The organism is Kutzneria buriramensis (assembly GCF_003387475.1).
Taxonomy (GTDB): Bacteria; Actinomycetota; Actinomycetes; order Mycobacteriales; family Pseudonocardiaceae; genus Kutzneria; species Kutzneria buriramensis.
In genome coordinates, this window is record NZ_QUNO01000004.1 from 1 (window position 1) to 114,071 (window position 114,071).

At 70.6% G+C, this 114,071-nt stretch carries 109 protein-coding genes and 1 pseudogene (1 of these 110 running past the window's edge); 66 read left to right on the plus strand and 44 right to left on the minus strand.

Features of this window, described 5'->3' with window-relative positions; genetic code table 11:
* Window positions 1–461: 461 nt before the first annotated feature.
* The 3 genes from BCF44_RS11945 to BCF44_RS11950 form a co-directional block, all read right to left on the minus strand.
* Window positions 462–995, minus strand: coding sequence for a hypothetical protein (locus BCF44_RS11945; RefSeq protein WP_246014971.1), 534 nt, complete (start codon window positions 993–995; stop codon window positions 462–464).
* A gap of 375 nt (window positions 996–1,370) precedes the next feature.
* Window positions 1,371–1,517 (minus strand): hypothetical protein, encoded by a 147-nt coding sequence (locus BCF44_RS55425; RefSeq protein ID WP_170217510.1) that lies wholly within the window; start codon window positions 1,515–1,517, stop codon window positions 1,371–1,373.
* Between the two features lie 178 nt (window positions 1,518–1,695).
* Complete coding sequence (locus BCF44_RS11950; protein ID WP_116174869.1) at window positions 1,696–2,889, minus strand: AAA family ATPase; 1,194 nt, start codon at window positions 2,887–2,889, stop codon at window positions 1,696–1,698.
* Between the two features lie 110 nt (window positions 2,890–2,999).
* Here BCF44_RS11950 and BCF44_RS11955 point away from each other — a divergent pair, with 110 nt between their 5' ends.
* Together BCF44_RS11955 and BCF44_RS11960 are read left to right on the plus strand one after the other, a co-directional pair.
* A complete protein-coding gene (locus tag BCF44_RS11955; RefSeq protein WP_211353005.1) occupies window positions 3,000–3,839 on the plus strand; it encodes a transcriptional regulator in 840 nt (279 codons plus the stop codon).
* Between the two features lie 52 nt (window positions 3,840–3,891).
* Window positions 3,892–5,691 (plus strand): APC family permease, encoded by a 1,800-nt coding sequence (locus tag BCF44_RS11960; RefSeq protein ID WP_246014972.1) that lies wholly within the window; start codon window positions 3,892–3,894, stop codon window positions 5,689–5,691.
* Here BCF44_RS11960 and BCF44_RS11965 read toward each other — a convergent pair.
* Together BCF44_RS11965 and BCF44_RS11970 are read right to left on the minus strand one after the other, a co-directional pair.
* Window positions 5,688–6,329 carry a TMEM175 family protein gene (locus BCF44_RS11965; protein ID WP_147328469.1) on the minus strand — a complete coding sequence of 214 codons (642 nt, stop codon included), beginning with the start codon at window positions 6,327–6,329 and terminating at the stop codon, window positions 5,688–5,690. The two genes, BCF44_RS11960 and BCF44_RS11965, sit on opposite strands and share 4 nt — an antisense overlap.
* Before the next feature lie 11 nt (window positions 6,330–6,340).
* Window positions 6,341–7,579, minus strand: coding sequence for an acetyl-CoA C-acetyltransferase (locus tag BCF44_RS11970; protein ID WP_116174330.1), 1,239 nt, complete (start codon window positions 7,577–7,579; stop codon window positions 6,341–6,343).
* A 57-nt stretch (window positions 7,580–7,636) separates the two neighbouring features.
* Here BCF44_RS11970 and BCF44_RS11975 point away from each other — a divergent pair, with 57 nt between their 5' ends.
* On the plus strand, window positions 7,637–8,938 hold the full coding sequence (locus BCF44_RS11975; protein ID WP_116174331.1) for a 3-oxoacyl-ACP reductase: 1,302 nt from the start codon (window positions 7,637–7,639) through the stop codon (window positions 8,936–8,938).
* Window positions 8,938–9,789 carry a MaoC family dehydratase gene (locus BCF44_RS11980; protein WP_116174871.1) on the plus strand — a complete coding sequence of 284 codons (852 nt, stop codon included), beginning with the start codon at window positions 8,938–8,940 and terminating at the stop codon, window positions 9,787–9,789. Before BCF44_RS11975 ends, BCF44_RS11980 begins: the two co-directional genes overlap by 1 nt.
* A 51-nt stretch (window positions 9,790–9,840) precedes the next feature.
* Here the strand turns inward: BCF44_RS11980 and BCF44_RS11985 are convergent, their stop codons facing one another.
* On the minus strand, window positions 9,841–10,488 hold the full coding sequence (locus BCF44_RS11985) for a TetR/AcrR family transcriptional regulator (protein ID WP_116174332.1): 648 nt from the start codon (window positions 10,486–10,488) through the stop codon (window positions 9,841–9,843).
* A gap of 74 nt (window positions 10,489–10,562) precedes the next feature.
* On the opposite strand from BCF44_RS11985, the gene BCF44_RS11990 reads away from it, so the two are divergent.
* Complete coding sequence (locus BCF44_RS11990; protein ID WP_116174333.1) at window positions 10,563–11,102, plus strand: SCP2 sterol-binding domain-containing protein; 540 nt, start codon at window positions 10,563–10,565, stop codon at window positions 11,100–11,102.
* Window positions 11,103–11,117: 15 nt separating this feature from the next.
* Window positions 11,118–12,332 carry an acyl-CoA dehydrogenase family protein gene (locus BCF44_RS11995; protein ID WP_116174334.1) on the plus strand — a complete coding sequence of 405 codons (1,215 nt, stop codon included), beginning with the start codon at window positions 11,118–11,120 and terminating at the stop codon, window positions 12,330–12,332.
* Window positions 12,333–12,385: 53 nt separating this feature from the next.
* On the opposite strand, the gene BCF44_RS12000 is transcribed toward BCF44_RS11995, so the two are convergent.
* Window positions 12,386–12,733, minus strand: coding sequence for a hypothetical protein (locus BCF44_RS12000; protein WP_116174335.1), 348 nt, complete (start codon window positions 12,731–12,733; stop codon window positions 12,386–12,388).
* Window positions 12,734–12,798: 65 nt separating this feature from the next.
* Between BCF44_RS12000 and BCF44_RS12005 the strand changes: the two genes are divergently transcribed.
* The gene (locus BCF44_RS12005; RefSeq protein ID WP_379801098.1) at window positions 12,799–13,710 is read left to right on the plus strand and encodes a glutaminase; all 912 of its coding nucleotides are present in this window, start codon (window positions 12,799–12,801) and stop codon (window positions 13,708–13,710) included.
* Here BCF44_RS12005 and BCF44_RS12010 read toward each other — a convergent pair.
* The 3 genes from BCF44_RS12010 to BCF44_RS12020 all read right to left on the minus strand — a co-directional run bounded on the left by BCF44_RS12010 (window position 13,707) and on the right by BCF44_RS12020 (window position 15,938).
* Window positions 13,707–14,378, minus strand: coding sequence for a hypothetical protein (locus BCF44_RS12010; protein ID WP_116174337.1), 672 nt, complete (start codon window positions 14,376–14,378; stop codon window positions 13,707–13,709). The genes BCF44_RS12005 and BCF44_RS12010 overlap by 4 nt on opposite strands.
* A 29-nt stretch (window positions 14,379–14,407) precedes the next feature.
* Entirely contained in the window at window positions 14,408–14,827 is a 420-nt protein-coding gene (locus tag BCF44_RS12015; protein WP_116174338.1) for a pyridoxamine 5'-phosphate oxidase family protein, read from the minus strand.
* A 169-nt stretch (window positions 14,828–14,996) separates the two neighbouring features.
* Entirely contained in the window at window positions 14,997–15,938 is a 942-nt protein-coding gene (locus BCF44_RS12020; protein ID WP_246014973.1) for a helix-turn-helix domain-containing protein, read from the minus strand.
* Window positions 15,939–16,137: 199 nt separating this feature from the next.
* Here BCF44_RS12020 and BCF44_RS12025 point away from each other — a divergent pair, with 199 nt between their 5' ends.
* The gene (locus BCF44_RS12025; protein ID WP_116174340.1) at window positions 16,138–16,350 is read left to right on the plus strand and encodes a S1 RNA-binding domain-containing protein; all 213 of its coding nucleotides are present in this window, start codon (window positions 16,138–16,140) and stop codon (window positions 16,348–16,350) included.
* Between the two features lie 52 nt (window positions 16,351–16,402).
* On the opposite strand, the gene BCF44_RS12030 is transcribed toward BCF44_RS12025, so the two are convergent.
* The 4 genes from BCF44_RS12030 to pdhA all read right to left on the minus strand — a co-directional run bounded on the left by BCF44_RS12030 (window position 16,403) and on the right by pdhA (window position 21,184).
* Window positions 16,403–17,545 (minus strand): beta-1,3-glucanase family protein, encoded by a 1,143-nt coding sequence (locus BCF44_RS12030; RefSeq protein WP_116174341.1) that lies wholly within the window; start codon window positions 17,543–17,545, stop codon window positions 16,403–16,405.
* Between the two features lie 79 nt (window positions 17,546–17,624).
* Window positions 17,625–18,950 carry a dihydrolipoamide acetyltransferase family protein gene (locus BCF44_RS12035; RefSeq protein ID WP_116174342.1) on the minus strand — a complete coding sequence of 442 codons (1,326 nt, stop codon included), beginning with the start codon at window positions 18,948–18,950 and terminating at the stop codon, window positions 17,625–17,627.
* A 15-nt stretch (window positions 18,951–18,965) separates the two neighbouring features.
* Window positions 18,966–19,988, minus strand: coding sequence for an alpha-ketoacid dehydrogenase subunit beta (locus BCF44_RS12040; protein WP_116174343.1), 1,023 nt, complete (start codon window positions 19,986–19,988; stop codon window positions 18,966–18,968).
* Window positions 19,988–21,184, minus strand: coding sequence for a pyruvate dehydrogenase (acetyl-transferring) E1 component subunit alpha (gene pdhA, locus BCF44_RS12045; protein WP_116174344.1), 1,197 nt, complete (start codon window positions 21,182–21,184; stop codon window positions 19,988–19,990). Before pdhA ends, BCF44_RS12040 begins: the two co-directional genes overlap by 1 nt.
* Window positions 21,185–21,599: 415 nt before the next feature.
* Here pdhA and BCF44_RS12050 point away from each other — a divergent pair, with 415 nt between their 5' ends.
* From BCF44_RS12050 to BCF44_RS12070, 5 genes are all read left to right on the plus strand, one after another.
* Window positions 21,600–21,890 carry a hypothetical protein gene (locus tag BCF44_RS12050; RefSeq protein ID WP_116174345.1) on the plus strand — a complete coding sequence of 97 codons (291 nt, stop codon included), beginning with the start codon at window positions 21,600–21,602 and terminating at the stop codon, window positions 21,888–21,890.
* A 1-nt stretch (window position 21,891) separates the two neighbouring features.
* Complete coding sequence (locus BCF44_RS12055) at window positions 21,892–23,319, plus strand: M20/M25/M40 family metallo-hydrolase (RefSeq protein WP_116174346.1); 1,428 nt, start codon at window positions 21,892–21,894, stop codon at window positions 23,317–23,319.
* 128 nt (window positions 23,320–23,447) lie between these two features.
* Complete coding sequence (locus BCF44_RS12060; protein WP_246014974.1) at window positions 23,448–26,138, plus strand: MGH1-like glycoside hydrolase domain-containing protein; 2,691 nt, start codon at window positions 23,448–23,450, stop codon at window positions 26,136–26,138.
* A gap of 92 nt (window positions 26,139–26,230) precedes the next feature.
* Window positions 26,231–26,800 carry an ATP-binding protein gene (locus BCF44_RS12065; RefSeq protein WP_246014975.1) on the plus strand — a complete coding sequence of 190 codons (570 nt, stop codon included), beginning with the start codon at window positions 26,231–26,233 and terminating at the stop codon, window positions 26,798–26,800.
* A 112-nt stretch (window positions 26,801–26,912) separates the two neighbouring features.
* The gene (locus tag BCF44_RS12070) at window positions 26,913–27,815 is read left to right on the plus strand and encodes an ABC transporter substrate-binding protein (RefSeq protein ID WP_116174347.1); all 903 of its coding nucleotides are present in this window, start codon (window positions 26,913–26,915) and stop codon (window positions 27,813–27,815) included.
* A 33-nt stretch (window positions 27,816–27,848) separates the two neighbouring features.
* Here BCF44_RS12070 and BCF44_RS12075 read toward each other — a convergent pair whose 3' ends face one another.
* Entirely contained in the window at window positions 27,849–28,946 is a 1,098-nt protein-coding gene (locus BCF44_RS12075; RefSeq protein ID WP_116174348.1) for an alpha/beta hydrolase family protein, read from the minus strand.
* Window positions 28,947–29,130: 184 nt separating this feature from the next.
* On the opposite strand from BCF44_RS12075, the gene BCF44_RS12080 reads away from it, so the two are divergent.
* The 7 genes from BCF44_RS12080 to BCF44_RS12110 all read left to right on the plus strand — a co-directional run bounded on the left by BCF44_RS12080 (window position 29,131) and on the right by BCF44_RS12110 (window position 35,605).
* On the plus strand, window positions 29,131–29,988 hold the full coding sequence (locus BCF44_RS12080) for an ABC transporter substrate-binding protein (protein ID WP_246014976.1): 858 nt from the start codon (window positions 29,131–29,133) through the stop codon (window positions 29,986–29,988).
* 3 nt (window positions 29,989–29,991) lie between these two features.
* Window positions 29,992–30,801, plus strand: a complete 810-nt coding sequence (locus tag BCF44_RS12085) for an amino acid ABC transporter permease (RefSeq protein WP_116174874.1) — start codon at window positions 29,992–29,994, stop codon at window positions 30,799–30,801.
* Complete coding sequence (locus BCF44_RS12090; RefSeq protein ID WP_116174349.1) at window positions 30,798–31,547, plus strand: amino acid ABC transporter ATP-binding protein; 750 nt, start codon at window positions 30,798–30,800, stop codon at window positions 31,545–31,547. Before BCF44_RS12085 ends, BCF44_RS12090 begins: the two co-directional genes overlap by 4 nt.
* 120 nt (window positions 31,548–31,667) lie before the next feature.
* Window positions 31,668–33,020, plus strand: a complete 1,353-nt coding sequence (locus BCF44_RS12095; protein WP_116174350.1) for an extracellular solute-binding protein — start codon at window positions 31,668–31,670, stop codon at window positions 33,018–33,020.
* Entirely contained in the window at window positions 33,017–33,886 is an 870-nt protein-coding gene (locus BCF44_RS12100; RefSeq protein WP_246014977.1) for a carbohydrate ABC transporter permease, read from the plus strand. The genes BCF44_RS12095 and BCF44_RS12100 overlap by 4 nt, the downstream gene beginning before the upstream one ends.
* A complete protein-coding gene (locus BCF44_RS12105) occupies window positions 33,887–34,702 on the plus strand; it encodes a carbohydrate ABC transporter permease (protein WP_116174351.1) in 816 nt (271 codons plus the stop codon).
* Window positions 34,703–34,714: 12 nt separating this feature from the next.
* Window positions 34,715–35,605, plus strand: a complete 891-nt coding sequence (locus BCF44_RS12110; RefSeq protein ID WP_116174352.1) for an ROK family protein — start codon at window positions 34,715–34,717, stop codon at window positions 35,603–35,605.
* 45 nt (window positions 35,606–35,650) lie between these two features.
* On the opposite strand, the gene mctP is transcribed toward BCF44_RS12110, so the two are convergent.
* From mctP to BCF44_RS12125, 3 genes are all read right to left on the minus strand, one after another.
* Window positions 35,651–37,306 (minus strand): monocarboxylate uptake permease MctP, encoded by a 1,656-nt coding sequence (mctP, locus tag BCF44_RS12115; protein WP_116174353.1) that lies wholly within the window; start codon window positions 37,304–37,306, stop codon window positions 35,651–35,653.
* The gene (locus BCF44_RS12120; RefSeq protein WP_116174354.1) at window positions 37,303–37,512 is read right to left on the minus strand and encodes a DUF3311 domain-containing protein; all 210 of its coding nucleotides are present in this window, start codon (window positions 37,510–37,512) and stop codon (window positions 37,303–37,305) included. The genes mctP and BCF44_RS12120 overlap by 4 nt, the downstream gene beginning before the upstream one ends.
* Before the next feature lie 108 nt (window positions 37,513–37,620).
* On the minus strand, window positions 37,621–39,324 hold the full coding sequence (locus BCF44_RS12125) for a M4 family metallopeptidase (protein WP_116174355.1): 1,704 nt from the start codon (window positions 39,322–39,324) through the stop codon (window positions 37,621–37,623).
* Window positions 39,325–39,424: 100 nt separating this feature from the next.
* Between BCF44_RS12125 and BCF44_RS12130 the strand changes: the two genes are divergently transcribed.
* Both BCF44_RS12130 and BCF44_RS12135 read left to right on the plus strand, forming a co-directional pair.
* A complete protein-coding gene (locus BCF44_RS12130) occupies window positions 39,425–40,699 on the plus strand; it encodes a hypothetical protein (protein ID WP_116174356.1) in 1,275 nt (424 codons plus the stop codon).
* A 137-nt stretch (window positions 40,700–40,836) separates the two neighbouring features.
* Window positions 40,837–41,733 (plus strand): septum formation family protein, encoded by an 897-nt coding sequence (locus BCF44_RS12135; protein WP_116174357.1) that lies wholly within the window; start codon window positions 40,837–40,839, stop codon window positions 41,731–41,733.
* 9 nt (window positions 41,734–41,742) lie between these two features.
* Here BCF44_RS12135 and BCF44_RS55430 read toward each other — a convergent pair whose 3' ends face one another.
* The 6 genes and pseudogenes from BCF44_RS55430 to BCF44_RS12160 form a co-directional block, all read right to left on the minus strand.
* Complete coding sequence (locus BCF44_RS55430; RefSeq protein WP_170217512.1) at window positions 41,743–41,892, minus strand: hypothetical protein; 150 nt, start codon at window positions 41,890–41,892, stop codon at window positions 41,743–41,745.
* A gap of 283 nt (window positions 41,893–42,175) precedes the next feature.
* Window positions 42,176–43,987, minus strand: coding sequence for a phosphoenolpyruvate carboxykinase (GTP) (locus BCF44_RS12140; protein WP_116174358.1), 1,812 nt, complete (start codon window positions 43,985–43,987; stop codon window positions 42,176–42,178).
* Window positions 43,988–45,121: 1,134 nt separating this feature from the next.
* Window positions 45,122–45,775, minus strand: a complete 654-nt coding sequence (locus BCF44_RS12145; RefSeq protein WP_116174359.1) for a hypothetical protein — start codon at window positions 45,773–45,775, stop codon at window positions 45,122–45,124.
* 71 nt (window positions 45,776–45,846) lie between these two features.
* A complete protein-coding gene (locus BCF44_RS12150; protein WP_116174360.1) occupies window positions 45,847–47,658 on the minus strand; it encodes a dynamin family protein in 1,812 nt (603 codons plus the stop codon).
* A pseudogene (grpE, locus tag BCF44_RS12155) lies at window positions 47,655–47,966 on the minus strand (nucleotide exchange factor GrpE); the annotation flags it as partial. The pseudogene grpE and the gene BCF44_RS12150, both read right to left, overlap by 4 nt.
* On the minus strand, window positions 47,950–49,485 hold the full coding sequence (locus BCF44_RS12160; RefSeq protein WP_116174361.1) for a dynamin family protein: 1,536 nt from the start codon (window positions 49,483–49,485) through the stop codon (window positions 47,950–47,952). The gene BCF44_RS12160 and the pseudogene grpE, both read right to left, overlap by 17 nt.
* Before the next feature lie 92 nt (window positions 49,486–49,577).
* Between BCF44_RS12160 and BCF44_RS12165 the strand changes: the two genes are divergently transcribed.
* Together BCF44_RS12165 and BCF44_RS12170 are read left to right on the plus strand one after the other, a co-directional pair.
* On the plus strand, window positions 49,578–50,774 hold the full coding sequence (locus BCF44_RS12165) for a sensor histidine kinase (protein ID WP_211353025.1): 1,197 nt from the start codon (window positions 49,578–49,580) through the stop codon (window positions 50,772–50,774).
* Between the two features lie 5 nt (window positions 50,775–50,779).
* Window positions 50,780–51,439, plus strand: a complete 660-nt coding sequence (locus BCF44_RS12170; RefSeq protein ID WP_116174877.1) for a response regulator — start codon at window positions 50,780–50,782, stop codon at window positions 51,437–51,439.
* A 30-nt stretch (window positions 51,440–51,469) separates the two neighbouring features.
* Here BCF44_RS12170 and BCF44_RS12175 read toward each other — a convergent pair whose 3' ends face one another.
* Complete coding sequence (locus tag BCF44_RS12175; RefSeq protein WP_246014979.1) at window positions 51,470–52,372, minus strand: alpha/beta fold hydrolase; 903 nt, start codon at window positions 52,370–52,372, stop codon at window positions 51,470–51,472.
* Window positions 52,373–52,498: 126 nt separating this feature from the next.
* On the opposite strand from BCF44_RS12175, the gene BCF44_RS12180 reads away from it, so the two are divergent.
* The 11 genes from BCF44_RS12180 to BCF44_RS12230 all read left to right on the plus strand — a co-directional run bounded on the left by BCF44_RS12180 (window position 52,499) and on the right by BCF44_RS12230 (window position 63,459).
* The gene (locus BCF44_RS12180; RefSeq protein ID WP_116174363.1) at window positions 52,499–53,281 is read left to right on the plus strand and encodes an HAD family hydrolase; all 783 of its coding nucleotides are present in this window, start codon (window positions 52,499–52,501) and stop codon (window positions 53,279–53,281) included.
* Between the two features lie 12 nt (window positions 53,282–53,293).
* Window positions 53,294–54,076 (plus strand): SCO4651 family lipoprotein, encoded by a 783-nt coding sequence (locus tag BCF44_RS12185; RefSeq protein ID WP_116174364.1) that lies wholly within the window; start codon window positions 53,294–53,296, stop codon window positions 54,074–54,076.
* Between the two features lie 245 nt (window positions 54,077–54,321).
* Window positions 54,322–55,086 carry an SCO4651 family lipoprotein gene (locus BCF44_RS12190; protein WP_147328470.1) on the plus strand — a complete coding sequence of 255 codons (765 nt, stop codon included), beginning with the start codon at window positions 54,322–54,324 and terminating at the stop codon, window positions 55,084–55,086.
* Window positions 55,087–55,227: 141 nt separating this feature from the next.
* Complete coding sequence (locus BCF44_RS12195; protein WP_116174366.1) at window positions 55,228–56,145, plus strand: ABC transporter ATP-binding protein; 918 nt, start codon at window positions 55,228–55,230, stop codon at window positions 56,143–56,145.
* Entirely contained in the window at window positions 56,142–56,867 is a 726-nt protein-coding gene (locus BCF44_RS12200; protein ID WP_116174367.1) for a hypothetical protein, read from the plus strand. Before BCF44_RS12195 ends, BCF44_RS12200 begins: the two co-directional genes overlap by 4 nt.
* Window positions 56,868–57,045: 178 nt before the next feature.
* Complete coding sequence (locus tag BCF44_RS12205) at window positions 57,046–57,945, plus strand: ATP-binding cassette domain-containing protein (protein ID WP_116174368.1); 900 nt, start codon at window positions 57,046–57,048, stop codon at window positions 57,943–57,945.
* 166 nt (window positions 57,946–58,111) lie between these two features.
* Window positions 58,112–58,651 (plus strand): hypothetical protein, encoded by a 540-nt coding sequence (locus BCF44_RS12210; RefSeq protein WP_246014980.1) that lies wholly within the window; start codon window positions 58,112–58,114, stop codon window positions 58,649–58,651.
* A 104-nt stretch (window positions 58,652–58,755) separates the two neighbouring features.
* Complete coding sequence (gene trmB, locus BCF44_RS12215) at window positions 58,756–59,403, plus strand: tRNA (guanosine(46)-N7)-methyltransferase TrmB (protein WP_246015068.1); 648 nt, start codon at window positions 58,756–58,758, stop codon at window positions 59,401–59,403.
* A gap of 154 nt (window positions 59,404–59,557) precedes the next feature.
* Entirely contained in the window at window positions 59,558–60,685 is a 1,128-nt protein-coding gene (locus BCF44_RS12220) for a nitric oxide synthase oxygenase (RefSeq protein WP_342775591.1), read from the plus strand.
* 269 nt (window positions 60,686–60,954) lie between these two features.
* On the plus strand, window positions 60,955–62,115 hold the full coding sequence (locus BCF44_RS12225) for a sensor histidine kinase (RefSeq protein WP_116174879.1): 1,161 nt from the start codon (window positions 60,955–60,957) through the stop codon (window positions 62,113–62,115).
* A 12-nt stretch (window positions 62,116–62,127) separates the two neighbouring features.
* The gene (locus tag BCF44_RS12230; RefSeq protein ID WP_116174372.1) at window positions 62,128–63,459 is read left to right on the plus strand and encodes an amidohydrolase family protein; all 1,332 of its coding nucleotides are present in this window, start codon (window positions 62,128–62,130) and stop codon (window positions 63,457–63,459) included.
* Here BCF44_RS12230 and BCF44_RS12235 read toward each other — a convergent pair whose 3' ends face one another.
* On the minus strand, window positions 63,460–64,380 hold the full coding sequence (locus tag BCF44_RS12235; RefSeq protein ID WP_116174373.1) for a DMT family transporter: 921 nt from the start codon (window positions 64,378–64,380) through the stop codon (window positions 63,460–63,462).
* Window positions 64,381–64,462: 82 nt separating this feature from the next.
* Between BCF44_RS12235 and BCF44_RS12240 the strand changes: the two genes are divergently transcribed.
* Window positions 64,463–65,368: a LysR family transcriptional regulator gene (locus tag BCF44_RS12240; RefSeq protein ID WP_116174374.1), complete on the plus strand. Its 906-nt coding sequence runs from the start codon at window positions 64,463–64,465 to the stop codon at window positions 65,366–65,368.
* Here BCF44_RS12240 and BCF44_RS12245 read toward each other — a convergent pair.
* The gene (locus BCF44_RS12245) at window positions 65,343–66,026 is read right to left on the minus strand and encodes an SDR family oxidoreductase (protein ID WP_116174375.1); all 684 of its coding nucleotides are present in this window, start codon (window positions 66,024–66,026) and stop codon (window positions 65,343–65,345) included. The two genes, BCF44_RS12240 and BCF44_RS12245, sit on opposite strands and share 26 nt — an antisense overlap.
* Before the next feature lie 233 nt (window positions 66,027–66,259).
* Here BCF44_RS12245 and BCF44_RS12250 point away from each other — a divergent pair, with 233 nt between their 5' ends.
* Window positions 66,260–67,240: a hypothetical protein gene (locus tag BCF44_RS12250; RefSeq protein ID WP_116174376.1), complete on the plus strand. Its 981-nt coding sequence runs from the start codon at window positions 66,260–66,262 to the stop codon at window positions 67,238–67,240.
* On the opposite strand, the gene BCF44_RS12255 is transcribed toward BCF44_RS12250, so the two are convergent.
* From BCF44_RS12255 to BCF44_RS12265, 3 genes are all read right to left on the minus strand, one after another.
* Complete coding sequence (locus BCF44_RS12255; protein ID WP_116174377.1) at window positions 67,210–68,181, minus strand: GDSL-type esterase/lipase family protein; 972 nt, start codon at window positions 68,179–68,181, stop codon at window positions 67,210–67,212. The two genes, BCF44_RS12250 and BCF44_RS12255, sit on opposite strands and share 31 nt — an antisense overlap.
* Before the next feature lies 1 nt (window position 68,182).
* A complete protein-coding gene (locus BCF44_RS12260) occupies window positions 68,183–68,896 on the minus strand; it encodes a type 1 glutamine amidotransferase domain-containing protein (protein ID WP_116174378.1) in 714 nt (237 codons plus the stop codon).
* 80 nt (window positions 68,897–68,976) lie between these two features.
* The gene (locus tag BCF44_RS12265; RefSeq protein WP_116174379.1) at window positions 68,977–70,053 is read right to left on the minus strand and encodes an inositol-3-phosphate synthase; all 1,077 of its coding nucleotides are present in this window, start codon (window positions 70,051–70,053) and stop codon (window positions 68,977–68,979) included.
* 205 nt (window positions 70,054–70,258) lie between these two features.
* On the opposite strand from BCF44_RS12265, the gene BCF44_RS12270 reads away from it, so the two are divergent.
* The 4 genes from BCF44_RS12270 to BCF44_RS12285 all read left to right on the plus strand — a co-directional run bounded on the left by BCF44_RS12270 (window position 70,259) and on the right by BCF44_RS12285 (window position 77,229).
* Complete coding sequence (locus BCF44_RS12270; RefSeq protein ID WP_116174380.1) at window positions 70,259–70,663, plus strand: DUF5318 domain-containing protein; 405 nt, start codon at window positions 70,259–70,261, stop codon at window positions 70,661–70,663.
* 399 nt (window positions 70,664–71,062) lie between these two features.
* Window positions 71,063–73,558 carry a transglycosylase domain-containing protein gene (locus BCF44_RS12275; RefSeq protein ID WP_170217514.1) on the plus strand — a complete coding sequence of 832 codons (2,496 nt, stop codon included), beginning with the start codon at window positions 71,063–71,065 and terminating at the stop codon, window positions 73,556–73,558.
* A 35-nt stretch (window positions 73,559–73,593) separates the two neighbouring features.
* On the plus strand, window positions 73,594–75,555 hold the full coding sequence (locus BCF44_RS12280; protein ID WP_147328472.1) for a transglycosylase domain-containing protein: 1,962 nt from the start codon (window positions 73,594–73,596) through the stop codon (window positions 75,553–75,555).
* A 96-nt stretch (window positions 75,556–75,651) separates the two neighbouring features.
* Window positions 75,652–77,229, plus strand: coding sequence for a glycosyltransferase family 87 protein (locus tag BCF44_RS12285; protein ID WP_246014981.1), 1,578 nt, complete (start codon window positions 75,652–75,654; stop codon window positions 77,227–77,229).
* Here the strand turns inward: BCF44_RS12285 and BCF44_RS12290 are convergent.
* Entirely contained in the window at window positions 77,199–77,672 is a 474-nt protein-coding gene (locus BCF44_RS12290; protein WP_116174384.1) for a hypothetical protein, read from the minus strand. The genes BCF44_RS12285 and BCF44_RS12290 overlap by 31 nt on opposite strands.
* Before the next feature lie 79 nt (window positions 77,673–77,751).
* On the opposite strand from BCF44_RS12290, the gene BCF44_RS12295 reads away from it, so the two are divergent.
* Both BCF44_RS12295 and BCF44_RS12300 read left to right on the plus strand, forming a co-directional pair.
* Window positions 77,752–78,021: a type II toxin-antitoxin system Phd/YefM family antitoxin gene (locus BCF44_RS12295; protein WP_211353006.1), complete on the plus strand. Its 270-nt coding sequence runs from the start codon at window positions 77,752–77,754 to the stop codon at window positions 78,019–78,021.
* Window positions 78,018–78,452: a type II toxin-antitoxin system VapC family toxin gene (locus BCF44_RS12300; RefSeq protein WP_116174386.1), complete on the plus strand. Its 435-nt coding sequence runs from the start codon at window positions 78,018–78,020 to the stop codon at window positions 78,450–78,452. The genes BCF44_RS12295 and BCF44_RS12300 overlap by 4 nt, the downstream gene beginning before the upstream one ends.
* A 21-nt stretch (window positions 78,453–78,473) precedes the next feature.
* Here the strand turns inward: BCF44_RS12300 and BCF44_RS12305 are convergent, their stop codons facing one another.
* Window positions 78,474–79,673, minus strand: a complete 1,200-nt coding sequence (locus BCF44_RS12305) for an SGNH/GDSL hydrolase family protein (RefSeq protein ID WP_116174387.1) — start codon at window positions 79,671–79,673, stop codon at window positions 78,474–78,476.
* A 108-nt stretch (window positions 79,674–79,781) separates the two neighbouring features.
* Window positions 79,782–80,552 (minus strand): deoxyribonuclease IV, encoded by a 771-nt coding sequence (locus tag BCF44_RS12310; RefSeq protein ID WP_116174388.1) that lies wholly within the window; start codon window positions 80,550–80,552, stop codon window positions 79,782–79,784.
* 119 nt (window positions 80,553–80,671) lie between these two features.
* On the opposite strand from BCF44_RS12310, the gene BCF44_RS56575 reads away from it, so the two are divergent.
* The 6 genes from BCF44_RS56575 (at window position 80,672) to dnaB (ending at window position 86,383) form a co-directional block, all read left to right on the plus strand.
* The gene (locus BCF44_RS56575) at window positions 80,672–81,697 is read left to right on the plus strand and encodes a hypothetical protein (protein ID WP_211353007.1); all 1,026 of its coding nucleotides are present in this window, start codon (window positions 80,672–80,674) and stop codon (window positions 81,695–81,697) included.
* Between the two features lie 115 nt (window positions 81,698–81,812).
* Window positions 81,813–82,109, plus strand: a complete 297-nt coding sequence (rpsF, locus tag BCF44_RS12330; RefSeq protein WP_116174880.1) for a 30S ribosomal protein S6 — start codon at window positions 81,813–81,815, stop codon at window positions 82,107–82,109.
* 4 nt (window positions 82,110–82,113) lie between these two features.
* Window positions 82,114–82,605, plus strand: a complete 492-nt coding sequence (locus BCF44_RS12335; protein ID WP_116174392.1) for a single-stranded DNA-binding protein — start codon at window positions 82,114–82,116, stop codon at window positions 82,603–82,605.
* 50 nt (window positions 82,606–82,655) lie between these two features.
* Complete coding sequence (rpsR, locus tag BCF44_RS12340) at window positions 82,656–82,898, plus strand: 30S ribosomal protein S18 (RefSeq protein WP_116174393.1); 243 nt, start codon at window positions 82,656–82,658, stop codon at window positions 82,896–82,898.
* Between the two features lie 16 nt (window positions 82,899–82,914).
* A complete protein-coding gene (gene rplI / locus BCF44_RS12345) occupies window positions 82,915–83,370 on the plus strand; it encodes a 50S ribosomal protein L9 (RefSeq protein WP_116174394.1) in 456 nt (151 codons plus the stop codon).
* 406 nt (window positions 83,371–83,776) lie between these two features.
* Complete coding sequence (gene dnaB, locus BCF44_RS12350; RefSeq protein WP_379801146.1) at window positions 83,777–86,383, plus strand: replicative DNA helicase; 2,607 nt, start codon at window positions 83,777–83,779, stop codon at window positions 86,381–86,383.
* Window positions 86,384–86,403: 20 nt separating this feature from the next.
* Here dnaB and BCF44_RS12355 read toward each other — a convergent pair whose 3' ends face one another.
* The 3 genes from BCF44_RS12355 to BCF44_RS12365 form a co-directional block, all read right to left on the minus strand.
* Window positions 86,404–86,970 carry a dihydrofolate reductase family protein gene (locus BCF44_RS12355; RefSeq protein WP_116174395.1) on the minus strand — a complete coding sequence of 189 codons (567 nt, stop codon included), beginning with the start codon at window positions 86,968–86,970 and terminating at the stop codon, window positions 86,404–86,406.
* A 193-nt stretch (window positions 86,971–87,163) separates the two neighbouring features.
* The gene (locus tag BCF44_RS12360; protein ID WP_116174396.1) at window positions 87,164–88,303 is read right to left on the minus strand and encodes an RNA polymerase sigma factor; all 1,140 of its coding nucleotides are present in this window, start codon (window positions 88,301–88,303) and stop codon (window positions 87,164–87,166) included.
* Window positions 88,300–88,743 (minus strand): YciI family protein, encoded by a 444-nt coding sequence (locus BCF44_RS12365; RefSeq protein ID WP_116174882.1) that lies wholly within the window; start codon window positions 88,741–88,743, stop codon window positions 88,300–88,302. Before BCF44_RS12365 ends, BCF44_RS12360 begins: the two co-directional genes overlap by 4 nt.
* Window positions 88,744–88,885: 142 nt before the next feature.
* Here BCF44_RS12365 and BCF44_RS56580 point away from each other — a divergent pair, with 142 nt between their 5' ends.
* The 10 genes from BCF44_RS56580 to BCF44_RS12415 all read left to right on the plus strand — a co-directional run bounded on the left by BCF44_RS56580 (window position 88,886) and on the right by BCF44_RS12415 (window position 97,260).
* Window positions 88,886–90,616: a hypothetical protein gene (locus tag BCF44_RS56580; RefSeq protein ID WP_211353008.1), complete on the plus strand. Its 1,731-nt coding sequence runs from the start codon at window positions 88,886–88,888 to the stop codon at window positions 90,614–90,616.
* Window positions 90,617–90,707: 91 nt separating this feature from the next.
* Entirely contained in the window at window positions 90,708–91,226 is a 519-nt protein-coding gene (locus tag BCF44_RS12375) for a YlcI/YnfO family protein (protein WP_116174397.1), read from the plus strand.
* Between the two features lie 61 nt (window positions 91,227–91,287).
* Entirely contained in the window at window positions 91,288–92,133 is an 846-nt protein-coding gene (locus tag BCF44_RS12380; RefSeq protein WP_116174398.1) for a DUF4097 family beta strand repeat-containing protein, read from the plus strand.
* Between the two features lie 14 nt (window positions 92,134–92,147).
* Window positions 92,148–93,074 carry an ATP-binding cassette domain-containing protein gene (locus BCF44_RS12385; protein WP_116174399.1) on the plus strand — a complete coding sequence of 309 codons (927 nt, stop codon included), beginning with the start codon at window positions 92,148–92,150 and terminating at the stop codon, window positions 93,072–93,074.
* Entirely contained in the window at window positions 93,071–93,862 is a 792-nt protein-coding gene (locus BCF44_RS12390) for an ABC transporter permease (RefSeq protein ID WP_116174400.1), read from the plus strand. The genes BCF44_RS12385 and BCF44_RS12390 overlap by 4 nt, the downstream gene beginning before the upstream one ends.
* A 6-nt stretch (window positions 93,863–93,868) precedes the next feature.
* Window positions 93,869–95,059 (plus strand): cytochrome P450, encoded by a 1,191-nt coding sequence (locus BCF44_RS12395; RefSeq protein ID WP_379801155.1) that lies wholly within the window; start codon window positions 93,869–93,871, stop codon window positions 95,057–95,059.
* 43 nt (window positions 95,060–95,102) lie between these two features.
* Entirely contained in the window at window positions 95,103–96,206 is a 1,104-nt protein-coding gene (locus tag BCF44_RS12400) for a serine hydrolase domain-containing protein (RefSeq protein WP_116174402.1), read from the plus strand.
* A gap of 1 nt (window position 96,207) precedes the next feature.
* Complete coding sequence (locus BCF44_RS12405; protein ID WP_116174403.1) at window positions 96,208–96,378, plus strand: ribbon-helix-helix protein, CopG family; 171 nt, start codon at window positions 96,208–96,210, stop codon at window positions 96,376–96,378.
* Window positions 96,375–96,713 (plus strand): VOC family protein, encoded by a 339-nt coding sequence (locus tag BCF44_RS12410; RefSeq protein ID WP_116174404.1) that lies wholly within the window; start codon window positions 96,375–96,377, stop codon window positions 96,711–96,713. The genes BCF44_RS12405 and BCF44_RS12410 overlap by 4 nt, the downstream gene beginning before the upstream one ends.
* Before the next feature lie 172 nt (window positions 96,714–96,885).
* A complete protein-coding gene (locus BCF44_RS12415; protein ID WP_116174405.1) occupies window positions 96,886–97,260 on the plus strand; it encodes a VOC family protein in 375 nt (124 codons plus the stop codon).
* On the opposite strand, the gene BCF44_RS12420 is transcribed toward BCF44_RS12415, so the two are convergent.
* Together BCF44_RS12420 and BCF44_RS12425 are read right to left on the minus strand one after the other, a co-directional pair.
* Window positions 97,261–98,160, minus strand: a complete 900-nt coding sequence (locus tag BCF44_RS12420) for an oxidoreductase (protein WP_116174406.1) — start codon at window positions 98,158–98,160, stop codon at window positions 97,261–97,263.
* 22 nt (window positions 98,161–98,182) lie between these two features.
* Window positions 98,183–98,869: a DJ-1/PfpI family protein gene (locus BCF44_RS12425; RefSeq protein WP_116174407.1), complete on the minus strand. Its 687-nt coding sequence runs from the start codon at window positions 98,867–98,869 to the stop codon at window positions 98,183–98,185.
* 101 nt (window positions 98,870–98,970) lie between these two features.
* Here BCF44_RS12425 and BCF44_RS12430 point away from each other — a divergent pair, with 101 nt between their 5' ends.
* Both BCF44_RS12430 and BCF44_RS12435 read left to right on the plus strand, forming a co-directional pair.
* Window positions 98,971–99,918, plus strand: a complete 948-nt coding sequence (locus tag BCF44_RS12430) for a GlxA family transcriptional regulator (protein WP_116174408.1) — start codon at window positions 98,971–98,973, stop codon at window positions 99,916–99,918.
* Between the two features lie 31 nt (window positions 99,919–99,949).
* Window positions 99,950–100,309 carry a DUF3224 domain-containing protein gene (locus tag BCF44_RS12435; RefSeq protein WP_170217516.1) on the plus strand — a complete coding sequence of 120 codons (360 nt, stop codon included), beginning with the start codon at window positions 99,950–99,952 and terminating at the stop codon, window positions 100,307–100,309.
* On the opposite strand, the gene BCF44_RS12440 is transcribed toward BCF44_RS12435, so the two are convergent.
* Window positions 100,296–100,598 (minus strand): hypothetical protein, encoded by a 303-nt coding sequence (locus BCF44_RS12440; RefSeq protein ID WP_116174410.1) that lies wholly within the window; start codon window positions 100,596–100,598, stop codon window positions 100,296–100,298. The two genes, BCF44_RS12435 and BCF44_RS12440, sit on opposite strands and share 14 nt — an antisense overlap.
* Window positions 100,599–100,624: 26 nt before the next feature.
* Here BCF44_RS12440 and BCF44_RS12445 point away from each other — a divergent pair, with 26 nt between their 5' ends.
* Both BCF44_RS12445 and BCF44_RS12450 read left to right on the plus strand, forming a co-directional pair.
* Window positions 100,625–101,500 (plus strand): exonuclease domain-containing protein, encoded by an 876-nt coding sequence (locus tag BCF44_RS12445; protein WP_116174411.1) that lies wholly within the window; start codon window positions 100,625–100,627, stop codon window positions 101,498–101,500.
* A 108-nt stretch (window positions 101,501–101,608) separates the two neighbouring features.
* Entirely contained in the window at window positions 101,609–102,463 is an 855-nt protein-coding gene (locus BCF44_RS12450) for a GGDEF domain-containing protein (RefSeq protein WP_116174412.1), read from the plus strand.
* Window positions 102,464–102,683: 220 nt separating this feature from the next.
* On the opposite strand, the gene BCF44_RS12455 is transcribed toward BCF44_RS12450, so the two are convergent.
* Window positions 102,684–106,124: a beta strand repeat-containing protein gene (locus BCF44_RS12455; protein WP_116174413.1), complete on the minus strand. Its 3,441-nt coding sequence runs from the start codon at window positions 106,122–106,124 to the stop codon at window positions 102,684–102,686.
* A 198-nt stretch (window positions 106,125–106,322) separates the two neighbouring features.
* Window positions 106,323–107,198: a hypothetical protein gene (locus BCF44_RS12460; RefSeq protein ID WP_147328474.1), complete on the minus strand. Its 876-nt coding sequence runs from the start codon at window positions 107,196–107,198 to the stop codon at window positions 106,323–106,325.
* Window positions 107,199–107,399: 201 nt separating this feature from the next.
* On the opposite strand from BCF44_RS12460, the gene BCF44_RS12465 reads away from it, so the two are divergent.
* On the plus strand, window positions 107,400–108,536 hold the full coding sequence (locus BCF44_RS12465; RefSeq protein ID WP_246014982.1) for an AI-2E family transporter: 1,137 nt from the start codon (window positions 107,400–107,402) through the stop codon (window positions 108,534–108,536).
* Here BCF44_RS12465 and BCF44_RS12470 read toward each other — a convergent pair whose 3' ends face one another.
* A complete protein-coding gene (locus BCF44_RS12470) occupies window positions 108,537–109,733 on the minus strand; it encodes a GGDEF domain-containing protein (protein WP_246014983.1) in 1,197 nt (398 codons plus the stop codon). It lies immediately after the preceding gene.
* A gap of 133 nt (window positions 109,734–109,866) precedes the next feature.
* Here BCF44_RS12470 and macS point away from each other — a divergent pair, with 133 nt between their 5' ends.
* Both macS and BCF44_RS12480 read left to right on the plus strand, forming a co-directional pair.
* A complete protein-coding gene (gene macS, locus BCF44_RS12475; protein WP_246014984.1) occupies window positions 109,867–111,021 on the plus strand; it encodes a MacS family sensor histidine kinase in 1,155 nt (384 codons plus the stop codon).
* An 11-nt stretch (window positions 111,022–111,032) separates the two neighbouring features.
* The gene (locus BCF44_RS12480; protein ID WP_116174884.1) at window positions 111,033–111,671 is read left to right on the plus strand and encodes a response regulator; all 639 of its coding nucleotides are present in this window, start codon (window positions 111,033–111,035) and stop codon (window positions 111,669–111,671) included.
* A 2-nt stretch (window positions 111,672–111,673) separates the two neighbouring features.
* On the opposite strand, the gene ptsP is transcribed toward BCF44_RS12480, so the two are convergent.
* Together ptsP and BCF44_RS12490 are read right to left on the minus strand one after the other, a co-directional pair.
* The gene (gene ptsP / locus BCF44_RS12485) at window positions 111,674–113,332 is read right to left on the minus strand and encodes a phosphoenolpyruvate--protein phosphotransferase (protein ID WP_116174416.1); all 1,659 of its coding nucleotides are present in this window, start codon (window positions 113,330–113,332) and stop codon (window positions 111,674–111,676) included.
* 3 nt (window positions 113,333–113,335) lie between these two features.
* A protein-coding gene (locus tag BCF44_RS12490; RefSeq protein WP_116174417.1) for a ribokinase crosses the window boundary here: on the minus strand, window positions 113,336–114,071 show its 3' portion. The gene runs 158 nt beyond the window's last position; the window shows 736 of its 894 coding nt (coding positions 159–894); the start codon falls outside the window, past its right edge — the gene reads right to left on this strand; the stop codon is at window positions 113,336–113,338.

Consider the following 114,071-nt stretch of genomic DNA (forward strand, 5'->3'; position numbering starts at 1 on the left):
GTTCAACCATCTCAAAGGAACCCACTAAGGGGTTATTCATTCAAGTACTGGCTATTACAGTACGCTGTTGAGTTCTCAAAGAACACACGCACACCGTCACTTGGCTCTTTCAAGCCGCGTTCAGGGGCTTCGGTGTTTCGTTTTGCTGTGTTTGAAGCTTATCCGGTCCGGATTCTCCCTGTCAAATCGGCTTGTTCTTGCCGATTTGCTGGGGTTCGTCCCGGGCGTCACTGACTCTACCAGACTTTCTCAGTGGCTTTGTCGGTGACCCGCTGGCGTCCGTTTCCGTCCTGCCCTGCGGTACGTGGAGAACATTAGCAGCCGATCCAAGGCGCTTCCAAATCGGCCCCCTGACGCTCCTGGCCAAGATCCATCGACGCAGGTCAGGGCCGTGCGCGACGCCCCTGACCACCCCGGAAAAGCCCCCCGATCGCGGCCGCTATGACGGGCGTCACATCGGCTCATCGCAGTGCTTCGAACACCGATCCGCCGACAACAACGCCCAGAAGGGCGCCGACGAGAACTTGCTTCACGGTGTGGTCGCGCAGCTCGACCCGTGACCAACAGACGACGGCGACCGCCACGAACGCGGCCAACCATGCGACTCCCGCAACCAAGGCGGCGATAGTTGCGCCGCCACTGGCCACGGCCGCGTGCGCGGACACCTTCCACCAGTGCGTGATGACGAGAGTGACCGCGAGCGAGAAGAACATCGACGTGACGAGCGCGAGCATTTCCCGCGGCGCGCCGGCGAGCGCCAGCACGGCCAGGCCCACGAGCACGGACGCCAGCGCGATCAGCAGCGGGATTCGGCGTTGCTCGCGTTTGCCGACGTGATGGTCGGTCAGGCGGCCGAGGCGCACGCCGACCAGGATCGCGCCGAACGGGATGAGGCTGGAGAACAGCGCTGCCAGCACTCCCCAGAGCAGACCGGCGGCAATGGTGTCGCCGGCGTGCAGTCCGACGAGGAAGGAGATTTCGACGATCACGACCACCGGCGCGAAAACCTCGGTGGCTACGCGCGCGGCCGATCGGCGGAAGGAGCGGGACTCGACAGTCACTCGCCGAGTATGGGAAACCCCGCAGTGCTGCCAGGTCGGGGGTCCGACAGCACTACGGGGTCATTCGGCTCATCGCTGCCGTCACGGAGCGCGTTACAGCGCCTCGGAGGTGTGACTTGAGTCACTTTCAGGTGAACCGCTCGGGGTTTCTCCCGGCGTGGAGGAGACGCGTCGGGAGATGGCGCCGGTCGGCGCGGGCCCTGCATCCCGCGCCGACCGGCGATGGCTCGCAGCTGGGAGGGCACGCCCGGGTCGAATCGGGCGCGGCTGCGGAGGCCGGTCGGGAAGTCGGATCGAAAAGGCCGACGCTCAGCGCAGGCCCTGCATGCGCGACTGAGCCATGATCATCAGCTCGTGGCGCATAGCCGGGGTGGCAGCAGCGTCGATCGCCTTGCTCACGGCACGGCGAGTGCGGGACTCGGCACGGCGGGCGCGGATCTTCGCGGCGAAGTTCATGGGGTCTGCATCCCTCTCAAGGTCATGCTTCTGGTGCGGTAGTACCAGTATGCACCCGCACGACCCCGCAAACCACCACTTTGTCCGGTGAGATGCGGCACATGCCGATGAATCATCGGCAGACTAGCCCGCTTCACCCCTTGTTCATCCGGCGATCACGCCCTGTCCGCCGAACGTGTCACTCCTCCCGACCGAGCAGGAACCGCCCGAAATGCGGCACGGTGAACGCGATCCGCCCGCGCTCGGCCGAGTAGACCAGCCCCTTCTTGATCAGGTTGTCCCGCGCGGGCGACAGCGACGACGGCTTTTTCCCCAGGTAGACGGCCACATCCGTGGTGCCAACGGATTCGTCGCGCCCCTCGGTCAGGTCGGCCATCGCGCGCAGGTACTCCCGCTCGGCCGGGGTCGCGCGCTCGTAGCGTGAGCCGAAGAAACCGACCGCCAGCTCCGCCTCGGCCTCCGGCGCGGCCATCGCCACGTCCTCATGGGTGATCGGATCCGCCGGCGCCGCGTCCCAGGCCGCCTTCGCGTACGCCTGCACGAAGTACGGGTAGCCACTGGAGGCGTCGAACAGCGCGTCCAACGCCTGCGGGCTGATCTCCGCGCCCTCCCGGGCCACCGGCGCGAGCACCGCGTGATCGGCGTCCTCGCGGTCGAGCTGCCCGATCAGCACGTACCGGAACAGGCGCTCGGAGTAGGACTTGCTCGCCGACAGCAGCGCGGGCAGGTGCGGCAGGCCGGCGCCGACCACCACCAGCGGCGCCCCGGACTGGGACAGCTCGTGGCAGGCGGCGCACAGCGCGGAGATGTCGTCGGGCTGCACGTCCTGCATCTCGTCGATGAGCAGCGCCACCCCGGTGCCGACGTCCTGAGCCAGCTCGGCGACGTCGGTGAACAGCTCGACCAGGTCGATCTCGATGTCGCCGGAATCGGCGCGGCCCTGCGCGGCCGGCGCGTCGATGCCCGGCTGCCAGCGCTCGCGCAGCTTGGCGCCGTCCGGGTTGGCGCGCAGCGCGAACGCCTTGAGCACGCCGAGCACCGTCTCGACCCGGTCCGGGTCGCGATGCCGGACGGCGAGGTCGCGGATCGCCCGGTGCAGCGCGGCCGACAGCGGCCGTCGCAGCTCGGCGTCCGGACGGGCCTCGATCTTGCCGGCGCCCCAACCACGCTTGACGGCCATCGAGCGCAACTCGCCGAGCAGCACCGTCTTGCCGACGCCCCGCAGGCCGGTGAGCACGAGACTGCGTTCCGGCCGGCCGCGCGCGACCCGTTCGAGCACGACGTCGAAGGCGGCGAGTTCGCGGTCCCGACCGGCCAGCTCGGGCGGTCGTTGCCCGGCCCCGGGGGCGAACGGGTTGCGCACCGGATCCATCATCGGACCGTATCGGCGCGTCTAGTGCTGGCTCAATACACCGGAAGACTCAGGTATCGGTTGCGAGCTGTGCAGTACTTGCGGTTTGATAAGTGCGGACGGAGCGGCAAGTGGGAGAGAACCGGATGGACGCGCACCCGGCGCAGCGCCTGGACGACGTGGTCCACCAGCGGGTTCGGCTGGGCATTCTGACCGTGCTCAGCACCGAGCCGCGGGTGGCCTTCACGGTGCTGCGCGACCTGCTCGGCCAGCCGGACAGCGGGCTGAGCCGGCACCTGCGGGTGCTGGAGGACGCCCGCCTGGTGGACACCGACAAGGTGATCGAGGACCGCAAGCCGCGGACCTGGATCTCGATCACCGACGCCGGCCGGCACGCGCTGCGGCAGGAGCTGGCCGCGCTGCGCTCGATGATCTCGGCCATCGAGACCGGCGGCGCGGACCTGCTGGCGTTCGCCGCGCTGCTCGGCGACGAGCCGGGGGAGCGCGACCGGGAGCGGGCCGACCTGGTGATCAGCGAGGTGCCCGCGGGCTTCCGGCTGGCCCGGGAGTCCGCGGTGGACAGCAACTACCGGCTGGTGTCCATGCCGGGCGCCGACTGGGGCAGCCACAGCAGCCAGGCGCTGACCTTCCGCAGCCACGGCCTGCTCGGCGGCCATTTCCGCAGCTTCGCGTCGGCGACCGCGGGCGTGCACGTGATGCTCGTGGAGCTGGGCAACCCTCAGGCCCCGATCGCCATCCTGAGCGCGCTGGCTCCGTCCAATCTGCTGATCGACGGGCTCGACCCGTATCGGGGATTCGTCACCGAGCGGGAGGGCGGCGGCACGTTGGGGGTCTGCTGGATCGCGGTCGGCCCCTATCTGGTGTGTGTCTCGATGACCGGCGACGAGGAGGTGATCAGGGCGCAGCTGCCCCATTTCGCGGCAGGCCAACGCGCGAAGCTCACACGTTAGGAACCCGTCAAAGCGGCTGTACGGCGACCGGGCGCGGTCGCACAGTGCGGGCGTGACGACAACTGCGACCCGAGCGGTCCCCGTGTCCCGCGACGACCAGCGGCATCGGCTGACCACGGTGACCGGCATGGCCGGCCTCGGGTTGGACGCCATCGCGTCCGTGGCCTACGGGCCGGAGTCGATCGTGCTGGTGCTGGCCGCGGCCGGCTCCGCCGGACTCGGGTGGACGCTGCCGGTGACGGTGGCGATCGTGGTGCTGCTGGGCGTGCTGATCGCCTGCTACCGCCAGGTGATCCAGGCGTTCCCCGACGGTGGCGGCGCCTACACGGTGGCCACCCGCTACCTCGGCCGGCGTGCCGGCCTGGTCGCTGGCGCGTCGCTGGTCGTCGACTACGTGCTCAACGTGGCCGTCTCCGTGGCGGCCGGCGTGGCCGCGCTGACGTCGGCGTTTCCGGCGCTGCTGCCGTGGAGCACCGAGCTGTGCGTGCTGGTGCTGGTGATCGTCACGGGCGTGAACCTGCGCGGCATCGTGGTCGGCGCCAAGGCGTTCGCGCTGCCGGCGGCCGTGTTCGTCACCTCGGTGCTGGTGGTGATCGTGGTCGGGCTGTTCCGGCCGGAGGTCACCGCGCCGGCGTCGCAGTCGACGACCATCGGCTCGGTCGGCGCGCTGCTCGTGCTGGCCGCGTTCGGCAACGGGTGCTCGGCGCTGACGGGCGTGGAGGCGATCGCCAACGCGACGCCGTCGTTCCGGTCACCGCGACGGCAGCGGGCCCGGCGCGCGGAGGCCGGCCTGGGGCTGATCCTCGGCGTGCTGCTGATCGGGCTGGCCGTGCTGATCCAGCGGTTCGATGTGCGTCCGACCGAGGGCCGCACGGTGCTGTCGTTGGTCACCGAGGGCTCGATCGGCAATGGCTGGCTATACGTGGTGATCCAGCTGTCCACGGTGCTGCTCCTGGCGTTGGCCGCCAACACTTCGTTCGGCGGGCTGCCGGTGCTGGCCGCGAAGTTGGCACGCGACGACTACCTGCCGCACGTGTTCGGATTGCGGGCCGACCGGCTCGTGCACCGGCACGGCGTGCTGGTGCTCGCCGTGCTGTCGGGCGCGCTGTTGGTGGGCACCGCGGGCCGGGTCGATGTGCTGGTGCCGTTGTTCGCGATCGGCGTGTTCGTCGGGTTTGCGCTGGCGCAGATCGGCATGGTCCGGCACTGGCGGGCCGAGCGCGGTCGGGGCTGGCTGCCGCGTGCCCTGCTGAACGGGTTCGGCGCCGTGTTGACGATCGCCGCGCTGATCGACGTCACCGCCTCCAAGTTCCTGGAGGGCGCGTGGCTGATCGTGCTGGTGATCCCGGTGTTCGTGCTGCTGTTCAGCATCGTGCGGCGGGCTTATGACCGGATCGGCCGGGACATCGGCGTCGGCACGGTGCCGGCACGGCCGCGGCGTACCGGCTCGGTGGTCGTGGTGCCGGTGGTCGCGATCACCAAGCTGACCGCGGAGTGCCTGTCGACCGCGCTGTCGATGGGTGATCGGGTAGTGGCCGTGCACGTCTCGTTCGACGACGAGCAGGACCGGGCCCGGCGGTTCGAGGCCGACTGGCAGGAGTGGCGGCCGGAGGTGCCGCTGGTGCTGCTGGACTCGAAGCACCGCGTGCTCGGGCCGCCCATCGCCCGCTACGTGAAGTCGCTGACCGACGAGCACGTAGTGGTTCTGATCGGCGAGATCGAGCCGGCCGCGCGGTGGGAACGGATGCTGCGCAACCGGCGTGGGGCGGTGGTCGCCCGCTGTGTCGGGCGCACCACGTCCGCCGTGGTGTGCCGGCTGCGGTTCCGTCTGGGCTTCTCTAACACTGTCTAGCTCTGAGCCAATACTGGCTTAGAGTTTCGTATCCACCGGCTGACCATGCTGACCGGGACCAGGAGCAGCCAGGCCCAGTTCGCCTCGGAAGGACTGATGAACTCGGCGACCAGCACCCAGACCAGGAACACCAGGGCGGCGCCGATCGGCAGGGTGTACCAGCTGAACCGGGGGAACCGGCCGGGCATCGGCTCGGCGTCGCCGGCGGCCTGCGCCACCGCGATGATCACGCACTGGATGGCGAACACCGCGATGACGTTGGCGGCGTAGAGGGCGAACGAGATCGACTCGGCGCCGTGCTTGGCCAGCAGCGACGACGGGAACGGCAGCAGCGCCACGAAGCCGAGCATCACCACGTTCAACGTCACCAGGCGCGGGTGCCGCAGCTTCAGCCGGCGGAACAGCCGGTGGTGCGTCAGCCAGAGCACGCCGATCACGAAGTAGCTGATCACGTACCCGGAGACGGCCGGCACCAGGTCGGCCAGCGCCTTGTAGAAGTCGTCGCCGTGCGCCTCGTCGGGAACCCTGATGTCCAGCACCAGCAGGGTCATCGCGATGGCGAACACGCCGTCGGACAGGGCGAGCACGCGCCCCAGGTCGACGTCACCGCGGTCTTCTCTCTCGTCGCCCTCAGCCACGGGGCATCAAGTTAGGGCTTCTCCAGGATCGCGGCGACGCCCTGGCCACCGGCCGCGCAGATCGAGACCAGACCGCGACCGGCCCCCTTCTCGTTCAACAGTTTCGACAGCGTGGCGACGATTCGACCGCCGGTCGCGGCGAACGGGTGGCCGGCCGCGAGCGAGGAGCCGTTGACGTTGAGCTTGGCCCGGTCGATGTCGCCGACCCCGTTCTTGTGCCAGGCCGCGAGCGTGGCCAGCACCTGAGACGCGAACGCCTCGTGGATCTCGTAGAAGTCGAAGTCGGCGAGCGTCAGGCCGGCCCGTTCCAGCATCCTCGGCACGGCATACACCGGCGCGGTGAGCAGGCCGTCCTCGCCGTGCACGTAGTCGACGGCGCCCGTCTCCGTCCAGGTCAGGTACGCCAACACCGGAATGCGATGCTTTTTCGCCCATTCCTCGCCGGCCAGCAGCACCACCGAGGCGCCGTCGGTGAGCGGCGTGGAGTTGCCGGCCGTCATGGTGTCGCCGAAGGCCGGCTTGAGCTTGGCCAGCTTCTCCACCGTGGTGTCGGCACGCAGGTTCTGGTCGCGGGTCAGGCCGAGGTACGGCGTGACCAGGTCGTCGAAGAAGCCGCGCTCGTAGGCGGCGGCGAGGTTGCGATGGCTGGCCGCCGCGAGCTCGTCCTGGTCCTCTCGGGTGATGCCCCACTCCTGCGCGGTGATCGCCGCGTGCTCGCCCATCGACATGCCCGTGCGGGGCTCGGCGTTGCGCGGAATGTTCGGCACCACGTGCGTCGGGCGGAGCTTGGTCGCCGCGCGCAGCCGGGCGCCGACCGTCTTGGCCCGGTTGAACTCCAGCAGCACCTGGCGCAGGCCCTCGTTCACGCCGATCGGGGCGTCGCTGGTGGTGTCGACGCCGCCGGCGATCGCCGAGTCGATCTGCCCGAGCGCGATCTTGTTGGCCGCCGCGATGATCGCTTGCAGGCCGGTGCCGCAGGCCTGCTGGAGATCGTAGGCCGGGGTTTGGGGCGACAGACGGCTGCCGAGAACCGCTTCCCTGGCTAGGTTGAAGTCACGGCTGTGCTTGAGCACCGCTCCCGCGACCACCTCACCGACCCGTTCGCCCTGCAGCCCGAACCGGCTGACCAGGCCGTCCAGCGCGGCGGTCAGCATGTCCTGGTTGGACGCGGTGGCGTACGGACCGTTGGACCTGGCGAACGGGATGCGGTTGCCGCCGAGCACGGCCACCCGCTGAACGGTCGGGGTCATGCCTCGACAATAACCTACTTACGAGTAGACTTACCAGCGAGTAGGGAGGCGTCTCGCATGTCAGATCGGTACCTCCAGTTCGCCCAGTCCGGTTTCGGGCGGTTCGTCACCGGCCGGCTCGGGCTGCCGCGGCCGGCCCGCTTGCGGCGGTACCGCCCGGGGCAGCCGGCGTTGGCGGGTCCGGTGCTGACCGGCGGCGCCGGCCGGCTCGACGCCGTGCTCAAGGGACACGCCACCGGCGGGGACGCGCCGTACGGGGCACTGGTCTTCGACGCCACCGGCATCGACACCCCCGAGCAGCTGCGCGCGCTGCACACCTTCTTCGGGCCGGTCATTCGGCAGCTCGGACCGTGCGGACGGGTCGTGGTGCTCGGCACCCCGCCCGAGGAGCTCACCAGCGTGCCGGCGGTTGTCGCGCAGCGGGCGCTGGAGGGATTTGTCCGCTCCGTCGCCAAGGAGCTGCGGGCCGGCAGCACCGCCCAGCTCGTCTACGTGTCCGAAGGCGCCGAGCCGAACGTCGAGTCGACGCTGCGGTTCCTGCTCAGCGCCAAGTCCGCTTACGTGTCCGGGCAGGTCATCCGGGTCGGCGCCGCCGAGGTGGTCGAGCCCGTGGACTGGGAGCACCCACTCGCCGACCGGGTCGCCCTGGTTACCGGTGCGTCGCGGGGCATCGGCGCCGCGATCGCCGAGGTGCTCGCCCGGGACGGCGCGCACGTCGTGTGCCTCGATATCGCCGCTCAGGGCGGCGAGCTGTCCGAGGTCGCCAACCGGGTCGGCGGGTCCGCCGTGCAGATGGACATCACCGCGCCGGACGCGCCCGCCCGGCTCGTCGAGTACTTCCAGCTGCGGCACGAGGGCGTGGACATCGTCGTGCACAACGCCGGCATCACGCGGGACAAGACGTTGGCGAAGATGACCGAGGACCAGTGGGACGCCGTGCTCGCGGTGAACCTCACCAGCCAGCTCCGGGTCAACGACGGCCTGGTGAAGGCCGGGGCGTTGCGGCGCAACGGCCGGATCGTCGGGGTGTCGTCGATCGCCGGCATCGCCGGCAACGTGGGGCAGACCAACTACGCCACCAGCAAGGCCGGCGTCATCGGCATGGTTCGGTCGCTCGCGCCGGAGCTCGCCAGCCGCGGCAGCACCATCAACGCCGTCGCTCCCGGTTTCATCGAGACCAAGATGACCGCCGCCGTGCCGCTGTTCATCCGGCAGGCCGGGCGGCTGATGAACAGCATGTCCCAGGGCGGGCTGCCGGTGGACGTCGCCGAAACCATTGCCTGGTACGCGAATCCCGCGTCGTCCGGGGTCAACGGCAATGTCGTCCGGGTGTGCGGGCAGAGCCTGCTGGGGGCGTGATGTTCCTTCGTGCGGCGCTGACCAGTTTCCGGCGCGGCGGCTCCTCGCTGCCCGCCGATGTCCTCTCGCTGTCGGATGTGGCCGTCGACGTGGCGCATTTGGCCGCGTACAACCGGGTTTGCGGTTTCGGGCTGCGGGACGAGCTGCCCGCCACCTATCCGCATGTGCTGGCCTTTCCGTTGCAGATGCGGCTGATGACGTCGTCCGGTTTCCCGTTTCCCCTGCCCGGCTTGGTGCATGTCGGGAACCGGATCACCGTTTCGCGGCCGGTTCTCGCTTCGGAGCGGTTCGACCTCCGGGTGCGGGCCGTCGACCTTCGGTCACACGAGCGGGGGCGGCAGTTCGACGTCGTCAGCGAGCTGCTGGTCGGCTCGGACGTGGTGTGGACCGACGTCAGCACGTATCTGCGTCGGGAGGGCTCTGCCGGCTCCGGCGGTTCTTCCGTTGAGCCACCGTCGCCGTCCGCCGTGTGGTCTGTGCCTGGCGACATCGGCCGTCGTTACGGGGCGGTGTCCGGCGACCGGAATCCCATCCACCTCAACGCCTTGGCTGCGCGGCTGTTCGGCTTCAAGCGGGCCATCGCCCACGGGATGTGGACCAAGGCCCGGTGCCTGGCTGCCTTGGAGGAACGGCTTCCCGCCGCCTACACCGTGGATGTGAGGTTCAAGCTGCCCGTGCTGTTGCCAGCCAAGGTCGGTTTCAGCGCGTCGGCGGTGGGGGACGGGTGGGAATTCGCCGTACACGACATCCGCACCGGCCGACCTCATTTGGCCGGAACGATAGCCCCCGCCCTATCCCAGGGGGGCGACCCCGAGCCCAGTCTACCAGCGGAAACGCCTACTGGATCTTGATACCGGTCGTCCTGTGGACAACCGGGGAATCGACCCTCGGCCTGTGGACAACTACTTCGGCGGCTGCCACATCTGGCCCTCGACGAGGTTGCCGAAGCCCATCCAGACCAGGTTCATCAGGCGGGCGGCGACCGCGCCGGCGGATTCCTCGGGGTGGTCGAGCCACCAGTCGGCGAGCGACTCGCCGGCACCGACCAGGGCGGCAGCCATGGCGTCGGCGTGCAGGGTGGCGGCCTCGCTGTCGGCGGTGTTCAGCAGCAGCGCGGCGACGAGGCTGACGGCGCGGCGGCGCATGTCGAGGAGTTCCTGAGCGAAGGGGCCGCCCTGGGCGCTGGCCTGGCGGTGCAGCACCTGCCAGCTGTCCCGATACTCGCCGACGAAGCCGAAGAATGCCCGGAGACCGTGCCATAGCTGCACGTCGGGACGGTCGCCGGCGCCGCTGACGCCGTCGGCGATGGCCTCCATGAGACGGGTGGCCTCGCGCCGGATGCAGGCGGCGAACAGGTCCTCCTTGGAGCCCAGGTAGGCGTACACCATGGGCTTGGAGATGTCGGCGACCTCGGAGATCTCGTCCATCGACGCCGCGTGGTAGCCGCGCTGGGAGAAGACCCCCACGGCGGCGTCGAGGATCTGCCGCTCACGCACCTCGCGTGGCAGCCGCTTGGCCCGGACCCGGCCGGCCGCGTCATTCGTCCGCATCCGAAGCAGGCTATCTTGCCGGCGTACCTACTACACAGTAGGCTTACTCGCGAGTAGGTACGCGGAGGTGGGGCATGGCCGACATCGAGCAGTTGACATCGATCGACCCGAAGAAACTCAGCAAGGACGAGTTCGTGGCGCTGCTGTCCTCCTTCACCGAGGCGGCGCAGGACGGCGCGCAGTTCGACCTCAGCGCGATGCCGCCGCAGGACTTCGCGCGGATCATCTCCCGGGCGTCCAAGGACCAGATCGAGGCCGTGATGGCCCAGCCGGCGCTGCGCGGGCCGATCCTGGACGAGGTGTTCCGGCGCATGGAGGTGCACTTCCGCACCGAGCGCGCCGGTTCGACGCGGGCGATCGTGCACTTCCGACTCACGGGCGGCGACGACTTCGACCGGTACCAGGTGGCGATCAACGACGGCGCCTGCGCGATCACCAAGAACGGCGAGGACGAGCCGCGCGCCACCGTGACGCTGGCGCCGCTGGAATTCCTCAAGCTGGCCACCGGCAACGCGTCGGCCCCCGTGCTGTTCATGACCGGGAAGCTGAAGGTCAAGGGCGATCTCGGTTTCGCGGCCGGCTTCATGAGCCTGTTCGACATCCCCAAGGCGTGAGAGGACTTATCCCCGATGGCCGGCTTCTCCCTCGAACTCAACGAGGACCAGCGCGACCTGCGTGACTGGGTGCACGGCTTCGCCAAGGACGTGATCCGGCCGGCCGCCCCGGAGTGGGACGAGCGCGAGGAAACACCGTGGCCGATCCTCCAGGAGGCCGCCAAGATCGGCCTCTACGGCTTCGAGTCGCTGGCGACCTGGTTCGCCGACCCGATCGGCCTCTCCCTGCCCATCGCCACCGAGGAGCTCTTCTGGGGTGACGCCGGCATCGCGCTGGCGATCATGGGCACCGGGCTCGCGGTGGCCGGCATCTTCGCCTCCGGCGAGCCGGAGCAGCTGGCCGAGTGGGTGCCGGAGTGCTTCGGCGACGAGAACGACCCGAAGGTGGCCGCGTTCTGCGCCTCCGAGCCGCAGGCCGGCTCGGACGTCAGCGGCTACAAGACTCGGGCCCGTTACGACGAGGCCACCGACGAGTGGGTGATCAACGGTCAGAAGGCGTGGGCCACCAACGGCGGCATCGCCAACGTGCACGTCGTCACCGCGGTCGTCGACCCCACGCTGGGCGCGCGCGGCCAGGCCGGCTTCATCGTGCCGCCGAACACCCCCGGCGTGGCCAGCACCCGCAAGATCAAGAAGCACGGCCTGCGGGCCTCGCACACCGCCGACGTGTTCTTCGACGACGTGCGCGTGCCGGGCCGCTGCGTGCTCGGTGGCAAGGAGCGCGTGGAAGCCCGGCTGGCCCGGGCCCGCGAGGGCAAGAAAGCCGGCGGGCAGGCCGCGATGGCGACCTTCGAGACCACCCGCCCCACCGTCGGCGCGATGGCCGTCGGCGTCGCCCGCGCCGCCTACGACTACGCGCTGGAGTACGCCAAGGACCGCGAGGCCTTCGGCCGCAAGATCATCGAGAACCAGTCGATCGCCTTCGACCTGGCCAACATGCGCATGGAGATCGACGCCGCGCGCATGCTGGTGTGGCGGGCCGCCTGGATGGGCCGCAACAACGTGCCGTTCGAGGCCGGCGAGGGCTCGATGTCCAAGCTCAAGGCCAGCGAGGTCGCCGTCTGGTCGACCGAGCGCGCGATCCAGATCCTCGGCGGCGCCGGCTACACCCGTGAGCACCCGGTGGAGCGCATGCACCGCGACGCCAAGATCTTCACCATCTTCGAGGGCACGTCCGAGATCCAGCGACTGGTGATCTCGCGGGCCATCTCCGGGATCCACATCCCCTGAGCCGACGCGGGCGAAGAGGCACCCGGGCGAGAGCTCGGGTGCCTCTTCGTATCTCAGGCGGTGTACGCAAGGGCGGCATAGGACAGGCCACCGAGGCCGGCGACGATCACGACGTACGAGCCGAGGGCGATCACCAGTGCCCGGCCGGGAGCAGCTCGGCGGAGGGCGAGGGCGTAGACGACGGCGGCGAGGATCGCGGCGAACACCGCGAACAGGAACATGAGGAACCAGGCGACGCCGAACGTCAGGCCGGCGACCACGGCGGCCAGCACGGCGTTGCGGACGCCGAGGTGGCGACGGGCGATCGCGAATATCGCGCCGCCGGCGATCACGGCGCCGATCGCCGGCGCGGCCACCACGAGGTCGAACACGAGCGCCTCGGGTCCGTTCTGTCTGCTCATACCGCTTTCAGACGTGCCACCGGTGCGGTGGTTGGCGGTTTACGCCGGACAGCACAATGGCGGTCGTGGACTACCAGGAACTGCTCGACGGCGCGGTCGAGGCGGGCCGGGCGCGGCTCGGCGACGGCCGGGTCGCGGACTACATCCCGGCGCTGGCCTGCGCCGACTCGACCGCGCTCGGCATGGCGCTGGCGACCGTCGACGGCGAGGTGTTCGAGGCCGGGGACGCCGCGCGGCCGTTCTCCATCCAGAGCATCTCGAAACTGTTCACGCTGGCCCTGGTGCTGGCCGAGGGCGGCGAGGCGCTGTGGCGGCGGGTGGGCCGCGAGCCGTCCGGCAATCCGTTCAATTCGTTGGTACAGCTGGAAACCGAGCACGGCATTCCGCGAAACCCGTTCATCAACGCGGGCGCGATCGTGGTGACGGACCGCCTGCTCGGCCTCACCGGGGACGCGGCCGGCGCGGTGCGCGGGTTCCTGCGGGCGGAGACCGGAAACCCTTCGCTGGCAACGAATCGGGAGATCGCGGCATCGGAAGCCCAGCACGGGCACCGGAACGCGGCGCTCGCGCACTTCATTGCCAGCCACGGCAACCTCGACAACGACGTGGACGCGGTGCTGGCCCAGTACTACGAGCACTGCGCGATCGAGGCCAGCTGCCGGGACCTCGCGCTCGCCGGCCGATTCCTGGCCCGGCACGGGGTTCGCGCCGACGGCGAGCGGCTGTTGACCCGCAGCGAGGCCAAGCAGGTGAACGCGGTGCTGCTGACGTGCGGCACCTACGACGCGGCCGGCGAGTTCGCGTATCGGGTGGGGCTGCCGGGCAAGAGCGGCGTCGGCGGCGGTGTGCTCGCGATCATCCCGGGCCGGGGCGCGGTCTGCGCCTGGAGCCCGGGCCTGGATCCGGCGGGCAACTCGGTCGCGGCCGTCGCGGCGCTGGACGCTTTCACCACGGCCAGTGGGCTTTCCGTGTTCTAGGGCTTCTCGGGCGGCTGGTACGTGTCGGTCGGCGGCAGGTCGACCGGTACCTCGAAGCCCATCGGCGGCGTGTCCGCGTCGACCTGGTAGACGATCACCTCGTCCGCCGGCGCGGTCGGCGCCGACGCGGCCTCGGGCGTGAGGCCGAGCAGCAGCACGGAGCCAAGGGCGGCGACGAGGCAGGCGGCGATCAGGATCCACATGCCGGCGCCGGTGGTGTAGCCGAAGCCGTCGGCGTCGGCGTTGACGGAGATGGAGTCGATCAGGTTGGTGGCGGCGAACCAGATGTAGCCGGCGATCAGCGCGCACGCGGCGACCGCGAACAGGCGCACCCGGACCAGGTTCAGCGGCCGGCCGCGGCCGCGCAGCAGCGCGTCGGCTCCGTACAGGGCGAGCGCGCCGGCGACGACCGCCGGCAGGCCGAAGTAGTTCGGGCGGGACGCCGTGCCGAACGGCACGCCGAGGGTGGGGTACTCGGTGGTCCACGACGTGGTGGTGAACGTGTGGCCGACCGAGGTCAGCCCGAACGAGAACGACATCGACAGGTCGAACAGGCTGCCGAACGTGCCGCCGATGGCAAGCAGGCCGGCCGCCAGCAGCACGACGCCGGCCACGATCCGGCGGGACGGCAGCCGGACGACCGGCACGGACGGCGTCGGTTCGCTCATGTCACCGATTCTGCACGAACCGGCCGCTGTCAGTAACGCTTGATGCGCTCCACCTCCTGCCCGGGCCGCCAGACCTGGATGAGCAGGTGCTTGCGGTCGTCACCGATCCCGGTGAACACCGCCTGCCGCAGGTCGAGCCGGAACTTGTGGTGGTCGCTGGCCACGGGGTCCGCGACGGCGACGCCGGACAGCTTGGCGTCGCCGTCGGGACCGGGATTGGAGTGCAGCGAGAACCGGCCGTCGCGCAGCAGGTCCCGCGCCTTCATCGCACCGAGCATGGAGCCGATGGTCAGGTCGGGGCCGTCGAACGCGACCTCGGTGCCGCTGACCCGCGGCGATCCGTCCCGGCGCAGGGTGGCGAGCACGTGGCTCACCTCCGCCGTGAGCACCCGCCGCACCTCGGCGGCCAGCTCCGCCGCCTCCCCTTCGAACTGCTGCCATGTCGCCATGGCCCCGACCCTGCCAGCTGCCCCTGACAAAACCGTGCGACCAACAAGCATCCCCCGCCACTCCCTGGGGGGCAGCCCCGTCGCCAGCCTACCCACCGCGGGGCCTAGTTGATCTTCAATGAAGGTCGCCTGTGGACAACTGCTTCAACAGGCGGCGCCTGTGGACAACTCAGGCGTGGCAGCGGGTGGCGGCTTCCAGCCAGTCGCGGGCGGGCTTGGGGCTGGGGTACTCGGGCCAGCCGTTGATCTTGCCGAGGAGGTTCCAGAACCGCTCGGCCCGGTCGTCGGCGAAGATGTCGTAGAGCCGGACCAGCCAGGTCCGGAACTCGGCGTCGTCGTCACGCCCGATGGCGGCGGCCAGTGCGGCGCGCATCTCGGCGACGATGCGGCGGCCGGCCTCGGACTCGGGGGCCTCGCCGGCGGCGATGACCTCGGTGACCTTGGTCAACGCCTGCTCGTAGGCGGTCTGGAAGGCGGTCGTCACCGCGTCGACGGTGCCCTCCTCGGTCATCCGGACGTTCTCGACGGCCATCGCCCGGGTCTTGGCCCGGAACGACGGGTCGCGGATCAGCTCGACGAACTCGATCCACGCCTCGACCTGCTCGGGCGAGGGGTCGTCGGGCAGGTCGGGACGAACTCGGCGCATCCAGGCGGCGTTCTCCGGCTCCGGCAGGCCCAGGTCGACCTCCCGCCAGAAGTCCTCGACAATCGCCTGCCGCTCCTCCTCGGTCATGCGGGCGAGTTCGTGCACCATCTCCAGCTCCTTCGGGCTCGACCCGCGCTTGGCCACGGCGCGCAGCACGGACCGTCGCAGCCGCAGCGTCCTGATCTGGACGTCGAGCGCCTCGGCGTGCTCCGCGGCCAGCTCCGGGATGCTCAGCTCACGGGCGAGCACCCGGGTCACGGTCGGCAGGTCCACGCCCAGCTCACGCAGCGTGCGAACGAACTTCAGCCGTGTCAGCGCGTGGATGTCGTACATCCGGTAGCCGGCGTGGGTGCGTTCGGTCGGGGGCAGCAGACCCGAGTCGGAATAGAACCGGATGGTGCGCACGGACAGGCCGGTCAGCCTGGCCAGCTCCCCGATTCCGTACAGGTCGTCGTCCCCGTTCACGCCCACAACGGTGAAGTCTCCACCTACTGGAGGGTCAACGCATTTACGGCTATCCTCGCCGGCGTGACTGCCGGGTCGGCCTCGAGCCACGAGCGGATCGGGTACCCGGCCACGGTTTGACCGCCTCGCGGGCCCGTGGCCCGCCTCCGCGCGCATTCGTCCACTGAGGACACGCGCGAGGAGAGGAGGTGAGTGGCGAATGTCCTGGAACGAGTTCCTCGCCGGCCACGCGGTCGGCGATGTCGTCGACGGCACGGTGAGCAAGGTGCTGCCGTTCGGCGCCTTCGTGCGGATCGACGGCGTCGACGGCCTGTTGCCGCAGGTCAAGTCCGTGGCCGACGGCCAGAGCGTGCGGGTGCGCATCCTCGCGATCGACGAGGACCAGCAGCGGTTCAGCCTGGCGATGGCGTAGCGAGGCACCGGCAGGGGCGGGGACCGACCGCCCCTGCCGGCTTGCCGGCACCCTAGAACGGCGTGAGCGTCACCGTCATGGCCGAGGGCGCCGGGTCCTGGATGAAGGCGGCGAAGTTGGCGACGTCGTCGAAGGCGAACCCGTAGGCGTGCCCGTCGACGCTGTTGTCGTGCATCGCCTTCGCGTACAGGTGCGGCTTCGCGTTGGCGTAGAACGACTTCGGGTCGGTCGCGGGCTGGTTGGCGTTGGCCAGCAGCGTGCCGCGGTTCAGGCCGGCGGCGACGATCGCGGCGACGGGGCCGGTGACGCCGTCGTTGGGGGCGGCCAGGGCGCCGTCGCAGAACAACACATCCCTGGTGGTGGGCCGTTTGATCGGGGCGACGCCCTTGTCGAACTGGAGCACGTCGCCGGAAACGCGGCCGGTGAAGGTATTCGTGTCGGTCTTGACCACGAGGTCGGTCGACGCGTACTTCCTCCACACCTGGTCCACGAAGGCGTCGAAGAAGTCGGCCGGGAACAGGCCGGCCTCGATGCCGTGCCCGGGCGCCATAACCCGTTGACCGTTGTCCACCACCAACTTCCCGAACACGGGGTCGGCGCTCAGCGTCTTGAGGATCGCGGCGCGGCCGCCGGCGGTGAGCGTGCCCGTGGTCTGCACAGCCTTGCCGGACAACTGGATTGCCATCGGCATGCTGAACATGTCCACCATCGTGGTGTTGCAGAACATGCCGGCGTCGTTGAACGTGAACTCGATCCAGTCGTGCAGGACGTTGAAGCTGGGGTCGCTGGACACCCACCCGGCCGGGAACTGCAGCGCCGTGCCGTTGACGACCTTGAACGGCAGCTTGGCGCCCGCCGCGAAGTACACCCGGCCGGACATCTTGGGCAGGGTGATCGTCGTGCCGAAGGGGATGCTGAGATCGGCGAAACCGTTCGCGCCGTTGAGGGAAGCGGACACGGCCTGGAGGCTGCCGTCGGCGCGGACGAAGGCCTGGTTGCCGGCCGGATCGGTGCCGACGATGTACATCGTGAGCTCGTTGTCGGCGTGCACCCCGGTCTTGTTGACGGCGCTGAGCCGCAGCCCCGCCGGCGCGGCGGCCTTGGCGTCGCCGGTCCACGATGTGACCGCGATCCCGACGGGCACGGCGGCGGCCACCGCCGCCGCGCCGCCGAGGAACGTCCTCCTACTGATCATGAGCCGGCTCCCGTTCCGCGTAAGCACCCTCGTGAGAGCGCTTACGCGGAACGGGTCCGAATTGGTTCAGACCTGTGAATCAGTAGGTGATCGCCACCGCCGGGTCGGCCAGCAGCGCGCCGACGTCGGCCAGGAACTGCGAGCCTTGCTGGCCGTCGACCACCCGGTGGTCGAAGCTCAGCGCCAGCTGGCACACCTTGCGCGGCACCACCTGGCCGTCCACCACCCACGGCATGTCCCGGATCGCGCCGAACGCGAGGATCGCCGACTCGCCGGGGTTGATGATCGGCGTGCCGGTGTCCACGCCGAACACGCCGACGTTGGTGATGGTGATGGTGCCGTTCAGCATGTCCGCGGGAGTGGTCTTGCCGTCCCGCGCGGTCACGGTGAGCTGGTCCAGCGCCTCGGCCAGGCCGCGCAGCGACAGCTGGTCGGCGTCGCGGACCTTGGGCACCACCAGGCCGCGCGGCGTGGCGGCCGCGATGCCCAGGTGCACGTAGTCCTTGTAGACGATCTCGTTCGCGGCGGCGTCCCAGGTGGCGTTCACGTCCGGCGTGCGGCGCACCGCGAGGCACACCGCCTTGGCTGCGAACACCAGCGGGGTCAGCTTGACGCCCCGGAACTCCGGGCTGTCCTTGAGCTTCGCCCGCAGCTCCATCATCGGCGTGACGTCGATGGTGAGGAACTCGGTGACGTGCGGCGCCGTGAACGCGCTGTCGACCATGGCCTGGGCGGTCGCCTTGCGCACGCCCTTGATCGGCACCCGGCGCTCGCCCCGCTGGGCGACGGCCGGAGCGGCGGCGACCGGGGTGGCGGCCTGCTCCACGTCGTCCCGGGTGATCACGCCGCCCGGCCCGCTGCCGGCCAACGCGCCCAGGTCGATGCCAAGCTCCTTGGCCAGCTTGCGAACCGGCGGCTTGGCCAGCGGCACGTAGCCGCCGGCGGCCACCACGGGTGCCGGCTCCGGGGCGATGACCGGCGGCGTCGGCACGACCGTGGCCGGGGCTGTCGCCGCGGACACGGCGGCCGACGCGGGCACGGCCGCCGGTGACCCGACGCGGGCACGGCGCTTGGCCGCGACCTGCTTGACGCCGTAGCCGACCAGGTTGGGCACCCGCTCCGGCTCGACCGAGCCGTTGACCGGCGCGGCCTCCCCGTTCGGGTCGGTGTCGATGACGATGATCGGCGTGCCGACGTCGACCGTCCTGCCCGGCTCGACCAGCAGCTCGCTGACCACGCCCGCGAACGGGCAGGGCAGCTCGACCGCGGCCTTGGCGGTCTCGATCTCCACGATGATCTGGTTGACGGTGACCGCGTCGCCCGGCTTGACGTGCCAGGTGAGGATCTCCGCCTCGACCAGCCCCTCGCCGACGTCGGGCAGGGGGAAGTCCTTGAACTGCGGCATGGTGACGCGATCCCCCTACCAGGCCAGCGAACGGTCGACGGCGGCCAGCACCCGGTCCAGGTCGGGCAGGAAGTTCTCCTCCAACTTGGCCGGCGGGTACGGGGTGTCGAAGCCGGTCACCCGCAGCACGGGCGCCTCCAGCGAGTAGAAGCACTCCTGCTGGACCTTGGCGGCGATCTCGCCGGTGATCGATGCCTCGCTGGGCGCCTCGCTGACCACGATCAGCCGGCCGGTGCGCCGCACCGACTCGTAGACCGGGGCCAGGTCCAGCGGCGACAGCGAGCGCAGGTCGATGACCTCCAGGTCGAGGCCGTCCTCGGCGCCGGCGGTGGCCGCGTCGAGGCTGGTCTTGACCATCGGGCCGTACGTGGCGATGGTCGCGGTCGACCCCTTGCGGACGACCCGCGAGCTGAACAGCGGCTGCGGGGCGATCGACGGGTCGAGCTCGGCCTTCTCGTGGTAGCGGCGCTTGGGCTCGAAGAACAGCACCGGGTCGTCGCACTCGATGGCCTGGCGCAGCATCCAGTGCGCGTCCACCGGGTTGGAGCAGGCGACCACCTTCAGGCCGGCGGTGTGCGCGAAGTACGACTCCGGGGACTCGGAGTGGTGCTCCACCGCGCCGATGCCGCCGCCGAAGGGCACCCGCACCACGATCGGCAGCTTGATCCGGCCCTGGGTCCGGTAGTGCAGCTTGGCCAGCTGGCTGACGATCTGGTCGAAGCCGGGGAAGATGAAGCCGTCGAACTGGATCTCGCAGACCGGCCGGTAGCCGCGGATGGCCAGGCCGATCGCGGTGCCGATGATGCCGGACTCGGACAGCGGCGTGTCCAGCACGCGCTGTTCGCCGAAGTCCTTCTGGAGCCCGTCGGTGACGCGGAAGACGCCGCCGAGCTTGCCGACGTCCTCACCCATCACGATGACCTTGGGATCGGCCTCCATCGTGGCGCGCAGGGCCTGGTTCAGGCCCTTGATCATGGTGATCTTCTGCGGCGCGGCGGACGGCGTGTCCGTCGAGCGGTCCATGGTCGGCGCGGCCATCAGTGCTCACCTCCGGCGAACCCGGCGAGGTAGGTCTCGTACTCGTCCTGCTGGGCCCGCAGCGCGGGGCTGGGCTCGGCGTACACGTTGTCGAACATCCGGCCCGGGGGCGGTTCCGGCAGGTTCACGCAGTGCTCGCGCAGCACCGCCGCCAGCTCGTCGGCCTCGGCCTCGACGCCGTCGAAGAAGTCGTGGTCGGCGAAGCCGTTGCGGCTCAGGTGCGCCTTCACCCGCTCGATCGGGTCCTTGAGCTTCCACTCCTCGACCTCGGTGGACAGCCGGTAGCGGGTGGCGTCGTCCGAGGTGGTGTGGGAGTCCATCCGATAGGTGAACGCCTCGATCAACACCGGGCCGTTGCCGTGCCGGCACTCCTCCAGGGCCCAGCGGGCCACGGCCAGCGTGGCCAGCACGTCGTTGCCGTCGACCCGGATGCCGGGGAAGCCGTAGCCGCGGGCCCGCTGGTACAGCGGGAGCCGACTCTGCCGCTCGGTCGGCTCGGAGATGGCCCACTGGTTGTTCTGGCAGAAGAACACCAGCGGCGCGTCGTAGACCGCGGCCCACACGAACGCCTCGTGCACGTCGCCCTGGCTGGTCGCGCCGTCGCCGAAGAAGACCATGGTGGCCTCCCCGTTGTCGTCGCCGACCTTGCCGTCGAAGCGCTGGCCCATGGCGTAGCCGGCCGCGTTCAGGCACTGGTTGCCGATCACGATCGTGTAGGGGTGGAAGCGCCGCTCCACCGGGTCCCAGGCACCGTGGTCGACGCCGCGGAACATGCCCACGATCTCGTTCGGGTGAACCCCGCGGCACCAGGCCACGCCGTGCTCGCGGTAACTGGGGAAGGCCATGTCGGTGGGCCGCAGCGCGCGGCCGGCGCCGATCTGCGCGGCCTCCTGGCCCAGCAGCGGCACCCACAGGCCCAGCTGGCCCTGCCGCTGGAGCGCGTTCGCCTCCCGGTCGGCACGGCGGACCAGGACCATGTCCCGGTACAGGCCGCGCAGCTCCTCGGGCGTGATGTCGAGGTGGAAGTCCGGGTGGTCGACGCGCTCACCCTCGGGTGTGAGCAGCTGGACCAACTCCGGGCCACCCTCGCTGGTGGCCCGCAACCCGGCGATCACCTGTTCCGCCGTGGGCTGCGCCGCGGTGGCGGCTGGGGCTCCCGACGGCTGCGGTTGCGACCATCGTTCTGGGGACGACATTGCGCCTTCTCCTCGTCTACGACGCCGACCGGCCGCTTGTGGCGGACCGGATCCGGCTCCGTCGCCGGCCACCGCCGACCCGGTGAGGCGGAACGGTGGTCCGTCGACACTGACGGAACTCCCTTCCATCCTGACACGCGCTCACCCGAACCGGTGAGCGTCACCACACCGAAGTCAACCAAGCGTGACCACCTGCACCACTGTGAACTGCGGAAACACCGGACCGGCCCAGGCTAACCGGCGACCGGCCCGCAGTACCCGGCGACACCGGCCCAGTACTCGTCGCCCACCGTGTCCACGGTGTCGCAGCCGGCTCGCTATAGTGATCTTGGGGGATTCGTCGGGACCTGGGGAGAGGCGGCCGGCGAGTGCGAGGGGTACAACCCGCGCAGCCAGACCTGCCGAAGGGCCGCTAATGCCGATCATCACCAAGCTCACCAGCCGGATCGACGGCAGTGAGTATCCGTTCCAGAAGCGCGACTTCCCGACCACGCTGATCTCCGCCGTCACCGAGTGCGGCTGCAAGCTGGGGGAACACAGCTACACCACGATCGCGGTGACGCAGACCGACTCGGCCACGCTGGAGCGCCGCAAGTGCGTGTGCAGCGGCTGTCACGAGTGCGAGACCTACGAGGTACGGGTCATGCCGCACGCGCCGAGCACCGGCCGCCGCCACTCCGAACCGATCGGTCGGTCGGCCTCCTAGTATCGGCCGGGTGGAGCCAACAGCACTGACCACCACCGTCAACGGGCTGTGGGACGACGCCGTCCTGCCCAGCCTCTCCGAGTTCGTCGCGATCCCCGCGGTGTCGCCGGCCTTCGACCCGGCCTGGGCCGCCAACGGCCACCTCGCCGCCGCCGTCGCGCACGTGAAGTCCTGGATCGCCGACCGCGGTCTGCCGGGCGCCGAGCTCGAGGTCGTCCAGCTGCCCGAGCGCACCCCGCTGCTGCTGGTCGACATCCCCGCCACGCCCGGTCACGAGGATGCCGGCACCGCGCTGCTCTACGGCCACCTGGACAAGCAGCCGCCGGTCGGCGGCTGGGCCGACGGCCTGGACGCGTGGACGCCGGTCATCCGGGACGGCCGCCTGTTCGGGCGCGGGGCCGCCGACGACGGCTACGCCGGGTACGCCGCCACCGCCGCCATCGAGGCCCTGCGGGCCAACGGCGGCGCGCACGGCCGATGCGTGCTGATGCTGGAGGCCGCCGAGGAGTCCGGCAGTCCCGACCTGGAGCCCTACGTCCGGCACCTGGCCGACCGGCTCGGCCGGGTGACGCTGGTGGTGTGCCTGGACTCCGGTGCCGCCGACTACGACCGGATGTGGCTGACCACGTCCCTGCGCGGCATGGTGCAGGTGACCCTGACCGTGAAGGTGCTGGACTTCGGCCAGCACTCCGGCATGGTCAGCGGCATCGTGCCCAGCTCGTTCCGGGTGGCCCGGCAGCTGCTGGACCGCATCGAGGACTCCGCCACCGGCCGCATCAAGATCGCCGAGATGCACGTGGACGTGCCGGCCGGCCGGCAGGCCGAGATCCGCGAGAGCGTCGCCACCGCGCCCGGCTTCGCCAGCGCCGGCATTCCGTTCCTGCCCGGCGTCGCGCCGGTCACCGGCGACGAGGTCGAGCAGGTGCTCAACAACACCTGGGGCCCGACGCTGTCGATCATCGGCGCCGAGGGGCTGCCCGCGCCGGCCGACGCCGGAAACGTGCTGCGGCCGTACACCACCCTCGTGCTCAGCTTCCGGCTGCCGCCGACCGCCGACTCCGCCGCCGCGCTGGAGGCCGTCACCAAGGCGCTGACCACCGACGTGCCCTACGGCGCGCACGTGGAGCTCAGCCGGGTGGAGCACGCCGACGGGTGGAACGCGCCGGAGCTCGCGCCGTGGCTGCGGGAGGCGCTCGACACCGCCGGTCAGGACGTCTTCGGCGGCCCCTGGCGGACGCTCGGCGTCGGCGGCTCCATCCCGTTCATGGGTCTGCTGAACGGTCTGTACCCGGACGCGCAGTTCGTCGCCACCGGCGCGCTCGGCCCGGGCAGCAACGCCCACGTGCCGGACGAGTCGCTGCACCTGGACTACGCGAAGAAGGTCACCGTGGCGATCGCGAAGGTGCTGGACGCCCACGCCCGGCACTGACTTGACGGCCGCCGGCCCGCGTGCTCCCGCAGGTCACAAAGGACGCACGCGGGCCGTCGCCGCGAAGTCGGCGAGGCGACGCCCCGACAACCCGCCGAGTGCCAGTCGCGGTGCCGCACACTGGTGGGGTGAGCGAGCAGATCGAGTGGGCGCGACTGGCCGAGTCGGACGACACGGACGCCCCATGGCGGCACTGGGGCCCGTACCTGTCCGGCCGGCAGTGGGGCACGGTTCGCGAGGACTACTCGGCCAGCGGCGACGCCTGGTCGTTCTTCCCGTTCGACCACGCCCGCTCGCGCGCCTACCGGTGGGGCGAGGACGGCATCTCCGGCATCTGCGACCGGCACGGCTTCCTCAACCTGGCGCTCGCGCTGTGGAACGGCAAGGACCCGATCCTCAAGGAGCGGTGGTTCGGCCTGGCCAACGAGGAGGGCAACCACGGCGAGGACGTCAAGGAGCACTGGTGGATCCTCGACGGCACGCCGACGCACTCGTGGATGAGCGTGCTCTACCGTTATCCGCAGGCCGAGTTCCCGTACCAGAAGCTGCGTGACATGGCCCGCGCCGCCGGTCGGCAGGCGCGCGAGCCGGAGCTCGCGGACACCGGGGTGCTCGACGAGAACCGGTTCTTCGACGTGGTCACCACGTACGCGAAGGCCGGCCCGAGCGACATCTGCGTGGAGATCGCCGCGACCAACCACGGCCCGGACGCCGCGCCGCTGCATCTGTTGCCGCAGTTGTGGTTTCGCAACACCTGGGCGTGGGGCCGGGACGCCCGGCGGCCGGCGCTGGAGGCGACCCGGCTCAACGGCAGGTGCGTGGTGGTCGCGGAGCACTCGTCGCTGGGCCGGTACACGCTGCACATGGACGGCGCGCCCACGCTGCTGGTCACCGACAACGAGACCAACGACGTGGAGCTGTTCGGCAGCGCCAGCAACGAGACCCGGTACACCAAGTGCGGCATCGACGCGCACGTGGTGCGCGGCGAGGCCGGCACCTGCCAGGTGATCGGCGAGGGCAGCGCGTCCCGGCCGGGCACCAAGGCGGCCGCGTGGTACCGGTTCGACTCTGTCGCGCCCGGCGAGACAGTGATCGTGCGGCTGCGGCTCATCGCCGGCAACGGCCACGTCGACCCTTTCGGCGCCACCTTCCACACCGCCGTCCAGGACCGCCGGCGGGAGGCCGACGAGTTCCACGAGAGCATCGCGCCCGAGCTGGACGCCGAGCGCAAGCAGGTGCTGCGGCGGTCGCTGGCCGGTCTGATGTGGACCAAGCAGCACTACCGGTTCAAGGTGCGGGACTGGCTGGCCGGCGACCCGGCCCAGCCGCCGGCCCCCGACCTGCGCCGAGGCATCGGCGGCCGCAACGTGCACTGGCGGCACTTCGACGTGGCCGACGTGATCTCCATGCCCGACGAGTGGGAGTACCCCTGGTTCGCCGCGTGGGACCTGGCGTTCCAGGCCGTGCCGTTCGCGCTGGTGGACCCGGCGTTCGCCAAGGAGCAGCTGCTGCTGCTCTGCCGCGAGTGGATGATGCACCCCAATGGCCAGCTGCCGGCGTACGAATGGGACTTCGGCGACGCCAACCCGCCTGTGCACGCATGGGCGGCGCTCCAGGTGTACCGCGCGGAGGCGGCGCCGGACCGCAAGTTCCTGTCCAAGGTGTTCCACAAGCTGCTGCTGAACTTCTCGTGGTGGGTCAACCGCAAGGACGCCGACGGCAGCGACCTGTTCGAGGGCGGCTTCCTCGGCATGGACAACATCGGCCCGGTCAACCGGTCCACGCCGATGCTGGGCGACTGGCGGCTGGAGCAGTCCGACGCCACGTCGTGGATGGCCGCGTTCAGCCTGCACCTGCTCCAGATCGCGCTCGAGCTGGCCCGTGAGGACGAGTCCTACGAGGACGTGGCCACCAAGTTCGTCGAGCACTTCCTCTACATCGCGCGGGCCTTCAACAACTTCGGGTCGACCACGCGCGGGCTGTGGGACGAGGACGACGGATTCTGCTACGACCTGGTGTCGCGGCGGCGTCCCGACGGCACGCTGGAGTCCGAGCCGGTGCGGGTGCGGTCCATGGTCGGGCTGATGCCCGTGCTGGCGCAGGCCGTGCTGGAGCCGTGGGTGTTCGCCGAGCTGCACGGATTCACCAGCCGGCTGGACTACCTGCTGCGCAAGCAGCCCGAGTTCGCCCAGTTCATCACCTGGCAGCAGGTCGGCGACGAGCGTCGGGCCAGCCTGGCGCTGTTGGACGCCAAGAAGCTGCGGCGGGTGCTGTCCCGGATGTTCGACGAGGCGGAGTTCCTGTCCCCGCACGGCATCCGCTCGCTGTCCGCGGCCCACCGCGACGGCGTCGACGTCCAGTTCGCCGGCCAGGCCCACATGATCGGCTACGAGCCCGGCGAGTCGATGACCCCGATGTTCGGCGGCAACTCCAACTGGCGCGGGCCGATCTGGTTCCCCACCAACGCCATGCTGGTGGAGGCCCTGCGCCAGGTCGACGACTTCCACGACGGCCAGTTCCATGTGGACCTGCCGACCGGCTCGGGCCACGCCGTCACCGCCGGCGAGGCCGCCGACGAGTTGGCCCGCCGCCTCGTCAGCATCTTCCTGCCCACCGCCGACGGCAGCCGCCCCTGCGACGGCAAGCGGGTGGAGGCGACGGACTCGCCGCTGTGGCGGCCGCACATCGCGTTCAGCGAGTACTTCGACGGCGACACCGGCGAGGGCCTCGGCGCCACCCACCAGACGGGATGGACCGCCCTGGTCGCCCGCCTGCTGGCCACCCCGATCCACAACCCGGCGCGGCAGGACGGATCCTGACCCGCCGATGCTGATATGGATCAACGGCCCGTTCGGGGGGAGGAAAGACCGCGACGGCGTACGAACTCCACCGTCGCCTTCCCGGCAGCATCGTGTCCGACCCCGAGCACCTCGGCTTCGCGCTGCACCGCATGCTGCCGCCGGCCCTGCGCGGAGACTTCCAGGACCTCGCGGCCTGGCGGCGTGGCGTGCGCGAAATGCTGGACTTGGCCCTGCGCAGCCATGACGGTCCGGTCATCGTCCCCATGACGTTGGTGGAGGCCGGCTATTTCACGGACATAGTCGGCCGACTGCGCGACGACGGTCACGAGGTGCACCACTTCGCCCTGCTCGCCGAGCCCACGACCGTGCTGCGACGACTGAACGGGCGCGGGCTTCGGCCGGGACTGAAGCACGGGAGCTGGGCCGTGGCGCGTCTCGACGACTGCCTGACCCGGCTGGGCGACGCGGCGTTCGCGACGCACATCGCCACCGACGATCGGACGGTCGCGCAGGTCGCCGAACCGTCGCCCGCTCGGTCGGGCTGCCGATCACTCCGAACACCGATGGCCCGCTGCGCGCGCGACTGCGCCGGTACGCCACCAGCTTTCGGCACATCAGGCCGGATCGATGACCGCGGCCGATGTCGTCGATCGAAACGTCCGAACTATCACGCTGGGTAACTTTTCCACCACTTGGCTCAGCGACTCGTAACAAGAAGTGACCGTTGTGCCCTAGTCACTCGCTCGATCGGGTGACACGATTCGGCGGAATCGATTGTGAGCGGAGGCCGCCGTGTCCAGACCTGGTGCTAGAGCCGTGCTGGCCCTGCCCATCGTCCTGCTGCTCGCCGCCGGGTGCGGCACAGCCGGCAACGGGACCACAGCGGGTGGCGCCAGCGTCTCGACAACAACTGCGGCCGACAGCACAGCCCTGGGCGCGATGGTGCCGCCGGACGTGGCCAAGGACGGCAAGCTCACCATCGGTACCGACGCCACCTACGCGCCCAACGAGTTCCTGGACAGCGGCAAACCCGCCGGCATGGACATCGACCTCGGCAACGCGATCGCCCAGCAGCTGGGCCTGACCGCCGACTTCCAGACCGGCGCCTTCGACACGCTGCTGCCCGGCGTGTCCGCCGGCAAGTACGAGCTGGCGATGTCCTCGATCAGCGTGAACACCGACCGCCTCCAGGCGGTGGACCTGGTCACCTACTTCACCGCCGGCACCGCGATGGCGGTGCTCAAGGGCAATCCGGCCGACCTGGCCCTGGACGGCCTGTGCGGCCACACCGTCGCCGTGGAGAAGGGCACCACCCAGGACCAGGACCTGGCGGCCCGCTCGGCGAACTGCACCCAGAGCGGCAAGCTCCCGATCACGGTGTCCGAGCTGCCGGCGCAGACGGACGTGGTGCAGGCGCTGACGTCCAAGCAGGCGGACGCCATGCTGGCGGACTCGCCGGCGGTGGCGTACGCGATCAAGCAGGCCGGTGGCCAGCTGGAGCAGCTCGGCGGCACGTTCGCCACCGCCCCGTACGGGATCGCGGTCGGCAAGAGCAAGGGCGACCTGGCCAAGGCGGTGCAGGGCGCGGTGCAGGCGCTCATCGAGGACGGCATGTACCAGCAGATCCTGGACAAGTGGGGGATCAGCGCCGGCGGGATCAAGACCTCCGAGATCAATCCGCAGACGTACAGCTGAGCCGGGTCGAGCGGTGCCCGACCCGGCCCGACGTCAGCGGCTGTGCGCCCGCAGCCAGCAGGCCAGATCGTTCAGCGGCCGCTGGTCGATGGGCTGGAAGTCGTCGGCGAACAGCGACGGCGTCTGCCCCAGCGAATGTCCCAGCGACGGATAGAAGTCCAGGTCACCGCGCAGGGCGGCGTGCAGCCGGAACGCGCCGGTCGGCGGCACGTTGGCGTCCCGCCCGCCCTGTAGCACCAGCGTCGGGAACTTGGACAGCGCCCGGGCCTGGTCCAGCACCGACGGCAGCGCGCGGCCCGGGGCGTAGATGTTGAACACGCCGCCCGGCTGGAACTGCGCGTCGAACGTCTTCTCCAGGCCCGGCAGGAACTCGGTGTCCACGTCCAGCTTGCCGTCGCCGTTGGTGTCGAAGGTCGGGCTGACGGTGTAGTCGGTGCCGTTGTACGAGCCCGGCGCCACGAACCCGATGTACTCGGTGGCGACCAGGCCGCCACCGCCGTGCGCGGCCCGCTGGAGGTCGGCCGGCGCGAGCTGCTGGCCGAAGGTCCGCAGGTAGGGCTGGGCGACGCGGGTGGCCTGGTCGGTGAACAGGTCCCGCCACCCCGAGGTCACCGGCCCCTGGAACGCGACGCCGGCCAGCTCCGGGTGCTTCACCGCCAGCGCCGCGGCGATCGTGCTGCCCTCGCTCCAGCCGTAGAGGAACACCCGGTGCTTGTCGACGTGCTGGTCGGCCTCGGCCGCGGCGAGCACCGTACCGGCGTCGTCGAGCATCTTGGGCAGGTCCAGCTTCGTGTAGAAGTCCTGGTAGTCGACCGTGCCGTCGGCGTGGACGTACCGCTTGTCGTACCGCATCACCGCGAAGCCCCGCGCGGTGAGCGCGGCCGAGATGTCGGCGAAGATGTGCGACTTGCCGAGCACGTTGGCGTCGCGGTTCTCCGGCCCGGACCCCGGGATGAGCACAACCACCGGCGCATGCCGGACGTCGGTCGGATAGTCCAGTTGGCCGCCCCCGGCGAAGTCGCCGAACTGGAAAGTGAACTGCTCGTGCGCCACGGCGGCGGGCGCCGCCTGCGCTGTGGCCGCGCCGCCCAGGAGCAGGCCGGCAGCGGCGAGTATCGCGATTCCCCTCATGGCCCCCGACCGTATTCCGGATGGTGGGCCCTCGTCCGGTCAAGTGGGCAGCGGGCCCGTCCGGTGGCAGGATGCCGGTCACCACTACTCCGGACGAGGGAGAGCTTGTGACCGAGCTTGCGAGGGCACCATTGGACACAGTGGCCTTGGTCGCAGACTCGCCGAGCGCCAGCGAGGTGGGACTGTGACCCGCCTCAAAGTGTGGACCGTGATCCCGGCGGTCGCCGTCGCGATGGTCGCCGGCGGGTGCGTCGAGTCGACCAGCACGTCCGGACCCGGCACGGACGGCGTGCAACTGGTCCAGTCGGGCAAGCTGCTCACCTGCGCCCACCTGCCGTACGTGCCGTTCCAGTACAAGGACGGCGACAAGGTCGTCGGCTTCGACGTGGACGTGGTCGACTTCGCGGCCAAGAAGCTGAACGTCCCGCAGCAGGTGATCGACACGCCGTTCGACGGCATCAAGTCCGGCGCGGACCTGAACTCCAGCCAGTGCGACGTGGTGGCCGGCGCGATCACCATCAACGCCACGCGGGCCCAGAACTTCGACTTCACCATCCCGTACTTCGAGGCCACGCAGGCGCTGCTGACCAAGACCGGCAACGACTACAAGTCGCTCGACGCCCTGGCCGGCAAGAAGGTCGGCGTGCAGTCGGACACCACCGGCGAGGACTACATCAAGGGCTGGAACGCCAAGCACGGCGGCAACATCACCGCGGTCGCCTTCGAGGACTCGGCACTGCTGGAGGCGGCGGTCAAGACCGGCCAGGTGGACGCGTCCATCAACGACAACGGCATCCTCTACGACTACGCCAAGAAGAACCCGGACACGCAGGTCAGCGCCGAGTTCAACACCAACGAGCAGTACGGCTTCGGCGTGAAGAAGGGCAACGCGGCGCTGCTCAAGGTGCTCAACGACGCGATCAAGGCCTCGGCCGGCGACGGCACCTACGCGGCGGCCTACGAGAAGTGGTTCGGCCGCAAGCCGTCCTGGCAGCCGGGCGACCAGCAGCCGGCCAGCCCGACCACCACCAGCAAGGGCTGAGTGGTGGCGCTGACCCGTCGGCAGCGCCGGACGGCGGTCCGCGGCACGCAGTACGGCGTGCTCGTGGCCGCCGTCCTGGTGCTGGTGTTCGCGGCCAACTGGGGCGACATCCAGCGCGGCTTCTTCGACCTGAACGCGGCCAAGCAGCTGTTCCCGGACGTGCTGACGATCGCGCTGGTCAACACCGTCAAGTACACGGTGTTGGGCTTCGTTTTCGGCCTGCTCCTCGGGCTGGTGCTGGCGCTGATGCGGCTGTCGTCGGTGCCGCCCTACCGCTGGCTCGCCACCGTCTACATCGAGTTCTTCCGCGGCGTGCCGGCGCTGCTGGTGTTCCTGGCCTTCGGCTTCGGCGTGCCGATCGCGTTCCACGTGCGGTTCACCACGCTGTCCACGGTGGTCGCGGCGCTGGGGCTGGTCGGCGCGGCGTACATGGCCGAGACGATCCGCGCCGGCATCCAGGCGGTGCCCAAGGGGCAGCTGGAGGCGGCCCGGTCGCTGGGCATGTCGCAGTTCCGGGCGATGGTGTCGATCGTGATCCCGCAGGCGTTCCGGATCGTGCTGCCGCCGCTGACCAACGAGTTGATCCTGCTGGCCAAGGACTCCTCGCTGGTGTACCTGCTCGGCCTGACCGGCTCGGAGTACGAGCTGACCAAGTACGGCCGGGACGCGATGAACACCGTGCAGTCGATGACGCCGCTGGTCGCGGCCGGCCTGTGCTACCTGATCATCACGATTCCGCTGTCGTACCTGAGCCGCTACCTGGAGCGGCGCACGAGCGGGGAGTCGAAGCGCGGGCTGGAGGTCCTGTCGTGAGCGTCATCGAGATCTCCGGGCTGCACAAGGCTTTCGGGTCGCTGGAGGTCCTGCGCGGCATCGATCTGACGGTCGAGCGCGGGGACGTGGTGTGCATCATCGGGCCGTCCGGCTCGGGCAAGTCCACGCTGCTGCGCTGCGTGAACCTGTTGGAGCAGCCCGATTCCGGCAAGGTCGTGGTGGACGGCACCGAGCTCACCGACCCGGACGTGGACATCGACAAGGCCCGCCGCCGGCTTGGCATGGTGTTCCAGAGCTTCAACCTGTTCAACCACCTCACCGTGCTGGACAACCTCACCATCGCGCAGCGCAAGGTGTTGGGCCGCAGCCGGGACGAGGCCGAGCGGATCGCCAAGCAGAACCTGGAGAAGGTCGGGCTGGCCGGGCGCGAGCGGTCGATGCCCTCGCAGCTGTCGGGCGGCCAGCAGCAGCGGGCCGCGATCGCCCGCGCGCTGTCGATGGACCCGCAGGTGATGCTGTTCGACGAGCCGACCTCGGCGCTGGACCCGGAGCTGGTCGGGGACGTGCTGGGTGTCATGCGGGCGCTGGCCGACGAGGGCATGACCATGCTCGTGGTGACCCACGAGATGCAGTTCGCCCGCGAGGTCGCGGACACGGTGCTGTTCATGGACGGCGGCGTGGTCGTCGAGCAGGGCCCGCCGGCGCAGGTCATCGGCGCGCCGACACAGGAGCGGACCCGCACGTTCCTGGCCCGCGTGCTCAACCCCACCGGTGACAATCCGTGAGATTGTCCGTTCTTGTCACGAACAGCGCCTAACTGACTGCGGTGCGTTGACTTTGTTCGATCACCGGATTTACGGTCGCCCCCTGTGGTCCACGTCGCAGTCGACCAAGGGGAGGCGCCCATGCGGGCACGCACCATCGCCGCGGGATTGGCCGTCGCCGCGCTGACCCTGCCGCTGGCCGGGTGCGGCGGGGATTCGGCGGGCGACGCCAAGACGATCAAGATCGTCTACCGCAACTACAGCGACTTCCCGCAGATGGACACCTTCATGAAGGCGGTGAAGAAGGAGTTCGAGGCGGCCAATCCCGGCGTCACCGCCCAGCTGACGCCGGTGTCCAGCCTGGACAGCGACTACCTGGCCAAGGTGCAGCTGATGCAGCGGTCCCCGTCGACCGCGCCGGACGTGCTGTTCGAGGACAGCTTCAACGTCAACGCGGACGCCGCCGCCGGCTACCTGCTGCCGATCGACGACTACCTGGCCAAGTGGTCGGACTGGAACAGCCAGTTCATCCCCACCACCAAGCAGGCCGGCAAGGCGACCGATGGCAAGACCTACGCCGTGCCGATGGGCACCGACTCGCGCGGCCTGTGGTTCAACAAGGACATCTTCGCCAAGGCCGGCCTGCCCACCGACTGGCAGCCCAAGACGTGGAACGACGTGCTCGACGCGGCGCGCAGGATCAAGCAGACGCAGCCGGGCGTGGAGCCGATGTACATGCCGCTGGGCAAGCCCGCCGCCGAGGCGATGTCCATGCAGTCGCTGGAGATGCTGCTCTACGGCACCGACACCAAGAACCTGTACGACGAGAAGGCCGGCAAGTGGGTCGCGCCCAGCAAGGGTTTCCAGGACGCGCTGGGCTTCGTCGACACCGTCATGAAGGAGAACCTGGCGCAGACGCCGGCGCAGGCCGAGGACACGCAGTGGGCGCAGACCCAGATGCCGCTGCTGATGTCCCAGGGCAAGCTCGGCTTCATGATGGACGGCGGCTGGTACGCCCGGTACTGGGAGGACGGCGGCGTCGCGCCGTTCCCGAACTGGTCCAAGACCCTGGGCACCACCACCTTCCCCACCCAGCACGGCCAGGCCCCGGGCAAGGTCACGCTGTCCGGCGGCTGGACGCTGGCGGTCGGCGCGTCCACCGGCAACGCGGACGCGTCCGTGAAGTTCATCGAGACCGCGATGAACAAGGAGAACTCGGCGTCGATCGACGTGGCCTGCTCGTGGCTGCCGGTGCGGGAGGACGTGAAGGCCGATCCGCGGCTGGCCCAGAAGGACCCGACCGAGCCCTTCTGGAGCAGCCTGGTGTCGTTCACCCGCTACCGGCCCACGTTGTCGGAGTACCCGCAGGTGTCCAACGCGATGGACGTGGCCGGTGACTCCGTGGTCAACGGCGGCGATCCGGCGCAGGCGGCGCAGAAGTGGGCGCAGGACGTGGCCAAGGCGGTCGGCTCCGACAAGGTGACGGCCGGTTGAGGCGCGCCCCGCGGTTCGGGGTGTGGCTGCCGCCGCTCGCCCCGTCGATCGTCCTGTTGGGACTGTTCGTCGCCGGCCCGATCATGTGGTGCTTCTACGCGGCCTTCACCAACTCGGCGCTGAGCGGGATCGCCGCCCGGCGGCCGAAGTTCGTCGGCCTGGACAACTTCACCACCGCGTTCACGAGTTCGGACGTGGCGTCGTCGCTGTGGCTGACGGTGGTGTTCGTGCTGCTGTCGGCGGTGCTCGGGCAGAACGGGCTCGGCATCCTGCTGGCGGTTTTCCTGCAACACCGGGGAAAGCTGCTGCGGGGCGTCGTCGGCACGGTGGTGGTGGCGGCCTGGGTGCTGCCGGAAGTCGTTGCGGCGTTTGCCATCTACGCCTTCCTCAACGCAGGGGGCACGCTGAACGAGGTGCTCGGCTGGTTCGGACTGGGCCAGAACTGGCTCTACACCGCGCCGATGCTGGCCGTGGTGCTGGCCAACGTCTGGCGCGGCACGGCGTTCTCCATGCTCGTCTACCAGGCGGCGCTGAGCGAGGTGCCCAGCGACCTCGTCGAGGCGGCCGAGGTCGACGGGGCCGGTCCGGTGGGGCGGTTCTGGCACGTGGTGCTGCCGGTGATCCGCCGGACCGTGGTCACCAACCTGATGCTGATCACCCTCCAGACGCTGGGCGTGTTCGGGCTGATCTACGTGCTGACCGCGGGCGGCCCGGACAACAGGACCCGCACGCTGCCGCTGCTCATGTACGAGCAGGCGTTCAAGTTCGGGCAGATCGGCTACGGCACCGCGATCGCCCTGGTGCTGCTGGTGCTGGGCGCGGTGTTCTCGCTGGTGTACATCCGCAGCCTGAGGGCGGAGGTCTGAATGCGCGGCCCCCGCCTGGTGGTCAACCTGGTGCTGCTCGCCGTCGCCCTGCTGTTCGTGGCCCCGCTGCTGTGGCTGGTGACGGCCTCGTTCGACGCGCGCGGCGGCCTGGCCGCGAAGGTGCCCGGCGACTTCACCCTGGGCAACTTCGGGCAGATCCTGAACTGGCAGGTCGGCGGCCGGCCGCTGGTCAACGGCCTGTTCATCAGCGCCGGCACCGCGATCATCGCGGTGATCGTGGCGGTGCTGGCGGCGTATCCGCTGTCCCGCTACCAACTCCGCTTCCGCCGGCCGTTCCTGTACACGATCCTGTTCACCACCGGCCTGCCGGTGACCGCGATCATGGTGCCGGTGTACGGCCTGTTCGTGCGGCTGGAACTGGTCGACTCGCTGTGGGGCACCACTGTTTTCCTTGCCGCCACGGCACTTCCGATGGCCATCTGGATGTGCAAGAACTTCATGGACGGCATCCCGGTCAGCCTGGAGGAGGCGGCCTGGGTGGACGGCGCGTCGTCGATGCAGGCGCTGCGCTCGATCGTGCTGCCGCTGATGGCGCCGGGCGTGGCGGTAGTCGGGATCTTCACGTTCATCTCGGCCTGGGGCAATTTCTTCGTGCCGTTCGTGCTGTTGCTGGACCCGGACAAGATGCCGGCCTCGGTGGGCATCTTCTCGTTCTTCGGGCAGAACGGGCTCGTCGCGTACGGGCAGCTCGCGGCCTATTCGATCCTCTACACGACGCCCGTGCTGGCGCTGTATCTGCTGGTGTCCCGGTGGCTCGGGGGCGGCTTTAGCATGGCGGGAGCAGTCAAGGCGTAGGGAGGAATCCGGGTGACCGACCACGTGCTGGCGCTCGACGTGGGCGGCACCAAGATCGCCGCCGGACTGGTCGACGCGCAGGGCTCGGTGCTGCGCCGCGCCGCGCGGCCGACTCCCGCGCACGACGCCGAGCTGGCCTGGCAGGCCGTCGCCGACCTGGTCGCCGAGGTGCTGGACGGGGCGGCGCCGAGCGCCGTCGGCATCGGCTCCGCCGGCCCCGTCGACACCGACGCCGGCACCGTCAGCCCGATCAACATCAACGGCTGGCAGGCGTTCCCGCTGCGCTCACGGGTGCAGGCGCTGCTGCCCGGGGTGCCGGTCTCGCTCGCCGGCGACGGCCTGTGCATCGCTCTGGGCGAGCACTGGCTCGGGGCCGGGCGCGGCAGCCGATTCATGATCGGCATGGTGGTGTCCACCGGCGTCGGCGGCGGCCTCGTGCTGGACGGCAAGCCGTTCGGCGGGCGCACCGGCAATGCCGGGCACATCGGGCACGTGGTCGCCGAGCCGGACGGATGGCCGTGCACCTGCGGCGGTCGGGGCTGCGTGGAGACCGTCGCCGGCGGGCCGAACATGGTGCGGTGGGCCCGTGAACAGGGCTGGTCCGGTTCCGACGCCATCGAGCTGGAGCGCTCCGCCCGGGCGGGAGATGCCGTTGCGGCGGCGGCGTTCGAACGCGGCGGCAAGGCCGTCGGGCTGGCCATCGCCGCGGCCGGGGCCATCTGCGACCTGGACCTGGCGGTGATCGGCGGCGGCATCTCGCGCACCGGCGACCTGCTGTTCGACCCGATCCGGCGGACGCTGGACGTGCACGCCGGCCTGTCCTTCCTCAGGGGCCTCAAGGTGGTCAAAGCAGAGCGCGACGACTCTGGACTGGTCGGAGCCGCCGCGCTGGCGCTGCTTTGATGATCACCGGCAACACAGGAGTCGCGCGGAACGCGCGGCAAAAACTCAGTGGACCGCGATCTCCTTCAGCTTCGGGTGACCCTCGTCGGCGTCGTAGTCCTCGTGGTTGGTGGCGTCGAGGCCGTTGAACCACTTGGCCTGGCGGGCGATCACCGTGACGATGACGGCCACGACCAGGTTGGCGATCAGCGCCACCGCGCCGACGTAGATCTGCACCGCCGAGCCGGCGAACGGGTGCCAGCCGAACAGCGACAGATTGCCGGTGGCCAGCGCCGAGCCGCCGAAGTGGGCGTGCCCGTTGGCCGCGTTGGGGATGGTGTAGAGCAGGTACAGGCCCCAGCCCATGCCGACGATCCAGCCGGCGACCAGGCCCCACCGGTGCAGCCAGCGGGTGTACAGGGCGATGGCCACCGAGGGCAGCGTCTGGAGGATGATCACGCCGCCGATGAGCTGGAGGTCGATGGAGAACTGCGGGTCCACGAACAGCACGAAGGCGACCGCGCCGAACTTCACCACCAGCGAGGCGAGCTTGGCCTGGGTGGCCTCCTGCTTGGGGGTGGCGTCCCGCTTGAAGTACTCCTTGTAGATGTTGCGGGTCCACAGGTTGGCCGCGGCGATGGACATGATCGCGGCCGGCACCAGCGCGCCGATGCCGATGGCGGCGAAGGCGATGCCGGCGAACCAGGCCGGGAACTGCTGGCCGAACAGCACCGGCACGATGGTGTTGGAGTCCGGCTTGCCGGTCGCCTGGTTGACGATCGGCTTGGCCCCGGACACCAGCGCCACGTAGCCGAGCAGCGCGAGCAGGCCCAGCACCAGCGAGTAGGCCGGCAGCGCGACCATGTTCTTCTTGATCACGGTCCGGCTCTTGGACGCCAGGATGCCGGTCACCGAGTGCGGGTACAGGAACAGCGCCAGCGCCGAGCCCAGGGCCAGGGTGGCGTACTGGAGCTGGTTGGTCGGGCCGAGGATGATCGAGCCGGTGGGCTTGCCGGTGGCCGGGTTGGGCTTGGCCAGCGTGGCGGCGGCCTGGTCGAAGATGTGGCCCCAGCCGCCGAGCTTGGACGGCAGGTAGACGATCGCGACGATGATCACCAGGTAGATCAGCGCGTCCTTGACGAACGCGATCAGCGCCGGCGCCCGCAGGCCGGACTGGTAGGTGTACAGCGCCAGGATGACGAAGGCGATGAACAGCGGCAGGTGGCCGAGCAGGCCGCTGCCGTTGACGCCCATGGTCCGCAGCACCGACTCCAGGCCGACCAGCTGCAGCGCGATGTACGGCATGGTGGCGACGATGCCGGTGATGGCGACCAGCAGCGCCAGCAGCGACGAGCCGTAGCGGCCGCGCACGAAGTCGGCGGGGGTGACGTAGCCGTGCATCCGGGACACCGACCACATCCGCTGCAACGGCAGGAACACGATCGGGTAGAGCACGACGGTGTAGGGCAGGGCGTAGAAGCCGAGCGCGCCGGCGCCGAAGATCAGCGCGGGCACGGCGACGAAGGTGTACGCCGTGTACAGGTCGCCGCCGACCAGGAACCAGGTGACCCAGGAGCCGAACTTGCGGCCACCCAGGCCCCACTCGTCGAGGTGGTCCAGCGTGTTGCCGGCCTGCCAGCGCGACGCCATGAAGCCCATGACGGCGACCAGCACGAACAGCACCAGGAAGACGACGAGTTCGACGACTTGCGACGTGGTCATCGCTTCTCACCCCGGCTCTTGGCGTAGACGATCCCGACGCAGATCACGCCGACCGGCACGAACAGGAACTGGTACCAGTAGAAGAACGGCAGGCCGAACACCCGGGGCCCGTCGGAGTTGAACCAGGGCGTGATCAGCATCAGCAGGGGGACCAGCAGCAACAGGTTCCACGGGTTCCACCGCCGTGGTGGCGGTTCAGTCGGCATGACATCCTCCCGGCGTAGCGGATGAAGCGGATGTTAAGCCGAGATGATCGTGATCGCCCCGATCAGTTGTAACAATTGCGACCCGTTGGGGGGATCCCTCACTTCCCGTCACCGGGGTGCTTGATCCAACTGGGTGGCCGTGACGGCCGCCGCGACCTGGGCGCAGTCGTCCGCGGTGATGCCGGCGACGCCGGCGTCCTGGTTGGCCCGACAGGACACCGCCAGCGCGTTGCCCAGGTCCTGGAACGTCGCCCTCGGCGTGAGCAGGTTCTCCACGCCGAACCACACCTGCACGGCCTTGGCCACGCCGAGGCCCCGGACGTTCTGGCCGTTGAAGCCGGCGCCGTCGGTGATCAGGAAGGCCGCCTTGTTCACCACGCCGTCGTTGGCGTGCGGGTCGGGGTTGCTGCTCACCCAGAACGGGCCGTTGACCCGGTCGGGCTGCTGGAACCGCTGCGGGTTGCGCATGTCCCGGATCGCGCCGATGGCCGAGCCGGCGCCGATCAGCCAGCGGTTCGCGGCGCTGTCGTTGGGGTCGCCGGTGGTGATGCCGATGAACTTGCCGAACACGTCGGACATGCCCTCGTTCAACGCGTCGGCCAGGCCGCCCTGGAGACCGGAGGTGTGCTGGGTGACGCCGTGGGTGAGCTCGTGCCCGGTGATGTCCTCGGTGGTCACGCCCTCGCCGAAGGCCATCTGCTCGCCGTCCCAGAAGGCGTTGAGGAACGGGCAGCGCTCGCCGACCATGCAGATCCGCACGGTGCCGCGGATGGCCTTGCCGGTGCCGTCGCCGTAGTCGGCGCCGATCAGGGAGGTCAGGTCCAGGCCGGTGAACCGCGCGTAGAAGTTCTGGGCGTCGCCGAAGAACTTGAACACGGTCCCGACGTCGCCGGCCGACGAGCCGCCGTTCTCGGTGCGGACCAGCGGGAACGCCGCGCCGCAGCGCACCGAGGCCAGGCTGCCGCTGACGAACCGCCGCCGCGCGTCGCAGACGTCCCGGTTGACTGCCTCCCGGGTCTCCGACCAGGACTGCACCACGTCGGTGCGGTTGGCACCGACCACCATGGACCACTGCTGGTCGGCCCGCGTGCCCCGGATGTGCACCACGTAGACCGGTTTGGCCGCGGCCGTCCCGGGCACGCCGCCGAGCGTCGGGTCCCACCAGTACTGCTCGGTCGACTGCACGCTCAGGTCGGTGGCCTTGAGCTTCTTGGCGTCGGCGGTCGCGGAGACCGCCTTCTGACCGGCGGCACGCAGAGTCTGCGACGGGTCGACGGGAAAGTCGCCGGAGCGGGCGCTGGTGGTCTTGCCGACGGCGCTGACCAGGGAGCCGTCCTTGCCGAGGGCCTGCACGATCTGGCCGCCGAACACCGGCCTGCCGCCGATCGTCTGCTGGTAGCGCAGGATCGTGCCGAACGGCACCGGACGGATGTCAGTCAGCCGCAGCGAGGCCGGGTCCACTCGCCAGACCTGGGCGATCTCGGCCAGGTGGGACTGCCCGGCGGAGGCGGGGGAGCTGCCGGCGGTCGAAGGCAGCGGGGTCTGCGGCAGCATGCCGACCACGCGCCCGGTGGCGTCGGTCTGCACGGTGATCTGCGACTGCGCCGCGGTGCCCGGCACCGGCGAGGACGGGGCCGAGGTCGGCGGCGGGCCGGGCAGCGGCACCGCGGGCGGGTCGTCGCCGCCGGTCAAGGAGTGCGCAAACGCTTCCACCTTGTTGCTCGGAGTGGCCACGGCGACCAGGACACCGGCGGCGATCAGCACGGCCGCGCCGACGATCGCCACGTCACCGATCATGCCTCTGCGTGCCATCGGTGTGACCCTCCGCGAGAAACCCGACTACTTGCCGTATTGCTCTACGCACGGATGCACGAGACTCGTTCACGTGGCGATTACGAATAAACTTCACGTATTGGCCCCTACCGTCCTGGCGCTGACCCTGCTCAGTCCGGCCGTGGCGCAGGCCGACCCGACCGCCCAGTGCCTCAACCCGAACGCCAAGATCACCGTCGAGGAGCAGCGGCTCACCGCGACCATGCCGGCCGGCGGCCCCGCCGTCGGCCCCACCCTGGTCACCCAGGCCGGCTTCGACCCGCTGGTCGGCGCCTACCTCCAACAGCTGTGCGCGGCGAAGTCCACGTCCGCCGCGCGCCAGTTGGTGACCGCCGCAGGCGACAACCTCTGGCAGACCGCCGTCGACCGCGCCCAGGGCCGCCGCCCCGGCATGGGCACGCTCGACACCCACGACGACCGGCCGCTGTACTGGGCCCGCCTCCAGATGAGCAAGGACCTGAGGCAGTGGCAGCCGAAGTTCGCCCTGTCGGCTGCCGACCGCACGTCCCTGCTCACCGCGCTGGACCACGGCTCCCGCGGCCTGGACTCGGACCGGCTGCCGGCCGGCGCCGGCGTCAGGAAGGTCATGGTCAGCGGCTTCGACCCGTTCGAGTTGGACGGCGACGGCGTGCGCATCTCCAACCCGGCCGGCGCGGCCGCCCTCGCGCTGGACGGCCTGACCGTCAGCACGCCGAACGGCCCGGCGGTGGTGCAGGCGGTCAGCTTCCCGGTCGTCTGGGGCTACTTCGACCAGGGCATCGTCGAGGCGGCCTACGGCGCCGCCATCAAGGACGCGACGCACCGGCCGGACATGGTCGTGACGATCAGCCAGGGCCGGCCGGGCCAGTTCGACATCGAGCGGTGGGCCGGCGACTGGCGCGGCGGCTTCCCCGACAACAACAACGCCAGCTCGACCGGCCCGGTGCCGGCGGCCGCGGGCTGGCCGCAGCCGGCCGACCAGTTCATCGAGACCACGCTGCCGTACCAGCAGATGCAGGCCACGCCGACCGGCAGCTACCCGGTGAACTTCGACCTGCTGTTCTGCGTCTGGTCGGACAGCACCCACCCGGGCACCGGCCAGCAGGTGTGCCGCACCGACGCGCCCAAGCCGGGGGAGGTCGCCGCGCAGGGCGGCGGCGGTGACTACCTGTCCAACGAGAGCATGTACCGGGCCAACCGGGTGCGGCTGGGCCTGGGCGCGACCGCGGTCCGCGGCGGCCACCTGCACACCCCCGTACTGGGCGAACCGGCTGGTCCGACCGCGCTGACCGATGCCGCCTTCGAGGGGCGGCGCACCGCGATCGTGAACCAGACAGTGGCACTGGTCACGGCCGCCGCGAGTGCTTTGAGCTGATCCGGGGTAGTCGACCTGGGGGATGCCCGGTTCGGCCCGTACGGCAGAGTCGGAGCATCCCTCAGGTCATTGCCAGGTTGGCACCCGGTTGAGCCGGTACGGTCGAGCGACCGATACCCGAACGGACGAGGAGTGTGATGGTGCGGCGGGGCTGGTTGGCGGTCATCGTGCTGGCGCTCGGCTTGGTGAGCGCCTGCGGCAGACCGGCCGCGGACCCTGCCGCCAGGCTGACGGCCACGCCCAGCTCGCCCAGCAACTCGGCCGGGCTGGCGCCGGTGCCGATGCCGCAGGTGGACAGCGGCGGCGTCAGCCGGGACAAGCTGCCGGCCGTCGGCGACTGCATCGACGCCGACCACAAGACCGTCGCCTGCACCACGCCGCACCAGGGCGAGGTGACGCTGATGGGGGACCTGCCCGACGGGCTGCCGGACGCTCTGCCCGACGACACCACCATGACCCGCTCGGCGCTGCCGCCCTGCCGGGACTCGCTCGCCGACTACCTCAAGAGCAAGGACGCCGACGCCACCGACATCCAGGCGTGGGCGTTCTGGCCGCAGGCCGACGCCTGGACGAAGGGCGAGCGGTGGCTGGTCTGCGCGGCGACCCAGATCGACTCGGCCGGCAACCCCGTCACCATGACCGGGTCGCTGCGTGACGGCCTGGCCGGCGGCGGTTTCGCCCGCTACCAGACGTGCACCGTGAGCTCGCCGTCGCGCGACGAGACCCTGCGGTTCGGGCCCTGCGACAAGCCGCATCTGGGCGAGGCGATGCCAGGGGTGCAGGCGCTGGGCCGGTCCACCGACGCCATGCCGGCGACGGACGTGATCAACCAGATCGCCCGCAACCGCTGCTCGTCGGAGCTGGCCAGCTACCTGGGCACGTCGTCGCGGACGGACGTCACCTACACCTGGCGCGCGCCGGACACCCGGCAGGCGTGGGCGCAGGGGTACACCAATCTGATCTGTTACGCCGAGGCTGCCCGCTCGGTCGGCGCGCGCCTGCAGGGGATCGGGAACGGTCCCCTGCCGCGCTGACCAACTGCGTCAGAGCTCGGACCGGTCGTCGCCGACGGTGGCGACAGCGGTCACGCCGTCGCCGTCGGAAGTCTTCTGGGCGGATCTGGACAACGCGATGATCGCCATGGGCAGGGCGGTCGCCGCGAGCGCCAGCATCGCCAACGCCGCGAAAATCACGTCACACCTCCTCGTATGAGAGGAGGACGCCGCAGCGCCCGCGCCGGTTGCTCACTCGTCCGGCGGACACGCGAGGCCGCACCGGTGCTTGGCCCGGTTGTCGCATTTCGAGGGCCGCCGGCCGACGCGCCCACCACCGAGCCCACGCGGCCCTCGAAATGCGGCAAGGGCCGGGCGCCGGCTTAGGAGCGGCCTCGCCCCGCGCGGAACGCGCGGCAAAAGCACGGAACGGCCGGTGAGGGTCGCATCATTGGGACCCTCACCGGCCGAAGTCTTCCCGGGATCAGCCCAGGCGCTGCTTCAGGGCCTCGAACTCGTCACGCAGCGAGGTCGGCAGCTTGTCGCCGATCTTGGTGAACCACTGCTCGATCAGCGGCAGCTCCGCCCGCCACTCCTCGGCGTCGAAGTCCAGCGCGGCGGCGATGTCCTCGGCCGGCGCGTCCAGGCCGGACAGGTCGAGGTCGGCCGGCGTCGGCACGTGGCCGATCGGCGTCTCCTCGGCGGCGGCCTTGCCCTCGATGCGCTCGATGGCCCACTTCAGCACGCGGCTGTTCTCGCCGAATCCCGGCCAGAGGAAGCGCTTGTCGTCGCCGCGGCGGAACCAGTTCACGTAGAAGATCTTGGGCAGCTTCTCCGCGTTGGCGTTCTTGCCCAGCTGGATCCAGTGGTTGAAGTAGTCGCCGGCGTGATAGCCGATGAACGGCAGCATGGCCATCGGGTCGCGGCGCACCACGCCGACCTGGCCGACGGCCGCGGCGGTGGTCTCGCTGGACAGCGTCGCGCCCATGAACACGCCGTGCTGCCAGTCGCGGGACTCGGTGATCAGCGGCACCGTGGTGGCGCGGCGGCCGCCGAAGAAGATCGCCGAGATCGGCACGCCCTTGGGGTCGTCCCACTCCGGCGCCAGGATCGGGCACTGCTGCATCGGCGTGCAGTAGCGGGAGTTCGGGTGCGAGGAGAGCTCCGTCGACTCCGGCGTCCAGTCCTGCTTCTTCCACGAGGTGAGGTGCGCGGGCTTCTCGCCCATGCCCTCCCACCAGATGTCGCCGTCGTCGGTCAGCGCCACGTTGGTGAACACCGAGTTGCCGCGCTCGATGGTCCGCATGGCGTTGGGGTTGGTGTGGTAGTCGGTGCCCGGCGCGACGCCGAAGAAGCCGTACTCCGGGTTCACCGCGTACAGCCGGCCGTCCTCGCCGAACCGCATCCACGCGATGTCGTCGCCGAGCGTCTCCACCCGCCAGCCGGGGATGGTCGGCTCCAGCATCGCCAGGTTGGTCTTGCCGCAGGCCGACGGGAAGGCGGCCGCGATGTAGTGGACCTTGTTCTCCGGCGAGATCAGCTTGAGGATCAGCATGTGCTCGGCGAGCCAGCCCTCGTCGCGGGCCATCACCGAGGCGATCCGCAGCGAGTAGCACTTCTTGCCCAGCAGCGCGTTGCCACCGTAGCCCGAGCCGAACGACCAGATCGTCCGCTCCTCGGGGAAGTGGGTGATGTACTTCGTGTCGTTGCACGGCCACGGCACGTCGGCCTGGCCCGGCTCGAGCGGCGCGCCCACGGAATGCAGGGCCTGCACGAACTCGGCGTCGTCGGTGAAGCGGGCCAACGCCTTCTCGCCCATACGGGTCATGATGCGCATCGAGGCGACGACGTATTCGGAATCGGTGATCTCCACGCCCAGCATGGGTTTGTCGGCCGACAGCGGCCCCATGCAGAACGGAATCACGTACATCGTGCGACCACGCATGCAGCCCCGGTAGAGGTCGAGCATGATGGCCTTCATCTCGGCCGGCTCCATCCAGTTGTTCGTCGGGCCCGAGTCGGCCGGGTCGACGGAACAGATGAAGGTGCGCTCCTCGACGCGGGCCACGTCGTTGGGGTCCGACGCCGCCCAGTAGGAGTTGGGCTTCTTCTTGAGCGGGACGAAGGTGCCCGCCTCGACCAGCGCCGCGTTGATCCGCGCCGACTCCTCCTCGGAGCCGTCCACCCAGACCACCCGGTCCGGAGTGGTCAGCTCCGCCACTTCCTGCACCCAGGTCAGGAGCCGTGCGTTGGTGGTCGGTGCCTGGTCGAGACCGGGGATGGTCAGTGCGGTCATCTCGTCTCCTGCCCTGGGGTCTGCCGGACGAAAGCACAAGGGACGCCGCTGTCCCGGATGTGCAGACGACGGCGTCCTCATGGAAATGCGGAACACACCCGGCGGCGTCCGGGTGTGAGGTTTAGGGGATGCCCAACTGTATCCGGGTTACACAGCGGTGGCCGACCGTTCACCTGTCAGCCACCTCACATAAGCGATCAAGGAATCGATTCAGCACTCTTTTTGAGCAGGCTCGAGGCACAAAAAGGGATCGATGAGAGCGCTTCCAGTGTGTAACGGCGGTCACTCCGGAATCGTTTCTGAATACCTATTGGTTCAGACCATAACGGACCACGTGGATCGGGCCGGCGAAATGGTAGCCCAAAATGAGACATCCCCGACACCAGACGGTATCGAGGCTGTGTCCGGGCTTACGGGAGACGCAGCCCACGAGCTGTTGCGGCGGAGCCGGACGACCGCCCCTACCGGCGGGTAGGGTCGGGCCGGACGAGGTCACCGGCTGCGGAGCCGATCCGGACAATAACCCGCGAATCGCCCTCGCTCGGACCGCCCGTGGACCGACTCGACGGCCGCCGCCGATCGCCCGCACTCCATCAGCCGACTCGCCAGCCGCCGACTTGATGGCCGCGGCCGATCGCCCCGTCGATCAGACCCGCTCGCCGGCCGCCGAAACTGGCGCGGACCATCGCCCGCCGCCATGTCCGATCGCGCCGCCCACTCGCCTCGATCAGGACCGCTCACCAACCGCCGAAACTGGCGCGGACCATCGCCCGCCGCCATGTCCGATCGCGCCGCCCACTCGCCTCGATCAGGACCGCTCACCAACCGCCGAAACTGGCGCGGACCATCGCCCGCCGCCGTGCCCGATCGCGCCGCCCACTCGCCTCGATCAGGACCGCTCACCAACCGCCGAAACTGGCGCGGACCATCGCCCGCCGCCGTGCCCGATCGCGCCGCCCACTCGCCTCGATCAGGACCGCTCACCAACCGCCGAAACTGGCGCGGACCATCGCCCGCCGCCGTGCCCGATCGCGCCGCCCACTCGCCTCGATCAGGACCGCTCACCAACCGCCGAAACTAACGCCGGCCAGTGCCGGTCGGCGCGCCCGATCGGCTCCAGCTGATCGCTCTCGATCAGGTCCACTCGCCGGTCGCCGAGTCCGTGCGGACCGCCTGCTGGCCGCCCTGCTGCTCGCCGCCCCACGACTGGTCGTCCGCGCCGAACTCCGCGAAGCCCTGGCCGTCCCGCTGGTACACCCCGCCCGCGTCGATATGGCCGCGCTCGATCTCGGTCCACTGGTGCTCGCCGGTGTGCTCGGAGATGGTGACCTGCCCCTTGGCGTCGATCTCCATCGAGTAGTCGGCCTTGCCGTCGCCGTCGGCGTCCGTGTACAGCCACGTGTTGCCGTCGGCGTCGGTGACGACCGCGGTGTCGTTGTGCCCGCTGTTGGTGGTGTCGGCGGTGGCCGGCCCGACGTTCTGCTCACCGTGCGGGGTGTCAACGGTGATCGACCCGTTGCCGCCGCCCTGGGTCCACTTCCCGCTGGCCGCGTCGTAGTGCGACTGCCCGATCTGGTGGCCGTCGGCGTCGTACCTGGTGGCCAGGTCGGCGGTGCCGTCGTGGTCGGTGTCGGTGTAGGCGACGTGCCCGCCGTCGTCGCCGTCCACCTCGGCGGTGTCGAGGGTGCCGTCGTGGTGGTAACTCTCGGTCTCCGCGGCGGTGTACTCGTGCCCGTCGACCTCGATCTTCAGCTCGTGACCGTCGGCCGCACCGTTGTCGATGTACACCGCGCTACCCCCGTCTTCACCGGTTCTTGCTGGTTGGACTCACGGTAGGGCGGATCGGTTCCCACAACCAGTCAGCCGCGGTCCCGCAGCTGCCGCAGGGTGGTCAGCAGCGCCTCGCCACGGTCCCGAGCGGCGGTGACGTCGGCGAGCTGCCCGGCGACGGCCTGCTGCTGCCGGGTCCGTTCGGCGGCGTCGAGGCGCAGCGCCTTGTCGACCTCGCGGAGCTCCTCCTCGATCGCCTCGATACGGCCGGTCAGCGCCTCGTCCAGCGCGAGCGACAGCTGACCCTCGGCGTCGATGAGCTGCTCGGACACGAGCTGGTCGAGGGTGGAGCGGGCGTCGGCGAGGGCATCGGAGAGCCACTGGCGCATGTGCTGCTTGTCGGCAAGGTGCTTGCGGGTGCGGGCCATCCAGTAGCCGGCGCCGAGGCCGAGCACGATCGTCACGGGAAGCACGATCGGGTTCAGGGCGGCGACGCCGATGCCGGCCAGCGGCAGTGCGGCGATGCGGCCGGCGCCGAGTCCACCGGAGACGCCCATGAACACCAGCAGCCGGTCCTCGGCGGTCGCCGTCCGCTTCTCGGGGGCCCTCAGCACGACGGGCGGCTGCCCGCCGCGCGCGAACTGGGCCCGGATCACGGCCATCTCCGGTACCGAGAACAGCTCGGCGAGGGCGGCGTCGGCGGCGCGACCGAGCCGGTCGGCGAGCACGGCGTTGATACGGGCGGAGATCACCTGCAACGCGGCGTCCACCTGCTGCGGCAGCGCCGCGAGAGCCTCCTTGTCGGCGCTGTCGATCGTCTGCCGGAACCAGGCCTGCGCGTCCCGGACCTGCCGGCTGACCTCGTGCAGCGACTCCAGCCGCGCCCGCTGGATCTCGGTGCGCAGCTTGACCTGCCAGCTCCGGGTCGACGACTTGCGCTCGGCGGCCAGCTTGTCGCGGCGGGCCCGCAGCGCATCGGCCTCGTCGTGGCCGGTCTCCAGCGCCCGCGCCGACGATTCGAGCCGGGCGACGACCTCGCCGATGGCGGTGGTCAACGTCCGCAGGGCGTTGGCCTCGGCCAACATCAGCGACCGTCCGACGACCAGCTCCTGCACGGCCACCTGAAGATCGCCGACGCCGGACTTCTCGCGCAGCATCGCCGCGGCAGCGGGATTCGGGGCCTTCGCGGCCATCTCGAACATCCGCGCCGACACCGGATGGAACTTCGCGGCGGCGAAGCGCGGCGCGTGCTCGGCCAGCAGCCGACGGTCCGCGTCCAGGATCTCGCGCCAGCCCCGGAACTGGTCCACCTTGGTCAGCGCGAACACCACCGTCTCGACGCGTTCGCCGACACCGGCGAGGAAATCCAGCTCCCCCTTGGTGAACGGCGCGGAGGCGTCCACCACGAACAGCAGGGCGGTGGCCGTCGCGGCGGCCTCGGCGGCCAGCTCGCCGTGCATGGAGTTGAGCCCGCCGACGCCAGGAGTGTCCACAACGGACAGACGCGCCAGCAACGGGATCGGGGCCTCGACCTCGATGTGCCGGGGCGGCTGCTGCTCGCCGCCGGTGATCCAGCGGCCGAGCTCCTCGACGGGGATGTCGATCGGCTCGGCATAGCAGGCGCGCGCCGCCCACGTCTCGCCGTGCCGCAGCACGAGGTAGCTCGCGGTGGCCACGTCGGCGTCCACGGGCGACAGCCCCGGCGTTGCGATCAGGGCGTTGACCAGGGAGCTCTTGCCGCGGTTGGTCTCGCCGACGACCACCACCGACGGCGTGGCGTCCCGCCGGGCGAGCAGTCGCTCGATCTGGTCGGCGGCCCGGCCGTCGTGGTCGCGGAGCAGCGTCGCCAGGCGCTCGCGGGCCTGTTTGACCAGCTGCGGCAGTTGCGGGGTCGGCGTCATGACTGTCCTACGTAGACGATCACGATCGGCGCCCGCAGCGACTGGCCGCGGTCGGTGAAGCCGGGCACCTCGGTCTCGGCGATCAGCCCCACCAGCGCCGGGTCGTCGGTCGGCGCGGTGCCGCCGGCCTCGTGCACGGCCGGGTCGAACCGCTCGCCGTCGGGCCGGACCGCCCGCACACCGACCTCGGCGAGCCCCTGCTCCAGCCGCGCCACCACGCCGGCGCTGCGGGCCCGGTCCAGCGCGTACAGGCACATCCCGATCAGTGCCCGGCGCTCGGCGAGTGCCTGCTCAGCCTCCACTGGCCCCCCTCAGTTGCTGCCAGATGAGGAAATATGCCCGGTGCACCACGTGCGCGACCCGGCTTTGCGCCGGAGTGGCCCCGAACGAGGCGAACGAGCGCCACCAGCCGGCCCGCTCCAGGGCATAGGCGACGAGCTCGTGCGGCGGCCGGCCGACCAGGCCCAGCTGCTCGGGAATGCTGGCGGAGCCGCCGACCCGCAGGACCTCCTCGGCCAGGTCGTCGGGCATCGACACGGCATTCGCGGTGATCAACGTCAGCGCTTCGAGGAGTCGGAGCTGGTGAGCCTCGGGACGGCCGAGCAGCTGCTCGATGGCGTCGTGCACCCGCCGCCGCTCGCCCGGATCGGCCGCGGCCAGCGCCGTCACCGAGGCGAGCGCGGCCGCCGCCTTGATCCCGTCGGCGCGGGCCCGGAACACGGCGTCCAGCTTCGCGCGGACGTCGGCGAGCCCGGAGGCGTCGAGCAGGACACGCCGCAACGCCCCGGCCGTGATCTCCGGCTCGGCGCGGATGGCCCGCACCGCGTGGCCGACGCCGTACAGGTCGAGCTTGGTCAGCAGCCGGGCGCGGGTCGTCGCCGGCACCGGGCACTCCCAGGTGGTGAACAGGTCCGCCGACATCAACATCGTCTGCCAGCTGTCCTCGTCGACCTCGGCCAGCTCGCGCAGGGCATCGGCGTCGGCCGAGGTGAACGCCCCCGACTCGGCGGACTCGGCCAGCAGCCCGATCACCGGCAGCACATCGGCCACCCGCGGTTTCAACGTCGCGGCCTGCCGGCCGGCGAGGAGCGCGGCCGCCTGCCACACGTCGCCGTCCGAGCCCGTGACGGATTCCGGCGGGATCGTGTCGGCCTTGTTCAGTACGGCGATGGCGTTGACCGGGCCGGCGTCGCGGCCGGCGGTGGCCGCAGTGAACGCCCGCAGCGTCTCCTGGTCGTCGGCGCGGACGGTCTGCGTGAAGACGTAGAGCACCGCCTCCGCGCCGGCGACCGCGTCCCGCGACACCTGGTCCAGCAGCTTCTCGGTCCGCGCCACCGATTCCGAGTCCAGCGACCCGAGCCCCGGCGTGTCGATCACGGTGAGTTCCCGCAGCACCTCGTTGGTGAGGTACGCCTCCAGGTGCGACACCGTCCGGACGTCCGCGTCCAGCTCCGCGGGGATCATGCCGTCCGGGTCGAAGGGCAGCACCCGCCGCGAGCCGTCCACGCCGACGACCTCGATTCGGTCCACCGCGCCGTACTGGAACCGGGTCACCAGCCGGGTGGTCTCGCCGATGCCCACCGGCGCGACACGCCGCCCGATCAGGGCGTTGACCAGCGTGGACTTGCCGGACTTGAGCCGCCCGGCGACGGCCACCTGGAGCGGCGCCGACAGCCGCCGGACCACCTCGTCGAAGCCCGCGGCGGTGGCCGGGCCGACCTGCGGCCGCAGCGTGTGCGCCAACCGCGCCACCGCGGCCGACAGCGGCCCGGCCAGGGAGGAGGTCACCAGGCAGATGGTGCCATGCCGGCGATGTGGATCACTCATTCTGGGGTAGTAGCTGTCTGTGGTACCCCAGGGCGACGCTGCGGCCGGGGCACCGAACATAGGCTGGGCCCGTGCGACGGCTGAGCCTGTGGATGCGTGCTCACCCGGTGGTCGGGGACACCCTGATCGCCGGGCTGATCGGCATTCCCGACCTGCTGAGCACCGTCGCGAACCTGGGCGGCACGCCGCGCGGTGTGTACCTGCTGGTGGGCCTGTTCCTGTGGGGACCGCTGATCTTCCGGCGGGCCCGGCCCAAGCTGACCAGCAACATCATCCTGGTCGCGGCGTTCGTGCAGCTGGTCACCCACAACGTGACGCACGGCGAGTACGGGATCATGGAAGGCGTGCCGGTGCGGCCGGCCGACTTCGCGCTCGGCATCGCGCTGTACACGATGGTCGCCTACGTGGGCCGCCGGCAGGGCCTGATCTACGCGGCCTGGCTTCTGCTCGGCACCGTGCTGTGGGAGGTCTGGCGGATCCAGGACCCGCCCGAGGTGGCCATCAGCTTCTTCATGGTCGTCTGCATCTTCGGCTTCTGCTGGGCGGTCGGCGAGTTCGTCGGCGCCCGCCGCGCGCTCAACGCCGAGTTGCTGGAACGGCTGAAGCTGCTGGAGGTCGAGCGCGACCAGCAGGCCAGGATCGCCGTCGCCGACGAACGCACCCGGATCGCCCGCGAGCTGCACGACGTCGTCGCGCACGCGGTGAGCGTGATGGTGGTGCAGGCCGACGGCGCCGCCTACGCGCTGCAATCGGATCCGCAGATGGCGCAGCTGGCGCTGTCCACGATCTCCGACACCGGACGGCAGGCGCTGGGCGAGCTGCGCCGGCTGCTCGGCCTGATGCGCAACGAGTCCGACAGCGAGACCGACCGGCTGCCGCAGCCGGACACCAGCTCGCTGCCGCAGCTGGCCGAGCAGGTCCGCACCGCCGGCCTGCCGGTGAGCCTGACGCTGCGCGGCGACCTGGGCGACCTGCCCGCTGGCGTCGGGCTTTCGGTGTACCGCATCGTGCAGGAGGCGCTGACCAACTCGCTCAAGCACGCCGGCGGCAGCGCGTCCGCGGACGTGTTCGTGACCAGGGCCGAGGACCGGATCGACGTGGTGGTGGACGACAACGGCTTCGGCACGCCGCGCGAGCTGGCCGGCATGTCCGGCGGCAACGGGCTGATCGGCATGCGGGAGCGGGCCGGAGTGCTCGGCGGCAGCCTGGAGGCCGGGCCGCGGCCGGGCGGCGGCTGGCGCGTCCACGCCGTGCTGCCGGTCGGCGCCGCGCAGGGACCCCTAGTCTGATGCCCGTGATCCGAGTTCTGCTGGTGGACGACCAGGAACTGATGCGGATGGGCTTCCGCATGGTGCTCAACGCGCAGGAGGACCTGGAGGTGATCGGCGAGGCCGCGGACGGCGTGGACGCGGTGCGGCTGGCCGAGGAGCTGCGGCCCGACGTGGTGCTGATGGACGTGCGCATGCCGCGGCTGGACGGCGTGGAGGCGACCAAGCAGATCACCGAGGCCGGCACCGCCAAGGTGCTCGTGATGACCACGTTCGACATGGACGAGTACGCGCTGTCGGCGCTGCGCAACGGCGCCAGCGGCTTTCTGCTCAAGGACACCCCGCCGGCCGACCTGGTGTCGGCGCTGCGGGCGGTGGCCAGCGGCGACGCGGTGGTCTCGCCCAGCGTCACCAAGCGCCTGCTGGACCGCTTCCTCGGCCCGGCCGGTGGCGGCGAGCTGCGCGACGCGTCGGTCCTGGACGTGCTCACCGAGCGTGAACGCGAGGTGCTGGTGCTGATCGCCAAGGGCCTGTCCAACACGGAGCTGGCGCAGAAGCTGTTCCTGTCCGAGGCGACCGTGAAGACGCACGTCGGCCGCATCCTCGCCAAGCTGGAGCTGCGGGACCGCGTGCAGGCGGTGGTGCTGGCCTACGAGACGGGGCTGGTCCGACCCGGCGACGTGTGAGCCCGGGCCGGACCAGGGTAGGGATCCCCGTTACGTCAGACAGTTCGGCGTCCAGGCGTACGCCGGGTCAAGGGCGTTGCGCACGAGCTGGATCGCGATGTGGTCGTACGTGATGTTGATGTGCTCGGTGCCGTCGATCAGGCAGTAGTCCTGCAGCCGCAGATTGGTGACCTGCGGGCCGGACAGGTAGGCCGAGGTGTAGGGCGTGACCACCTCGTCGGTGCGGGTGGCGACGACGGTGTAGTTGACGCCGGACACGGTGTCGCCGCCGTTGTTGAGGTTGGTCAGGAAGGCGGAGCCGACTTCCTGCTGGACGCAGGACGCGCACAGCGCCCCGACGAAGTCGTTGCCACCGGGCAGCGACCGCACCGCCTCGACCAGGCCGTCGAGATCGGTGCCGTGATTGGACGGGGCGAGGCCGACCAGAGTGCCGACCTTGTTCGCGCCGCCGAGGAACTTGAGGTAGTAGCGCGGCATCATGCCGCCCTGGGAGTGCCCGACGATGTCCACCTTCGACGCGCCGGTGGCGGCGAGCACCTTGTCGATGTACTGGCCGAACTGGCCGGCCGTGGTGGGAATGTCCCCCAGGGCCTGGAACATGCCGCCCTCGGGGCCGCCCAGATTGGGCGCGAACACGCAGTAGCCGTCCCGCTTGAGGATCCAGGACAGCCCCGCCCAGTCGTCGTAGGCGTTCGCACCGGTTCCGTTGGACAGCACGACCGGGCGCGGGTGCGCGGCGGTCGGCTTGCAGGTGAAGTCGTTCGACCCGGGTGGCGAGGCGGTCGGGTGGCCTAACGCGTAGACCGCCGCCGAGGCGATGTTGGGCTGGGCCGGGCCGGCGGCTGACTCGCTCGCCGACGCGGTTGAGGTGCTGACGAGCATCGTGGCCGTGATCAGGGCTAGCCCCGTCACGGCGCGTGCGATTGTTCCCACGGACGCCCTCCGCTTCCGCAGGCGCCGGCCTCGTTGCCGACGCGCAACTTGCGAAACGATCCGTTTCCGTTTCGGTGATTGCAGTCACACCGAATTCACCCCGGGGAGGTAGTTACGCTCCGTGTTGTGCGCCCTGCCCTGATCGCCCTCGACGTGGACGGCACGATCCTGGACTCGACCGGCACGATCTCGCCGGCCGTGCGCGACGCCATCGCCCGCGCACAGGCCGCCGGCGCGCACGTCGTGCTGTCGACCGGACGGACCGTGCTTGGCGTCCGCACCGTCATCACCGAGCTCGGCTTCACCACCGGCACCGCGCTCTGCTCGAACGGGGCGGTGCGGCTCAACCTGGCCAGCGGCGAGGTGATCCCGCTGGCCACCTTCGAGCCGGCGCCGGTGATCACCCAGCTGCGGGCGCTGCTGCCCGGCGTGACCTTCTCGCTGGAGGAGCCCGGCGTCGGCAACCGGGTCAGCACCGGCTATCCCGGCGACGGCTCCGGCACCCGGCGGCAGGTCGACGACGTGGAGCTGGCCGCGACCCCGACCACGCGCATGATCGCCTACTGGAACGGCGTCACCAAGGCGCAACTCGAGGCGCTGATGGACGTCTCACCCATTGCCGGCGTCACGTGGACGTACGACCATCACAGTGACGCGTGGCTGACCGTCGTCGCCGAGGGCATCTCCAAGGCGAGTGCGCTGGAGCAGCTCCGGCTGGAGCTGGGAGTGCCAGCGGACGCCACCGTGGCGTTCGGCGACGGGCACAACGACATCGCGATGCTCCGCTGGGCGGCGCTGGGTGTGGCCATGGGCAATGCCGCCGACGACGTGCGGGCGGCCGCCGACGAGGTGACCGGCAGCATCGCAGAGGACGGCGTGGCGACCGTGCTCGACCGACTGTTCCGATGAGGGGATGAGCAAGTGCGCAAGTCCGTAGCGGGTGCGGCCCTGTTGTTGATGACGTTGGGCGCGTGCAGCGCCCAGACGACCGGCTCGCCGGCCCCGGCCCCCGGCGGTCAGCCGGCCGCCAGCACCGAGACCGACGCCGTGCAGCTCGTCGCGCTGGCCAAGACCAGCACGTCCAAGAGCCGGACCGTGAAGATCGACGCCACCGTGGACACGTCCGGCCAGCACGTCACCATGACCGGCCAGGGCGCGTTCGGCGGCGACAGCTCGCAGATGGAGATGCAGCTCGGCACCACCGCCGGCGCCCTGGAGATGCGCCTGCTGGACAAGGTCGTCTACCTCAAGCCGCCGGCCGGCGCGCAGTCCCGGCTGGGCACCGACAAGCCGTGGATCAAGCTCGGCGGCTCCGACGACCCGCTCTCCCAGCTCATCGACGGCGGCCTGGACCAGCTGGCCACCCAGAACGACCCGACCACGTTCCTGAACCAGATCTCGCAGGGCGGCAAGATCACCAAGACCGAGAAGACCACGCTCGACGGCCAGCCTGCGACGCACTACACGATCGACGTGGACACCGCCAAGGCCAAGGCCGACCTGCCGCCGCAGCTGGCCGGCGCGGTCTCGCCGATGACCGTGGACCTGTGGCTCAACGGCGACAACCTGCCGCTCCAGGTGAACGCGGTGGCCGGCAACACGTACGCCGCGAAGATCCACTACACCGACTGGGGCGGCAAGGTCGACGTCCAGGCCCCGCCCGCTGACCAGGTCGCGGACCTCAAGGACCTCGGCGGTCATTGACGGGTAGGGCCAGCACCCCGCGAGGCCCCGCCCCTGCTTCGCACGGTTGCTGGGTTTTCGAGCTCCGCCACCCGACGCGCCCCACCGAGCCGACGCGGGCCTCGAAAACCCGGCAAGGGCGAGGCAGGGGCTCAAAGGGGGCCGAGCCGAGCCGCCGAAGGCGGCGCCAAAAAATCGGTGGTGGGGCTGAATAGCCTGGTGGTGAGGCTGCCGATCGTGGCCGAAACCAGGGGGGACCCACCATCATGCGCAAGACTGTTGTGGGCTGTGCCGTGCTCGTGACGCTGGCTGCCTGCGGCGGCCCGCAGAACGCCAGCGCCGGCGGGCCCGAGCCCGTGACCGACGCCGTGCAGCTGGCCGCGCTGGCCAAGACCAGCGCCGACAAGACCAAGAGCGTCGACATGGACGCCGTGATCAACGTCCAGCAGCAGAAGATGGAGATGTCCGGCGCGGCGCTGATCGACGGCGCGAACACGCAGCTGGACATGAAGATGAGCAGCAAGACCGGCGACATGGAGATCCGGATCGTCGACAAGGCGGTCTACATGGCCCTGCCCGCCGATGCCCTGAGCAAGGAGGGCGTCACCACGCCGTGGCTGAAGCTCGGCGGCGGGGACGACCCGCTGTCCAAGGCGCTGGCCGGCGGCTTCGACCAGATGGCGGAGCAGAACAGCCCGACGTCGGTGCTGGACCAGCTGTCCAAGGCCGGCAAGATCACCAAGAGCTGGCAGACGACGCTCAACGGCCAGCCGGTCACCCACTACGCGCTCCAGGTCGACACGGCCAAGGCCGGCGAGGCCGACAAGCTGCCGGCCGACGCGGCGGCCCAGCTGCCCAAGACCGCGGACGTCGACATCTGGCTGACCAAGGACCAGCTGCCGGTGCAGGTCGTGATGTCGATGGGCAGCCTGTTCACGTCGACCATCCACTACACGAACTGGGGCGCGAAGGTGGACGTCGCCGCGCCGGCCGCCGACCAGGTCACCGACATCGCCAGCCTCAAGCACTGACCCACCGCTCGGAAGGGACCATTCCACACGTTCACCGTCAGGAATGGTCCCTTCACTGCGTGTGGGATCACCCGTTGGGACTAGCCGGCATCGGTCCTGGGTCCGATGCCGGCTGACTTCCGGCCCCGGCATGCTTGCACCATGATCGAGGCAATCGGCCTGACCAAACGCTACGGGCGGACCGTGGCGGTGCGGGACCTGTCGTTCACGGTCCGGCCGGGCCGGGTGACGGGCTTCCTGGGGCCGAACGGCGCCGGCAAGTCGACGACGATGCGCATGATCCTGGGCCTCGACCGGCCGACCGAGGGCCGGGTGTTGATCGACGGCCGGCCGTATCACGAGCTCAGGCACCCGATGCGCACGGTCGGCGCGCTGCTGGACGCGAAGTGGGTGCATCCCAACCGCTCGGCCCGCAACCACCTGCGCTGGCTGGCGCGGGCCAGCCAACTGCCCAGGGCCCGGGTGGACGAGGTACTGGCGCAGGTCGGGCTGACGACCGTTGCCGACAAGCGGGCCGGGACGTTCTCGCTGGGCATGTCTCAGCGGCTGGGCATCGCCGCCGCGCTGCTGGGCGACCCGCAGGTGTTGCTGTTCGACGAGCCGGTCAACGGCCTGGACCCGGAGGGCATCCTGTGGATCCGCCGGATCATGCAGGGCCTGGCCGCCGAGGGGCGCACCGTGCTGGTGTCCAGTCACCTGCTGTCGGAGATGGCGCAGACCGCCGAGGACCTGATCGTCATCGGCCGCGGACAGTTGATCTCCCAGGGCACCGTCGACGCCTTCGTCAACGGGGCCACCGAGACCACCGTGCTGGTGCGCAGCCCGCAGGCCGAGCGCCTGGTGGAGGTGCTGACCCAGTGGGGCATGTCGGTGCGTATCACGGACGATGACGCGCTGGTGATCAGCGGCGGCAGCAGCGACCAGATCGGCGAGATGGCCGCGACGCACGGCGTCGTGCTGCACGAGCTGAGCCCGCAGCAGGGTTCGCTTGAGGAGGCGTTCATGCGCTTGACCGGTCACGCGGTCGAGTACCAGTCGGACGAGGTGACCGTGTCGTGACGCTGCTGGCCGTCGAGCGGATCAAGCTCTTCTCCACGCGTGCGCCGGTGTGGTGCATCGCGACCGCGCTGGTGCTGACCATCGGCGTCACCGCCGGCCTCACCATGCTCGACCACGCCGGCGAGGGGCCGACGCCGTCGAGCACGCAGACCATGTACATCCTGGGCCTGACCGTGATCATGGTGATGGCCACGCTGTCGGTCACCACCGAGTACCGCTTCGGCACGATGCGGGCCACGTTCCAGGCGGTGTCCAGTCGTAGCCGCGCGCTGCTGGCCAAGGCCACCGTGCTGGCGATCGTCGCCGGTCTGGTCGGGGAGGTGTCGTCGTTCGGGTCCTGGGGCGTGGCCAAGCTGATCGCGCACAGCCCGGACACCGACATCCACACCGCCGCCGAGTGGCGGCAGATCGCCGGCATGGGCCTGGTGTACGCGATCGCCGCCGTGCTGGCCGTCGCGGTGGGCGCGCTGCTGCGCCAGAGCGCCGCGGCGGTGGCCATCCTGCTGGTGTTCCCGCTGCTGGTCGAGCAGCTGGTGGAGATCATTCCGCGGGTGGGCGACCGGCTGCACGACTGGATGCCGTTCGTGGCCGCGAGCCAGTTCGCGAGCACCGCGGACCGGGGCCTGCCCTACGGCCCGTGGGGCGGTCTGGCCTACTTCGCGGCGATCGCCGCCGCCCTGCTGGTGGCCGCTCTCGCAGTGGTCGAAAAAAGAGACGCCTGAACCGCGTCATGACGGCGCACGTGTGTCGTCTCACGGGTACAGGGGCTGGGGAACGAGTGGGAATCGGGGCCCACTCGGGCGAGGGTCCGGACCGCCGATCGGGGGGCGGCCCGGACCCTTGCCGACACCCGGACCGCCTGGTCCACCACCATTTCCTGTTCCCTGGGATCATGCGGACATGATCGAAGCGGTGGGTCTGACCAAACGCTACGGCCGGACCGTCGCCGTGGACGATTTGACCTTCACCGTGCGGCCCGGTGTGGTCACCGGCTTCCTCGGGCCCAACGGCGCCGGCAAGTCCACCACCATGCGGATGGTGCTCGGCCTGGACCGGCCCGACACCGGGTTCGTGCTGATCGAGGGCAAGCGGTTCGGGGAGCTGCGCCGGCCGTTACGCGTGGTCGGCGGCCTGCTAGACGCGAAGTGGGTGCACCCGCACCGCACCGCGCGCAACCACCTGCGCTGGCTGGCCCGGGCCGCCGACCTTCCCCGCACGCGCGTCGACGAGGTGCTGGACCTGGTCGGGCTGGCCAAGGCGGCGCGCAGTCCGGCCGGCGACTTCTCGCTGGGCATGTCGCAGCGGCTGGGCATCGCCGGTGCGCTGCTGGGCGACCCGCGGGTGCTGCTGTTCGACGAGCCGGTCAACGGCCTGGACCCGCAGGGCATCGCCTGGGTGCGCAAGCTGATGCGCACGATGGCCGACAACGGGCGGACCGTGCTGGTGTCCAGCCACCTGCTCGCGGAAATGGCGCAGACCGCCGACGAGCTGATCGTGATCGGCCGCGGACGGTTGATCGCGCAATGTCCCACTGCCCAATTCATCAGCGAGGCGACCGAGTCGTCGGTGCGAGTTCGCACCGCTCAGGTGGAACGTTTGCAGACGGCATTGGTCCACAAGGGTGCGACGGTCCGACATGAGCCTGGCGCACTTGTCGTGGTCGGCCTCGACGCCGCCGAGATCGGCGAGGTGGCCGCCGCCCACGGCGTGGTGCTGCACGAGCTCAGTCCCAGGCGGGGCTCGCTGGAGGAGGCGTACCTGCGCCACACTGAGGACGCGGTGGCGCACCACGCCGGTTGACCGCCGTTTGGTCCAGACCAAGTCGTGATCGGTGGTTCGGCCGCTCGAATGGCGTAATAACTGCATGAAGACCACGTGAACTCCCGCACAGGAACGTGCGAAGCGCCGCCAGAAGTGATCGGATCGAATTATCCCGTCAGGCAGCCCATGGAGGTGAGCGGTGGCGGTGACCGATTCGCACCCACGTCGCAACACACGCAAGAGCGTGCGGGTGGAGCCGATGGCCACGCTGGAGTGGTCTCAGGCGGTCGAGCTGGCAGGCGTCCGGGACGACGCCGCCGGACCCGAGGACATCCGTCGCGCCTGGATCCACCGGGCCCCCGAACGACAGGTCGTCGGCCTGTACCGGGTGCTCAGCCAGTTCGAGCCCGAACTGCCCGCGCCCTGGTGGCTGCGGGCGCTGGCCGCCGGCGGGCTGCCCACCCGCAAGGCCGCCTTCCGGATGGAGGACGAGGTCGGCGAGCTGCTCGCCGCCCGGCCGGGCTGGGTCTACGTGCCCTGGGAGGACGGCTACTGGGAGTACGTGCCGTCCGAGGTGTACGCGGCCGGCGAGGCGCCGACCGTGCCCACCACCGTGCTGTTCACCGCCCGCCACCGCGGCTGGCTGGACGTGCTGCCGGCGCACCGTGGCGCCGTGCCCAAGCGGACCGCGGTCCGCGGCGTCGACGACCTCCGGAGCAGGCTGGACGACATCGAGGCGACCTGATCTGGAAGAGTCATGCAACCGTGAGACAGTCAGACCCGAATCAGGCCGAGCAGCGTCCACCGCACCACCGCTCCATCGTCTCCTACGTCCAGCGCGGCGAGCGCATGACGGTCGGCCAGCAGCGCGCCTGGGACACCCGGTGGCCCGAACTGGGCCGCGAGGTGAAGGAGCTGCCGCCCGGCCCGCTCGCGCTGGACGAGTGGTTCGGCCGGCCGGCGCCGGTGCTGCTGGAGATCGGGTCCGGGATGGGCGAGACCACCTCGCAGCTGGCTGCCGCGCAGCCGGAGCTCAACTACCTCGCCGTCGAGGTGTACAAGCCGGGTCTGGCCCAGCTCATCCTGCGGGCCGACGTCCTGGAGGTGGACACGCTCCGGCTGCTGCGGGGCGACGCCGTCACCGTGCTGACCGAGCACCTGGAGCCGGCGTCGCTGGCCGGCGTGCGGCTGTTCTTCCCGGACCCGTGGCCCAAGGCCAAGCACCACAAGCGGCGCATCGTGCAGCCCGACTTCGTCGCTCTGGTGGCGTCCCGGCTCGTGCCCGGCGGTGTGTTCCACATGGCCACCGACTGGGAGGAGTACGCGGAGCAGATGATGACCGTGTGTAGCGACGAGACTCGGTTGCGCAACGTGTACGCGGATGAGCCGGGCGGGTGGGCGCCCCGACCCGACTGGCGGCCGGTCACCAAGTTCGAGAACCGGGCCGTCGAGGAGGGCCGGATCAGCCACGACCTGATGTTCGCCAAGGTCGACTAGGTCACCCGACCAGGTAATCAAGCTGCGACGCCCTGCGGTCGAGTCGGCCACTCTCGGTCTAACGCTCACCCTTTCGGGGGGAGATCCACTAGGCCGACGTGTGCCCCTTCTGGCAGTGACGAGTGAGGCCGGGCGGCGGTTACGGTTGCCGACCGTGACGGCTCTGGCAACCCTCCCTGCCCTCGACTGCGTCGATCTCGACGCCGCCGAGGAGTTCCTCCGCATGTTCCACGACGCGCACCCGGAGGCCGGGCCGGTGAGCCAGCGCCTCACGACCGTACGCACCGAGATCGCCGACACGGGCACCTACCGGCACACGCCCCAGGAGCTCGCCTACGGCGCCCGGGTGGCGCTGCGGGACAGCGGCTGGTGCACCAGCGGCGTGCCGTGGCGCCGGCTCAAGGTCCGCGACCTGCGCGGCCTGCGCAACGCGGCCGCGGTCGCCGCCGAATGCGTGCAGCACCTGCGGCTGTCCACCAACGGCGGCCAGATCCAGCCGCTGGTCACGGTGTTCGCGCCGGACACGCCGTCCACGCCCGGGCCGTGCATCTGGAACGAGCAGCTCGTGCGGTACGCCGGCTATCGGGACGCCAACGGCAAGGTCGTCGGCGATCCGCGGTACGCCGACTTCACCGCCGCCGTCACGAACATGGGCTGGCGGCCGCCGACCCAGCGCGGCCGGTTCGACCATCTGCCGCTGGTGGTGGAGACCGCGCACGAGGGACCGCAGCTGTTCACGGTGCCGCGGGACATGATCCAGGAGGTGCCGCTGGAGCACCCCGACCTGGCGTGGTTCGTCGAGCTCGGGCTGCGCTGGCACGCCGTGCCGGTGATCAGCAACATGCGCCTGGTGATCGGCGGCGTGACCTATCCGGCGGCGCCGTTCAACAGCTGGTTCGTCGGGGCCGAGATCGGCACCCGCAGCCTGGCCGACGAGGGCGCGTATGCGGTGGCCAGGGAGGTCGCCGCGCGGCTCGGGCTGGACACCCGCACCGAGCGGACGCTGTGGCGGGACCGGGCGACCGTCGAGCTGAACCGAGCGGTGCTCCACTCGTTCGACGCCGCCCAGGTGACGATCACCGATCACCATGCCGAGGCGCTGCACCGGCTGGCGTGGCTGCGATCGCGGCAGCGGGCCGGCGGCAACCGGCCGGCGTTCCGGATCGACTCGACGACGGCGCAGCGGGCCAGGCAGGGCGCCCCGGCGCGGTTCGCCGACGCCGTCGACACCGAGCCGCACGGCGGTCGGCTCGCGGCCCTGCTGCGCAAGCAGTTGGGCTGAGGGGTGCTTACTTGGTCTGCTCGCTGTCGACCAGCAGGCCCGTGACCACCATGACCGCCAGCACCAACATGCCGACCACCGCGCCGCTCCAGGTCATGACCATCGAGAACATCTCGCACCTCTTTCTCCGACGTTGCCTCAAGCCTCGCCGTGCGGTGCGTCATCGGGCGTCGGCCCGCGGACTCGATCCCGGCTACGCCGCAGGTCTGACAGGGCGCCAGCCCACGGGTTGACGGCGGTGGCCCCGGCTACGCCCTACGGTGTCCGACGTGGAGAACGGGTACCTCGGCTGGCGGGCGCTGGCCCGCCGCCAGTGGCCGCTGGCCACCGCACTCGTGCTGCTGATGCTGTTGCAGATGGTGGAGTGGCGCGGGCTGGACCCCGGCCTGTGGTGGCAGCTGCCGTTCGACCTGATCCTGTTCGTGCTGGCCGTGATCTCGCCGCGCCGCCCGTTCGACGCCGCGCTGGCCGCCTCGATCACCATCTTCGCGAGCGCGCTGCTCGTGCACTGGCTCGGCCACGTGCAGATCGGCGGCGACATCATCCCGCTGGCCGCCGGCATGGCGATGGTCGCGATCGTGGTGCGGCAGGCCACGCGGGGCCGGGCCGCGGTGGGCACCCTGGCCCTGATCGCGTCGAACCTGGTCGCGGTCTACCTCGACAACGACAGCGTCCCCGACTCCGCACCGTTGGAGCTGGTGAACGTCGGCACCGTATGGGGTGTCTGCTTCGCGGTCGCCATCGGCACCGGCCTGTACTTCCGCGCCCGCGACCGGGAACGCCGTCAGGCCGAGTCCGCCTCCGTTGCCGCCGCGCAGCAGGCCGAGCGGCTGGCTCTGGCCCGGGAGCTGCACGACGTCGTCGCGCACTACGTCACCGGCATCGTCGTGCACTCGCAGGCCGCCCAGGCCATCGCCGACCAGAACCCCGAGGCCGCCCGGCAGGTGCTACCGATCATCACCGCCAGCGGGCACGAGGCGTTGACCGCCATGCGCCGCCTCGTCGGCACCCTGCGCGGCACCGAGGCCTCGCCCACCAGCCGTGACAACGACGAGCTGGAGGCCCAGATCCGGCGCACCGTCGAGCAGGTCGGTGGGCCCGTGCGGCTCGAGGTGAAGCTCGCCGACCCCGTGCCGCCCGAGCTGGCGCAGTCCGTGATCCGGCTCGTGCAGGAGTCGCTGACCAACGCCCGCAAGCACGCCGCCGGCGTCAGCCGGATCGATGTGGACGTGCGCACCGACGACGGCGCCGTGCTGGTGCGGGTCGCCGACGACGGAACCGGCCAGCACAGCAGCCCCGTCGGCGGGTCCGGCGGCTTCGGGCTCGTCGGCATGCGGGAGCGGGTCGAGCTGCTCGGGGGCCGGTTCAGCGCCGGTCCGAACGGCGGCAGCGGCTGGACGGTGGCCGCCGAGCTGCCGCTGGGCGGATGACAGAATCCCGTCATGGTTGAGGCTTTCCGGCTCCGTGCCCCGGTTGTGCTGCCCTGCGACGCCGCCTGCTCCGTCGTCCGCGACGCGGTCGTCGACGTCGGCGCCGACGGGCGGCTGGGCTACGTCGGGCCCGCCTCCAACGCGCCGGAGATCTCGCTGCCCGTACGGGATCTGCCCGGCATCCTGATGCCCGGTCTGATCAACGCCCATGCGCACAGCCCCATGACCGTGCTGCGTGGGATGGGCGGCGACCTGCCGCTCATGGCGTGGCTCCAGGACGTCATCTGGCCTGCCGAGGGGCGCCTCGACGGCGACGACGTGCGGGCCGGCATGCGGCTCGGGGCGTTGGAGATGCTTCGGCACGGCGTGACCACCAGCGTCGAGATGTACTTCTACGCCGAGTCCATCGTCGAGTCGGTGCTGGAGGTCGGTTCGCGGGTCGTGCTCACGCCGGCCGTGATCGCCGCGCCCGGCTGGGACCGGCTCGGCAGTTGGCTGCACATGACCGACCAGATCAGCGCGTGGATCGACGCGGACGGGCTGCGGTTCGGGCCCGGGGAGCGGATCGAGCTCGGCTACGGGCCGCACTCCGCGTACACGCTGCCCGCCGAGGCGCTGCCCGTCATCGCCGCCGAGGCCCGGCAGCGAGGGGCTCTGTTGCACATCCACGTAGCCGAGTCCCTCGCCGAGGATCAGGCCGTGCGGGAGGCCCACGGCTCCGTGCCGCTGCTGCTCAATTCGCTGGGGGTGTTCGGCGGCCGGGTGCTGACCGCCCACTCCGTCCATCTGTCCGATGTGGACATTCAGCTCTACGCCGCCGGCGGCGTCGGCGTCGCCCACTGCCCCGGCTCCAACGCCAAGCTGGCCTCCGGCACCGCTCGGCTCCTGGACCTGCGCCGCCATGGCGTGCAGGTCGGCCTCGGCACCGACGGTCCCGCCAGCAACGACGACCTCGACCTCTGGCAGGAGATCCAGCTCGCCGCCATGCTCGCCCGGCTCTCGTCCGCCGACGCCGCCGCCCTCACCGCCGCTCAGTCCCTGCTCATGGCCACCCGTGGCGGCGCCGCCGCCATCGGCCGTGACGACCTCGGCACCCTCGCCCCCGGCGCGTGTGCCGACCTCGTGCACATAGACCTCGACGACCCCGCCTTCGCCGCCGGCCTCGACGTCCCCGACGCCCAACTCCTGTCCAACCTCGTCTGGGCCGCCGGCTCACGGCGTGTGCGCGAGGTCTGGGTCGCCGGCTCCCAGGTCGTCGCCGACGGCGAGGCCACGCAGGTCGACCGCGCCGCGGCGGCGGCGGAGGTCCGCAAGGTCACCCACCGCCTGCTGGCGGACGCCTGACTAAGCGGCCGCTTCGCAGGATTCCGCCGGGACCTGCGGGGCGGCCGTTTCGACGACTCGGGGCTTGCGGCGGCTGATGGCCACGCCGGCAAGGCACAGGGCGCCGCCGATCAGGCCGAGGGCCGTCGGCACCTCGCCGAGCGTCACCCACGACACCAGCACGGCGATGCCGGGGACGCACAGCGTCGTGGCGGCCATGCGACCGGCGTCGGTCCGGGCCAGGGCGTACGCCCACGTGGTGAATGCGATCGCGGTGGGTCCGACGCCCAGGAAGACGACGCCGGCGATCGACCCACCGGAGGCGTGGGCGAGTTCGACCACGGCCTGCGGGGCGAACGGCAGTGTGGCGACCAGGCCGGCGGCGCAGCCGACCCAGGTCGCGGTGACCGCGTCGACGGAGCGCAATGCGACCTTCTGCATCAACACCCCTGCGGCGTAGAGCACGGCGGTGACCAGGCCCAACACGATGCCCAGCGTGTCGACCACACCGCCGCCGTCACCGCCGACGGCGATCACGAGGACGCCGGTGAAGGCGACGAGCATGCCGATCATGACCGGTCGGGGGAAGCCTTCGCGGAACACGACGCCGGCGACCACGGCGACCAGGATCGGCGCGACGTTGACCAGCAGCGCGGCGGTGCCGGCGTCCAGATGCCGTTCGGCCCAGTTGAGCACGACGGTGTAGCCGGCGAACCACAGCACGCCGTAGCCGAGCACGAAGGCGAGTGCCCGCCCACGGGGCAGCGGGCGGCGGTAGCGGAGGGCCACCACTGCGAGCGCGACCGTGCCGACGGCCAGCCGCGCGAAGGCCAGCGATCCGGGGGAGAGGTCCTCGCCGACGGCGCGGATGACCACGAAAGCGGAGGCCCAGAGCAGCACTGTCGTCAGGACGGCGGCCACGGCGCGGTATTTGGTCGGCATGTCTTTGACGATGGCCCGCCGAAAGCGTAAGCACAAGCGAGAAAAACTGCCGCATTGTTCAGTCGCACTGTAGTGTTGCAGCGTGGACATTCACCGGCTTCGCGTGCTGCGCGCGGTCGTGGCGGACGGATCCATCCGCGGCGCCGCGACCAGCCTCGGCTACACCCCGTCGGCGATCAGCCAGCACATCACCGCGCTGCAGAAGGAAACCGGGCTCACGCTGGTGCAACGCACCGGCCGGAGCATCGAGCCGACGGCGGCCGGCCGCACCGTGGCGGCGCAGGCGGCCCGGGTCTTCGAACGGATCGCCGAGCTGGAATCGGTCGTGTCCGACCTGCGGGCGGGCCGGGTCGGAGCGCTGTCCGTGAGCTACTTCGCCTCCGCCGGGGCGGTCTGGATCCCGCCCATGGTCGCCACGCTGGCCCGCGAGTTCCCCGGGCTCCGTCTGGACCTGCGGCTGATCGAACTGGTCGGAGCGGACGCCGGCCCGCCGGACGTCGAGATCTTCGTCGACGGCACGGAGCCCGCCGACATCAGGGGCTATCGGGTGCGGTCCCTGCTCACCGAGCCGTACTTCGCCGTGGTGCCGCAGGGTTCCGCGCTGGCCGACCGGATCGAGGTGGACCTGGCGGAGCTGCGCGACGAGGCCTGGGTGGACAACGACGTGGCCCGTGGCGCGTGCCGGCAGGCGGTGCTCGACGCCTGCTCAACGGTCGGCTTCAGCCCGGCCTTCCACATCGAGACCCAGGACTACCCGACCGCGATCAAGTTCGTGGCCGAGGGCATGGGCATCACCGTGATCCCCCGGCTCGGCCTCGGCGCGCTGCCGGCCTCCACCGTCGCCGTGCCGATCGTGAACCCCACACCGCGGCGGAGCATCTCCGTCCGGGTCCGCGATGCGGTCGCCGATCACCCCGCCGCGGTCCGGCTGCTCGAACTACTCGACACCCACGTCCGCAGGACTAGTGCGATCGAGAGCGCACGTTGACGTCCTGGACGTGGGCGTCCGGCGGCGCGAGCAGGGCGAAGGTGACGGCCTGGGCCACGGACTCGGGGGTCAGGTAGTCGTCGGGGCGGTACTCGCCGCCCTCGCTCTCGCGGACGGCGCGCTGCATGTCAGTGGCGGTCCGACCGGGGTACACGGTGGTGACGCGAAGCTGCGGCTCCTCGGCGCGCAGGACGTCGGCGAAGGCCCGCAGGGCGAACTTGCTAGCGGCATAAGCGCCCCAGTTGGGGTTGGCGCGCAGGCCGGCGCCGGAGTTGATGAGCACGACCTGGCCGGCGGCGGCGCGCAGCGCGGGCAGCAGGAGGCGCGTCAGCTCGGCGACGGCGACGACGTTGACCTCCAACGTGGTCCGCCACACCTCGACCGGCGTCTCGGCCAGCGACCCGAGCTTGGCCACGCCGGCGCTGTGCACGAGCACGTCAAGCCGGTCGATCGCGGCGGCGGCCTCGGCGACGGCCTCGGAATCGGTGAGCTCGACCGGCCACGGCGTGGCGGACGGGAAAGTGGCGGCCGCGGCCTTGAGCGCCTCGACGTCGCGGCCGCCGAGCAGCAGGTGGTGGGTGGGAGCAAGCGCGGCGGCCACGGCGGCGCCGATGCCGCGGGAGGCGCCGGTGATCAGGGCGGTCGGTCGAGGCGTCATGATCCCCAAGCTAACTCGTTCGGTCGAACGGCCATAGTTCGGATGGACGTGCACAGGTGCGCATATGAGCATCGAGAGCGCCGACCGCGTTTTGTTTCACCCGCAACCACGCCGCCTAACCTGCGAAAACCCACCCGAAGCGGTGAAATCGGCCGCCGTCCGGCGGTCGGATCCCGGCGACGGTGTCAGGCTCGGAAGATCAATGGCGGCGACCGGACGGGAGGGATTCCGTCATGCGCACACGGGCACTGGTCGTCGCGACGGTCGTCCTGCTCGCGGCGGCGCTCGCCGTCCCGGCGGCGGCCGATCCGGTCGCGTCGCCGGCCGTCTCCGGCGGCTCGAACTACGACTTCTATTACCTGGACGGCTGCTACTACCAGCCGTACCAAGTGGTCGACGCGTTCAACAAGGCGCCGACGATCATCGCCTACCAGTTGGCCGGCCTGAAGCGCAGCGGCCAGAACCGGCTGTCCATCGGCGTCTACCACCACCACGGCGCGGACAACGGCACCGCCATGGACTCCACCGGCGGCCGGCTTCCCCCACAGGACCAGGAGAACCTCGCCGGTCTGCTCGCCGACGTCAAGCAGGCCGGCTTCGCCGAGATCACGGTCGTGCTGCATCCCTCCGACGGCAACGACCCCAGCACCTGGGACACCTGGCAGGAAGCCATGTACCAGGAGAACTGGCAGCTCATCCAGTCGCTGCACCCGATCCTCGCCGCCGCCGGCGTGCCGTTCCACCTCGACCTGGGCAGCGAACTCACCGCGTCCGGCAACAACGAGCCCCTGGTGCTGCGCTACGACCAGCAGCTGTGGCAGACCTACACAGCCGCCTTCGGCCGCGCCGACACCGTCGGCTTCTCCATCTACGGCAACGATCCCGGCCAGGTGCTCAACGTGTCCAAGATCTACGGCAGCGCGCCACCGTCCATCTTGGACCTGCACATCTACGGCGACGAGGCCGCGCAGTTCACCTACAACGACAACCAATTGCGGCAGCAGGGTCTCACCACCCAGCCGGTGATCATCGGCGAGGCCTACTACAACGACAAGGACGCTGCGGCCGGCTTCGCGCAGGCGGCGCGCAAGACCGGTCGGCAGATCTACTACCTGACGCAGTGGCCGAAGACGCGCGCCAACAACTCCGAGTGCAGCCGCGTCGACGTAGCCCCACCGACCGACTACGCCGAGTACGCCGCCGCCGGCTTCTGAACCAGCTCCGCCGCCAGCAGCGGCGAGATCCGGTCCGCCAGCGACTGGTAGCCGTCCGGGCCGAGGTGCAGGCCGTCGACCACCAGATCCGCGTACACCAGATCGCGCCCGTCGATCACGTGCACGCCGCCGGCCGCCTCCGCGACCAGGCCGCGAATATCGGCCAGGGTCAGACCCAGCGCGTTGACCTCGTCCTCCCGGGCCGGCGCCAGCGGCGGGGTGATCACGACGACCGGCTGGTCCGCGATCACGTCCAGGAAGGACTCCAGCGCCGGACCGAGGGTCCGCCGGCTGAAGCTCGCCGCGTGGTGGATGTCCACGCCGACGCACAGCGTCACCAGGTCGGGACACTGCTCGTGGATCGTCTGCGCGACCACCGGATCGAGATGGCATTCGCCGGAGAAGCCCAGGCAGGTCAGCCGCCACCCGTGCCGCCGCGCCAACTCCGCCGGCCAGGTCTGGCTCGGGCCGTCCACCAGCCGGCACTGCGTGATCGCGCTGCCGTACGCCACCCAGTGCGGACCGGTCCGGCTCAGCGGCCGAACCATGCTGTGCGCCGCCAGCCGCAGGCTGCCGACCTGGGTGCGGCCGTAGTTCGGCAGCCACACGTCCACGTTGGCCGGCTGGCCCGGCAATGCCACGGTCAGCACCTGCTCGCCCGGCTTGACCGCCATCCGGTGCGCCAGCTGACCGTCGACCACCACGTCCACCGGCGAGGAGTAGTCCGGGTCGCCGAACAGCGGCACCGACAGCAGGCGGGCGTCCGTGCGCAGACCGACGCGGACCCCAGCCGGCATCCTGGCCAACGCCGCCAGCCTCGGCGTCGGGATCCGGTCCGCCGGCAGCCGCCACGGCTGCCACCAGTCGCCGGCGCGTCGAAGTTCGACCAGTCCGTCCCAGCTCAGCTGGGGGTCGTCCGGGTCGAGCCACACCTCCCGCACGTCAGGTCGTGAGCAGCTGATCGAACCGGCGCGCGAACAGGTAGGCGTCCCCCGGCCAGCGGGCCGAGAGGTAGTTGCCGTCCTGCACCGTGAAGGCCGGACCGTCGTCGGTGGCCGTGCCTCTCGCCGACCCCGCGAACGGCCCTCTCTCGAATCTCGCGCCGGCCTGGCGCACCTCGTCCTCGACGTACAGCGGATACGTCCGGTAGTAGCGTCCCAGCTTCCACGCAGTCCCGTAGTACGCCATCCGCTCCATGTACTTCGGCAGACACGTCGTGCGCCGACCCGCCAGCACCCCCGCGCGGGCCAGCACGATCGGGCCGTGGCAGATCGAGCCCACCGGCCGCTCCAGCCGCCAGAAGTCCGCGACCTTGGCGTGCAGGACCTCGCTGCCGAGGTACTGCCGCATGCCCGGCGCGTGGCCGCCGGCCAGCACCAATCCGTCGTACTCGGACGGCTCGATCGCCTCCCACGCGACCGTCCCCACGAACCCGGGATCCGCCTCGAGCTCCTGATAGAACCGCTTCGGCTCCGGCTCGGCGCCCAGCTGCCCGAAGATCACGCCGGTGAGCAGCCGCGGATCCGCCGCCGGTCTGGTGCCGGCCCGCTCCGTGCTGAACACGACCTGGTGGCCGGCGTCGGTCAGCAGCCGCCACGGCACCGCCACCTCGGTGACGTCGAAGTCGTGATCCGGCAAGGGCATCAGGATCCGCACCCGAGCATCCTGCCAGCACCCGAATGGGCGACACCAGCTACTGTGTCCGGCCGCCCGCCCCGCGGGCGGCCGGACGTGCCCTAACGCTCCAGCTCGCCGCGGATGAACTTCTCCACGGCGTCGTGCGCTTGCGCGTCGGAGTACTGCTCCGGCGGCGACTTCATGAAATAGGATGACGCGGACAGGATCGGGCCGCCGATGCCGCGGTCGAGGGCGATCTTGGCCGCGCGGACGGCGTCGATGATGATGCCGGCGGAGTTGGGGGAGTCCCAGACCTCCAGCTTGTACTCCAGGTTGAGCGGCACGTCGCCGAAGGCGCGGCCCTCCAGGCGGACGTAGGCCCACTTGCGGTCGTCCAGCCACTGCACGTAGTCCGACGGCCCGATGTGCACGTTGCGGGCGCCCAGGTCACGGTCCACCTGCGAGGTCACCGACTGCGTCTTGGAGATCTTCTTCGACTCCAGCCGGTCCCGCTCCAACATGTTCTTGAAGTCCATGTTGCCGCCGACGTTGAGCTGCATGGTGCGGTCGAGCAGCACCCCGCGGTCCTCGAACAGCTTGGCCAGCACCCGGTGCGTGATGGTCGCCCCGACCTGCGACTTGATGTCGTCGCCGACGATCGGCACGCCGGCCTCGGTGAACTTGGCCGCCCAGGCCGGGTCGGAGGCGATGAACACCGGCAGCGCGTTGACGAAGGCGACGCGGGCGTCGATGGCGCACTGGGCGTAGAACCGGTCCGCCTCCTCGGAGCCGACCGGCAGGTAGGAGACCAGCACGTCGACCTGGGCCTCGCGCAGCGCCCGCACCACGTCGACCGGCTCCTGGTCGGACTCGTCGATGGTCTCCCGGTAGTACCGGCCGAGGCCGTCCAGGGTGTGGCCGCGCTGCACGGTCACCCCGAGCGGCGGCACGTCGGCGATCTTGATCGTGTTGTTCTCGCTGGTCACGATCGCCTCGGACAGGTCGAGACCGACCTTCTTGGCGTCCACGTCGAACGCGGCGACGAACTCCACGTCCCGCACGTGGTAGTCGCCGAACTGGACATGCATCAGGCCGGGCACCCTGGTCCCCGGCTCGGCGTCACGGTAGTAGTGCACCCCCTGAACCAGGGATGCGGCGCAGTTGCCGACACCCACGATGGCTACCCGCACACTCATCCGGACTCCTCCTCGGTGTGGTTGGCATTACCACTGCCAACGCGACGCTGAGCACGTGCTGTTCCATCGCTGGTCAGCCCGGCTTTTCAGCCTCTCATGGCGACCTGTCGCCGACCTGTTGTTGTGGCGCGGGTGACACAGCGTGGCCGGGCACTGCCCTGAACGGCCCATCAGGGCTCAGGAGGCGCCACGTACTCTGTTGTGCGTGCGGACCCAGAGGCAGGTGGTGGACTACGCGTTGCAGCGCCGTGCGCTGCTCGCGGAGGTCTACTCGGGCCGGGTCGGCACGATGGAGGTCTGCGACGCGAGCCCGTACCTGGTGCGGGCCGCGAAGTTCCATGGGCAGCCGACGGAGACGAGCTGCCCGGTGTGCCGCAAGGAGCAGCTGACCCTGGTGTCCTGGGTCTACGGCGACGAGCTCAAGCACATAGCGGGTTCGGCGCGCACACCGGACGAACTGGACCGGATGAGCTCCCTGTACGAGGAGTTCACCGTGTACGTCGTCGAAGTTTGCCGTACATGTAGTTGGAACCACCTGGTGCAGTCATACGTCCTGGGGACGGGCGGCTTGCGCGCACGCAAGCCGCGTCGGCGCACCGCTGCGGAGTGAACACCCTCCTGAGCAGCGGCGTCTAACAGTAGAGACGATGGACGTGCACGACTGGTTGCCTACCTGGTGGGTACCGATCTGGAAGGCCGTTTGGTGAGTGACGAGCGTGGTGACGAGGCCCAGTGGCCGAGCTTCGACGAGTCGGAGCAACCCGGCCGCCGGGGCGGCGGTCAGCCGGCGTGGCCGGGTGACCAGCCGACGAGTCGAGGGCCCGGCGGTCGACCGCCGGTGCCGCCCGGACAGCAGCCGACCATGCGGGGTCCCAACACCCCGCCGCGGGGCTACCCACAGCAGCCGCCCCGCCGCCCGATGGGCCCGGGCGGTCCCGGTGGCCCTGGTGGTCCGCAGCAGCCCCCGATGGGTCGGGGCGGGCGCCCTGTCGGTCCCGGTCCGAACGGGATGGGCGGCCGGCCGCCCGGCCCCGGCCAGCGCGGCGGCGGCCCGAACGCGCCGACCCAGCGCACCCCGTTCAACCAGCCCACGGACATGCTGCCGCCGGTGCACGAGGAGTACCAGCGCGAGCCGGAGCTGATGACGCACCGCGAGCACGACCTGCCGCCGGGTGCCAACGACTTCATCGAGCCCGACGAGTACCTGGACAACGAGTACGACGAGGCGACGCTGCGCAAGAAGCGCATCTGGCGCCGGGTCCGCCGCACCGCCTACGTGCTGGCCGCCGTCGGCTTCGTCGGCCCCATCGTCGCGTTCATCATCACGTACTTCCTCGTCACGCCGCCGGACCCGCAGACGGCGCTGAGCCAGCAGCAGACCATGACCATCTACTACAAAGATGGCAGCGTGATGGCCTCGCTCGGCCCGCAGAGCGGCGGCGACCGCACGTATCTGACCATCGACAAGATCCCGAAGATGGTGCAGCACGCGGTCGAGGCGGCCGAGGACGAGACGTTCGAGACCAACAGCGGCTTCGACATCAAGGGCATCGGCCGCGCCGTGCTGAACCAGCTGCGCGGCAACGGCGGCGGTGGTTCGGGCATCTCGCAGCAGTACGTGAAGAAGGCCACCGGCAACGAGGACCACACGTACAGCCGTAAATGGGTCGAGCTGGTGCAGTCGATCAAGATGAACCAGGTCCAGTCCAAGGACCACATCATGGAGTCCTACCTCAACATCGTCTACTTCGGCCGCGGCGCGTACGGCATCCAGGCCGCGGCGCAGGCCTACTTCGGCAAGAACGTCGGCGACCTCAACCCGTCCGAGGCCGCGTTTCTCGCCGGCTGCATCAACGTGCCAAGCCTCAACGAGGACCCGGCGCACACCAACGACCGCTGGACGTACACGATGGGCCGGATGGTCGCCAACGGCTGGATCAGCCAGGCCGACCGGGCCAAGTACCCGCAGCAGCCGAAGCCGATCCCGAACAACAGCGACGACGGCGGCGCGCTGCCCGGCCCGACGACGTTCGTGGTCCGGCAGATCATCGACGAGGCGGGCAAGCAGGACTTCGCCGGCCTCGACCGGCCCGCCCTCCAGCAGGAGGGCGCGAAGATCTACACCACCATCGACAAGGCGGCGATGGACAAGGCGGTCACCGCCAACCAGACGGTGATGGCCAAGGACACCCCGCACAATCCGAGCATCGCGTCGGCGCAGGTGTCGATCGACCCGCAGACCGGCGGCATCGTGGCCTGGTACGGCGGCCCCGATCCGAAGAAGTTCAGCTACGACATGGCAGTCACCCCGAACCAGCCGGGCTCGTCGTTCAAGCCGTTCGTGTTCATGGCCGGCATGCAGAACAACCCGCAGATCGGCCTCCAGTCGCTGTACAACGGCAAGGGCCCGCAGCAGTTCGGTCAGGGCCAGGACAAGGTCACCATCAACAACTCCGACGGCGAGGAGTGCCCGACGGAGCCGTGTTCGGTCCAGACCGCGATGACGCTGTCGATCAACACGGTGTTCTACAAGATGACCGACGACGTCGGCCCGACCAACGTGCGCAAGGCGGCGCTGGCCGCGGGCATCGCCCCGACGCAGACCTTCGGCAACCAGACGGTGCCGTCGCTCCAGGCGATCGGCAGCAACGGGCCGGCCGACGGTATCGGCATCGGCCAGTACGAGGTGCGGCCGCTGGACATGGCCCAGGGCTACGCCACGCTGGCCAACAACGGCATGTACATCCCGGCGCACTTCATCACGAAGATCGATAACAGCAACGGCGACACCAAGTACGACGCCAAGGCCAACCCGAAGCTGACGCCGACGCCGGCGTTCGACAAGGCGAACGCGCAGCACAACGCGCAGCTGGCCCGCAACGTCACGGAGTCGATGCTGAAGGTGGCGGGCAGCTCCTGCGCCGACCTGGCCCACACGCAGTGCGCCAGCCTGTCCGGTAACCGCCCGGTCGCCGCGAAGACCGGCACCGCCGGCTACATCGGCCCGGACGGCATCGACCACAACGAGAACGGCAACGCGTGGATGGTGGGCTACACGCCGCAGGTCGTGACCGCGGTGTGGGTGGGCAACAACGACCACCTCGGGCCGATCAAGGGCTTCTACCTCAACCGGATCGGTTCCCAGACGCAGAACTACAACATCTTCGGTCGTGAGGAGCCCGCGTACATCTGGAAGATGTTCATGGACGCCTACCTCCAGGGCCAGCCGGTCGTGCCGTTCCCGACGTTCACGGACCTCGGTGGCAAGGGCAACTTCAGTGGGATGACCACGACGACCACGACGACCGCCACCACCGACGCCACGACGACCGACACCACGACGACCAACGAAGACCAGCCGACGACGACCACCAAGCACACCAAGACGACCGATCCCTGTATCCCCGGCCTCAACTGCACGACGACCACCACCACGACCACCGACAACGGGAACGGTCATGGCGGCGGAGGCGGTCCGGGCGGTGGCGGGGTACCCACGGGCTGAGCAACTCCGCCACGGGGGTCGGCGTCTGACCTGATGTGGCGGAGGAGCAGCTAGAGGACAAGCGGGACAACAGAAAACGGGTTTGGCGGCGGGTCCGGCGCACGTGCTACGTGCTGGTGTCCGCCGCCTTTCTCGTGCCCGTGATCGGGTTCGTGATCACCTACCTGACGGTCGACGTGCCCGATCCGGACACGCTCGCGGCGCGGGAGACGCAGACGGTCTCGCTGTACTACTCCGACGGCAGCAAAATGGTGGACATCGCCCCCGGCGGCACCCGGTCGAAGGTCACGTACGCGCAGATCCCCGACCTGGTCAAGCACGCGGTGTTCGCCGCCGAGGACGCCACCTTCGAGGAGAACGCCGGCTTCGACGTGAAGTCGATCGTGCGGGCGTTGTGGATCCAGCTCTCCGGCGGGCACAGCGGCGGCTCCGGCATCACCCAGCAGTACGTCAAGGCGGCCACTGGTGACGACGCCCCCACGCTGGGCCGCAAGTGGGAAGAACTGGTGACGGCGTTCAAGATGAACAACGAGAAGTCCAAGGAGGACATCTTCACGGCGTACGCGAACACCGTCTACATCGGACGCGGCGCGTACGGGATCGCCGCCGGCGCGCAGGCCTACTTCGGCAAGAACCTCAATCAGCTCAACGCTTCCGAGGCGGCGCAGCTGGCCGGCATGATCCAGGGGCCGAGCAAGAGCGAGGACGGCGCGTACCGGTCGCGGCGCTGGACGAACGTGATGACACAGATGGTGGACAAGGGCTGGCTGTCGGCGGGCGACCGGGCCCGCTTCACCGCGCCGCCGGGGCTGATCGCCCTGGACAAGGCGCGGCCGACGACGCTGACCGGCACCCGGGAGGCGATCGAGGACCAGGTGCTTGACGAGCTCAGTCAGCAGCCGTTCGGCATCAGCGAGGACCAGGCCGAGCGGCAGGGCGTGAAGATCTACACGACCATCGACCCCAAGGCTCAGGATGCCGCCGAGCAGGCCGTCGCCGGTGTGATGAACGGTCAGCCGCGGGCGCTTCAGCAGGCGCTGGTGGCCGTGAATCCCAAGACCGGCGGCGTCACCGCCTACTGGGGCAACGCCGGACCCGGCACCACCGACAACGCGCAGACCCTCCAGCAGCCGGGGACCGCGTTCGAGCCGTTCGACCTCGTCGCCGCGCTGCAACAAGGCATCGGCCCGAGTTCGGTGTTCCCGTCGACCTCGCCGCAGACGTTCGACAACCGGCAGATCGCCAACGCCACCGACCACTATCCGTGCCAGCCGAAGTGCACCCTCGCGCAGGCGCTCCAGTACTCGATCAGCACCGAGTTCGCGAACCTCGTCTACAACCGGGTCAGCACCAGGTCGGTCGCCGACGCCGCGCACCAGGCCGGCATTCCCGGCGAGGTCGACGGGACCAAGCTGCTCGTCGGGGAGAACGGCGGCAACCCGGACATCAACATCGCCACCGGCGGCGGCTCCACCCAGGTGCGGCCGCTCGACATGGCCGCCGCCTACGCCACCCTCGCCGCCGACGGCCAGCGCCGTGCGCCGCACTTCATCAGCAAGATCACCTTCTCCGGCGGGGCCGCCATCAGCCGTCCGGATGACGCCGCCGCCGCGTTCGGTTCCACCAGCCAGCAGATCGCCGACCAGGTCACCGCCACCATGACCGACGGCGCGCAGCAGAACGGGCTCGGGCTGGCCGGGCCGTGGCCGACCGCCGTGAAGACGGGTGCCATGCCGTTCGCCGGCGCCGACAACGCCAAGGCCTGGACCGTCGGCTACACCCGCTCGGTCGCCGCCGCGGTGTGGGTCGGCTCCGACCGGTACGACGCCATCCACGACAAGGACGGCAACCCCGTCGCCGGCAACGGCCTGCCCGGCAAGATCTGGCAGGCCTTCATGAACGGCTACCTCAAGGCGGTGAACGCGCCGGTCGAGCAGTTCCCGGCTCCTCCGGGATCCGCCGTGCTGACCACGCCCACGTCAGGCCCGACCAGGTGATGCCGCGGAGGGACACAACCGACAATCGGCCCGATCGAACGCGCCGCGACCTGCCGCTGACCCAGCGCACACGTCGGTGCCCGTAGCATGCGCCGGGTGTCAGGTGAACCGGAGGGGAACCAGTCCGAGCAGCCGACCGGCACCTCCCTGCTGGAGGACACCGAGTCGCTGGGCCCGGACGAGCGTGTCGCGCCCACCTGGACGGAGCCGCTGGTCCGGTCGCTGAGCCGGCCGTTCGGCGGGCCGCTCGGCCGGCACGCGTCGGTGGGCCGGCAGTGGTTCTGGACGTCGGCGCGGGTGATCCTGCTGCTGGCGGTGGTGGTGCTGGCGCTGGGCTGGCTCCAGAAGTCGCCGTGCATCCAGACGTACAAGGACGACAAGGGCGTCCTCCAGCTGGACTGGAGCGGCAACCGGCAGTACGTGGCGATGTGCTATTCGGACATCGTGCCGCTGTACACGGCCGAGCGCCTCGACCAGCCGGGCACGTTCCCGTACAAAACGTCGTGGATCGACGGGCAGGGCACGCCGAGCGCGCACATCCGGTACATGGAGTACCCGGTGCTGACGGGCGTGTTCCAGTGGTTCAACGCCAAGCTGGCGCAGGGCTACATCTCCATCGCCAGCAGCGGGATCCTGCCGTTCACCATGACGGTGGTCGCCTACTTCGACTTCATCGCCTTCTTCCTGGCCCTGGCCTGGCTGGTGGTGGTGTGGTCGGTGATGCGAATAGCCGGCCGGCGGATGTGGGACGCGGCGCTGGTGGCTGTGTCGCCGCTGGTCATCGTGCAGGCGTTCACCAACTTCGACACGATCGCGGTCGCGTTCGCCACCGCGGGCTTGCTGGCCTGGGCGAAGAAGAAGCCGGTGCTGGCGGGCATCCTGCTCGGGCTCGGCGGCGCGGCGAAGCTGTATCCGCTGTTCCTGCTGGGACCGCTGCTGCTGCTCTGCTGGCGCGGCGGGCGGATGAAGGCCGGCTGGACCACCACGGCGTCGGCGCTGATCACGTGGGTCGCGGTGAACGCGCCGATCTACCTCCTGTACCGGCCCGGCTGGTGGGAGTTCTTCCGCCTGAACACCGAACGCGGCGTCGACCCCGACTCGCTCTACAACGTCGTCCAGTACTTCACGGGCTGGATGGGGTTCGACGGCGTCCTCGCGCAGAACCAGGTGCCGACGATCCTGAACACGGTCAGCGCGATCCTGTTCATCCTCTGCTGCATCGGCATCACCTGGGTGACGATGTCCGCGCCCACGCGGCCCCGGCTGGCACAGATCTGCCTGCTGGTGGTGGCGGCGTTCCTGCTGACCAACAAGGTGTGGAGCCCGCAGTACTCGCTGTGGCTGGTGCCGCTGGCCGTGCTGGCGATCCCGCGCTGGAAGCCGCTGCTCGCGTGGATGACGATCGACGCCCTGGTCTGGGTGCCGCGCATGTTCTTCTACCTGGGCACGGACAAGAAGGGTCTGCCCGCCGGGCCGTTCCTCACCTTCGTCTGCCTGCGCGACCTGGCCGTGATCGGCCTGTGCGTGCTGGTGATCCGCGAGATCTACCGGCCGGAACTGGACCTGGTGCGCCGGACCGGCGACGACGACCCGATGGGCGGCTTCCTGGACGGCGCCCCCGACAAGTTCACGTTCGGCCGGCGTCAGCGCTTGATGACGGCGTCGGTGAGCTGACCGGCGCCGACCGGGTCCAGCACCCGGTGCAGCGCAACGAGGAAGTTGTCGGTGCGCAGCCACCACGTGTACAGCAGCACCGTCGTGGCCAGGCCCGCGAGCAGCGGCGTCTGGTCGTTCACCACCACGCCGACGCCCAGGCCGACGATGATCGCTGCCTCGCCGGTGATCAGCCGGGCGAAGAACATCGACCGGGCCAGCTCCACCACCGCCTCGCGGTCCGGCCGCTTGGCCGGGGCCTTGCGCGGGTCCAGCACCTGCTGCACGACCATCGCGCCCACCACACCCACCACCGGCGCGATCAGCGCGTACGGCGTGAGCGTCACCGGCGCGCCCGGGAGCAGAACCACCAGGCCGAGTGCGACGAACAGCAGACACCCCAGGAACACGGGCTGGGCCAGCCGCCGGAACGCGCCGAACGCCGATGACTTCGGTTCGAACATGCCGCGATCCTCGCACCCGTCCACTGCGATGGACGCAGTCACCCATTCGTGGCTACATTTGGAACGCTAGAGTGGCCACGTGAGTGAGGACGTCATGGACATCGGAATTCGCGAACTGCGGGACGGACTGAGCCGGCACCTGGCCGAGGTCCGCAAGGGCCACACGCTGACCGTCACCGACCACGGCCGGCCGATCGCGATGATCGTGCCGGTCCAACAGCCGACCACACTGGAGCAGCTGATCGCCGAGGGACTCGTTCGCCCGGCACGGTCCACCAAGGGCGAGCTCCCGACGCCCGCCAAGGCGACCGGCTCGGTCAGCGAACTGGTGGCGGAGCAGCGAGGATGATCTGCTATTTCGACACTTCCGCGATCGTCCCGTTGCTTGTCGACGAGCCGGGCCGGGCAGCGGCCACGAGGCTGTGGCAGAAGGCCGATCGGCGAGTTGCCTCGCAGCTGATCTACGTCGAGGCCGCAGGCGCGTTGGCCAAGGCACGGCGAATGGGTCGGCTCGACGACCAGGAGCACGGCGTCGCCCTGGCCGCGCTGGACTCCGTGTACGACAACCTCTACATCACCGGGTTCTCCGAGGCACTGGTCCGCCGAGGTGCCGTACTCACGCACGAGTTCGGACTGCGGGGTTACGACGCCATGCACTGCGCCACTGCAGAACGCCTGGCCGTGCCGGAGTTCGTCTTCGCCTCGGGCGACAAGAAGCTGCTCTACGCGTGCGAACAACTCGGTATGACCACCGCCGACACGAACGCGGCGCTCGGCTGAACGAGCGCCGCGTCCGACCAGTCAGAGTGAGTTGGGGTCGACGGCGTAGGCCATGGCCTGGTAGCCGGCGTCGCCCGGGTGCAGGTGGTCGCCGCAGTCGTAGACGGGAAGCATGCGCTCCGGGTCGGACGGGTCGCGGACGACCTGGTCGAAGTCGACGACGGTGTCGTAGACGCCGCTGGTGCGGATCCACTGGTTGACGGCCTGGCGCACGGTCTCCAGCTGCGGGGTCCAGGTGTCGAAGCCCTTGAACGGCAGGATGGTGGACGCGATGGTGCGGATGCCGCGGGCGTGGGCCCGCTGGGCGATGTCCTGCAAGGCGCCCTCGATCTTGGTGGGGTCGAGCTGGTGCGGGCTCTGCTGGATGTCGTTGACGCCGAGCAGCACGATCATGCTGTGCACGTCCGTCCGGGACAGCACGTCCTCGTCGAGCCGCTTGACGGCGGCCTCGCCGGCGGGACCGCCGTCGAGCAGCAGCCGGTTGCCGCTGATGCCGGCGTCAATCACGCCGTAGCGCTGGCCGATCCGCTCGGACAGGTAGTTGGGCCAGCGGTGGTTGGCATCGGGTGTGGAGCCGTAGCCGTCGGTGATGGAGTCGCCGAACGCCACGACGGTGCCCTTGGCGTTGGGACTGAGCACGTCGATGCCGGTCACGTAGTGCCACACGTTGGTGGTCTGGGTGTAGGCGGTGCCCCAGGCGTCGCCGCTGTGATCGCCGTTGGGCGTGAAGAACGAGGTCTGCATGGCCAGCGGGTGATAGGTGACGGGTCCGGACGGGGTCGGCACGTAGGTCGTGACCAGCAGGTTCGAGTTGGACGGCACCCGCAGCGGCACGGCGTCGCTGACGATGTCGGCCCCGGCGGCGACAGTGGTGGACGTCTTGCCGTGAAAGGTCACGTTGACCAGCGACGCGGCGTCGGCGGTGCCGACGCGGGCCTGCACGCCGACGGTGACGTGACCGAACGTGACAGGCGCGGCGCCCCACCGGTTGCTGAGCCGGATCCGGGTCTGCGACCCGCCTACGGTGGTGTGCACGACGTTGCGGATCGAGTAGTTGGTGTACCCGCCGGGGGTGTTGTCGACGCCGCTGGCCGGCGCCGCCTCCCACGTCCCCACCCAGGTACTGCTGGCGCTGCTTAAAGTCCCCGCGGTCGCCAGTCCCGAGGTGACACCGAACGTGAGCATCGCGACCAGCGCGACTCGTCCGAATCGGGTTCGCATGGCAGCTCTCCCCTCCGCGGCGGCGGATCTCCACCATCACTCGGAGAGGAGGAACCAGCTATCGCCCACTGGGGTGGTGCTGATCACAACGGGGCGTGTTCGCCCCGGTCAGCCGCCGAGCTTGGCGCGCAGGAACTCGATGTCGGCGGCCTGCCCCTCGTCGGGCGTCTCCACCACGGCCGGCGCCTGCGCCGCGGCCAGCACGGCCACCAGCTGCTCCGGCTCGATCGTGCCGTCGGCGATGTTGGCGTGCCGGTCCCGGGCCGAGTTGAACTCGTCACGGGAGCTGTTCAGGTGCACGAGGTCGATACGGCCGGTGATGGCCTTGACCCGCTCCACGATGCCGACCAGGTCCTCGCCCGCGGCGAACGCGTGGCAGGTGTCCAGGCAGAAGCCCGCGCCGAATTCGCCGACCGCGTCCCACAGCCGGGCCAGCGCGTCGAACCGGCGGGCCATCGCGTTGTCGCCGCCGGCGGTGTTCTCGATCAGGATCGGCACGTCGAAGCCGCCGGTCTCGGCCTGCCGCTCGAACAGCTTGCGCCAGTTCTCGAAGCCGGCCTCGGCGTCCTCGCCCTTGGTCACGTGGCCGCCGTGCACGATCAGGCCCTGCGCGCCGACCTTCTTGGCCGCGGTGGCGTGCTGCTGGACCAGCTTGCGGGACGGGATCCGGATCCGGTTGTTGGTCGACGCCACGTTGATGATGTACGGCGAGTGCACGAACACCGTCAGGTCCCCGGCCAGCAGTTCCTCGGTCTGCGGGTGGGCCTTCGGGGCCTTCCAGCCCTGCGGGTCGGCCAGGAAGAACTGCACCACCTCGGCGCCGCGCTCCCTGGCGGCGCCGATCGGGTCGTCGTCGCGGACGTGGGCTCCGATGCGCATGACCGGCAGGGTAGTCCAAGATCGAACCTGAATTGGGTATGGCATCGCGTCACCAATTGCACGTACCGTCGTTCTCCACTACGTAAGTTACTGACGGGTTACGCGGTTGCGGGGTGGGCATGCGAGGGCGAATCGGCACGCTGACGACGGCAGCGACGCTCGTGCTCGCCACCAGTTCGCTCGGCCTGGCCGCGACGGCCGGCACCGCGGAGGCCGCGACGCCGATCGTCATCGGCAGCTGCGCCACCTCCATCCAGGGCGAGCCCGGCCAGCCGGTGTCGCTGAGCCCGAGCGCGGTCGTGCAGCCCATCACCACCGTGCTGAACTCCATCCCGCTGCTCGGCCCGCCGCTGGCCCAGCCGTTCCAGCAGGCGTTCACCGCGCTGCCGCCGATCCCGATCGGCGCGCTGCCCACCGGTAGCGGCTACATCAGCGGCGGCACCATCGCGACCCAGGTGGTCGCCCAGCTCAAGAACATCCCGCTGCTCGGCCCGGTGATCGGGCTGCTGGTCGGCGGCGTGCAGCAGGCGCTCACCGCCGGCTGCGGCGTCACCGTGCAGGGCGTGAATGCCGCCGCGGCGCCCGTCCAGGACGGCGCCAGCAAGGTCGCCGGCGCGATCAGCGGCGCCTCCGGCGGCGGTTCGACCGGCGGCGGTGGGACCACCGGTGGCGGGGGCACGACCGGCGGTGGCGGCGGTGCCACGGGCGGCGGCGGTTCGACCGGCGGTGGCGGGGCCACCGGCGGCTCGGGCGGTGGCGGCGGCGTGAACTTCCCCACGTCCGGCGGCCTGTCCAACACCGGCGTGCAGCTCTACCAGTTCAACGGCACGAACGCGTACGACTACGGTCGCGTGCCGCTGTTCTCGTACACCAACCTGCCGTTCGCGGTGCCCGGCGACTTCTCGCCGTCGCCCGGCGTGCTCTACGGCGGCAACGTGCCCGGCTACGCCCCCCAGATCGGCTCCCTCGGCGGCATCAGCCCGTCCAGCGACGGCGTGCAGACCGCCGGCCGCGCGCAGGCCCTGCCCGGCAGCGGCACCACCGCCGGCGTGGCCGCACCGGTGCTGATCGCCGTGCTCGCGCTGGCCGGCGTGACCGCCGCGCTGGTGCGCACCTGGGTGCTGCGCCGACTGGTCGCGCTCTGACGCGATTTCGGCCGACCGGCCCCCGGCTGTTACCCTCTTCGGGTTGCTGACGCAACAGGCCCTCCTGCCACGGAACGACCGTGGCCGCCAAGTCCACAGGAGGTGAGTGGTCTTCATGCGTCATTACGAAGTGATGGTCATCCTCGACCCCAGTCTCGACGAGCGCACCGTCGCCCCGACCCTGGACACCTTTCTCAACGTGATCCGCACGTCCGGCGGCAACGTGGAGAAGGTCGACGTCTGGGGCCGTCGCCGGCTCTCCTACGAGATCAAGAAGCAGCCGGAGGGCATCTACGCCCTGCTCGACGTGAACGCCGAGCCGGCCGCGGTCAAGGAGCTGGACCGCCAGCTGTCGCTCCAGGACACGGTGCTGCGCACCAAGGTCCTTCGTCGCGACGCCGCCAGGGGCTGATCCCATGGCGGGCGAGACGACGATCACCGTGGTCGGGAACCTGACCGCCGATCCCGAGCTCCGCTTCACGCCCTCCGGCGCCGCTGTCGCCAGCTTCACCGTCGCGGCCACGCCGCGCACGCTGGACCGGCAGACCGGCGAGTGGAAGGACGGCGACGCGCTGTTCATGCGCTGCAACATCTGGCGCCAGGCCGCCGAGAACGTCGCCGAGTCCCTCACCCGGGGCGCGCGCGTGATCGTGACCGGTCGGCTGCGCCAGCGGTCCTACGAGACCAAGGAAGGCGAGAAGCGCACCGTCGTGGAGCTCGAGGTCGACGAGGTCGGCCCGTCGCTGCGGTACGCCAACGCCAAGGTCAACAAGGTCCAGCGCGCAGGTGGCGGTGGCGGCGGTGGTGGGTTCGGCGGCAGCGGTGGCGGCAGCGCCCCGGTCGACGACCCGTGGGGCTCCGCGCCCCCGGCGAGCTCCGGCGGTTTCGCCGACGAGCCGCCGTTCTGATCGCGGCCCACACGACCTCATTCACGTAGAAGTTCTCCAGGAGAAGACCCATGGCGAAGCCGCCTGTGCGCAAGCCCAAGAAGAAGGTTTGCGTTTTCTGCAAGGACAAGAGCAGCGCGAACCTGATCGACTACAAGGACACCACGCTGCTGCGCAAGTACATCTCCGACCGCGGCAAGATCCGCGCGCGTCGGGTGACCGGCAACTGCTCGCAGCACCAGCGGGACATCGCCATCGCCGTGAAGAACTCGCGCGAGATGGCGCTGCTGCCCTACACCTCGACCGCTCGCTGACGAAGGGAGTGCACCGATGAAGCTCATCCTCACCACCGATGTCAGCGGTCTCGGCGGCCCCGGCGACCTGGTCGAGGTCAAGGACGGCTACGGCCGCAACTACCTGCTGCCCCGCGGCTTCGCGATCCTCGCGACCCGTGGCGCGCAGAAGCAGGTGGCGACCATCCGCCGCGCCCAGGAGACGCGCCGGGTGCGCGACCTGGACCACGCCAAGGAGATCAAGGCCGCGATCGACAACCTCGGCCCGATCACGCTGAACGCGAAGGCCGCGGCCAACGCCAAGAAGCTGTTCGGCTCGGTCACCTCCGCCGACATCGTCGCCGCCGTGAAGTCCGCGGGCGGCCCGGTGCTCGACAAGCGGTCCCTGGACACCGCCGGTCACATCAAGACCGCCGGCAAGCACACCGTGAACGTCCGGCTGCACCCGGACGTGACGGTCGCGCTGACCCTCCAGGTCGTGCCGACCGCCTGATTCACCCGAAAGCTCCGCCCGGGGACGCCCCGGGCGGAGCTTTCGCTCGTTTGCAGCAGCGCCGACACGAACGGCTGTGGACAGTCCCGGCGTGCCCGCCGGCCGCGACACGCCGAGGAACCGGTCGAACGCGACACGCCGTGTCGGCGTCGGGCAAGTTTTTCCACAACTTACCCACAGCCTCTGACCTGCGGTTCCGCGCATACCCCCGGCTGTTGTCCACAAGCTGTCCCCAGGCGTCCGGCGGCCTGTGCCCCACCCTCGCGGAGGCGTCCACAGGTTGTCCACAGCTGCGTGCACAGGCTGGTTTGCCTGCTCCGGACGGGGGACCTAGCGTGCACGCCCGGAACTGTCAGGGGTGCCGGGTACAAACGAGCACGACAACCTTCGACTTGGGGAGTTCGGCGTGGCGCTGGTCGACGACCGTGGCATGGGTGAGCCGGGATTCGAACGGCAGCCGCCACAGGACCTCGCCGCCGAGCAGTCGGTGCTCGGCGGCATGCTGCTGAGCAAGGACGCCATCGCCGACGTCGTCGAGGTGCTCAGCCCCAACGACTTCTACCGGCCCGCGCACCAGGCCGTGTACGACTGCGTGCTCGACCTCTACGGCCGGGGTGAGCCCGCCGACCCGATCACCGTGTCCGCCGAGCTGGAGCGGCGCGGCGAGCTGATGCGCGTCGGCGGCGCGCCATACCTGCACACCCTGATCGCCACCGTGCCCACCGCGGCCAACGCCAGCTACTACGCCGAGATCGTCGCCGAGAAGGCGGTGCTGCGCCGCCTGGTCGAGGCCGGCACCCGCGTCGTGCAGCTCGGCTACAACGGCGCCGACGGTGCCGACGTCGACGAGGTGGTGGACCGCGCGCAGGCCGCCATCTACGAGGTGACCGAGCGGCGCACGTCCGAGGACTACTCGGTGCTGGAGGACATGCTCCAGCCCACCATGGACGAGATCGACGCCATCGCCTCCCGCGGCGGCCAGTCGCTCGGCATCCCCACCGGCTTCGCCGACCTCGACGCCGTCACCAACGGCCTGCACCCCGGCCAGATGATCATCGTCGCGGCCCGGCCCGGCGTAGGTAAGGCGCTGGCACTGGACACGCTGCTGCCCACACCGTCCGGCTGGACCACCATGGGCGAGGTCCGGGTCGGCGACGAGCTGATCGACGCGACCGGTCGGCCGACCCGGGTGGTCGCGGCGACCGACGTGCTGCGCGGCCGGCCGTGCTACGAGGTCGAGTTCTCGGACGGCTCCGTCATCGTCGCGGACGCCCACCACCAATGGCTGACCGAGACGCGGGCATCCCGGCGGTCGGCCCAGCAGGAGGCGACCGGGCACAACAGGTACCGCAACCAGCGGACATTCGCCGAGGTTCGGACGACCGAAGAGATCGCCGCCACGCTGCGGTGTGACACCGCGGACGGCCGGTTGAAGCACTCGGTGACCAACACACAGCCGCTCAATCTGCCCGAGCGGGATCTGTTGCTGCCCCCGTACACGCTCGGCGTCTGGCTGGGGGACGGGCATTCGGCGTCGTCGCGGTTCACCACCGCCGACCCGGAGATCACCTGGCACATCGAGGCCGAGGGCATCGAGGTGATCCACCGTGACGACCTCCGCTACAGCCTTCGGCTGCCCGCCCGCGAGGGCATTCCCGCCCGACCCTGCGTCGTCTGCGGCGAGGTGTTCCAGCCCCAGACCAGTCAGGTCCGCACGTGTGGCCGTTCGTGCGGCGGCAAGGCACGGTTCGTCTCCGCCGCCGTGCCCGCACCGGTGTGTGTCGACTGCGGCGGCCCCTCCTGCGGTCTGGCCCAGTGCCAACAGTGCCGCAATCACCACGGCACCGTGCAGGCGATCCTCCGCACGCTCCGAGTGCTCGGCGACAAGCACATTCCCGCTGAATATCTGCGTGCTTCGGAGAATCAGCGCCGCGCATTGCTGGCCGGCCTGCTCGACACCGACGGCACGGTGACCGCGGGCGGCAGCGTCCAGTTCGCGGTGACCAACAAGCGGCTGGCCGACGATGTTCGCGAGCTCATTACGAGCCTGGGCTACCGCTGTTCGATGACTACCAAGCAGGTGCGCGGACGCACCGCCGAGTCCTCGATCGCGTACGTGATCACCTTCGGCACCGAGGACGAGGTCTTCCGCCTGGAGCGCAAGCGGTTGGTGCACAAGGACCGGCGGCGGGCCACGAGCACAGTCCGGACCGGATCGCGATACATCGTCGATGTACGGCCGGTGGCGAGCGTGCCGGTGCGGTGCGTGGAGGTGGACAACTCGGCGCACCTGTACCTGGCCGGGCGGTCGATGATCCCGACGCACAACTCGACCTTGGGATTGGATTTCGCACGGTCGTGCTCCATTCGGCACGGGCTGACCAGCTGCATCTTCTCGCTGGAAATGAGCAAGACGGAGATCGTCATGCGCATGCTCTCGGCGGAGGCGAAGATCCGGCTGGGGGACATGCGCGGTGGCCGGATGACCGACGACGACTGGACGCGGCTGGCCCGGCGGATGAGCGAGATCAGCGAGGCGCCGCTGTTCGTGGACGACTCGCCGAACCTGACGATGATGGAGATCCGGGCCAAGGCTCGACGGCTCAAGCAGCGCAACGACCTGCGGCTGATCGTGGTGGACTACCTCCAGCTGATGACCTCGGGCAAGCGGACCGAGTCCCGGCAGCAGGAAGTCTCCGAGTTCTCCCGGCACCTGAAGCTGATGGCCAAGGAGCTGGAGGTGCCGGTGATCGCGATCAGTCAGCTGAACCGTGGTCCCGAGCAGCGGACCGACAAGCGGCCGATGCTGTCCGACCTGCGTGAGTCCGGCTCGCTGGAGCAGGACGCGGACGCGGTGATCCTGATCAACCGGCCCGACGCGTGGGAGCGGGACGACCCCCGCGCCGGCGAGGCGGACCTGATCCTGGCCAAGCACCGTGCCGGCCCGACGGCGACGATCACGGTGGCCCACCAGCTGCACTACAGCCGTTTCGCGGACCTCGCCCAGGGCTGAGACCCTACAGGTGGTGCTGCTCAGCGCCTGGTCTCGTACCTGGCCAGGACCACGCCGCCGGGAAACGTCCGCGTCTCCACCAGGTTCAGGTTCACCCAGCTGTCCAGCGCGGTGAAGAACGGCGTGCCGCCGCCCACCAGGACCGGATGGGCGGCGATCGCGTACTCGTCGATCAGCCCGGCGCGCATGGCCGCCCCGGCGAGCGTCGCGCCGCCGATGTTCATCGGGCCGCCGTCCTCGGCCTTGAGCCGGGTGATCTCGGCGACCGCGTCGCCGGTGACCAGGCGGGTGTTCCAGTCGACCTTGTCGATCGTCGAGGAGAACACCACCTTCGGCGTGTCCCGCCAGTTCCGCGCGAACTCGATCTGCGCCGGGGTGGCATCGGGCTGCTGGTCGCCGGTCGGCCAGTAGGAGCTCATCGTCTCCCACAACCTGCGCCCATACAGCGACAGGTCACTCGCCTGCTCGTGGTCCAGCCACCACTGGAACAGCTCGTCGCTCGGCGGTCCGCTCCAGCCGATGTCGTCGCCGGCCGCGGCGATGTAGCCGTCCAGGCTCAGGTTCATGCCGTAGATCAGTTTCCGCATGGCGCAGCCTTCCGTCCGTGCGTGTCCGGCGTAGGGACCAGCGCGGCGCGGGAAACTCATCGGTGCGCGATCTGGCTCGCCGGCAGTCCTCGTGCTCGGGGCTCAGCGTGGTGTACTCGGCCGACTCGGACAAGCCACCTGATCTCGCCGGCACGAGCCTGCGTACGGTGCGGCCGGCTCCCTCACGGCATGGTCAAGCCTGCTGCCGGACGCGGGCGGCCTGGCGGGTGAGGTGGTCGCGCTCGGCGACGCTGGTGGCGGCGCGGGCGGCTTGGGCGTACAGGTCGGCGGCTTCGGCGAGATCGCCGGCGCGTTCGCGCAGGTGGGCCAGCACGGCGGTGTAGCGGGGCAGCGCGGGATCGAGGTCGGTGAGCGCGGCGAGTCCGGCCTGGGCCCCGTCGGCCTCGCCTACGGCGACGGCCCGGTTCAGCCGCACGATGGGGCTGCCGGTGAGGAGCAGCAGCTCGTCGTACCACTCGACGATCTGCACCCAGTCGGTCTCGGCGGCGGTGGGGGCGTCGGCGTGCAGGGCGGCGATCGCGGCCTGTGCCTGGTACTCGCCGAGCCGGTCGCGGGCCAGCGCGGTCTGGAGCAGCGTCACGCCCTCGGCGATCATCTCGGTGTCCCACAGCGAACGGTCCTGCTCGGCGAGCGGCACGAGACGCCCGCCGGGGCCGGTGCGGGAGGACCGGCGGGCGTGGTGCAGCAGCATGAGCGCGAGCAGCCCGGCGGCCTCGGGCTCGTCGGAGAGGGTGGCGAGCTGGCGGGCCAGCCGGATCGCCTCGGCGGCGAGGTCGAGATCGCCGCCGTAGCCCTCGTTGAACACGAGGTAGAGCACCCGCAGCACCGTAGGCAGGTCGCCGGGCTCGTCGAGCGGCACGCCGGCGATGCGCCGCTTGGCCCGGCTGATCCGCTGCGCCATGGTCGCTTCCGGCACCAGGTAGGCGGCCGCGATCTGCTTGGTCGTCAGGCCGCCGACCGCGCGCAGGGTGAGCGCGACGGCCGAGCTCGGCGGCAGGGTGGGATGCGCGCACAGGAAGTACAGGCGCAGCGTGTCGTCGACGGCCGGCACCGGGCCGGCGGGGCCTTCGGCGTCGACGACGACCTCGCGGTCGCGCCGGGACTTCTCGGCCCGGACGGCGTCGAGGAACTTGCGCCAGGCGACGGAGATCAGCCACGCCTTGGCGTCGCGCGGCTGATCGTCCGGCCAGGTCTCCAGGGCCCGGATCAGGGCCTCCTGCACGGCGTCCTCGGCCGAGGCGAAGTCGGCCCCGCGACGGACGAGGACGCCGATCACCGCGGGCACCAGCTCCCGCAGCAGCGACTCGTTCACTCGACCACCGCGGGCGGCTCGGCCAGGAACGGCCGCACCTCGAGCCACTCGTTGATGGGCTCGCCACCGGGGCCGGGCGCCGCCGACAGCTCCCCGGCCAGCTCGACCGCCCGTTCCCAGGACTCCACGTCGATGATCATCCAGCCGGCGATGAGGTCCTTGGTCTCCACGAACGGACCGTCGGTCACCGGCGGCCGCCCCTCGCCGTCGTGCCGGACCCACGCGCCCTCCGGCGCTAGCGCCTGCCCGTCGACAAACTCGCCCGTCTGCTCCAGGCGGCCGGCGAAGTCGCGCATGTACTGGATGTGCGCGTCGACCTCCTGCGGCGTCCACTGGTCCATCGGCTTGCAGTTCACCGTCGGGGTCGTCGGGTTCGGGCCACCGCGGTAGTGCTTGAGCAGCAGGTACTTCACGACGTTCTCCTTCTCGTTCGGGCCGATCGTGCCCCAGGGACGGAGCCGCCGCGCGGTTCTCGACAGCACCTCCACGACTATGCCTGTGACGCCGATCACAGATGTGGCGCCCCGGTCGACCTGAGTACCGTGAGGGCATGTCGAAGAGAATCGAGTTCATCCCCAACCGGTGAGCGTGTCCGACGAGCGCAGTGCGCTCGACCGCCCGGTTTCCCTGTTCGATCACGCCCAGCGGCTGCACCGGCGTACGCCGGACGATCCGCTGCCCGACGGCGGCCGCCCGTTCCCCGATGACGACGCCCAGCCCCGCACGCAGGTCCGAGCCCAGAGATCCCTGCTCCGGGAGCTCCTGGCCGATCCGTCTCTGCCAGCCCAGGAACTGCACAACCGCTGTCTTCGCCTGCCGATCAGCATCGTGGCCACGCTGATCGTCGGGGAAGTGGTGTCCACGCCGTCCGAGCAGCTCCTGGAGACAGCACGGTGGCTTGTGCGTCACGGCACGGATCGCCGTCCGGTGGCGATCGGGATCGGCCTGCTCATCGGTCGTGCCGAGCCTCGTGACGTCACCCTGTTGAAGACGATCGGTCGGTTGCGGTTCGTGGATCGGCCGGCCGTCTTGGCACTGGCGAGGATTCCCGGCGCGGGCCGAGACGCGATCTGGCTGGCCGAGCGATCACGCCCTCACGCCAGGCTCGAAGCCGTGGAATGGCTGGTCGGGGACCAGGATCCGGCCGTGAAGGCTTGGGTTCGGGCCACGCCACGCCACCTGCTGTCCAGCGATCTGGCCCGCAAGATCGCCGAAACCCATGGATTGGTCGACCTGTCGACCGACGATGCCCAGTGGGACCAGGTGGGCAACCTCCTGCTGGCGATGACCTCCCCACGGAACTACCAGGCCCAGGTCGGTCGCTACGCGGACGCCGCCGAGACCTACCGCAGGTGGGTGACGGTCGCCGAGCGGCGGACGCCGTCCCTCGACGGGGCCGCGATGCTGGCGATGGTCGCCGAGGACCTCCGCACCGGCTTTGCCGCTCCGGTCCTGGGGGACGATCACGAACGCCTGATCGACCGGATCGGCGGCGTGCTGTCCGCTCCGCCGTGGCTGGAGTTCCTGCACCGGTCCGCCGAGTCCGACGATCCGGTCGAGGCCAGGCGCGCGGCGTGGGCCATCGCCGAGTCCGCCAAGGGGGGTGTGCCGACCGGGCGGTTCGCGGTTCGGGTGGTGGTGCCGGATCCGACGCCGACGAGCTTCTCGCAGATCGAGACCAGGATCCTGATCGACGGCGCGCCGGTGATCGCCCAGCACTTCGACAAGGGCGCCGCCGAGGATCCCGAATACCTGGTCCACGGCGGTCGACTGCGGGCCTTGGACCACGTCAAGAAGGTCCGCCTGGCCGAGGCGTACTGCACCGAGGGCTGCTGCGGGGCGCTGTACGCGACGATCACCCGCGAGGGATCGGAAGCGGTCTGGCAGCTCGAAGGGCACGAGTTCCGGTTCGACGCGGCCGAGTACGACCGCGAGATCGCACGGGCGGAACGTGACCACGGGTGGGAGTGGCCGGCCCGGACGGCGGCACGGCTCATCGGGGAGCGGCTCCGGACCGAGCCTCAGGTCCTGACGCAGTGGGACTGCCGGTTGAACTGGTGCACCGCGTGGCTGAGGGACTTCGACACCGTGCGCCTGACCTTCGAGCACCCGGCGGCACGGGCGTCGTTCGACGACCCCTCCGTGCAGTTCGGGCTGGTCATCGACGTCGACGGGGACCCTACGACCGTGGCCGCCGACGTCGTCGAGTCCCTGCGGACCGTCGATCCGAAGTCCACCGCGGAGATTGTCGGCGGCAGCAAGGACGGGGCCGAGAAGCTCGGGCTCACCGATCGGGCGTCGAAGCGCTGGTAGAGCCACCTATGGCACCACCCTGAGCCACACATGATGCCAAGCTGAGCCAAGATGGCTTGCCTTGGTGCCATGCGTGTGCCATAGTGGTGCCATGGACCTGACGGCGTATGTGAACAACCTCGGACGCGAGTTCGCCACGCTCGCCGAGGCCAGCGGCGACGAGGCGCGGGCGCTGGTCGAGCGCCTCACCGGCTCACTCGAGTCGGCGATCCGGATGACGCTGTTGGACGCGCTGTCGGCCGCCACCGACGAGATCACCCAGGACCTGGCCCCGGGGTCGGTGGAGCTGCGGTTGCGGGGACGTGACCCGCAGTTCGTGGTCACGGCGCCGCCGGCCGAGCCGGTGACCGCGGCGGCCGCGGACGAGCCGGCGGAGAGTGGACCGGAGGGGAGCCCACTTTTCGCCGAGGACGGCCCGTCGTCGCGGATCAACGTCCGGCTGCCGGAGGCGCTCAAGGCCGCCGTCGAGGAGGCCGCCGCCAAGGAGGGCCGGTCGGTCAACGCCTGGCTGGTCCGGGCGGCCTCCGCCGGCCTCCAGAAGGCCGAGCAGCGTCCGGAGCGGCGCGCCGTCAAGCGCACCTCCCAGTCCATGACCGGCTGGGTTCGCTAACCACCACCACACGTCCCTGACCTGCGGGGACGCTTCAACGACACCTTTCGAGGGGACAGCCATGCCTATTTTCGAGACGCCCAAAGCCATCTCCGTCACCGTCGAACTCAGCGTCGGCAACGTGCGGGTCGCCGCGAGCGACCGCACCGACACCGTCGTCGAGGTGCATCCGACGGACCCGGCCGACAACTCCGACGTGGAGGCGGCGCAGCGGGTGCGCGTCGACTACTCGAACGGCCTGCTGCAGATCGTCGGCCCGAAGGTCCGGATGTTCGACTTCTCCCGCAAGTCCCGGTCGGTCGAGGTGACCATCGAGCTGCCCAGCGGCTCGACGCTGTCCGGCGACACGCAGGTGGGCGACCTGACGGCGACCGGCCGGCTGGGCGAGACCCGGTTCCGCAGCGCCGCCGGCAGCATCCGGGCGGAGCAGACCGGCGCGCTGCGGGCGAGCACCTCGGCCGGCAGCATCGCCGTGGACGCGGCCGGCGGCGACGCCGACGTGCACACCGCCTCCGGCCGGATCCAGCTCGGCGACATCGACGGCGGCCTGGTCGTGAAGAACTCCAACGGCGAGATCGAGGTCGGCGACGTCAACGGCAACGTTCAGGCGCGCTCGTCCAACGGCAGCATCATCGTCGACCGGGTCGGCGGCAACGTCGACGCGAAGACCGCCAACGGCAGCGTCCGCGTCGGCCAGGTGTCGCGCGGCACGGCGACGCTGGCCACCTCCATGGGCGACCTGGAGATCGGCATCGCCAAGGGCACCGCCGCGTGGCTGGAGGTCGGCACCTCCTTCGGGCAGGTCAGCAACGAGCTCGACGACGTCAGCCAGCCCGGCGAGGCCGACGAGCGGGTCGAGGTCCGCGCGCACACCTCCTTCGGCGGCATCACGATCCGCCGGGCCTGAAAGGGAAATCGACCATGACCATCTCCGTTTCCGGCCTGCGCAAGGCGTTCGGCGAGCACGTGGTGCTGGACGGCCTCGACCTGGCGGTGCCGCAGGGCACCGTGTACTCCCTGCTCGGCGCGAACGGCGCCGGCAAGACCACCACCGTCCGGATCCTGTCCACGCTGATCAGCGCGGACGGCGGCGACCTGCGGGTCGCCGGGCACGACGTCGTCCGCGAGGCCGACGCGGTGCGGGCCGCGATCGGTGTCACAGGTCAGTTCTCGGCGGTGGACAACCTGCTCACCGGCGAGGAGAACCTGCTGCTGATGGCGGACCTGCACCACCTGCCCCGGCGGGACGGCCGTCGCCGCGCCGCCGAGCTGCTGGCGCAGTTCGACCTGGTCGAGGCCGGCCGCAAGCCGGCGTCGACGTACTCCGGCGGCATGCGCCGCCGGCTCGACCTGGCGATGACGCTGGTCGGCAGCCCGCGGGTGATCTTCCTGGACGAGCCGACCACCGGCCTGGACCCGCGCAGCCGGCGGGGCATGTGGCAGATCGTCCGGAACCTGGTCGCCGACGGCGTCACGATCTTCCTGACCACGCAGTACCTGGAGGAGGCCGACGAGCTGGCCGACCGGATCGGGGTCCTCGACCACGGCCGGCTGGTCGCCGAGGGGACCGCGGACGAGCTCAAGCGGCGCATCCCCGGCGGGCACGTGCGGCTGCGCTTCGCCGACCCGAGCGGCCTCGACCGGGCGATGAGCCTGCTGGCCGACGCCGACCGTGACGACGACGCGCTGGCCCTGCGGGTGCCCAACGACGGCAGCATGCGTGCGCTGAAGACGCTGATCGACCGGCTCGACGGGCGCGTCGAGGTCGAGGAGCTCTCGGTGCACACCCCCGACCTGGACGACGTCTTCCTCGCCCTGACCGGCCAGGAGAAGGTGAGTGCCCGATGAGCACCGTGGACCTGCGGTTCCATCCGCTGCGCGACTCGGCGACGATGCTGCGCCGCAACATAAGGCACATGCTCCGCTACCCGTCGATGACGCTCATGCTCGTCGGGATGCCGATCATCTTCCTGCTGCTGTTCGTGTACGTCTTCGGCGGCACGCTCGGCGCGGGCCTGGGCGGCGATCGCGCGTCCTACGCCACCTACGTCGCGCCGGCGATCATCATCATGGCCATCGCGGCGACGGTGCAGGGGACCGCGATCTCCATCGCGATGGACATGACCGAGGGCGTGATCGCCCGGTTCCGGACCATGCACATCGCCCGCGTCTCCGTGCTGACCGGGCACGTGCTCGGCAGCGTGATCCAGGCGGTGATCAGCCTGGCCATCGTGATCGGCGTGGCGCTGCTGGTCGGGTTCCGGCCGCAGGCGAGCCTCGCGGAGTGGCTGGCCGCCGGCGGTTTCCTGATCGTCGTCACCTTCGCGCTGGTGTGGCTGGCGGTGGCGCTGGGTCAGGTGTCCAAGAGCGTGGAGACGGCCAGCAACCTGCCCATGCCGTTGACGCTGCTTCCCTTCCTGGGCAGCGGTTTCGTGCCCACTGACTCGATGCCGGCCGGGCTGCGCTGGTTCGCCGAGTACCAGCCGTTCACGCCGATCATGGAGACCCTGCGCGGCCTGCTGATGGACCGTCCGCTCGGCGACAACGCGTGGCTCGCGCTGGCCTGGTGCGCGGTGATCGCGCTCGGCAGCTACCTCTGGTCCAAGCGCCTGTTCAACCGTGAATACGCCCACTGACAGGAGTTGAGTGTGTCTCACATCGATGACTTACCGCTGGCCCGCCCGCAGGGCTGCCCGTTCGATCCGCCGAGCGAGCTCGGCCGGCTCCAGGCCGAGAACCCGTTGGTGCGCATGACCTATCCGGACGGACACGTCGGCTGGCTGGCCACCGGTTACGCCGAGGTCCGCGCGGTGCTGGCCGACCAGCGGTTCAGCTCGCGGTACGAGCTGATGCATCATCCCCTGCCCGGCATGGAGGAGATCGGCGAGCTGCCGCCGGCGCCGGTCGGCGACATGATCGGCCTCGACGCCCCGGAGCACACCCGCTATCGGCGGCTGCTGGTCGGCAAGTTCACCGTACGCCGGATGCGGCAGCTCAGCGAGCAGGTGGAGCGGGTGACCGCCGAGCACCTGGATGCCATGCGGCGCAAGGGTCCCGAGCTGGATCTGGTGGCGGAGTTCGCCCATCCGGTGCCGGCGGTGATGATCTGCGAGCTGCTCGGCGTGCCCTACTCGGACCGGGACACGTTCCAGGGCTACGTCACGGCGTTGTTCGCCGCGGACGGCCCCCCGGCGGAGAAGTTCGCCGCATACCAGAATTTGCAGGAATACATGGGAAGGCTGGTGTCGGCCAAGCGGGCCGACCCCACCGACGATGTGCTCAGTGAACTGACCACCAGCGACCTCAACGACGAGGAGCTGGCCGGCGTCGGCGGTGTGCTGCTGGCCGCCGGCCTCGACACCACCGCCAACATGATCGCGCTCGGCGCCTTCGCGCTGCTCCGTCATCCCGAGCAGATCGCCGGCCTGCACGCCGATCCGGACAAGGCCGTCGAGGAACTGCTGCGCTACCTGACCGTCGCCAACCTCAACATCCGGGCCGCGCGGGAGGACGTCGAACTCGGCGGACAGCTGATCAAGGCCGGCTCGACCGTCACTCTCGCGATGCACACCGCCAATCGCGACCCGCTGCGATTCGCCGACCCCGACGCCCTAGACCTGAGCCGCGACGCCGTGGGGCACCTGGCCTTCGGTCACGGCATCCACCAGTGCCTCGGCCAGCAGCTGGCCCGGGTGGAGATGCGAGTGGCGATTCCCGAGCTGTTCAAGCAGTTCCCGACGCTGCGGCTGGCGGTCGCGCCGGAGGAAGTGCCCTTGCGCCCCGTGCACCAGAGCATCTACGGCGTGCACCGGCTGCCGGTCACCTGGAGCTGATATTCGCTGGAGTCGGCCGCCCGGGAGGCCGACACTGCGGCTCGTGACCACGAGCGAGGGGTTCGCCGCTGACGAGTTCGCGGCGGTACGCGAAACGTTTGAGCAGAACGACGAGGTTGGCGCTTCCTACTGCGTCACCGTCGAGGGGGAGACCGCGGTCGACCTCTGGGGAGGGTTCGCCGATCAGGCCGGGACCCGACCGTGGCAGCGGGACACGATCGTCAATGTCTACTCGCTGACCAAGACCATGACCGCGCTGACGGCACTGCTGGTGGCCGACCGGGGTGAGCTGGAGTTCGAGGCGCCGGTGGCCAAGTACTGGCCGGAGTTCGCGGCCGGCGGCAAGGAGTCCGTCACGGTGGCGCAGGTGATGAGCCATTCCTCGGGCCTCGCCGGCTGGCGGGAGCCGATCACCACCGAGGACCTGTACGACTGGGAGAAGGCGACGTCGTTGCTGGCCGCCCAGGAACCGTTCTGGGAGCCGGGGACCGCCTCCGGCTATCACGGGCTCACCCAGGGATACCTGGTGGGCGAGGTGATCCGGCGGATCACCGGCCGGACCGTGGGCACGGTGTTCCGGGAGGAGATCGCCGAGCCGCTGGGGGCCGATTTCCACATCGGGCTGCCGGCGTCGGAGGACGGCCGGGTGGCGGAGCTGATCCCGCCGAAGATGTCGCCGTTCGGCGACGACGCGACCGAGCTCCAGATCAGTGTGGCGACCAACCCGGAGGTGGACCCGGCGGTCGTCGGCACGCGGGCCTGGCGGGGCGCGGAGATTCCCGCGGGCGGCGGCACGGGCAATGCCCGGTCGGTGGCGGAAATCCTCGCCGTGCTGGCCAACGGCGGCGTCGCCAAGGGCCGGCAACTGCTGTCGGAGGCGGGCTGTCGGCGGGCGCTGGAGGTGCAGGTCGAGGGCCCGGACCTGGTCCTCGGCATGAAGATCCGATGGGGCCTGGGCTTCGCCGTGAACAGCGGCATGATGCCGAATCCGAACACCATCTACTGGGGCGGCGCCGGCGGCTCGCTGGCCCTCGTCGACATGGACGCGCACCTGACGCTCGCCTACGCCATGAACAAGATGGGCGGCGGGACCACCGGCGACGAGAGGGGCATGGGCCTGCTGATGGCTACTATGCTAGCATCCTAGCGTGGGTGAGGACGTCAAGCAGTTCAACGTGTACCTGCCGATCGAGCTGATCAAGCAGGTGAAGCATCACGCCGTCGAGGAGGGGCTGTCCCTGTCGGCGCTGGTCGCCGACGCGCTGCGGGCCTACCTCGAGACCCACGACGAGAACGCGCGAGCGGAGGGATCGGCATGAGCACCAACGGCATCGGCGCGGTCTTCGTGACCACGCACAACTGGGGACGGACGGCGAAGTTCTTCCAGGCGATGGGCTACGAGCTCGACTTCGAGACCGACCACAACTCGGGCCAGCTGCGCAACGGCGACGGCCCGTACGTGTTCGTCGCGGAGGTGCCGAACCAGGAGCCGAGCACCCGGCTGGTGCTGATGGTCGACGACGAGGAGAAGGTCGAGCTCGACCCGGGCGTCGAGGTGGTCACGCCGTTCGAGGACACGCACTACGGCACCCGGGAGATGGTGGTGCGCGACCCGGACGGCCGGGACTGGACGCTGCTGGCGCCGAAGAAGTGACCCGTTTTCGGTTGCCGTGACGGCTAAGGTGATGACGTGATCACCGGAACGGCCTCGCGCCACTCACGGGAAGGCGATCCGGTGGACCGCTGACCGGGCGCTCGCGTGGGCCTCCGGATCGGGGACGACAACCCCCGATCCGTGAGACCACAACAGAAAGCGAGCCAACCCAGTGTCAGCGACGTTCAATCACACCATCATCGCGTCCACGAACCGCGAGGAATCCGCGCGGTTCTACCGGACGATCCTCGAGGCGGCCGAGGCGCCGTCCTGGGGCCCGTTCACCAACGTCCAGCTCGCCGACGGCGTGCTGCTCCAGTTCGCCGAGCCGCCGGTGGACATCCAGATGCAGCACTACGCCTTCCTCGTCGACGACGAGCTGTTCGACCGGGCCTACCAGCGGCTGGTCGACCAGGGCATCGAGCACTGGGCCGACCCGTTCGGCAAGCGGCCGGGCGAGACCAACACCGAGCACGGCGGGCGCGGGGTGTACTTCCGCGACCCCGCCGGACACGGGCTGGAACTGCTCACCCGGCCGTACCTGTAGTCACGGCGTGAAGCGGTAGGCGACCTCGGTCAGGCGCTCCGACTTCTCCCACAGGCGCCGCGCCACCGCGGCGTCGTGGGAGCGGAGCGCCGAGGCGGTGCGGACGGGATGCCCCTTGAACCCGTTCCAGCCGTCGGGACCGTAGTAGTCGCCACCGCGCACGGCGGGGTCGGTGGCGGCCCGCAGCGTCGGCAGGGCCGCCTGGTCGCTTTCCTGCACCATCCACGACATCAGCGGCGAGGCCATCACCGTCCGCACCGCCCGCGGCGTGTCCCGGGCGAGTTCGGTGCGCGCCGAGCCGGGGTGCACGGCGACGGAGATGGTCATCGCCTTGGCGGCGGCCAGCCGGCGCTGGAGTTCGTACGCGAACAGCAGGTTGGCCAGCTTGGACTGGGCGTAGGCGGCCATCGGCCGGTAGCGGTCGCGCGAGTTCAGGTCGTCGAAGTTGATCTCGCCGGCCCGATGCGCGTTGCTGGACACGGTGACCACGCGCGAGCCGGGCGCCCCCAACATCGCCGGCAGCAGCAGGCCGGTGAGCGCGAAGTGGCCGAGGTGGTTGATGCCGATCTGGAGCTCGAACCCGTCCTGGGTGCGGCCGCGGGGAGTCATCATCACGCCGGCGTTGTTGATCAGCAGGTCCACCCGCGGGTGCGCGGCGACGATCTGCTCCGCCCCGGCCCGCACCGAGTCCAGCGAGCCGAGATCGACCAGCACCGGCTCGCCGCCCGTGTCGGCCGCCGCGGCGTCGGCCCGGTCCCGGTCGCGGCAGGCCAGCACCACCGTCGCGCCGGCCTTGGCCAGCGCACGGGCGGTGGCCAGGCCGACACCGGTGTTGGCCCCGGTGACCACGGCGACACGTCCCGACTGATCGGGCATGTCGGCCGTGGTCCATCTGGTCATGCCCCAACACTAAGGCCAGAAGTCAGCCGGCCAGGTCAGCGAGCAGCTCCGGGTGGTCGGCGAGTCCTGCCTGGAGCCAGCCGTCCACCAGCGGGCGGCGGGCGGCGATGTCCACGTCGGCCCAGTCGATGCCGCCCAGCGGCGGCTGCGGGTCGTACTCGATCAGCAGCTGCACCTGGCGGGCGACGTCCTCGCCGGCCAGCTCCTGCACCATGAACAGCGCCATGTCGATGCCGGCCGCGACCCCGGCGGCGGTGACCACCTTGCCGTCACGCACCCAGCGCTCGGCGACGGGCGTGGCCCCGAACTTGGGCAGCAGGTGCCGGCACATCCAGTGCGTGGTGGCGCGGCGGCCGTCCAGCAGGCCGGCGGCGCCGAGGATGAGCGAGCCGGTGCAGACCGAGCCGACGATCTCCGCGTGGTCGGCCATGGCCCGGATCCGGTCCAGCAGCTTCTCGTCGCCGAGGGCGGCGATGGTCGGCACGCCGCCGCCGGGCACGAACACGGCGTACGGCTCGGGCACCTCGTCGAAGGTGTGGCTGGCCGTGACGCCGAGCGGGGTGTCGGTGCCGACCGGCCCCCCGTCCTCGCCGAGCACCACGGTCCGGTACTGCGGGTCGAACGCGGCCAGCGCGCTGAGCACCTGGAGCGGCCCGACCATGTCGAGGATCGTGAAGCCCGGGTACAGCACGAATGCGATGTCCTTCATGGCGTCGACGATCTTCCTCGCGGCCGGCCGTCGGCAATGGAGTCGCGCGGCGATGTCCTGAATCCTGGTATCCCTGTCTTTCGGACGAGTATCGTCGGCCCATGAGGCGGGTGGTGATCGTCGGATATCCGGACGTCGAACTGCTCGACGTGGCCTGCGTGGCCGACACCTTCGACGCGGCCAATCGGGTCGGAGCCTCTCCGCAGTACACGATCGAGTTCGCCACGCTCGGCGCGCAGCCCGCGATCAGCGGCTCCGGCCTCGTGCTGGCCGGCCAGCACGCGCTGGAGCGGGTCACCGGACCGTTGGACACGCTCGTCGTGTCCGGCGGTCTGGGCCACGAGACGGCGGCGGCCGATCCGGTGCTGGTGGCGCATGTCCGAAGGCTGGCGAGGGAAAGCCGGCGCGTGTCGTCGGTCTGCTCGGGGGCCAGTGTGCTGGCGGCGGCCGGGTTGCTCGACGGCCGGCGCTGCACCACGCACTGGGTCGTCGCGCCGGGCCTGGCCGAGCGGTATCCGCGCATCAACGTCGACCCGAAACCCTTGTACATCAAGGACGGCAACGTCTACACGGCCGCCGGCGTGACCAGCGGGCTCGACCTCTCGCTGGCCTTCGTGGAGGAGGACAACGGCGCGGAGATGGCGCGGACGGTGGCCCGCGCGCTGGTGACCTACCTTCAGCGGCCGGGAAACCAGGCGCAGGTCAGCATGTACGTGCAGGCCCCGACGCCGGAGAACTCCGTGGTGCGCAAGCTGGTCACACACATCGCCGCCAATCTGGACGACGACCTCGGCACGACCGCGCTCGCCGGTCGCGCCGGCGTCAGCGAGCGGCACCTGACCCGGCTGTTCCTCGACCACATCGGCCGCCCACCGGCGAAGTACGTGCGGGAGACCAGGACCGAGGCGGCGGCCCGGCTGCTGACCTCGACCCCGCTGCCGCTGGCCGCGATCGCCCGCCGCTGCGGCTTCGGCTCGGCCGAGACGCTGCGGCAGGCGTTCGTCGGCCGGTACGGAATCGCGCCGAGCCGCTACCGGAACCTGACATGACCTGTCAGGTATGGCTGCCAGAGTCGTCCCCATGAGCACGTTCAGATACACCCGCTGGGACGAGAAGGTCGTCGCCGAGGCCGAGGGTGGCCCCAAGGTGGCGCACGCCGACGTGGACTTCGTCTACGACGGCCCGCTGAAGGGCGAGAGCCGGGCCCAGATCCTGTTGCACTACCGGCCGGACGGCACCGGCACGTTCGTCGGCTACGAGCTGCTGACCGGCTCCTTCGACGACGAGCCGGGCAGCTACGTGTTGGCGCACAAGGGAACCTTCGACGCCGCCGGCATCGAGTCCACGTTCGAGGTGCTGGCCGGCAACGAGATCCGAGCCACCGGGAGCTACAAGTCCGGCCCGAGCCAGGAGGTGCCGTACACCATCACTTCCCGGTGAGCAGGTGCACGACCACGATGCCGATCACCGGCCCGGTGGCCAGCGCGCCCACGGTGAACAGCACCCGGGTGACGATGTGGTTCTGCTCGCGGACGAGGTCGCGGCCGCAGTTGGCGCAGGCCTTGAGCCCCGTCCACTCCGCGCCGCAGTAGGGACAGCCCTTGCCCTCCAGGGCGGCCTTCTCCCGGGGGCGCACCAGCAGGAACTCGAAGACGCCGGCCGCGACCCAGAACACGATCACCGCGACCAGCCACGGCGTGGACGCTTCGAGCCACCTCACGATCGTCATCGTGGCACAGCTTGTAACTTGCAGGCGTGTCGGATGGCTATGCGGTCGTTGACGTCGAGACGACGGGATTCGCGGCCGCCGGCCGTGATCGGGTGGTCGAGGTGGCGGTGGTCGGCGTCGATCGGGACGGCGCGATCACCGACGAGTGGTGCACCGTCGTCAACCCGGGCCGCGATCTCGGGCCGCAGCACATTCACCGGATCAGCGCAGGGGATGCCCGCCGCGCGCCGTCGTTCGCGCAGGTGGCGGGCGCGTTGGCGGCGCGGCTGGCCGGCCGGGTGCTGGTGGCGCACAACCTCGCCTTCGACGCGCGGTTCCTCGCCGCCGAGTTCGACCGCCTGGGGTTGCCGGCGCCGGTGTCGGCGGAGTTCGGCCTGTGCACGATGGCGCTCGGCGCGGCGTATCTGCCGCATCGCGGCGGGCGGTCGCTGCGCGCAAGTTGCGATGCGGCGGGCGTCGAACTGCGTGATGCGCACTCCGCGTTGGACGACGCCCACGCCGCCGCTGGGCTGCTGGCGCACTACCTGACCCGCGCCGGCCGCCCCGAGCCGTGGACGGATCTGCTTGCCGCCGCGTCAACCTGGCGGTGGCCGGCACTGCCCGACGACGAGGTGGCGGAGTACCGGCGGGGCAGCTACGTGCCGCCGACGCCCACAGGTGAGGTTCCCTCACTCCGCCTCGGGGACCTGGTCGTCTTCACCGGACAGGCCCACCTGCCCCGCGCCGAGCTGGTCGAACGGACACTCGCGGCGGGACTGCGGGTCAATGCGGGCTATGTCACCAGGCAGACCGCGCTGGTCGTCGCCGCGGACCCGGAGACCATGTCGACCAAGGCCAGGACGGCCCGCCGGTACGGCGTGCCGATCGTGTCGGCCGAGCTGTTCGAGACGCTGATCACCTGAAACCGGCCAAAGATCACCGGTACGGGTGGATCGGGCCCCTTGTTAACGGGCCACCTCGGGGGCAGGCTCATCGTGAAAGCGTGCCTGCGAGGAAGGTGCGAAACGCCGATGAGTGCCGTGGACACGGCGGCACCGATCATCACGGGGACCGTCTGGGACGAGCTGGTGTCCGAGCTTCCCGTGGGGGTGCTGCTTCAGGACGAACGCGGGGCGGTGCTGGCGGCCAACAGCCTGGCCGGGCACCTGCTCGGGCTGAGCCGGGCCGATCTGCTCCGCAACCGCCGGCCCGCAGGCTGGCGGATCTGCGACGACTCCGGCGCGCCGCTGCCGCATGGCGCCGAGCTCGCCGCGCAGGTGTTGCGGGGCAACGGCCGGCTCGCCGTGCCGATGGTGGTGGTGCGCGACGGCGTCGCCGCCTCGCGGCTGTGGGCCGACTTCCATGCCGTCAGCCACCGGGGCCGGCCGAGCGTGCTGACCGTGCTGCAACCGGTGCACACCGACGTGCCGCACAGCCGGGGACTGGTCGACCCGCTGACCGGGCTGCCGAGCCGGGCGCTGCTGCTGGACCGCCTGGAGCAGTCGCTGACCCGGTCCCGCACCAACGGCTCGCTCAGCACGTTCGTGCTGGTGGACGTGCGGAAACTCGCCGAGGTCAACGCCGAGCACGGCTTCGCCGTGGGCGACGGGCTGCTCACCGTGCTGGCCGGTCGACTGCGGCAGGGGCTGCGTGACGACCACACCGTCGCCCGCTACGGCGGCGACGAGTTCGCGGTGGTGGCCGAGCATCCGTGCGGCGACGGCGAGCCCATCGCGGCCCGGGTGCGGGAGCTGACCGAGCGGGCGGTGATGGTGGGCAAGGTGCGGCTGCACCCGAAGGTGCGGGTGTGCTGGGCGACCAGCGACGGCTCCGCCCCCGCGCACCAGGTCATCGGCCACGTCGAGAAGAGACTCCGAACGCCATAGCTGGCCCCTCGCGAGGCCCCGCCCCTGCTTCGCCCGGTTGCTGGATTTTCGAGGTCCGCCGCCCGACGCGCCCCACCACCTAGCCGAAGCGGGCCTCGAAAATCCAGCAAGGGCGAGGCAGGGGGCTCAAAAGGGGCCGAGCCCCCTGCCGGAACGGGCGGCAAAAATACAGAACCCCCGGGACTGGCTGTCCCGGGGGTTCTCGCTAGCTATTCGGAGCTCAGCCCAGGTGCAGGCCCTCGGTCATCGAGCCCAGGTCGCCCAGCAGCTCCTGGCCCGGCAGGTCGCGAGCGCCCGCGTTGGCCAGACCCGGCTGCACGTGCAGGCCGTTCAGGCTCGGCAGCTGCGCCAGGTGCGCGCCCGGGATCAGGTTGTCCGTGGGCAGCGTGCCCGACAGCGTCGGCAGGTCGCGCTCCTGGGCCGGCAGGCCCGGCAGGGACTGCGACAGGCCGCCCAGCGGCAGCAGCTTGAACAGGCCCATCACGCTGTCCACGCCCAGGCCGGCCAGCGGCAGGCCGGCGGCGGTGGGCAGGTCGCGCTGCGTCGGCAGCTCGGCGGCGCCCAGCAGGCGGTTGCTCACCGGAACGTCGATCAGCGGGTGCTCCTCGCCCACGACGGCCGAGGTGACGTTCGCGCCGTGCGCGAGCGCGGTGCCGAACACCTCCACCGGCACGTCGAAGATCTGCACCAGGGCGCCGATCGGCAGGTGCCCGTTCAGGCCCGACAGCTGCTTCATCGCGCCGGCCGTGGTCTGGCTGCCGCCGGACGCCAGCTCGGTGACGTTGACGCCCTTGGTGGCGGCGATGCCGCCGACGGTCACGGCGTCCTCGAACACGCCCGCGATGGCGCCGACCGGGACCTGGAGCAGGTCGCCGGAGATGGAGCCGCCCGTGCCGTTGGTGGCGACGTCGCCGCCGGCCAGGTCGACGACCTTGTTGAAGCCGGAGTGGTAGGCCTGGCCCAGCGCGGACACCGCGTCCTGGGTGACCTGCGCGTCGGCGGCCGCCGGCACGGAGAGCAGGTTGCCGGCCACCGAGCCGAACACGCCGGAGGTGGACGAGTCGCCACCGGCGGTGTTGATCGCGGTGGTTGCGTCCTTGTCGGCGGCGTTGCCGGCCGCGCCCACCGAGTCGTCCAGCACCTCGGCACTGCCCACGAGCGGCACCTGGGCCAGGTTGCCGGCCACGGAGCCGAACTTGCCGTCGGTGTGGGTGACACCGCCGGCGAAGTTGCCGGTCCACGCGGTGGTCTCGCCGACCGCGTTGCCGGCCGCGCCCACCGAGTCGCCGAGGACCTCCGCGTTGATCGCGGCGGGCACCTGCGCGACGTTGCCGGCCCACGAGCCGGCGGTCCCCGAGGTGGTGGTGTCGCCACCGGCCGACGGGTCGATGTAGCTGTGCGCCATCGCCTTCGCGAGGCCACCGAGGGTGACGGCGTCGCCGAGCACGGCGGCGGTCGCGGCGGCCGGCACCTTGGCGACGTTGCCGGAGATCGCGGCGTCGCTGCCGTCGGTGGTGGTCTCCTTGCCGGCGGTGTCGAACACCTTGTTGTCGGCGATCGAGTTGCCGACGCCCGCGGCGGTGACGGTGTCGCCGAGCACGGAGACGACCGGCGCCAGCGGCACCTGGGCGATGTTGCCCGCGACCGAGCCGTCGTGGCCGGACGTCAGGTCGCTGCCACCGGCCATCGAGCTGGTCAGGTTGGTGGCGGTGGCGTTGTCCACGCCGGCGCCCGCGATGGCCCCGCCGAAGCCCTGGATCGCGCCGGCGACCGGCACGTCCGCGATGTTGCCGGTGATCGAACCGCCCTTGCCGCTGGCGTCGATGTCGCCGCCCGCGGTGGAGCTGGTGATGCCCTTGGCGATGGCGTCGCCGTTGCCGACCAGGGTGGCGGTGTCGCCGAACAGCTGCGTGGGCAGCGTGACCGGGACGGCGGCGACGTTGCCGGAGCCGCTGCCCTTGTCGCCGTTGGCCTGCATGTCGTGGCCGGCGGTGGTGGTCGTGGTCGACTGCGCGCTGCCGCTGACGTTGGCGATCAGGCCGGCCGCGTCGCCGAAGGCCTGCACCGGCGCGGTGGCCGGGACGGCGGCGATGTTGCTGCTCAGGGTGCCGCGGTCGTCCTGCGTGTTGACCTTGTCCCCGGCTTCGACGTCCTTGACCTCCTTGGCCAGGCCGTCGGCGTTGCCGGTGAGGCTGGCGCCGGCGCCGAAGATCTCGACGGGCAGCGCGAGCGGCACGTTGGCCTCGTTGCCGCCGGCCATGCCGCCGTTGCCGAGGGTGCCGTTGTAGCCGCCGTCGTTGACCTTGGAGTCGTTGCCGGCCTTGCCCCAGGCGTTGCCGATCCACGACACGGCCGAGCCGAACACGTCGACCGCGCCGGCGACCGGCACGCTCGCGTCGTTGCCGCCCAGCGTGGAGTTGTCGCCGTCGGTGTAGGTGGCGCCGCCGGCCAGCGCGGTGACCTTGTTCAGGTCGGCCGCCTCGGCGGTGCCGATCCAGGTGACGCCGTCGCCGAAGACCTCGACGGGCAGCGCGAGCTCGGGGTCGACGATGTTGCCGGAGCCGGTCGACTTGATGCCGTTGGTGGCGGCGTTGCCACCCGCGCGCAGGTCGTTCTCGGTGACGCCGAGCGCGGTGGTGTTGCCGATCCAGGACACCGCGTTGCCGGCCAGCAGGGCCTTGCTGACGAGCGGCGCCTGCACGATGTTGCCGGACAGGGTGCTCGGGTCGCCCTCGGTCCGGGTGTAGAAGCCGTCGATGGTGTCGCCGGCCTGCACCCAGCCGCTGCTGTGGTTCTTGGCGTCGGCGTTGCCGACCCAGGAGATGGCGTTGCCGTTGGCCTCGACGGGCAGGGCCACCGGGATGCCGCCCAGGTTGCCCGACAGCGTGCCGCCGTCACCGGTGCTGTTCAACGAGCCGCCGGTGGCCACGTCGGTGGAGGCCTTCGAGGCGGTCTCCGAGTTGCCGCCGACGCCGATCGCGTTGCCGGTCAGCTGGACCGGGGTGCCCAGGGCGGCGTCGATGATGTTGCCGGCCAGGGTGCCGCGGGTGCCGTTGCTGTTGAACGGCGTGGTGCCGGTCGCGGTCATCGCCTCGGCGGAGCCGGCGGCGGCCGCGTTGCCCGCGGCGGCGATCGCGTTGTTGTCCAGCTGGACCGGCAGGCCCCAGTCGACGCCGACGATGTTGCCGGCGATCGAGCCGTTGCGGCCGTCGGTCGAGGTGACCGACTGGGCCTCGCAGCCGATGCGCGAGTTGTTGTACGTGGCCGCGTCGCCGGTGGCGCCGATGGCGTTGCCGGAGATGTCGATCGGCACGCACACGTCGAGCGGGATCGTGTTGCCGCGGCTGATGTTCTGCGGCACCGCGACCGGGATGTTCTTCGCCTGCGTGGCCAGCGGGTGCGGGGCCAGCTTGCCGGTGAGCTGGCGCGTGCTCACGGTCTGGCTGACGCCGGGCAGGTTGGTCTTGCCCAGCACGGTGCCCAGCTGGTTGTTCTGCTCGCTGATCGGCACCTTGACGTTGACGTCGACCAGGTCCGTCGCGGGGACACCGAGCGGGTGCGTCGGCGCGGCCTCGGACGCGTTGGCGATGCCAGCGCCCAGGGCGAACATGCCGCCGGTGAGGAGCGCGGCCTGAATACCGCGCTTCGCCCACGTCTGCATTACTTCTCCTTCGGGTTGTCCCTTGCGGGGCTAACGGGTGGCCGGGGGCAACGGCCACCCGGGGAAGTGGGATGCACCCGGCTGAGGGGGGTGGGTGCATCCCGGGTCGTTAGCGCGGCTGGGACGGCGCAGAAGAATGCGCACGGACCGAGAACGGTGCGGGGCAATGCCCCTGCGACCGCCAGCCGCGCGCGGGAATCAGTCAGGCGTGATGCCGGCTTGCTTGCCGGTCAACACGGACACCGACTGCGAGGTGGCCACGACGGACCTGCGCGCAGCGGCGCCGAGGGTGGAGCCGAACGGAAGCTGCCCGGCGGTGGGGGAGCCGGGCGTGCCGGCGCCTCCGTGTCCGAAGCAGCACGGGGCCGACGGGGCCTGGGCAGGCACGGCCGGCATCGGCGTGGAGTTCCTCGGGCCGGACAGGTCCGAGCTCCGGTGCGGCGGCAACGAGTGCCGCACGATGTACACGGTGTCGGCGGACGCGCCGACGACGGCGGCGAGCGGGCCGGCGAGCACACCGGCCGGGTCGAGCCCGGCCGAGGTGACGGACTGCCGGCCGTCGGTCGTCGTGGACGCGCCGTTGAGGTCGCCGATCACCGGGATCGGCAGCCGCACCGGCAGGGTGGCCAGCGGGAACTGGACCACGTGGCGCACCAGCGTGACCGAGTCCCCCACCAGGGCGGCCGGGGCCGGCGTGGCCACGTGCCGCCCCACCTGGACGAAGTCGTCCTGGACCTGGTGGGCGAACCGGTCGAAATCGGCGGAGGAGGGCAGGTTCGCCCCACTCGCCACGATCTGGTGCCCGTCGGCGAGAGAGCCCACGGCCGGCTTGCTCGCGGTCGCGACGGTGCGGGCCATCTCGTGCACCCCGGCGTCCGCTGATGCGGTTTCCGGCGAGTGGCCGTGCGTCACGGCCGCGGGGTTCGCCGTGGCGGCCTGGTGGCCGTCGAGGGTTCCCGCGGACGCGCAGGCGGTGGAGAGGCACCACGCGGCGACCGTCAGGCCCGCCGCGCCGCCGACGGTCAGCAGCGCACGGGTGAGCGCGCGGCGCAGCCGGCCGCCCCCCGTGATCACGTGCCCGTCCGTCGACAAAATGAAGATCCTCTTCCGCTCGCCTGGGGAAACGCCGACATCACCGGCGGAACGCGAAGGCGTCCGCGATGTCGACGCCGAGAGACTGTCAGTTTCGGAACGGTCCTCGCAGCTCCGACACCCCAAGATCCCCTGAAGGTGTGAACGATGCCTTCGGGCGGTTCGGGCGGCTACGGTGATCTCGTGACTTCTGCCCGGCCCGGTCGCCCCGAGGACGTCAGCCAGTCCGTGCCCAAGGTGCTGCGGGTCAGCGCCGCGCTGAGCTGGCGGCTGGTGGCCGTCGCCGCCGCGGTCTGGCTCATCTCCTGGATCGTCGGCTACCTGGCCGTCGTCATCATCCCGGTGGCCATCGCGCTGCTGATGTCCGCGCTGCTCGCGCCGGCGGTGGCCCAGCTGGTGCGCTGGCGGCTGCCGCGCGGGCTGGCCACCGCGATCGTCGTGGTCGGCGGCATCGCCCTGGTCGTCGGCGTGCTCTACGGCGTGATCAACGCCTTCATCGGCGGCCTGCCCGACCTCCAGAAGCAGGTGGCCGGCTCGGTCAAGGCGATCCAGACCTGGCTGGCCGGGCCGCCGCTGCGCGTGTCCACCGACCAGCTCACCGGCTTCACCAACCAGATCGTGAAGCTGATCCAGGACAACCAGCTGACCATCACCACCAGCGCGCTGTCCACCGCGGCCACCCTCACCGAGGTGCTCACCGGCGTCCTGCTGGTGCTGTTCACCACCATCTTCTTCCTGCACGACGGCGGCGGCATCTGGTCGTTCCTGATCAAGATCATCCCGGCCGACGTGCGGCCGCGGGTGGACGTGGCCGGCCGCCGCGGCTTCGCCTCGCTGGTCCGCTACGTGCGGGCCACCGCCGCGGTGGCGGTGGTGGACGCGCTCGGCATCGGGATCGGCATCGGCATCGTCGGCGTGCCGCTGGCGGTGCCGCTGGCCGCGCTGGTGTTCCTCGGCGCGTTCATCCCGATCGTCGGCGCGGTGATCGCCGGCACGGTGGCGGTGCTGGTGGCGCTGGTGGCCAAGGGCTTCGTGTCGGCGCTGATCGTGCTGGCCATCGTGATCGCGGTGATGCAGCTGGAGAGCCACATCCTCCAGCCCCTGCTGCTGGGCCGCGCGGTGCAGCTGCACCCGCTGGCGGTGGTGCTGATGATCGCCGCCGGCTTCACCTTCGGCGGCATCGCCGGCGCACTGATGTCCGTGCCGATCCTGGCCGTGCTGAACTCGGGGATCCGGTCGCTGCTGCACGACCAGGGCGTCGATCCGTCCGAAGTGGACCCGACCCGGCCGCCGAAGGTGGAGCCGGGGCACGGCAAGTAGCTACGCCATCGCGACGAGATTGCGGCCGTAGCCCTTGGCGGACAGCAGGGCCGAGTCGGCGGCGACCAGCAGCGCCGACACGTCGTAGCCGTAGCGGTCCGATGTGGACACTCCGATGCTGACGGTCAGGCCCGACAGCGTGTGCGCCTGGCCGTCGGCGGCGGTGGTCGACACCCGCAGCAGCGAGATGGCGTGCCGGACCCGTTCGGCCACCGACTCGGCGACGCCCGGACCGGTGTCGGGCAGCAGCACCACGAACTCCTCGCCGCCGAACCGCCCGACCAGGTCGCCGTGCCGGACGCTGCCACGCAGCTCGCGGGCCACCGCGGCCAGCGCCGCGTCGCCGGCCAGATGCCCGACCTGGTCGTTGACCCGCTTGAAGTGGTCCAGGTCCAGCAGCATCATCGCGACCGGCCGGCCGCGTCCGGACGCCTTGGCCAGCTCCTCGCGGGCCTGCACGTCCCAGTGCACGGCGTTGGACAGCCCCGTCTTGGCGTCCCGCTGCGCGGAGCGACGCCACTGCGGCAGCTGGGCGGCCCGTTCCAGCAGGAACATCGGCGGCCCGGCGAGCAGCGCTCGGATCGGGTCGGCCAGCACGGCGGCGGCCATCAGCCCGCCGGTGCTCGCCGCGACGATGCCCAGCACCACGTCGATCGGCTCGCCGAACACCTCGTCGGCGCCGGCGGACGGGGCGCGCAGCCGCAGACCGATGGCCACCAGCGCGAAGCGGGTCAGCAGCAGCACCGCGCCGGCGAGCACGAGCATGCCGAAGTCCCAGTTCGGGTGGTCCCAGCCGATGACGAGCCGGGCGGCGAACACCGACAGCGTGGTCGCGGCCAGCGTGAACAGCCAGCGGTGCGCCTGCGGTCCCGGGCCGAGCACGCCGTAGAGGGCGGGGCCGAGCAGGAGCAGCAGCACCAGGTTCGGCGGCAGCAGGAGCAGGCCCGCCGACAGGTAGCAGATGTGCAGCGCCCAGGGGTTGCGCCGGGACTCGTTGGAGAGCTGGGTGGCGATCGCCGTGATCACGACGACCACCACGCCGGTGCCCGCGACCGCGCCGAAGCGGCCGAGGTCGGCGAGCTGCGGCGGCGGGGTCGCGGCCAGGACGTAGCCGCCCAGCGCCACCGCGGCGAGGTCCACTGCGAGCCAGTAGACCAACGCGGGCCTCGGCAGGGTCCACATCGACCAGTCGCGCACGTGAGTTCCGTTTCCGACACGTCACCGGATGTCGTTGAGCCTCGCACACGTCGTGACGTGAGCAGAAGTCCACCGGTCAGGGATACCCGGATCCACCCGGTCACGGCAGGATGTCCGCGGGGAGGAGCACGTGGTGAGGAACAGACCAGCCATTCCGGGGATCAGTCCCGACGACGATCCGGCCACGCCGTTCTGGCGGGGCCTGATCGTGCTACGCATCGTGACATGGGCGTTCGCGCTCGGCAGCATCTGGCTCAACGCCCACACCTTCGCGGTGGCGTGGGCCGGGTGGCTTGTCGCCGGCGTGATGACCGTGTGGACCGGCGTGCTCACGTTCTTCTACGTGACGCCGCCCGGCCGCCTGCCGCAGCTCGTGATCGCCGACCTCGTGCTGAACACCGTGCTGATGCTGTCGTCGGTGCCGATCGTCGGCCCCGCGCAGTTGCAGGGCGGCGCGCAGACCATCACCACCCTGTGGTCCGCAGCCGTGCCGGTCGGCGGCGCGATCTACGGGGGCCGGTACTGGGGGCTGCTGTTCGGCGGCATCACCGCCGTGGCCAACGTGCTGCCGCGCGGCTACTTCAACATCTACCTCGCCGAGGACACCGTGCTGCTGATCGGCGTCAGCTTCGTGGTCGGCGTGGCGACGGAGGCGACCCGCAACTCGGCGGACCGGGTGCGGCAGGCGCTGCGCACCGAGGCGGCGACCGCGGAGCGGGAGCGGCTGGCGCGGTCCATCCACGACGGCGTGCTCCAGGTGCTGGCCCGGGTGCGCAAGCGCGGCCTGGAGGTCGGCGGCGAGGCGGCGGAGATCGCGGAGCTGGCCGGCGAGCAGGAGATCGCGCTGCGGTCGCTGATCGCGTCCGGGCCGCTGGAGTCCACTGTGGATGGCGACACCGACCTGCGGCAGTGGTTGCAGCTCATGGCCACGCCGTCGATCTCGGTGGCCGCGCCGGCGACGCCGGTGCTCGTGCCGCAGGTGACCGCCGGCGAGCTCGCGGCCGCCGTGCGCGAGGCGCTGTCCAATGTGGACAAGCACGCCGGGTCGGCGGCGCGGGCGTGGGTGCTGCTGGAGGATCTCGGCGGCGAGGTGGTGCTCAGCGTCCGTGACGACGGCGTGGGCATCGCGGACGGCCGGCTGGCCGCCGCCGAGGCCGAGGGCCATCTCGGTGTCTCCCAGTCGATCCGGGGACGGATCGCCGACCTGGGTGGCACCGTCGAGCTGACGACGGCGCCCGGCGAGGGCACCGAGTGGGAGTTGCACGTGCCGACAGGGGGATCCAGGTGAGCGTGTCGGTGATGGTCGTCGACGACCATCCGATGTGGCGGGCCGGCGTGGCCCGCGACCTGCAGGAGCGGGGCTTCGAGGTGGTTGCCACGGCCAGCGACGCGGCGTCGGCGGTGCGGATCGCCGGCACCGTCCGGCCGGACGTGGTGCTGATGGACCTCAACCTGGGTGCGCAGACCGGCGTGGAGGCGACCCAGCAGATCATCGCCGCGCGGCCGGAGACGCGGGTGCTGGTGCTGTCGGCCAGCGGCGAGCAGAGCGACGTGCTGGAGGCGGTGAAGGCCGGCGCCTCCGGCTACCTGCTCAAGTCGGCGTCGGTCGAGGAGCTGGTGGACGCGGTCAACCGGACCGCCGAGGGCGCGGCGGTGTTCACCGCCGGCCTGGCCGGGCTGGTGCTCGGCGAGTACCGGCGGATGGCCGCCGCGCCGGCCGGGCCGGAGCCGGCCCCGGAGCTGACCGACCGGGAGACCGAGGTGCTGCGCCTGGTGGCGAAGGGCATGACCTCCCGCCAGATCGCCACCAAGCTGGTGATCTCGCACCGGACCGTGGAGAACCACGTCCAGTCCACGCTGCGCAAGCTCCAGCTGCACAACCGGGTCGAGCTGGCCCGCTACGCCATCGAGCACGGCCTGGACGCGGACCAGCACTGACCTCAGTGGTTGCGGCGCGGCGTGAGCGCCGCCCGCGCCGCCAGGCGCGCGTGCTCCGGGTCGTGCGTGGCCACGGCCGCCTTGGCCGCGAGCTGGCACTGGTCGAAGTGCACCTCGGCCAGGCCGGCACCCACCCGCTGCAACGCGCTCGCGTTCATCGACAGGCTGGTCATGCCGAGGCCGACGAGCACCGCCGCCAGGTGCGGATCGGCCGCCGCCTCGCCGCAGACGCCGGCCGGCTTGCCGGTCTCGCCGGCGGCCTTGCCGACCAGGGCGATCAGCCGCAGCAGCGCCGGCTGCCAGGGGTCGTTGAGCGCCGCCACGGCGCCGACCTGCCGGTCCGCCGCGAACGTGTACTGGGCCAGGTCGTTGGTGCCGAGGCTGACGAAGTCGACGGCGTCGAAGACCTCGCGGGCGGTCAGCGCGGCCGCCGGCACCTCGATCATCACGCCGGCCTTCGCGATGCCGGCGGCGCGGACCCGCTCGGCGAACCAGCCCGCCTCCTCGGCGGTGGCCACCATCGGCGCCATGACCTGGACCAGCGCGCCGGTCTCGGCGGCGGCCGCGGCGATCGCCTCCAACTGCCGGTCCAGCACGTCGGTACGGGTGAACGCGACCCGCAGGCCGCGCACGCCCAGCGCCGGGTTGGGCTCCGGGTCGGGGGCGAGGAAGGCCAGCGGCTTGTCCGCGCCGGCGTCCAGCGTGCGGACGGTCACCGGCTTGCCGGCGAACGGCTTGAGCACCGCTGTGTAGGCGGCGGTCTGCTCGGCCACCGAGGGCTCGTTGGTCGCCGACAGGTAGCAGAACTCGGTGCGGAACAGGCCCACGCCCTCGGCCCCGTTGGCCGCGGCGGCCGTCGCGTCGGCGGCGGAGCCGACGTTGGCCAGCACCTTGATCCGGTTGCCGTCGAAGGTGATGCCGACGCCGTCCCAGTGCACTTCCTTGCCCGCGGCGGCGGCGAGCACCTCGACGCGGCCGGCGGGGACCTCGACGACACCGGTGTCGCCGTCGACGATCAGGCCGCGGACTTCGCCCAGCGCCAGCAGGCCGGTGGTGGCGACGACGGCCGGGATGCCCAGCGCCCGCGCGAGGATGGCGGTGTGGCTGGTCGGCCCGCCTTCCTCCGTCACGAGGGCGAGCACCTTGCTCGGGTCGAGGCCGGCGGTGTCGGCCGGCGCCAGGTCGCGGGCGACCAGCACGGACGGCCCGGTCAGCGTCGGCACGCCGGGCGGCTCCACGCCCATCAGCTCGGCGACGATGCGGTCGCGCACGTCCCGGATGTCGCGGACCCGCTCGGCCATGTAGCCGCCGGCCGCGGCCAGCGCGGCCGCGAACGTCTCGGCGGCCTCGAACACGGCTCGGGTCGCGGGCAGCGACTTGGTGGTCACGAGCTTCTCGGCCTGGCTGGCCAGCGACGGGTCGGCGGCCATCGCGGCGGTGGTCTCCAGGACCTCCTTGGCCTCGCCGGTCGCGGCGTCGGCGCGCTCGGTCAGCCGGGCGACGACGGCCGCCGCGGCCGGCTTGATCCGGGCGGCCTCGGCCGCCGGATCGGCGGGCGCCGGCGTCGCCGCCGGCTCCGGCAGCGGGTCAGCGACCCGCACGACGGGGCCGGAGGCCCGGCCCGCACTCACCCCGACACCCTTGAGTCGCGCGCTCGACATGGTCTAGACCATACCCTCCGCCCGGTCGACCTCACCACGGGTCGGGTAGGAAGCCTGCGCACCCGGCCGCGTCACCGAGACGGCCGCCACCCGCACCGCCCGGCGAGCCGCCGCGACCAGGTCGTCCCCGGCCGCCAACTGCGTGATCAACGCTCCCACGAAGGCGTCGCCCGCGCCGGTCGTGTCGACCGCCCTGACGCTCGGCGAGGACACCTCCGTCGTGCCGGCGGACTCGATCACCAGCGCCCCGCGGCTGCCCAGCGTCACCACCGCCGAGCGCGGTCCGAGGCCGAGCAGCTTGGTCACATCGGTCGCGCCGTCCAGCAGCCACTGCGCCTCGTGCTCGTTCACCACCAGCGGATCCAGTGCCGCAAGCGTTTGCGACGACAGCTTCGCCACCGGCGACAGGTTCAGCACCGCCCGAGTCCCGGCCTCGGCCGCCAGCGCCACCGCCCGCTCGATGGCCGGCAGCGGCACCTCCAGCGAGGCCAGCAGCACCTTGGCCCCCGCGATCGTTTTCCGCGCCGCCTCGACCTGGTCGACGTCCACCGCCGAGTTCGCACCGGGGGACACCACGATCGTGTTCTCCCCGTCCGGCGTGATCGTGATGTAGGCGGCCCCGGTCGGCCGATCCACCGTGCGCACCAGGTCGAGCTGCACGCCGGCCCGGCTCATCGACCCGCGCAGCAGCTCGCCGTGCTGATCGCCGCCCACCGCACCCAGCAGCGCGACCCGGCCG

Excerpts from the sequence above, each read along its gene's own strand:
- BCF44_RS12050 (WP_116174345.1), top strand. The coding sequence starts at position 21,600 with ATGCCGATCATCACCAAGCTCACCAGCCGGATCGACGGCAGTGAGTAT.
- BCF44_RS12440 (WP_116174410.1), bottom strand. The coding sequence starts at position 100,598 with ATGACGATCGTGAGGTGGCTCGAAGCGTCCACGCCGTGGCTGGTCGCG.
- trmB (WP_246015068.1), top strand. The coding sequence starts at position 58,756 with ATGACGGTCGGCCAGCAGCGCGCCTGGGACACCCGGTGGCCCGAACTG.
- BCF44_RS12410 (WP_116174404.1), top strand. The coding sequence starts at position 96,375 with ATGAGCACCAACGGCATCGGCGCGGTCTTCGTGACCACGCACAACTGG.
- BCF44_RS12335 (WP_116174392.1), top strand. The coding sequence starts at position 82,114 with ATGGCGGGCGAGACGACGATCACCGTGGTCGGGAACCTGACCGCCGAT.
- BCF44_RS12095 (WP_116174350.1), top strand. The coding sequence starts at position 31,668 with ATGCGGGCACGCACCATCGCCGCGGGATTGGCCGTCGCCGCGCTGACC.
- BCF44_RS12015 (WP_116174338.1), bottom strand. The coding sequence starts at position 14,827 with ATGGCGACATGGCAGCAGTTCGAAGGGGAGGCGGCGGAGCTGGCCGCC.
- BCF44_RS12245 (WP_116174375.1), bottom strand. The coding sequence starts at position 66,026 with ATGACGCCTCGACCGACCGCCCTGATCACCGGCGCCTCCCGCGGCATC.
- BCF44_RS12435 (WP_170217516.1), top strand. The coding sequence starts at position 99,950 with ATGAGCACGTTCAGATACACCCGCTGGGACGAGAAGGTCGTCGCCGAG.
- BCF44_RS12235 (WP_116174373.1), bottom strand. The coding sequence starts at position 64,380 with ATGCCGACCAAATACCGCGCCGTGGCCGCCGTCCTGACGACAGTGCTG.
- BCF44_RS12455 (WP_116174413.1), bottom strand. The coding sequence starts at position 106,124 with ATGCAGACGTGGGCGAAGCGCGGTATTCAGGCCGCGCTCCTCACCGGC.
- BCF44_RS12355 (WP_116174395.1), bottom strand. The coding sequence starts at position 86,970 with ATGCGGAAACTGATCTACGGCATGAACCTGAGCCTGGACGGCTACATC.
- rpsR (WP_116174393.1), top strand. The coding sequence starts at position 82,656 with ATGGCGAAGCCGCCTGTGCGCAAGCCCAAGAAGAAGGTTTGCGTTTTC.
- BCF44_RS12450 (WP_116174412.1), top strand. The coding sequence starts at position 101,609 with ATGAGTGCCGTGGACACGGCGGCACCGATCATCACGGGGACCGTCTGG.
- BCF44_RS11985 (WP_116174332.1), bottom strand. The coding sequence starts at position 10,488 with ATGCGGACGAATGACGCGGCCGGCCGGGTCCGGGCCAAGCGGCTGCCA.
- BCF44_RS12000 (WP_116174335.1), bottom strand. The coding sequence starts at position 12,733 with ATGAGCAGACAGAACGGACCCGAGGCGCTCGTGTTCGACCTCGTGGTG.
- BCF44_RS12480 (WP_116174884.1), top strand. The coding sequence starts at position 111,033 with ATGGTCGTCGACGACCATCCGATGTGGCGGGCCGGCGTGGCCCGCGAC.
- BCF44_RS12310 (WP_116174388.1), bottom strand. The coding sequence starts at position 80,552 with ATGCGCATCGGAGCCCACGTCCGCGACGACGACCCGATCGGCGCCGCC.
- BCF44_RS12150 (WP_116174360.1), bottom strand. The coding sequence starts at position 47,658 with ATGACGCCGACCCCGCAACTGCCGCAGCTGGTCAAACAGGCCCGCGAG.
- BCF44_RS12135 (WP_116174357.1), top strand. The coding sequence starts at position 40,837 with ATGGTGCGGCGGGGCTGGTTGGCGGTCATCGTGCTGGCGCTCGGCTTG.
- BCF44_RS55425 (WP_170217510.1), bottom strand. The coding sequence starts at position 1,517 with ATGAACTTCGCCGCGAAGATCCGCGCCCGCCGTGCCGAGTCCCGCACT.
- BCF44_RS12380 (WP_116174398.1), top strand. The coding sequence starts at position 91,288 with ATGCCTATTTTCGAGACGCCCAAAGCCATCTCCGTCACCGTCGAACTC.
- BCF44_RS12430 (WP_116174408.1), top strand. The coding sequence starts at position 98,971 with ATGAGGCGGGTGGTGATCGTCGGATATCCGGACGTCGAACTGCTCGAC.
- BCF44_RS12385 (WP_116174399.1), top strand. The coding sequence starts at position 92,148 with ATGACCATCTCCGTTTCCGGCCTGCGCAAGGCGTTCGGCGAGCACGTG.
- BCF44_RS12390 (WP_116174400.1), top strand. The coding sequence starts at position 93,071 with ATGAGCACCGTGGACCTGCGGTTCCATCCGCTGCGCGACTCGGCGACG.
- BCF44_RS12250 (WP_116174376.1), top strand. The coding sequence starts at position 66,260 with ATGCGCACACGGGCACTGGTCGTCGCGACGGTCGTCCTGCTCGCGGCG.
- BCF44_RS12205 (WP_116174368.1), top strand. The coding sequence starts at position 57,046 with ATGATCGAAGCGGTGGGTCTGACCAAACGCTACGGCCGGACCGTCGCC.
- BCF44_RS11990 (WP_116174333.1), top strand. The coding sequence starts at position 10,563 with ATGGCCGACATCGAGCAGTTGACATCGATCGACCCGAAGAAACTCAGC.
- rplI (WP_116174394.1), top strand. The coding sequence starts at position 82,915 with ATGAAGCTCATCCTCACCACCGATGTCAGCGGTCTCGGCGGCCCCGGC.
- BCF44_RS12375 (WP_116174397.1), top strand. The coding sequence starts at position 90,708 with ATGGACCTGACGGCGTATGTGAACAACCTCGGACGCGAGTTCGCCACG.
- BCF44_RS12420 (WP_116174406.1), bottom strand. The coding sequence starts at position 98,160 with ATGACCAGATGGACCACGGCCGACATGCCCGATCAGTCGGGACGTGTC.
- BCF44_RS12140 (WP_116174358.1), bottom strand. The coding sequence starts at position 43,987 with ATGACCGCACTGACCATCCCCGGTCTCGACCAGGCACCGACCACCAAC.
- rpsF (WP_116174880.1), top strand. The coding sequence starts at position 81,813 with ATGCGTCATTACGAAGTGATGGTCATCCTCGACCCCAGTCTCGACGAG.
- pdhA (WP_116174344.1), bottom strand. The coding sequence starts at position 21,184 with ATGTCGTCCCCAGAACGATGGTCGCAACCGCAGCCGTCGGGAGCCCCA.
- BCF44_RS11950 (WP_116174869.1), bottom strand. The coding sequence starts at position 2,889 with ATGGATCCGGTGCGCAACCCGTTCGCCCCCGGGGCCGGGCAACGACCG.
- BCF44_RS12425 (WP_116174407.1), bottom strand. The coding sequence starts at position 98,869 with ATGAAGGACATCGCATTCGTGCTGTACCCGGGCTTCACGATCCTCGAC.
- BCF44_RS11970 (WP_116174330.1), bottom strand. The coding sequence starts at position 7,579 with ATGACCCCGACCGTTCAGCGGGTGGCCGTGCTCGGCGGCAACCGCATC.
- BCF44_RS56575 (WP_211353007.1), top strand. The coding sequence starts at position 80,672 with ATGCGAGGGCGAATCGGCACGCTGACGACGGCAGCGACGCTCGTGCTC.
- BCF44_RS12120 (WP_116174354.1), bottom strand. The coding sequence starts at position 37,512 with ATGCCGACTGAACCGCCACCACGGCGGTGGAACCCGTGGAACCTGTTG.
- BCF44_RS12160 (WP_116174361.1), bottom strand. The coding sequence starts at position 49,485 with ATGAGTGATCCACATCGCCGGCATGGCACCATCTGCCTGGTGACCTCC.
- BCF44_RS12105 (WP_116174351.1), top strand. The coding sequence starts at position 33,887 with ATGCGCGGCCCCCGCCTGGTGGTCAACCTGGTGCTGCTCGCCGTCGCC.
- BCF44_RS12300 (WP_116174386.1), top strand. The coding sequence starts at position 78,018 with ATGATCTGCTATTTCGACACTTCCGCGATCGTCCCGTTGCTTGTCGAC.
- BCF44_RS12190 (WP_147328470.1), top strand. The coding sequence starts at position 54,322 with ATGCGCAAGACTGTTGTGGGCTGTGCCGTGCTCGTGACGCTGGCTGCC.
- BCF44_RS12025 (WP_116174340.1), top strand. The coding sequence starts at position 16,138 with ATGTCCTGGAACGAGTTCCTCGCCGGCCACGCGGTCGGCGATGTCGTC.
- BCF44_RS11995 (WP_116174334.1), top strand. The coding sequence starts at position 11,118 with ATGGCCGGCTTCTCCCTCGAACTCAACGAGGACCAGCGCGACCTGCGT.
- BCF44_RS11980 (WP_116174871.1), top strand. The coding sequence starts at position 8,938 with ATGTTCCTTCGTGCGGCGCTGACCAGTTTCCGGCGCGGCGGCTCCTCG.
- BCF44_RS12075 (WP_116174348.1), bottom strand. The coding sequence starts at position 28,946 with ATGAGGGGAATCGCGATACTCGCCGCTGCCGGCCTGCTCCTGGGCGGC.
- mctP (WP_116174353.1), bottom strand. The coding sequence starts at position 37,306 with ATGACCACGTCGCAAGTCGTCGAACTCGTCGTCTTCCTGGTGCTGTTC.
- BCF44_RS12125 (WP_116174355.1), bottom strand. The coding sequence starts at position 39,324 with ATGGCACGCAGAGGCATGATCGGTGACGTGGCGATCGTCGGCGCGGCC.
- BCF44_RS12165 (WP_211353025.1), top strand. The coding sequence starts at position 49,578 with ATGCGTGCTCACCCGGTGGTCGGGGACACCCTGATCGCCGGGCTGATC.
- BCF44_RS12305 (WP_116174387.1), bottom strand. The coding sequence starts at position 79,673 with ATGCGAACCCGATTCGGACGAGTCGCGCTGGTCGCGATGCTCACGTTC.
- BCF44_RS12265 (WP_116174379.1), bottom strand. The coding sequence starts at position 70,053 with ATGAGTGTGCGGGTAGCCATCGTGGGTGTCGGCAACTGCGCCGCATCC.
- BCF44_RS12030 (WP_116174341.1), bottom strand. The coding sequence starts at position 17,545 with ATGATCAGTAGGAGGACGTTCCTCGGCGGCGCGGCGGCGGTGGCCGCC.
- BCF44_RS11975 (WP_116174331.1), top strand. The coding sequence starts at position 7,637 with ATGTCAGATCGGTACCTCCAGTTCGCCCAGTCCGGTTTCGGGCGGTTC.
- BCF44_RS12290 (WP_116174384.1), bottom strand. The coding sequence starts at position 77,672 with ATGTTCGAACCGAAGTCATCGGCGTTCGGCGCGTTCCGGCGGCTGGCC.
- ptsP (WP_116174416.1), bottom strand. The coding sequence starts at position 113,332 with ATGTCGAGCGCGCGACTCAAGGGTGTCGGGGTGAGTGCGGGCCGGGCC.
- BCF44_RS12230 (WP_116174372.1), top strand. The coding sequence starts at position 62,128 with ATGGTTGAGGCTTTCCGGCTCCGTGCCCCGGTTGTGCTGCCCTGCGAC.
- BCF44_RS12195 (WP_116174366.1), top strand. The coding sequence starts at position 55,228 with ATGATCGAGGCAATCGGCCTGACCAAACGCTACGGGCGGACCGTGGCG.
- BCF44_RS12010 (WP_116174337.1), bottom strand. The coding sequence starts at position 14,378 with ATGAGCGAACCGACGCCGTCCGTGCCGGTCGTCCGGCTGCCGTCCCGC.
- BCF44_RS12275 (WP_170217514.1), top strand. The coding sequence starts at position 71,063 with ATGGGCGGCCGGCCGCCCGGCCCCGGCCAGCGCGGCGGCGGCCCGAAC.
- BCF44_RS12040 (WP_116174343.1), bottom strand. The coding sequence starts at position 19,988 with ATGGCCGCGCCGACCATGGACCGCTCGACGGACACGCCGTCCGCCGCG.
- BCF44_RS12035 (WP_116174342.1), bottom strand. The coding sequence starts at position 18,950 with ATGCCGCAGTTCAAGGACTTCCCCCTGCCCGACGTCGGCGAGGGGCTG.